102 protein-coding genes and 6 pseudogenes (2 of these 108 running past the window's edge) are annotated in these 113,782 nt (G+C 62.6%); 65 read left to right on the forward strand and 43 right to left on the reverse strand.

The features are described from left to right. The 3 genes in view from ACPPVR_RS05180 to ACPPVR_RS05190 are tightly spaced (at most 10 nt apart) and all read right to left on the reverse strand, a layout consistent with a single transcriptional unit that may run on beyond the window. Window positions 1-319, reverse strand: the start of a protein-coding gene (locus ACPPVR_RS05180; RefSeq protein WP_426613183.1) for a Gfo/Idh/MocA family protein. Its footprint begins 731 nt before the window's first position; the window shows 319 of its 1,050 coding nt (coding positions 1-319); its start codon is at window positions 317-319; the stop codon falls past the left edge of the window. A 10-nt stretch (window positions 320-329) separates the two neighbouring features. Then, on the reverse strand, window positions 330-1,478 hold the full coding sequence (locus ACPPVR_RS05185) for an N-acetylglucosamine-6-phosphate deacetylase (protein WP_426613184.1): 1,149 nt from the start codon (window positions 1,476-1,478) through the stop codon (window positions 330-332). Beyond that, window positions 1,475-2,257, reverse strand: coding sequence for a glucosamine-6-phosphate deaminase (locus ACPPVR_RS05190; RefSeq protein ID WP_426613185.1), 783 nt, complete (start codon window positions 2,255-2,257; stop codon window positions 1,475-1,477). The genes ACPPVR_RS05185 and ACPPVR_RS05190 overlap by 4 nt, the downstream gene beginning before the upstream one ends. Before the next feature lie 132 nt (window positions 2,258-2,389). Between ACPPVR_RS05190 and ACPPVR_RS05195 the strand changes: the two genes are divergently transcribed. The 4 genes from ACPPVR_RS05195 (at window position 2,390) to ACPPVR_RS05210 (ending at window position 6,689) form a co-directional block, all read left to right on the forward strand. After that, on the forward strand, window positions 2,390-3,427 hold the full coding sequence (locus ACPPVR_RS05195; protein ID WP_426613186.1) for a LacI family DNA-binding transcriptional regulator: 1,038 nt from the start codon (window positions 2,390-2,392) through the stop codon (window positions 3,425-3,427). A 112-nt stretch (window positions 3,428-3,539) separates the two neighbouring features. Next, complete coding sequence (locus ACPPVR_RS05200; RefSeq protein WP_426613187.1) at window positions 3,540-4,883, forward strand: extracellular solute-binding protein; 1,344 nt, start codon at window positions 3,540-3,542, stop codon at window positions 4,881-4,883. A 67-nt stretch (window positions 4,884-4,950) separates the two neighbouring features. After that, window positions 4,951-5,838 carry a carbohydrate ABC transporter permease gene (locus tag ACPPVR_RS05205; RefSeq protein WP_426613188.1) on the forward strand — a complete coding sequence of 296 codons (888 nt, stop codon included), beginning with the start codon at window positions 4,951-4,953 and terminating at the stop codon, window positions 5,836-5,838. Continuing rightward, on the forward strand, window positions 5,835-6,689 hold the full coding sequence (locus tag ACPPVR_RS05210) for a carbohydrate ABC transporter permease (RefSeq protein WP_426613189.1): 855 nt from the start codon (window positions 5,835-5,837) through the stop codon (window positions 6,687-6,689). The genes ACPPVR_RS05205 and ACPPVR_RS05210 overlap by 4 nt, the downstream gene beginning before the upstream one ends. 5 nt (window positions 6,690-6,694) lie before the next feature. On the opposite strand, the gene ACPPVR_RS05215 is transcribed toward ACPPVR_RS05210, so the two are convergent. Continuing rightward, window positions 6,695-8,476, reverse strand: a complete 1,782-nt coding sequence (locus tag ACPPVR_RS05215; protein WP_426613190.1) for a tetratricopeptide repeat protein — start codon at window positions 8,474-8,476, stop codon at window positions 6,695-6,697. Between the two features lie 259 nt (window positions 8,477-8,735). Here ACPPVR_RS05215 and ACPPVR_RS05220 point away from each other — a divergent pair, with 259 nt between their 5' ends. Further along, complete coding sequence (locus ACPPVR_RS05220) at window positions 8,736-10,766, forward strand: methyl-accepting chemotaxis protein (protein WP_426613191.1); 2,031 nt, start codon at window positions 8,736-8,738, stop codon at window positions 10,764-10,766. A 56-nt stretch (window positions 10,767-10,822) separates the two neighbouring features. Here ACPPVR_RS05220 and ACPPVR_RS05225 read toward each other — a convergent pair whose 3' ends face one another. Beyond that, window positions 10,823-12,118 carry an MFS transporter gene (locus ACPPVR_RS05225; protein ID WP_426613192.1) on the reverse strand — a complete coding sequence of 432 codons (1,296 nt, stop codon included), beginning with the start codon at window positions 12,116-12,118 and terminating at the stop codon, window positions 10,823-10,825. Window positions 12,119-12,204: 86 nt separating this feature from the next. Between ACPPVR_RS05225 and ACPPVR_RS05230 the strand changes: the two genes are divergently transcribed. Next, on the forward strand, window positions 12,205-12,801 hold the full coding sequence (locus tag ACPPVR_RS05230) for a TetR/AcrR family transcriptional regulator (RefSeq protein WP_426613193.1): 597 nt from the start codon (window positions 12,205-12,207) through the stop codon (window positions 12,799-12,801). 17 nt (window positions 12,802-12,818) lie between these two features. Here ACPPVR_RS05230 and ACPPVR_RS05235 read toward each other — a convergent pair whose 3' ends face one another. Next, the gene (locus ACPPVR_RS05235; RefSeq protein WP_426613194.1) at window positions 12,819-13,139 is read right to left on the reverse strand and encodes a c-type cytochrome; all 321 of its coding nucleotides are present in this window, start codon (window positions 13,137-13,139) and stop codon (window positions 12,819-12,821) included. Between the two features lie 28 nt (window positions 13,140-13,167). Further along, complete coding sequence (locus ACPPVR_RS05240) at window positions 13,168-14,001, reverse strand: universal stress protein (protein WP_426616031.1); 834 nt, start codon at window positions 13,999-14,001, stop codon at window positions 13,168-13,170. A gap of 123 nt (window positions 14,002-14,124) precedes the next feature. Between ACPPVR_RS05240 and phbB the strand changes: the two genes are divergently transcribed. Beyond that, the gene (phbB, locus tag ACPPVR_RS05245) at window positions 14,125-14,850 is read left to right on the forward strand and encodes an acetoacetyl-CoA reductase (protein WP_426613195.1); all 726 of its coding nucleotides are present in this window, start codon (window positions 14,125-14,127) and stop codon (window positions 14,848-14,850) included. An 84-nt stretch (window positions 14,851-14,934) separates the two neighbouring features. After that, entirely contained in the window at window positions 14,935-16,761 is a 1,827-nt protein-coding gene (locus ACPPVR_RS05250) for a PHA/PHB synthase family protein (RefSeq protein WP_426613196.1), read from the forward strand. Between the two features lie 35 nt (window positions 16,762-16,796). On the opposite strand, the gene ACPPVR_RS05255 is transcribed toward ACPPVR_RS05250, so the two are convergent. Beyond that, window positions 16,797-17,819, reverse strand: a complete 1,023-nt coding sequence (locus tag ACPPVR_RS05255) for an LLM class flavin-dependent oxidoreductase (protein ID WP_426613197.1) — start codon at window positions 17,817-17,819, stop codon at window positions 16,797-16,799. Window positions 17,820-17,849: 30 nt separating this feature from the next. Next, window positions 17,850-18,779, reverse strand: coding sequence for a LysR substrate-binding domain-containing protein (locus ACPPVR_RS05260; protein WP_426613198.1), 930 nt, complete (start codon window positions 18,777-18,779; stop codon window positions 17,850-17,852). 106 nt (window positions 18,780-18,885) lie between these two features. Between ACPPVR_RS05260 and styA the strand changes: the two genes are divergently transcribed. The 3 genes from styA to ACPPVR_RS05275 all read left to right on the forward strand — a co-directional run bounded on the left by styA (window position 18,886) and on the right by ACPPVR_RS05275 (window position 21,446). Further along, the gene (gene styA, locus ACPPVR_RS05265; protein ID WP_426613199.1) at window positions 18,886-20,136 is read left to right on the forward strand and encodes a styrene monooxygenase subunit StyA; all 1,251 of its coding nucleotides are present in this window, start codon (window positions 18,886-18,888) and stop codon (window positions 20,134-20,136) included. Between the two features lie 24 nt (window positions 20,137-20,160). Continuing rightward, on the forward strand, window positions 20,161-20,646 hold the full coding sequence (gene styB, locus ACPPVR_RS05270) for a styrene monooxygenase NADH-dependent flavin reductase subunit StyB (RefSeq protein ID WP_426613200.1): 486 nt from the start codon (window positions 20,161-20,163) through the stop codon (window positions 20,644-20,646). Window positions 20,647-21,221: 575 nt separating this feature from the next. Continuing rightward, window positions 21,222-21,446, forward strand: a complete 225-nt coding sequence (locus tag ACPPVR_RS05275; RefSeq protein ID WP_426613201.1) for a hypothetical protein — start codon at window positions 21,222-21,224, stop codon at window positions 21,444-21,446. A gap of 36 nt (window positions 21,447-21,482) precedes the next feature. Here ACPPVR_RS05275 and ACPPVR_RS05280 read toward each other — a convergent pair whose 3' ends face one another. Next, window positions 21,483-22,793 (reverse strand): AraC family transcriptional regulator, encoded by a 1,311-nt coding sequence (locus ACPPVR_RS05280; protein ID WP_426613202.1) that lies wholly within the window; start codon window positions 22,791-22,793, stop codon window positions 21,483-21,485. A 91-nt stretch (window positions 22,794-22,884) separates the two neighbouring features. Between ACPPVR_RS05280 and ACPPVR_RS05285 the strand changes: the two genes are divergently transcribed. From ACPPVR_RS05285 to ACPPVR_RS05295, 3 genes are all read left to right on the forward strand, one after another. Next, complete coding sequence (locus tag ACPPVR_RS05285) at window positions 22,885-23,082, forward strand: hypothetical protein (RefSeq protein ID WP_426613203.1); 198 nt, start codon at window positions 22,885-22,887, stop codon at window positions 23,080-23,082. Beyond that, entirely contained in the window at window positions 23,072-23,401 is a 330-nt protein-coding gene (locus ACPPVR_RS05290) for a DUF1488 family protein (RefSeq protein ID WP_426613204.1), read from the forward strand. Before ACPPVR_RS05285 ends, ACPPVR_RS05290 begins: the two co-directional genes overlap by 11 nt. 307 nt (window positions 23,402-23,708) lie before the next feature. Next, on the forward strand, window positions 23,709-24,788 hold the full coding sequence (locus ACPPVR_RS05295) for an alpha/beta hydrolase (protein ID WP_426613205.1): 1,080 nt from the start codon (window positions 23,709-23,711) through the stop codon (window positions 24,786-24,788). Window positions 24,789-25,087: 299 nt separating this feature from the next. Here ACPPVR_RS05295 and ACPPVR_RS05300 read toward each other — a convergent pair whose 3' ends face one another. Continuing rightward, window positions 25,088-27,109 carry a YgiQ family radical SAM protein gene (locus ACPPVR_RS05300; RefSeq protein ID WP_426613206.1) on the reverse strand — a complete coding sequence of 674 codons (2,022 nt, stop codon included), beginning with the start codon at window positions 27,107-27,109 and terminating at the stop codon, window positions 25,088-25,090. A gap of 171 nt (window positions 27,110-27,280) precedes the next feature. Here ACPPVR_RS05300 and ACPPVR_RS05305 point away from each other — a divergent pair, with 171 nt between their 5' ends. Further along, entirely contained in the window at window positions 27,281-27,568 is a 288-nt protein-coding gene (locus ACPPVR_RS05305) for a hypothetical protein (protein ID WP_426613207.1), read from the forward strand. Then, window positions 27,549-27,794 carry a hypothetical protein gene (locus ACPPVR_RS05310; RefSeq protein ID WP_426613208.1) on the forward strand — a complete coding sequence of 82 codons (246 nt, stop codon included), beginning with the start codon at window positions 27,549-27,551 and terminating at the stop codon, window positions 27,792-27,794. Before ACPPVR_RS05305 ends, ACPPVR_RS05310 begins: the two co-directional genes overlap by 20 nt. 6 nt (window positions 27,795-27,800) lie before the next feature. Here the strand turns inward: ACPPVR_RS05310 and ACPPVR_RS05315 are convergent, their stop codons facing one another. Beyond that, the gene (locus ACPPVR_RS05315) at window positions 27,801-28,481 is read right to left on the reverse strand and encodes a GntR family transcriptional regulator (RefSeq protein WP_426613209.1); all 681 of its coding nucleotides are present in this window, start codon (window positions 28,479-28,481) and stop codon (window positions 27,801-27,803) included. Window positions 28,482-28,487: 6 nt separating this feature from the next. After that, the gene (locus ACPPVR_RS05320; RefSeq protein ID WP_426613210.1) at window positions 28,488-29,900 is read right to left on the reverse strand and encodes an FAD-binding oxidoreductase; all 1,413 of its coding nucleotides are present in this window, start codon (window positions 29,898-29,900) and stop codon (window positions 28,488-28,490) included. Window positions 29,901-30,076: 176 nt separating this feature from the next. Between ACPPVR_RS05320 and ACPPVR_RS05325 the strand changes: the two genes are divergently transcribed. After that, a complete protein-coding gene (locus tag ACPPVR_RS05325; RefSeq protein ID WP_426613211.1) occupies window positions 30,077-30,961 on the forward strand; it encodes a dihydrodipicolinate synthase family protein in 885 nt (294 codons plus the stop codon). Between the two features lie 9 nt (window positions 30,962-30,970). Here the strand turns inward: ACPPVR_RS05325 and ACPPVR_RS05330 are convergent, their stop codons facing one another. The 4 genes from ACPPVR_RS05330 to ACPPVR_RS05345 are packed head-to-tail and all read right to left on the reverse strand — an operon-like array spanning window position 30,971 to window position 33,600. Next, complete coding sequence (locus ACPPVR_RS05330) at window positions 30,971-32,200, reverse strand: MFS transporter (protein ID WP_426613212.1); 1,230 nt, start codon at window positions 32,198-32,200, stop codon at window positions 30,971-30,973. Further along, the gene (locus ACPPVR_RS05335) at window positions 32,197-32,526 is read right to left on the reverse strand and encodes a hypothetical protein (RefSeq protein WP_426613213.1); all 330 of its coding nucleotides are present in this window, start codon (window positions 32,524-32,526) and stop codon (window positions 32,197-32,199) included. Before ACPPVR_RS05335 ends, ACPPVR_RS05330 begins: the two co-directional genes overlap by 4 nt. After that, on the reverse strand, window positions 32,523-33,092 hold the full coding sequence (locus ACPPVR_RS05340) for an isochorismatase family protein (RefSeq protein ID WP_426613214.1): 570 nt from the start codon (window positions 33,090-33,092) through the stop codon (window positions 32,523-32,525). The genes ACPPVR_RS05335 and ACPPVR_RS05340 overlap by 4 nt, the downstream gene beginning before the upstream one ends. Window positions 33,093-33,147: 55 nt before the next feature. Continuing rightward, window positions 33,148-33,600, reverse strand: a complete 453-nt coding sequence (locus ACPPVR_RS05345; protein ID WP_426616032.1) for a MarR family winged helix-turn-helix transcriptional regulator — start codon at window positions 33,598-33,600, stop codon at window positions 33,148-33,150. 357 nt (window positions 33,601-33,957) lie between these two features. On the opposite strand from ACPPVR_RS05345, the gene ACPPVR_RS05350 reads away from it, so the two are divergent. Both ACPPVR_RS05350 and ACPPVR_RS05355 read left to right on the forward strand, forming a co-directional pair. Then, the gene (locus tag ACPPVR_RS05350; protein WP_426613215.1) at window positions 33,958-34,287 is read left to right on the forward strand and encodes a substrate-binding domain-containing protein; all 330 of its coding nucleotides are present in this window, start codon (window positions 33,958-33,960) and stop codon (window positions 34,285-34,287) included. After that, a complete protein-coding gene (locus ACPPVR_RS05355) occupies window positions 34,280-35,539 on the forward strand; it encodes a PepSY-associated TM helix domain-containing protein (protein WP_426613216.1) in 1,260 nt (419 codons plus the stop codon). Before ACPPVR_RS05350 ends, ACPPVR_RS05355 begins: the two co-directional genes overlap by 8 nt. Here ACPPVR_RS05355 and ACPPVR_RS05360 read toward each other — a convergent pair. Continuing rightward, window positions 35,420-35,749, reverse strand: coding sequence for a LysR substrate-binding domain-containing protein (locus tag ACPPVR_RS05360; RefSeq protein ID WP_426616033.1), 330 nt, complete (start codon window positions 35,747-35,749; stop codon window positions 35,420-35,422). The two genes, ACPPVR_RS05355 and ACPPVR_RS05360, sit on opposite strands and share 120 nt — an antisense overlap. A 216-nt stretch (window positions 35,750-35,965) precedes the next feature. Between ACPPVR_RS05360 and ACPPVR_RS05365 the strand changes: the two genes are divergently transcribed. Further along, window positions 35,966-37,198: a rhodanese-like domain-containing protein gene (locus tag ACPPVR_RS05365; RefSeq protein WP_426613217.1), complete on the forward strand. Its 1,233-nt coding sequence runs from the start codon at window positions 35,966-35,968 to the stop codon at window positions 37,196-37,198. A 143-nt stretch (window positions 37,199-37,341) separates the two neighbouring features. Here ACPPVR_RS05365 and ACPPVR_RS05370 read toward each other — a convergent pair. After that, window positions 37,342-37,500 (reverse strand): annotated as a pseudogene (locus ACPPVR_RS05370) (D,D-heptose 1,7-bisphosphate phosphatase); the annotation flags it as partial. A gap of 310 nt (window positions 37,501-37,810) precedes the next feature. Between ACPPVR_RS05370 and serA the strand changes: the two are divergent. The 4 genes from serA to ACPPVR_RS05390 all read left to right on the forward strand — a co-directional run bounded on the left by serA (window position 37,811) and on the right by ACPPVR_RS05390 (window position 43,400). After that, entirely contained in the window at window positions 37,811-39,055 is a 1,245-nt protein-coding gene (serA, locus tag ACPPVR_RS05375) for a phosphoglycerate dehydrogenase (RefSeq protein WP_426613218.1), read from the forward strand. 110 nt (window positions 39,056-39,165) lie between these two features. After that, window positions 39,166-40,185 (forward strand): patatin-like phospholipase family protein, encoded by a 1,020-nt coding sequence (locus ACPPVR_RS05380; protein ID WP_426613219.1) that lies wholly within the window; start codon window positions 39,166-39,168, stop codon window positions 40,183-40,185. 3 nt (window positions 40,186-40,188) lie between these two features. After that, window positions 40,189-41,643: a GntP family permease gene (locus ACPPVR_RS05385; RefSeq protein ID WP_426613220.1), complete on the forward strand. Its 1,455-nt coding sequence runs from the start codon at window positions 40,189-40,191 to the stop codon at window positions 41,641-41,643. Window positions 41,644-41,741: 98 nt separating this feature from the next. Then, window positions 41,742-43,400 carry a tannase/feruloyl esterase family alpha/beta hydrolase gene (locus tag ACPPVR_RS05390; RefSeq protein ID WP_426613221.1) on the forward strand — a complete coding sequence of 553 codons (1,659 nt, stop codon included), beginning with the start codon at window positions 41,742-41,744 and terminating at the stop codon, window positions 43,398-43,400. Window positions 43,401-43,544: 144 nt separating this feature from the next. Here ACPPVR_RS05390 and ACPPVR_RS05395 read toward each other — a convergent pair whose 3' ends face one another. Both ACPPVR_RS05395 and ACPPVR_RS05400 read right to left on the reverse strand, forming a co-directional pair. Further along, complete coding sequence (locus ACPPVR_RS05395; RefSeq protein ID WP_426613222.1) at window positions 43,545-45,158, reverse strand: MDR family MFS transporter; 1,614 nt, start codon at window positions 45,156-45,158, stop codon at window positions 43,545-43,547. After that, a complete protein-coding gene (locus ACPPVR_RS05400; RefSeq protein ID WP_426613223.1) occupies window positions 45,106-46,353 on the reverse strand; it encodes an HlyD family secretion protein in 1,248 nt (415 codons plus the stop codon). The genes ACPPVR_RS05395 and ACPPVR_RS05400 overlap by 53 nt, the downstream gene beginning before the upstream one ends. A 141-nt stretch (window positions 46,354-46,494) precedes the next feature. Here ACPPVR_RS05400 and ACPPVR_RS05405 point away from each other — a divergent pair, with 141 nt between their 5' ends. From ACPPVR_RS05405 to ACPPVR_RS05425, 5 genes are all read left to right on the forward strand, one after another. Beyond that, window positions 46,495-47,103, forward strand: coding sequence for a TetR/AcrR family transcriptional regulator (locus tag ACPPVR_RS05405; RefSeq protein ID WP_426613224.1), 609 nt, complete (start codon window positions 46,495-46,497; stop codon window positions 47,101-47,103). Window positions 47,104-47,148: 45 nt separating this feature from the next. After that, entirely contained in the window at window positions 47,149-47,622 is a 474-nt protein-coding gene (locus tag ACPPVR_RS05410; RefSeq protein ID WP_426613225.1) for a MarR family winged helix-turn-helix transcriptional regulator, read from the forward strand. A gap of 12 nt (window positions 47,623-47,634) precedes the next feature. Continuing rightward, window positions 47,635-48,405, forward strand: coding sequence for an enoyl-CoA hydratase (locus ACPPVR_RS05415; protein ID WP_426613226.1), 771 nt, complete (start codon window positions 47,635-47,637; stop codon window positions 48,403-48,405). 124 nt (window positions 48,406-48,529) lie between these two features. Next, a complete protein-coding gene (locus ACPPVR_RS05420) occupies window positions 48,530-50,611 on the forward strand; it encodes a methyl-accepting chemotaxis protein (protein ID WP_426613227.1) in 2,082 nt (693 codons plus the stop codon). Window positions 50,612-50,733: 122 nt separating this feature from the next. Next, window positions 50,734-51,675, forward strand: a complete 942-nt coding sequence (locus tag ACPPVR_RS05425) for a dihydrodipicolinate synthase family protein (RefSeq protein ID WP_426613228.1) — start codon at window positions 50,734-50,736, stop codon at window positions 51,673-51,675. A 111-nt stretch (window positions 51,676-51,786) separates the two neighbouring features. Here ACPPVR_RS05425 and ACPPVR_RS05430 read toward each other — a convergent pair whose 3' ends face one another. The 3 genes from ACPPVR_RS05430 to ACPPVR_RS05440 are packed head-to-tail and all read right to left on the reverse strand — an operon-like array spanning window position 51,787 to window position 54,353. Continuing rightward, entirely contained in the window at window positions 51,787-52,485 is a 699-nt protein-coding gene (locus ACPPVR_RS05430; RefSeq protein ID WP_426613229.1) for a DUF1045 domain-containing protein, read from the reverse strand. 18 nt (window positions 52,486-52,503) lie between these two features. Next, window positions 52,504-53,697: an alpha-D-ribose 1-methylphosphonate 5-triphosphate diphosphatase gene (locus ACPPVR_RS05435; protein WP_426613230.1), complete on the reverse strand. Its 1,194-nt coding sequence runs from the start codon at window positions 53,695-53,697 to the stop codon at window positions 52,504-52,506. Then, complete coding sequence (locus tag ACPPVR_RS05440; protein WP_426613231.1) at window positions 53,694-54,353, reverse strand: chloramphenicol acetyltransferase; 660 nt, start codon at window positions 54,351-54,353, stop codon at window positions 53,694-53,696. Before ACPPVR_RS05440 ends, ACPPVR_RS05435 begins: the two co-directional genes overlap by 4 nt. A gap of 174 nt (window positions 54,354-54,527) precedes the next feature. On the opposite strand from ACPPVR_RS05440, the gene phnC reads away from it, so the two are divergent. The 4 genes from phnC (at window position 54,528) to phnE (ACPPVR_RS05460) (ending at window position 58,133) form a co-directional block, all read left to right on the forward strand. Further along, window positions 54,528-55,337 (forward strand): phosphonate ABC transporter ATP-binding protein, encoded by an 810-nt coding sequence (phnC, locus tag ACPPVR_RS05445; protein WP_426613232.1) that lies wholly within the window; start codon window positions 54,528-54,530, stop codon window positions 55,335-55,337. A gap of 57 nt (window positions 55,338-55,394) precedes the next feature. Further along, window positions 55,395-56,330, forward strand: coding sequence for a phosphonate ABC transporter substrate-binding protein (gene phnD / locus ACPPVR_RS05450; RefSeq protein ID WP_426613233.1), 936 nt, complete (start codon window positions 55,395-55,397; stop codon window positions 56,328-56,330). Between the two features lie 76 nt (window positions 56,331-56,406). Next, window positions 56,407-57,291 (forward strand): phosphonate ABC transporter, permease protein PhnE, encoded by an 885-nt coding sequence (phnE, locus tag ACPPVR_RS05455; protein ID WP_426613234.1) that lies wholly within the window; start codon window positions 56,407-56,409, stop codon window positions 57,289-57,291. Next, entirely contained in the window at window positions 57,288-58,133 is an 846-nt protein-coding gene (gene phnE, locus ACPPVR_RS05460) for a phosphonate ABC transporter, permease protein PhnE (protein ID WP_426613235.1), read from the forward strand. The genes phnE (ACPPVR_RS05455) and phnE (ACPPVR_RS05460) overlap by 4 nt, the downstream gene beginning before the upstream one ends. Before the next feature lie 50 nt (window positions 58,134-58,183). On the opposite strand, the gene phnF is transcribed toward phnE (ACPPVR_RS05460), so the two are convergent. After that, entirely contained in the window at window positions 58,184-58,912 is a 729-nt protein-coding gene (gene phnF, locus ACPPVR_RS05465; protein WP_426613236.1) for a phosphonate metabolism transcriptional regulator PhnF, read from the reverse strand. A 107-nt stretch (window positions 58,913-59,019) separates the two neighbouring features. On the opposite strand from phnF, the gene phnG reads away from it, so the two are divergent. Genes phnG through ACPPVR_RS05510 form a run of 9 tightly spaced genes read left to right on the forward strand, consistent with a single transcriptional unit; the run spans window position 59,020 to window position 65,993 of the window. Next, window positions 59,020-59,484, forward strand: a complete 465-nt coding sequence (phnG, locus tag ACPPVR_RS05470) for a phosphonate C-P lyase system protein PhnG (protein WP_426613237.1) — start codon at window positions 59,020-59,022, stop codon at window positions 59,482-59,484. 4 nt (window positions 59,485-59,488) lie between these two features. Beyond that, window positions 59,489-60,097, forward strand: a complete 609-nt coding sequence (gene phnH, locus ACPPVR_RS05475) for a phosphonate C-P lyase system protein PhnH (RefSeq protein WP_426613238.1) — start codon at window positions 59,489-59,491, stop codon at window positions 60,095-60,097. 2 nt (window positions 60,098-60,099) lie between these two features. Next, window positions 60,100-61,203, forward strand: coding sequence for a carbon-phosphorus lyase complex subunit PhnI (locus tag ACPPVR_RS05480; protein WP_426613239.1), 1,104 nt, complete (start codon window positions 60,100-60,102; stop codon window positions 61,201-61,203). Beyond that, window positions 61,200-62,084 carry an alpha-D-ribose 1-methylphosphonate 5-phosphate C-P-lyase PhnJ gene (locus ACPPVR_RS05485; protein ID WP_426613240.1) on the forward strand — a complete coding sequence of 295 codons (885 nt, stop codon included), beginning with the start codon at window positions 61,200-61,202 and terminating at the stop codon, window positions 62,082-62,084. The genes ACPPVR_RS05480 and ACPPVR_RS05485 overlap by 4 nt, the downstream gene beginning before the upstream one ends. Then, the gene (gene phnK, locus ACPPVR_RS05490; protein WP_426613241.1) at window positions 62,077-62,874 is read left to right on the forward strand and encodes a phosphonate C-P lyase system protein PhnK; all 798 of its coding nucleotides are present in this window, start codon (window positions 62,077-62,079) and stop codon (window positions 62,872-62,874) included. The genes ACPPVR_RS05485 and phnK overlap by 8 nt, the downstream gene beginning before the upstream one ends. Before the next feature lie 22 nt (window positions 62,875-62,896). Further along, on the forward strand, window positions 62,897-63,595 hold the full coding sequence (gene phnL, locus ACPPVR_RS05495; RefSeq protein ID WP_426613242.1) for a phosphonate C-P lyase system protein PhnL: 699 nt from the start codon (window positions 62,897-62,899) through the stop codon (window positions 63,593-63,595). A 14-nt stretch (window positions 63,596-63,609) separates the two neighbouring features. Beyond that, the gene (locus ACPPVR_RS05500; protein ID WP_426613243.1) at window positions 63,610-64,761 is read left to right on the forward strand and encodes an alpha-D-ribose 1-methylphosphonate 5-triphosphate diphosphatase; all 1,152 of its coding nucleotides are present in this window, start codon (window positions 63,610-63,612) and stop codon (window positions 64,759-64,761) included. Next, window positions 64,758-65,354, forward strand: a complete 597-nt coding sequence (gene phnN, locus ACPPVR_RS05505; protein ID WP_426613244.1) for a phosphonate metabolism protein/1,5-bisphosphokinase (PRPP-forming) PhnN — start codon at window positions 64,758-64,760, stop codon at window positions 65,352-65,354. The genes ACPPVR_RS05500 and phnN overlap by 4 nt, the downstream gene beginning before the upstream one ends. Window positions 65,355-65,381: 27 nt before the next feature. Continuing rightward, window positions 65,382-65,993 (forward strand): pyridoxamine 5'-phosphate oxidase family protein, encoded by a 612-nt coding sequence (locus tag ACPPVR_RS05510; protein ID WP_426613245.1) that lies wholly within the window; start codon window positions 65,382-65,384, stop codon window positions 65,991-65,993. Window positions 65,994-66,152: 159 nt separating this feature from the next. Here ACPPVR_RS05510 and ACPPVR_RS05515 read toward each other — a convergent pair whose 3' ends face one another. Beyond that, window positions 66,153-66,884 carry an SDR family NAD(P)-dependent oxidoreductase gene (locus ACPPVR_RS05515; protein WP_426613246.1) on the reverse strand — a complete coding sequence of 244 codons (732 nt, stop codon included), beginning with the start codon at window positions 66,882-66,884 and terminating at the stop codon, window positions 66,153-66,155. A gap of 394 nt (window positions 66,885-67,278) precedes the next feature. Here ACPPVR_RS05515 and ACPPVR_RS05520 point away from each other — a divergent pair, with 394 nt between their 5' ends. Together ACPPVR_RS05520 and ACPPVR_RS05525 are read left to right on the forward strand one after the other, a co-directional pair. Then, window positions 67,279-67,512: a hypothetical protein gene (locus tag ACPPVR_RS05520; protein WP_426613247.1), complete on the forward strand. Its 234-nt coding sequence runs from the start codon at window positions 67,279-67,281 to the stop codon at window positions 67,510-67,512. A 21-nt stretch (window positions 67,513-67,533) separates the two neighbouring features. Then, window positions 67,534-68,487 carry an aliphatic sulfonate ABC transporter substrate-binding protein gene (locus ACPPVR_RS05525; protein ID WP_426613248.1) on the forward strand — a complete coding sequence of 318 codons (954 nt, stop codon included), beginning with the start codon at window positions 67,534-67,536 and terminating at the stop codon, window positions 68,485-68,487. A gap of 8 nt (window positions 68,488-68,495) precedes the next feature. Here ACPPVR_RS05525 and ACPPVR_RS05530 read toward each other — a convergent pair whose 3' ends face one another. The 3 genes from ACPPVR_RS05530 to ACPPVR_RS05540 form a co-directional block, all read right to left on the reverse strand. Then, window positions 68,496-69,278, reverse strand: coding sequence for an alpha/beta fold hydrolase (locus tag ACPPVR_RS05530; RefSeq protein ID WP_426613249.1), 783 nt, complete (start codon window positions 69,276-69,278; stop codon window positions 68,496-68,498). Window positions 69,279-69,282: 4 nt separating this feature from the next. Further along, window positions 69,283-70,578, reverse strand: coding sequence for an O-acetylhomoserine aminocarboxypropyltransferase (locus ACPPVR_RS05535; RefSeq protein ID WP_426613250.1), 1,296 nt, complete (start codon window positions 70,576-70,578; stop codon window positions 69,283-69,285). A gap of 97 nt (window positions 70,579-70,675) precedes the next feature. Next, on the reverse strand, window positions 70,676-71,485 hold the full coding sequence (locus ACPPVR_RS05540) for an IclR family transcriptional regulator (RefSeq protein WP_426613251.1): 810 nt from the start codon (window positions 71,483-71,485) through the stop codon (window positions 70,676-70,678). Between the two features lie 130 nt (window positions 71,486-71,615). Between ACPPVR_RS05540 and ACPPVR_RS05545 the strand changes: the two genes are divergently transcribed. From ACPPVR_RS05545 to ACPPVR_RS05575, 7 genes are all read left to right on the forward strand, one after another. Beyond that, window positions 71,616-72,581 (forward strand): Bug family tripartite tricarboxylate transporter substrate binding protein, encoded by a 966-nt coding sequence (locus tag ACPPVR_RS05545; protein ID WP_426613252.1) that lies wholly within the window; start codon window positions 71,616-71,618, stop codon window positions 72,579-72,581. A gap of 3 nt (window positions 72,582-72,584) precedes the next feature. Continuing rightward, window positions 72,585-73,202: a flavin reductase family protein gene (locus ACPPVR_RS05550; protein WP_426613253.1), complete on the forward strand. Its 618-nt coding sequence runs from the start codon at window positions 72,585-72,587 to the stop codon at window positions 73,200-73,202. 56 nt (window positions 73,203-73,258) lie between these two features. Next, on the forward strand, window positions 73,259-74,119 hold the full coding sequence (locus ACPPVR_RS05555; protein WP_426613254.1) for a fumarylacetoacetate hydrolase family protein: 861 nt from the start codon (window positions 73,259-73,261) through the stop codon (window positions 74,117-74,119). Window positions 74,120-74,122: 3 nt separating this feature from the next. Next, a complete protein-coding gene (gene hpaH, locus ACPPVR_RS05560) occupies window positions 74,123-74,926 on the forward strand; it encodes a 2-oxo-hept-4-ene-1,7-dioate hydratase (RefSeq protein WP_426613255.1) in 804 nt (267 codons plus the stop codon). Window positions 74,927-74,951: 25 nt separating this feature from the next. Further along, window positions 74,952-75,347, forward strand: a complete 396-nt coding sequence (locus tag ACPPVR_RS05565) for a RidA family protein (protein WP_426613256.1) — start codon at window positions 74,952-74,954, stop codon at window positions 75,345-75,347. A gap of 13 nt (window positions 75,348-75,360) precedes the next feature. After that, window positions 75,361-76,236, forward strand: a complete 876-nt coding sequence (locus ACPPVR_RS05570) for an amidohydrolase family protein (RefSeq protein WP_426613257.1) — start codon at window positions 75,361-75,363, stop codon at window positions 76,234-76,236. 265 nt (window positions 76,237-76,501) lie between these two features. After that, window positions 76,502-78,211 (forward strand): methyl-accepting chemotaxis protein, encoded by a 1,710-nt coding sequence (locus tag ACPPVR_RS05575; RefSeq protein ID WP_426613258.1) that lies wholly within the window; start codon window positions 76,502-76,504, stop codon window positions 78,209-78,211. A gap of 14 nt (window positions 78,212-78,225) precedes the next feature. Here the strand turns inward: ACPPVR_RS05575 and ACPPVR_RS05580 are convergent, their stop codons facing one another. The 5 genes and pseudogenes from ACPPVR_RS05580 to ACPPVR_RS05600 all read right to left on the reverse strand — a co-directional run bounded on the left by ACPPVR_RS05580 (window position 78,226) and on the right by ACPPVR_RS05600 (window position 88,174). Then, entirely contained in the window at window positions 78,226-79,233 is a 1,008-nt protein-coding gene (locus ACPPVR_RS05580) for an LLM class flavin-dependent oxidoreductase (protein WP_426613259.1), read from the reverse strand. A 399-nt stretch (window positions 79,234-79,632) separates the two neighbouring features. Continuing rightward, window positions 79,633-83,743 (reverse strand): annotated as a pseudogene (locus ACPPVR_RS05585) (ATP-binding protein); the annotation flags it as partial. A gap of 590 nt (window positions 83,744-84,333) precedes the next feature. After that, a complete protein-coding gene (locus ACPPVR_RS05590; RefSeq protein ID WP_426613260.1) occupies window positions 84,334-85,113 on the reverse strand; it encodes an outer membrane protein in 780 nt (259 codons plus the stop codon). A gap of 1,048 nt (window positions 85,114-86,161) precedes the next feature. Further along, window positions 86,162-87,148, reverse strand: coding sequence for a mechanosensitive ion channel family protein (locus tag ACPPVR_RS05595; RefSeq protein WP_426613261.1), 987 nt, complete (start codon window positions 87,146-87,148; stop codon window positions 86,162-86,164). Window positions 87,149-87,256: 108 nt separating this feature from the next. Next, window positions 87,257-88,174, reverse strand: a complete 918-nt coding sequence (locus tag ACPPVR_RS05600; protein WP_426613262.1) for an MBL fold metallo-hydrolase — start codon at window positions 88,172-88,174, stop codon at window positions 87,257-87,259. Between the two features lie 515 nt (window positions 88,175-88,689). On the opposite strand from ACPPVR_RS05600, the gene ACPPVR_RS05605 reads away from it, so the two are divergent. The 11 genes and pseudogenes from ACPPVR_RS05605 to ACPPVR_RS05655 all read left to right on the forward strand — a co-directional run bounded on the left by ACPPVR_RS05605 (window position 88,690) and on the right by ACPPVR_RS05655 (window position 99,281). Continuing rightward, complete coding sequence (locus ACPPVR_RS05605) at window positions 88,690-89,520, forward strand: alpha/beta fold hydrolase (protein ID WP_426616034.1); 831 nt, start codon at window positions 88,690-88,692, stop codon at window positions 89,518-89,520. A gap of 33 nt (window positions 89,521-89,553) precedes the next feature. Further along, window positions 89,554-90,759 carry an NAD(P)/FAD-dependent oxidoreductase gene (locus ACPPVR_RS05610; protein WP_426613263.1) on the forward strand — a complete coding sequence of 402 codons (1,206 nt, stop codon included), beginning with the start codon at window positions 89,554-89,556 and terminating at the stop codon, window positions 90,757-90,759. A gap of 68 nt (window positions 90,760-90,827) precedes the next feature. After that, window positions 90,828-91,574, forward strand: coding sequence for an SDR family NAD(P)-dependent oxidoreductase (locus ACPPVR_RS05615; RefSeq protein ID WP_426613264.1), 747 nt, complete (start codon window positions 90,828-90,830; stop codon window positions 91,572-91,574). A gap of 69 nt (window positions 91,575-91,643) precedes the next feature. Beyond that, complete coding sequence (locus ACPPVR_RS05620) at window positions 91,644-93,104, forward strand: sensor histidine kinase (protein ID WP_426613265.1); 1,461 nt, start codon at window positions 91,644-91,646, stop codon at window positions 93,102-93,104. After that, window positions 93,101-93,490: a response regulator gene (locus ACPPVR_RS05625; RefSeq protein WP_426613266.1), complete on the forward strand. Its 390-nt coding sequence runs from the start codon at window positions 93,101-93,103 to the stop codon at window positions 93,488-93,490. Before ACPPVR_RS05620 ends, ACPPVR_RS05625 begins: the two co-directional genes overlap by 4 nt. Further along, the gene (locus tag ACPPVR_RS05630; protein WP_426613267.1) at window positions 93,487-94,734 is read left to right on the forward strand and encodes an adenylate/guanylate cyclase domain-containing protein; all 1,248 of its coding nucleotides are present in this window, start codon (window positions 93,487-93,489) and stop codon (window positions 94,732-94,734) included. Before ACPPVR_RS05625 ends, ACPPVR_RS05630 begins: the two co-directional genes overlap by 4 nt. 591 nt (window positions 94,735-95,325) lie before the next feature. After that, window positions 95,326-95,670: pseudogene (locus ACPPVR_RS05635) on the forward strand (PAS domain-containing protein); the annotation flags it as partial. Continuing rightward, window positions 95,650-97,566, forward strand: coding sequence for a PAS domain-containing sensor histidine kinase (locus ACPPVR_RS05640; RefSeq protein ID WP_426616035.1), 1,917 nt, complete (start codon window positions 95,650-95,652; stop codon window positions 97,564-97,566). The pseudogene ACPPVR_RS05635 and the gene ACPPVR_RS05640, both read left to right, overlap by 21 nt. Continuing rightward, a complete protein-coding gene (locus ACPPVR_RS05645) occupies window positions 97,566-98,213 on the forward strand; it encodes a response regulator transcription factor (protein WP_426613268.1) in 648 nt (215 codons plus the stop codon). Before ACPPVR_RS05640 ends, ACPPVR_RS05645 begins: the two co-directional genes overlap by 1 nt. Further along, on the forward strand, window positions 98,210-98,599 hold the full coding sequence (locus tag ACPPVR_RS05650) for a response regulator (RefSeq protein ID WP_426613269.1): 390 nt from the start codon (window positions 98,210-98,212) through the stop codon (window positions 98,597-98,599). The genes ACPPVR_RS05645 and ACPPVR_RS05650 overlap by 4 nt, the downstream gene beginning before the upstream one ends. Next, on the forward strand, window positions 98,589-99,281 hold the full coding sequence (locus tag ACPPVR_RS05655) for a response regulator transcription factor (protein WP_426613270.1): 693 nt from the start codon (window positions 98,589-98,591) through the stop codon (window positions 99,279-99,281). The genes ACPPVR_RS05650 and ACPPVR_RS05655 overlap by 11 nt, the downstream gene beginning before the upstream one ends. A 99-nt stretch (window positions 99,282-99,380) precedes the next feature. Here ACPPVR_RS05655 and ACPPVR_RS05660 read toward each other — a convergent pair. Both ACPPVR_RS05660 and ACPPVR_RS05665 read right to left on the reverse strand, forming a co-directional pair. Then, a pseudogene (locus ACPPVR_RS05660) lies at window positions 99,381-100,258 on the reverse strand (intradiol ring-cleavage dioxygenase). Between the two features lie 57 nt (window positions 100,259-100,315). Continuing rightward, window positions 100,316-100,828: pseudogene (locus ACPPVR_RS05665) on the reverse strand (maleylacetate reductase); the annotation flags it as partial. A gap of 119 nt (window positions 100,829-100,947) precedes the next feature. On the opposite strand from ACPPVR_RS05665, the gene ACPPVR_RS05670 reads away from it, so the two are divergent. Then, window positions 100,948-101,634, forward strand: coding sequence for a hypothetical protein (locus ACPPVR_RS05670; RefSeq protein ID WP_426613271.1), 687 nt, complete (start codon window positions 100,948-100,950; stop codon window positions 101,632-101,634). 340 nt (window positions 101,635-101,974) lie between these two features. Here ACPPVR_RS05670 and ACPPVR_RS05675 read toward each other — a convergent pair whose 3' ends face one another. Further along, window positions 101,975-102,295: a helix-turn-helix domain-containing protein gene (locus tag ACPPVR_RS05675; protein ID WP_426613272.1), complete on the reverse strand. Its 321-nt coding sequence runs from the start codon at window positions 102,293-102,295 to the stop codon at window positions 101,975-101,977. Between the two features lie 302 nt (window positions 102,296-102,597). Between ACPPVR_RS05675 and ACPPVR_RS05680 the strand changes: the two genes are divergently transcribed. Further along, entirely contained in the window at window positions 102,598-103,065 is a 468-nt protein-coding gene (locus ACPPVR_RS05680; RefSeq protein WP_426613273.1) for a metallophosphoesterase family protein, read from the forward strand. Window positions 103,066-103,147: 82 nt separating this feature from the next. Here ACPPVR_RS05680 and dinB read toward each other — a convergent pair whose 3' ends face one another. Beyond that, a complete protein-coding gene (gene dinB / locus ACPPVR_RS05685; RefSeq protein WP_426613274.1) occupies window positions 103,148-104,257 on the reverse strand; it encodes a DNA polymerase IV in 1,110 nt (369 codons plus the stop codon). 133 nt (window positions 104,258-104,390) lie between these two features. Here dinB and ACPPVR_RS05690 point away from each other — a divergent pair, with 133 nt between their 5' ends. Continuing rightward, window positions 104,391-106,553, forward strand: coding sequence for an exonuclease domain-containing protein (locus ACPPVR_RS05690; protein ID WP_426613275.1), 2,163 nt, complete (start codon window positions 104,391-104,393; stop codon window positions 106,551-106,553). 67 nt (window positions 106,554-106,620) lie between these two features. On the opposite strand, the pseudogene ACPPVR_RS05695 reads toward ACPPVR_RS05690, so the two are convergent. The 5 genes and pseudogenes from ACPPVR_RS05695 to ACPPVR_RS05715 form a co-directional block, all read right to left on the reverse strand. After that, window positions 106,621-106,882: pseudogene (locus ACPPVR_RS05695) on the reverse strand (hypothetical protein). Between the two features lie 596 nt (window positions 106,883-107,478). Next, complete coding sequence (locus tag ACPPVR_RS05700) at window positions 107,479-108,333, reverse strand: hypothetical protein (RefSeq protein WP_426613276.1); 855 nt, start codon at window positions 108,331-108,333, stop codon at window positions 107,479-107,481. A gap of 265 nt (window positions 108,334-108,598) precedes the next feature. Further along, a complete protein-coding gene (locus ACPPVR_RS05705; protein WP_426613277.1) occupies window positions 108,599-109,642 on the reverse strand; it encodes a restriction endonuclease in 1,044 nt (347 codons plus the stop codon). 16 nt (window positions 109,643-109,658) lie between these two features. Further along, window positions 109,659-112,328, reverse strand: coding sequence for a DEAD/DEAH box helicase (locus ACPPVR_RS05710; RefSeq protein ID WP_426613278.1), 2,670 nt, complete (start codon window positions 112,326-112,328; stop codon window positions 109,659-109,661). A gap of 7 nt (window positions 112,329-112,335) precedes the next feature. After that, window positions 112,336-113,782 carry the 3' portion of a site-specific DNA-methyltransferase gene (locus tag ACPPVR_RS05715; protein ID WP_426613279.1) on the reverse strand. It continues 95 nt past the right edge of the window, so only the last 1,447 of its 1,542 coding nucleotides appear in the window; its start codon lies beyond the right edge, outside the window; the stop codon is at window positions 112,336-112,338.

Genomic DNA, 113,782 nt, shown 5'->3' on the forward strand with positions numbered 1-113,782 from the left:
GGGATGCAGCCTCGGCCGGATCGACGCAGAGCGGCTTCTCGACCAGCACGTGCCGTCCGGACTTGATCGCGGCAAGCGCGACGTCATGGTGCGCGCCGCTCGGGGTGCAGACCACGACCGCGTCGATCTCGGCATTTGCCAGCATCGCCTCAGTGGTTGCGAATGTCGGAACAGGCTCGCCATCTTGGCACGCTGCAATCTGCTCGGGCGCGCCGCCGGCGATCGCGGACAAAACGGTCTCGTCGAGCGCCCGTATAGCCCGCGCGTGCGTCTCGCCGATCGCCCCTGGACCGATCAACCCGATGCGAAGCCGGCTCATGTCTCGCTCCTCAAGGGTTCAACAAATAAGGCCGTCCGGCCACATAGACCGTCTCAGGCGCGAGAGCCTCGTCTTCGCCGAGACGGAAGCGCAACAGATCGGCGGGCGCTCCGACTGTCAGCGCAGGAAGGTCGAAAGGCATCCGCGGATTGATGGTTGCGAGCCTCAGCGCCTCTGCGAGGGTCAAGCCGGCCATGCGTCTGGCCGTCGCTATCCCGAATGTGAGGCTGACGGCTGCTCCCGCCAGAAAGGACGTACCGACGACTTCCAGCCGGCCATTCGCTTTCAGTTCGACCTTGCCTCCGATCGGCGCGTCATAGATTCCAGGCGCGCAACCCGCGAGTGCGGCGGCGTCCGAAACCAGGATCGATCGCGCCAGCCCCTTTGCGCGCAGCATGGCCTTGAAGGTTTCAGGGGGAAGGTGATGGCCGTCGGCGATGAAGCTCGCCCACAGCCCGTCCTCTGCCAATTGCGTCCAGATCGGGTTGGGATGTCGCGGCAGCGTAGCTGCGATGCCATTGCCAAGGTGCGTTGACAACATTGCTCCCGCCGCCACCGCTGCGGAGATCTGATCCGGCGTCGCGCTGGTATGGCCGAGGGCAACACGAACGCCGCGAGCCCCAAGGCCGCGCACATACTCGGCCGTTTCCGGCCAGTGCGGCGACAACGTCACGAGGCCAACGAGGTTTCCGCTGGCGGCTTGCCACGCGTCGAACTCATCGAGACTTGGCGGCCTGACATGCTCGGCCGGATGCGCGCCGCGCGGACCGTCCTCCGGCGCAATATGCGGTCCTTCAATATGGACGAAGGGCATTGCGTGCTTGAGGAGCGGATCGCTATCGCGCGCCTGCGCAATAACTCGCAACGCATCGATGATCGCATCGTGCGATGCCGTGATGAGCGTGGGAGCAAACCGCGATACACCGCTGTTGTGGACGGCCGTGGCCAGATCGCGAACCGTCTGGGGATCCGGGCGAGCATTGAGATCGTGGCCGGCAAAGCCATTCAACTGCAGATCGAACAGGCCGAGCGACAGCCACGCTCCGTCATCAGGTCCACCAGGAATGATGGCTGAAATCCGGCCGTCCTGAATGACGATGGTGCGGGACTGTCCGGTCTCCGGATCGCGGCCCGAGACGCGCGTTGCCGGACCCGTCATGCGCGTGCCGTTGTTTGCAGTGAAAGTTGCGGCGGGGTGGAATCCTGGTCGAGATACAGCGCGCATCGCGGATGCGTGCGGAGCGCGCTCGCCGGGCAGGCCGTCCCGATCGGGCCATACAGGGATCGCTCGACTGCGGTGCGCTTGGACGCGCCGGGCACGACGCAGAACAGTTGGTCGGCGTCCAGCAGCCGGGGGATCGTCAGCGTGATCGCGTGTGTCGGGACGTCGCCGAGCGTCGGGAAGCATTCATCGTCAACCTGCTGCTGGCGGCAGATCGCGTCGAGTTCGACGACCTTGACCTGCTTCGCGTCGTGCAGGTCGGCGACCGGCGGGTCATTGAAGGCGAGGTGGCCATTGACGCCGATGCCGAGGCAGATGATGTCGATCGGGGCTTCGGCAAGAAGGACGGCATAGCGCGCTGCTTCTCGATCGGGATCTGATTCCTGTCCGATCAGGTGAACGGCGCCGAGCGCGACGCGCGAGAAGAAATGTTGCGTCAGCCAGGTTCCGAAGCGCTCCGGTGCATCTGGGGGAAGTCCGAGATATTCGTCCATGTGGAAGGCCGTGACGCGTCGCCAGTCGATATCGCGCTCGCGTGCAAGGGCATCCAGCAATTCCGTTTGGCTCGGTGCCGCGGCAAAGATCATCCGCACCGTGCCTTGCCGTGCGAGGCGATCGCGCAGCGCAGCACCGACATCCGCAGCAGCCGCCCGGCCCATCGCATCCCGCGTTTTGAATGTTGCGATTCCAGGGGGTACCGAAGCCGTCATGCTCATCCATGGTTCTGCCGGGCCTGCCCGTCACCCCTCACGGAGAGAATGTAATGCAACCGGTTGCATGTCAAGCTTGCGCCCCAGGCCCGACCAAGGCATGTGTAGTTGAATGCGATGCAGAGGAGGCGGCCTGCGGTGAAGCGCGATCCTGATAGCGGCGGCGAGGGGCGTCCATCGGTCGTGCCGACGATCAGTCAGGTGGCGAAGGCCTCCGGGTTCTCCCGTGCGACCGTATCGCGTGCCTTCTCGCGGCCCGAAATGCTGACCGAAGAGACCGTCCGCCATGTCAAGGATGTCGCGGGCAAACTGGGCTACGTGCCAAACCAGGTCGCCCGCGCATTGTCGACCGGGCGCCACGGCAATGTCGCGCTCATTGTCTCGGATGTTGCGAATCCGTTCTTTCCGCCGCTCATCAGGGCTGCGCAGCTTCGCGCCGACGAGGCCGGGCTGTGCGTTTTCCTGGGCAATTCGGACGAGGATCCCGCGCGTGAGGAATTGCTGGTCGGCCGCTTCATCGGCCAGGTGGAAGGGCTCGTCCTCGCCTCGTCCCGTCTGGACGAGGAGCGCATCAGGCGCCATGCGACGCGCCGGCCGCTGGTGCTCATCAATCGCGATATCGAGGGTATTACACGGGTCCTGATCGACACGGCACCGGGCGTGGCTGCTGCGATCGCACATCTTGCCGAACTGGGACACCGGCACATCGCCTATGTCAGCGGCCCCACGACGTCGTGGTCCAACCAGCAACGGCGCAACGCCGTCCGGCGCGAAGCGGAGAGGCGCGGGCTGAAGGTGATCGCCGTCCCCGCACGGCCGCCATCCTATGACACCGGCCGGTTGGCGGCCACCCAGATCGTCGCCAGCGGCGTCACCGCGGCGATCGCGTTCGACGACCTCGTCGCTCAGGGCCTGATGGCAGGGCTTGCTGCACTCGGTGTCGAGGTGCCGAAATCGTTCAGTGTCGTCGGCTGCGATGACGTCCTCGGCGAGACCACCTACCCACCGCTGACCACCGTGTCGGCGCGCTGTGCCGACGCGGGCGATGTCGCGGTCGGTCTCCTGCTCAGCCAGATGAATGGCGGCGTCTCGGGGGAGATTCGCCACAAGCTGAATTCCCATCTCGTCATTCGCGCCAGCACTGGGCCGGCTCCGGCGAAGCGGAGAGGCCGCTGACGATTTAATCAATGGCCGCGGAAAGCGGCAATGGATCGCAATTGACACGCAACCGGTTGCATGCGAGCTTTTTCGCAGGATTTGCTCCATTCCGAATGCAAGAGTGACCTTCATGATGAAACCCGTCGGCAGGTTTGGTGACATGACGCTTTCCGAGGACAGCATTCGCCCAGCGAGCTCTCTTCGTCGGTCATGGAGGTCTGCCGCGCTAGTGTTGGCGCTGGCCGTCGCGGTGCCCGTGTCTGCTTCGCCCGCGTCGGCGGAGAAGCTGACCATCTGGAGCGGGTGGCCCGACCTTGCGCCATTTTACAAGCGCGTCGGCGACCAGCTGAAGAGCAAATATCCGGATCTCGAAATCAGCGTCGAGGCAATTGCCCTGCGTGAGCACGAGAAGCGGCTGGCGCTGTCGCTTCCATCCGGCGCGGCCGGGGACGTGATCGAGATGGAGGTCGAGGCGGCGCGGTATCTCGAGGCCGGCGTCATTCCGGAGCCGCCGGCGGCGATCGTCGATTTCGTCAAAGCCAATTACGACATGACGCGGGTGAAAACCGCCATGTACGACGGCAAGATTTTCGGCGTGCCGTTGTTCCAGGGGCAGGGCGCGCTGTTCTACAACACCGAATTGCTCGCCAAGGCCGGCCTCGAGGGGCCCCCCAAGACCATGGCTGACTACACGGTCTATGCTCAGAAGCTCGCGCAACGCGACGCGTCCGGTGCGCTCCAGGTGAGCGGATGGAGCTTGCGTCTCAGCGGTGGCGGTTCGGGCATCGCGGAGAAGTACTGGACCATTCTCTATAATCACGGCGGGACGCTGCTGGAGGAGAAGGGCGGAAAATGGCGCGCCGCCTATGCGAGCGAGGCCGGCCGCACCGCGCTCAAGCAATATCTCGACAATGTCGTGGTTTACCGGACAGTGACCCCCGAGATGAAGGCGGATGCGGAAGCCTTCGAGCTCGGCCAGACCGCGATGTTCATTCGGGAATCCTGGGTGATCGGCGACGTCGCCAAGAAGGCGCCCAACCTCAAATACGCCACGGCCCCGTTGCCCAAGGGGACGCTGATGGTCCCGGTCGATCTCTACGTGCCGAACAAGGGACCCAAAAGCCAGATCGCCTGGGATTTCGTTCAGAAGGCAAGCGAGCCGGAAAATCTGCTGTGGCTGCTCGAGAACACGGCCTGGGTCCCCAACCGCAAGGGCCTCGACTACTCAGCCGTCCTCAAGAAAATCCCGCAGCTCGGCGCATTCGTCAACGTACCGGCCGACCACGTCTTCTTCACGGTACCGGCGATCAGTCCTGCCAGCGAAATCCTCACCCGGCTTGCGGCACGGCTGGAGAAGGCATTCACCGACAAGTCGCTGGCAGGCAACGATGTCGCGATCGATGCTTTCCTGAAGTCCGCGGCTGAGGAAAGCGACAAGATCCTCGCCCGGGAAGACCTGCTGGCCAAACCCTAGAGCCTCCGACAGGGGCGACCCACCCAATCCAGGCGTCGTCCACTGACCGGCGCTTGCCGGAGGATCCATGCGCACTACGCCGAAATGGCTGTTTCCAGTTCTGGCGCTGCTTCCGATCCTCGGGCTCTACGGCTGCATCCGCGTCTATCCGATCGTCGAGACGCTGCGGCTCAGCCTGTTCCAATGGAATATCATCTCACGGCGCAAGCCATTCGTCGGCTTCGCCAACTTCGTCGAGCTGGCGAGCGACCCGCTGTTTCTCGAAGCGATATTCAACACCACGATCATCGCTTTCAGCGTCGTGGCGATTACCATTCCCGTCGCGCTCGCGCTCGCCGCCCTGATCAATAGCCGGCAGGGGTTGCGGCGCAGCGGCGTTTACGAAGCCTCGGTCTTTCTGCCGCACGTCGTCTCGTTGGTTCCGGCAGCGATGGCCTGGAAATGGATTTTCGATGCCCGGCTCGGACCACTCAACGCCCTGATCGGACTGGTCGGGATCCCGGCCCAGTCGTGGCTGTTCGACCCCGCCCTGTCGCTGGTGTGCCTGATCGTTCTGTGCTCCTGGCAGGCGATCGGCTATGCCGTCCTGATCTTCCTCGTCGGACTGAAGAACGTTCCGGATGCGCTCTACGAGGCCGCGCGCCTCGACGGCGCATCGTCGCTTCAGGCATTCCGCTACATTGCCGTGCCGCTGTTGAAGCCTGTCATGCTGTACGTGTCGGTCATCACGCTGATCTCGTCCTACAATATTTACGCACAGGCCTTCGTGCTGGCATCGGATGTGCAGGGAGCGCCGGGACATCTCGTCCGCGTCCTCGTCCTCGACATGCTCGAAAACAGCTTTCGCAATTACCGGGTCGGTTATGCCGCCGCAGAAGCCGTCGTGCTCCTCGTCATCGTTCTTGTTCTGACCGGCGCGCAGTTCAGGCTTTTCCGCGATCGGAGCCGCGCATGAGTGAGCCCGATCATCCGTCCGTCGTTGGTCAGCACCGTGTCGTCGGCCTCGTGATTGATGCGGTTCTCTGCGCCGTCAGCCTGATGATGCTGCTGCCGTTGGTCTTCCTGATCAGCAACGCGTTCAAGACGCCGCCGGAGCTGCTGGCGTGGCCGCCGACCATCATCCCGCATCAGCCGACGCTGGAGAACATCGTCAGCGTCATGCGCGAAACGCCGCTGTTTCGCTGGATCGGCAACTCGCTCATCTTCGCGACGCTCTCGACCGCCAGCATCGTCACCACGTCGGCAATCGCGGGTTATGTGCTCGGCAAGTTCGATCTGCCGGGGTTCGCGGTCATCTTCGGAATCATCATCGCGACGGCCGTCGTTCCCTTCGAAGTCTACATGATCCCGCTCTACCTCAACGTCCAGTCTGCCGGACTGTTGAACACCTGGCCCGGGCTTCTGGTCGGCTATCTCGTCATGAGCTTCGGTATCTTCCTGGTGAGGCAATACGTGATGACGTCGATCCCCGACGAGCTGCTGGAGGCTGCGCGGGTGGATGGGGCGGGGGAAGGCTGGATCTTCCTGCGAATCGTGCTGCCGCTGATGCGCGGTCCGTTGGGAGCTCTCGCCGTGCTGGCGTTCTTTCAGGCCTGGACTGCCTTTGCGTGGCCGCTCGTCATCATGACCAACAAGGACACCTATACGCTCGAGGTCGGGCTAGCCTTGTTTCAAACCGGTTTCACCGTGGATATCGGTCATCTCAGCGCGGCCGCTGCCCTGGCGCTGGTTCCGAGCACGCTGTTCTTCTCGCTGATGCGGCGAAATTTCGTGCGTGGCGTGGCTGCAAGCGGTTTGAAGGAGTGACGACCTCAATGCGAGCCTGATCCGAATGGGATTGTCCGTGCGCGCAATTCGTCGCTGACCCGATCGAGCACACTCTCATATTCACGCGTTTCGGTCTGTCGGAACAGCTTCACGCTGGGATACCAGGGGCTGTCCGTGCGGTCGAGCAGCCAGCGGTAGTCAGGCGTCCATGGCAGCAAGATCCAGGTTGGATGGCCAAGGGCGCCGGCGAGATGGGCAACGCTGGTGTCAACGGTGATCACAAGATCAAGACAAGCGATCAAGGCGGCGGTCTCGGCGAAATCGGTGAGATCAGCGGTCGGGTCGACGATGTCGTTTCTCTCCCGCAGCACCGCCGCATCACGCGGGCGCGGGGGCTTCTGCAGGCTGACATAGGTGGCATCGACGTCGAGGATACGGGACAGCGTTTGCAGCGGAATGGAGCGGGTCTCGTCATTGACGTGGGCTGGATCGCCGGACCAAGCCAGACCGACCCGGAGCTTGGTTCGAGGACCAAGACGATTGTCCCAGGCCTGAATGCGGCTGTCTGGCGGGCAGGGCAGATACGGTATTCTCGACGGGATCGTATCTAGACGGGTTCCGAAGGCGAGCGGAAGGCTGGATATCGGGCAGTGCAAATCGAAAGCCGGTAGCGTGCTGACAGCCGACATCGGAACGCAGTGAGATACACCGCTCAGAGTTGACATGAGGCGATGCAGCGGGTCTTGAACGACAAGAACAACGCGTGCACCGCGCTCCGCCAGCATGGGGACGTAGCGGACGAATTGAATGGTGTCGCCCAATCCTTCGTCCGCAACGACAAGGATTGTCTTTCCTTCAATGGCTTCTCCACCGAGCCACATCGGTCGCGGAAGCTGAGGGTACTTTGCCGAAGGCAGGTTCAATCGGGTCTGGTGTCCGAGCCAGCCGGCTTCGAAATTGCCCGTCAGGAGATGAGCCAGAGACACATTCCACGCGGTCGCAGCACTATTCAGCCCGATGGACTTCATGCGATCGGACAGCGCGAAGACCTCGTCGAAGCGATGAAGGTGGAAAAGCGCGACCAGCTTGTTGTCGAAGGCATCCACGAAGCGCGGTTGGATCTCGATGGCTTTTTCGAACCATGCCAGCGCCTCCTCGTTCCTGCCGAGCCGCCGCAACGAAAGACCCAGATTGTTGCAAGTGTCGGCGTTGTCGGGATCGAGCTGGTGTGCCCGCCTGCCTTCGGCCTCCGACTCCTCGTACCGTTTCAGGATGTAGAGAATCCATGCGCGAGTCCGCTGCGTCGGGGTATGGTTTGGGACCAGGCTGTTGGCAAGATCGAGGCAAGCAATAGCCTCTTCGTTCCGCCCAAGCTTGAAGAGGAGAACCCCGCTCTTATACATGGCGTCGTGATGTTGCGGATTGAGCTTTAGCGCTTGTTGAAAGCTCCGGAGGGCTTGATCGAGGCGCGCAAGCTGAATGAAAATGTCGCCCTGCTGTCGCCACAGCTCGGCGTCGTCAGGCCGAAGCTGTATCGCCTTGTCGAGGAAGTTGAGTGCCTCCTCGCAGCGCCCGTGCTGCTGCAGCACTGTTCCGAAGCTTGCAAGATATTCGGGCTTGGGGGCTCGTTGGATCGCGCGGACGATCCACTCCAGGGCATCGTCGTATTGTTTGGCCTGGAGAAACAGAAGCCCCATGAGATGCTGGGCGTCCGTGTGCTCCGCATCGATCGCGAGGGCCTGCTGGCAGCAAACACGAGCGTCGAGATGCCGTCCGTCCCTGAAATGCGCAAAGCCCGCTTCACAGAAAGTGGCTGGTGTGCTCATCGCTGTTACGTTTCAGGCTGTCATTGGCGGACTGGGATCGTGTCCCGTTACATGATGTAGCTGGCGCCGGGATGTCGCATTCACCAGCGAGGGCCGGGCAGGTCAGCTTGGATGGCCATCCCGGCCAAACGCAGGGCACGCGAATTAACCATAAAATAATGCGCACCGACTACGCTTCTCGCCGCCTGGTTGCGCCTCGTGGGGTTTGATTCGCTCACCCCATAACTCCTGTCATTCAGAAACTGGACAGTTCGCCAACATGCCCAAGCTTAATCGTATTGGTTACAAACTTGGCGCCGTGGGCCTGTTCGGCGTTCTTCTTTCGGGCGCCATGGTCGCCAACCAGATGGTCTCGGAGGCGGCCATCAATTCAGCGCAGCACCGCGCCAGCGTGCTGCAGACGGTCGCCGACCACACCCTTCAAGGCAACATTGCATTGCGGGGAATGGAGCTGGCGGTGCGCGATACCAGGCAGTCGAAGAATTCGCCGGAACTCGAGAAGGGCTTGGGCGGCCTCAATGCCGCCTTCACGGCCGTGATCAGGGAGCTCGATGTTGCGATCGGCAACGTCGTCAATCCCCTCGACAAGGAGCGGCTGGAGAGAATCAGATCCCTTGCCGCCGAATACAACAACCAGGCATCGGACATCGGAAAGGCCCAGCTCAGGATCTTCGAGATAACCAAGAAGCGAAACGATCGCTCCGCCGAATGGACCAAGACGTTCGAGGACCTGCTGCTGTCGTCGGCGCTGATACGCGCGACAAATCGATCCGATATCGAAAAGGTTCTGAACGAAGCCGATTCAATGTTCAATTCGGTTCGTTCAGCGACTTGGCAATTGATCGCAACCGGCGACGAGAGCCAGAAAAACGTCATCGACAATCGTACCGCTGGACTGGACGACACGCTGGACAGTGCCAGGAGCATCGTCAGCGACGCGGGACTTCTGGGGACGATCGATTCGCTCGCAACCATCGTCAAGAAATTTTCGGCAGCTACGCGCGAGGCGATTCAGGCAGAAGCGGACAAGAAACAGCTTGTCGATGTGAAGGCGTTGCCGGTTGCGAATCAGATCCTCGAGTTGATGCGGACAGCAGTGGACGTTGCCGAAAAGGGCGCCGGGGAAGCCAAGGCGCAGGCCGCGGCCGAACTGAGCCAGGCGAACCGTCTGAGTTTCGTCATGACCATCATCATGATGCTGTCGCTGATTGGCTCGGTGATCTTTACTTTTGTCGGCGTTTCCAGGCCCCTGATCCGCCTCAGTGGCGCACTCGGCAAGATGGCGGGCGGTCAGCTGGAGATCGAAATTCCTGGCGCAAATCGCGGCGACGAAGTCGGCGATGTGGCCAAGACCGTCGTCGTTATCCGCGAGAATGCCGAACAGAGAGCGCGGGATGAAGCCGATGCCAAGGCAAATCAGGACAAGCGCGCCGAGGGGCAGCGCAAGGCCGGCATGATCAAGCTCGCCGACACCTTCGAAACCGCCGTGGGCGAGATCGTCGAAACCGTGTCGCTCGCAGCAACCAAACTCGAAGCCTCCGCCTCGACGCTCAGCTCGACTGCGGAGCGTGCACAGAACCTCACCACGACGGTCGCCGCCGCGTCCGGGGAAGCATCCACGAATGTGCAGTCGGTTGCCGCCGCCACCGAGGAAATGGCGTCATCCGTGACCGAGATCAGCCGCCGGGTGCAGCAATCGGCGCGGATGGCCACCGATGCGGTCGGCCAGGCCCGCATCACCAACGAGCGGGTTAGTGAGCTGTCGAAGGCGGCAAGCCGCATCGGGGACGTCGTCGAGCTGATCAATACCATCGCAGGCCAGACCAATCTGCTGGCGCTGAACGCCACCATCGAGGCGGCGCGTGCCGGTGAGGCCGGCCGCGGTTTCGCTGTCGTGGCGTCGGAGGTGAAGGCGCTCGCTGAGCAGACCGCGAAAGCCACCGGCGAGATCGGTCAACAGATCGCGGGCATTCAGTCCGCGACGCAAGAGTCGGTGGGCGCAATCCAGAACATCAGCAGCACCATCGAAAAGTTGTCCGAGATTTCATCGACGATCGCTGCCGCGGTCGAGGAGCAGGGCACGGCGACCCAGGAAATTTCCCGCAATGTGCAGCAAGCTTCGCACGGCACTCAGCAGGTTTCCGCCAACATCACCGACGTGCAGCGTGGCGCTTCCGAGACCGGCACGGCCTGTTCGCAGGTGCTGTCTGCGGCGCGGTCGTTGTCTGGCGACAGCAATCGTCTCAAGCTCGAAGTCGGCAAATTCCTCGACTCGGTCAGGGCGGCCTGACGGGCGCGGCCCGAGGTGCCGGGATGACCGAAGCACCTCGGACGATCCACGCACGCTCACGCCGTGGCGAGCACCGGTTGGGTTGGCCGCCGGCCGATCATCAGCGACAGCATGGCTGCGACGAGGCCGGTTGCGCCCGCGATCATGAAGGCTTGCCAATAATCGCCCTGCGTCGAGCGCATGAAGCCGGCGAAGAACGCGGCGCAGGCGGCCCCTAACTGATGGCCGGCGACGACCCAGCCGAAGATCAGCGGCGCGTTCTTGTCGCCGAAGGCTTCGTTGGCGATGCGCACGGTCGGCGGCACGGTCGCGATCCAGTCGAGCCCGTAGAACACCGCGAACACCGACAGACTGACCAGAGAGAAATCCGAGTACGGCAGGTAGATCAGCGACAGCCCGCGCAGGCCGTAATAGAAGAACAGGAGCTTGCGTGGATCGAAGCGGTCGGTGAGCCAGCCTGACAGCGTGGTGCCGAACAGATCGAAGAAGCCCATCAGCGCCAGCAGGCTCGCAGCCTGCACCTCGAAGATGCCATGGTCGCCGCAGAACGCGATCAGATGCGTGCCGACGAGGCCGTTGGTGGTGAAGCCGCAGATGAAAAAGGTCGCGAACAGGAACCAGAATGTCGGCACCTTTGCCGCGCGCGCCAAATTGCTGAACGCGGCGACGAACGGATTGCCCTGCGCTGCTGCTGCGGGCTGATCCTCATGCGCGCTGCCATATGAGCGCAGGCCGATCGTGGCTGGCCGCTCCGGCACCAGCAGATAGACCAGCGGAATCAGCGCCGCGCAGCACGCCGCCACCGTCAGCACCACCGGCTGCCAGCCGCCCCATTCGACCAGCGCCGCAAGGCCCGGCATGAAAATGAGGGTGCCGGTGGCGGTGCTCGCGGTCAAAAGTCCCATGACGAGGCCGCGATTGGTGGTGAACCAGCGGTTGACGATGGTGGCGCCGAGCACGTTGGCGACCGCGCCCGAGCCGATGCCGGAGAGCAGCCCCCAGGTCATGAACAATTGCCATGGTGCCGTCATGAAGTAGCTCACGCCGGTCGAGACGCTCATCAGCACCAGTGCGCCCAGCACCGTGCGGCGGATGCCGAAGCGCTGCATCACGGCGGCGGCGAACGGACCCGCAAGGCCATAGAGGAAGATGCCGATTGCGGCCGACGACGAGATCACGCTGACGTCCCAGCCGAAGGTCTTCTGCAAGGGCAGCATCAGCACGCCCGGCGTGGCGCGCAGTCCCGCTGAAGCCAGCAGCGCCAGGAAGATCACGGCAACGACGACGAAGGCATAGTTCCGGCCGAACGGCCGCTTCGAGACGGGGGTGGATTGAATAGAGGCAGGGGGCATGTTACTTACCGGTACGTATTGCGATGCGGTATTAGTACGTACCGGTCAGTAACATTGTCAAGCCCATCCGAGAGGCGACGGCGCCCATGAAGAAAAAAGTCGCTGCACCTGCGGAGCCCCCGATCCGGGCGGCCGACCGGATTCGCGCTTCCGCGAGCGAGCTGTTCTACCGCGAAGGCATCCGCGCCGTCGGCGTCGACGAGGTGGTTGACCGGGCCGGTGTGACAAAACCCAGCCTCTATCGCAGCTTCGCTTCCAAGGACGATCTCGCCGCCGCCTATTTGCGCGACTACGATCTGGAGTTCTGGGGGAATTTCGAACGCCCCGGCGGCAAATCCTACGCCGATGCGCGCGATCATGTGCTCGCCTATATCGGCCAGCTGTCGTCGCGCGCCGTGCGCAAGGGCTATCGCGGCTGCGGCCTCAGCAATGCCACGGTGGAGTATCCGGCGCGGGACAATCCGGCGCGCCAGGTCGCCGAAGCGCACAAGAAGGTCTTCCGCAAGCGCCTGCGCGAACTCGCCGCCAACATGGGCGCGCGCCACCCCGCCGTGCTCGGCGATGCGCTGCTGCTGCTGATCGAAGGCATCTACGTCACCGGCCAGCAATCCGAAGATGGCCCCGCGCAATCGGCGCTCGCAGCGGCGAAGCTGCTAATCGATGCGTGTGTGAAGGCGGGGTGAGGCCGCGCCGAAGATGCTCATCTTTCCAGCGTCTTCAGGAAGGCCATGAAGTCTCCAACCTGATCGGCATCGAAGCGAAATTCCGGCATTGAGGGGTGCCCGGTGACGATGCCCTCGGCGAGAGCCTCCTGCAGCATCTCGATCGGATATCGCTCGTGCAATGTTCTGAACGGAGGAGCGATCTTGAGAGGGCTTGGGCTGGCTTTGTCGGTCGAGTGGCACTTTGCACAATACAGCAGCGCAAGCCGCCGTCCTTGCTCGACGTTCGAAGCCGCAGTTGGGTCGGAGAGGAGAACCAAAGCCCCAGCGACGATGCCGCCGGCGATGACGCGTTCCATTCGCAGATATGTACTCACTTGTGCTCCATCAGTGTGACATCAGGACGGGAAGGGTCATGCTGCGGAACATCTGCCGTGTCACGCCGCCGAACACCGTTTCCTGAAGCCGGGAATGCCCATAGCCTCCCATGACGAGGAGATCGAGGCTTTCATCCGCGGCGATCGACAGAATGCTGGACTGCACGTTCCCTCGGTCCGATTGTAGCAAGACGGTTTTCGCCGTCAGCCCCTTGCGCGCGAGGTGTTTCACCAGCCGGTCGGGTGATGCGTCGGCCGGCACCTCGGATTCGTTGAACGTGATGACCGTCAGCGCGTCCGCTCGGGTGATGAATGGCATCGCGTCGCGCAAGGCGCGGGCCGCGAGGCGGCTGCCGTCCCAGCAGATGCCAATGCGAGATGCCTTGAACGCGCCCTGGAAAGTGTAGGGAATGAACAGCAGCGGCCCGCCTGCCTGCAAGAGGATATGCTGCGGGAGCTGGTTGTCGAACGTCTCGCGATCAGGATCTCCCTGGGATACGATCGTCAGATCATAAAGCCGCGCCGCAGCCGCTACTCTCGAACGGATATCGGCGATGGTTCCGCTCAGGGCGCATTTTCCATAGGTGATCTTGGCGTTCTTCGCCTCGGCGTCGAAAACCTGCAATGCCGCGTCGGCTCGCTCCAGCGCGCGTTCGTATTCGAATTGCAGCGAGGATGCGATAGCTGCCCCGCCCTCCGCAACGAACGGCACATTGGTCGAAGCATATCCCGTCGAGATTGCATCAAGGCGCGCGCCAGCGGTCATCGCAAGCGACACAGAAGCATCAATGGCGGGCCGCGGTGACCGTTCAGTGGGAATGTGCACCAGTAAGTCTTTGAACATGCGTGCCTCCCGTTCCGCTCTCGAGGGGGAGAGCAGCACATGTCGCCATTGAGGGGTTTGACCCACGTCAAAGCGGCAGCAGGCAGACCGGATATCGTTTGAGTTCGGGGCAGGAGTACCGGCATGGGACGGGTGGCATTGGTGACGGGCGGCACCAGAGGGATTGGTGCGGCTGTATCTCAAGCGCTTCGGGCGGCAGGCTACCTGGTTGCAGCGACCTACGCCGCGAACACCGCGGCGGCCGAAGCCTTCGCGAGCCGAACGGGCATCTCTGCTCATCAGTGGGACATTTCCGACTTTGATGCCTGTGCGGCCGGGGTGAGGTCCGTCGAGGCTTCGCTTGGACCGATCGATATTCTAGTGAACAATGCCGGCATCGTTCGTGACTCGACGCTTCACAAGATGACCCGGCCGCAATGGGATGCCGTGATCCGCACCAACCTCGACGGCTTGTTCAACATGTGTCGGCAGGTGATCGAGGGCATGCGCGCGCGCAAGTATGGCCGCGTCATCAATATTTCGTCGATCAACGGACAAAAAGGCCAGTTCGGCCAGACCAACTATTGTGCGGCTAAAGCCGGCGAACTTGGATTCACCAGGGCGCTGGCGCTGGAAACGGCGCGCCTCGGAATCACGGTCAATGCCATCTGCCCCGGCTATGTCCATACCGAGATGCTGGACGCCGTGCCGCCGGAGGTTTTGGAGAAAAGCATTCTGCCGCAAATTCCCGTGGGCCGTCTCGGTCGACCGGAGGAGATTGCGCGCGCAGTCGTGTTCCTGGCGGGAGAGGATGCAGGTTACATCACTGGATCGACGCTGTCGATCAATGGCGGCCAGTACATGATCTGAGCGTCGCACAATCTCCGGAGTTGATGCAGCTCAATTCGGCCTCGGGCAGTGTGGATAGGCTGTAGCAAGTCAAGGGAGTTCACCGTGTCGCCTCCAGCATCCGTCGGCCGCCTTCCCGCAGCATCGAATTCCGAACAGGTTCTGCTGGAGGCCCCGCCCCATGAGGGCGCGAGGGCAGTGCCGCCGTCCGACTCCGATGCCGCAGATGCCATCGATCGATCCTTTCACGCGGCGTTGGCGCGCTTGACCGGCGGGGTCTCGCCGGCAGCACTGGCCTTGGCTTTTGCCGACTGGCAGCTGCATCTCCTGGCGTCACCCGGAAAGCAGGCCAGTCTTGCCGGTCAGGCCATGCAAAATGCATTTCAGTTTGTCGACTCCATGGTGCCGCGGCATGCAACGTTCCAGCCCTGGACGGTGACCAGGCCGCTGGAGAACGACCGCCGTTTCTCGAGCTCGGATTGGGAGCTGCCTTCCTTCAATCTCTCGGCCCAGGCCTTCCTGCTGACCGAACAATGGTGGCATTCGGCGACGACCGGGATTCACGGACTGTCCCGTTCGAACGCAGCGATTGTCGACTTCGCTCTTCGGCAATGTCTGGACACGGTGGCTCCGACGAATTTCGCCATCGGCAATCCCGAGGTGCTGCGCAAGATCATGGAGACCGGCGGCGGCAATTTCGTCTATGGCCTGCACAACTGGATCGAGGATTGGCAAGCCGTGCTCGCCGGCTCAAAGCTCAGAAGCGATCAGAAATTCGTGGTTGGCAAGGATGTTGCCGTTACCCCCGGCAAAGTCGTCTATCGCAACGAGCTGATCGAGCTCATCCAGTATTCTCCGACGACGCCGACCGTGCGGCCTGAACCCGTCTTGATCGTTCCCGCCTGGATCATGAAGTACTACATTCTCGACCTGTCGGAGCGTAATTCTCTTGTGCGCTTCCTCGTCGAAAATGGGTTCACCGTCTTCATGATTTCGTGGAAGAACCCCACATCCGAATATCGCAATTTCAGTCTCGAAGACTACCGTGAGCTCGGAGTGGATGCCGCGATCGCCGCCATCAATTCGCTTCGGCCCGGACAGGCAATCCATGCTGCGGGCTATTGCCTCGGCGGAACCCTGTTGTCGATCGCGGCGGCCAGGCTGGGTCGCGAGCGACCCGATTGCCTGCGAACGGTGACACTGCTCGCGGCGCAAACCGACTTCACCGAGGCCGGCGAGCTGACCCTGTTCATCAACGAAAGCCAGGTCGCGTTCCTGGAGGACATGATGTGGCGGCAAGGCGTGCTTGGAACGGCGCAAATGGCCGGAGCCTTTCAGATGTTGCGGACCAACGATTTGCTTTGGTCGCGCGTTGTACGTGACTATCTGGTCGGAGAGCGAGCCGTTCCGAGCGATCTGATGTCCTGGAATGCCGACGCCACGCGCATGCCCTATCAAATGCATTCCGACTATCTGCGGCGCCTGTTCCTCGACAATGACCTCGCCGAGGGTCGCTATCAGGCAGATGGCAAACCGGTCGCGCTCTCGGATCTGCACATGCCGATGTTCGTTGTTGGGACGTTGCGCGACCATGTCTCGCCTTGGAAATCGACCTACAAGATCAACCTCCTTGCCCATGCTGACATCACCTTTGTCCTGGCGAGTGGCGGACACAATGCGGGCATCGTCGCGCCGCCGGGCGAACAGGGGCATAGCTATCAGGTGCTCAGCAAGAAGGCCCAAGATCCCTATCTAGGCGCGGACGAATGGATCGAGCGTGCGCCGTCCCACGAAGGATCATGGTGGACCGAGTGGACGCGATTTCTTGCCGTACATTCCGGTCAACCCGTGCCGGCCCTCTTGCCGGCAAGCGCACAACGAGAAGACGGGCCTTTGGCTGATGCGCCCGGCGCCTACGTGCTTGAGCAGTAGACGCGAGACTGCGGGGTAGATGCCAGGAGATCGCCTCAACGCCACCCCAGCGCCGGCGCGACATGCGTGAGGATCGCCTCGATCGAATGTGCGCAGTAGTCGACGCCGAGCTGGTTGGGAACGGTCAATAGCAACGTATCCGCCTCGGCGATCCCCTCGTCCTGGCGCAACTGCTCGATCAGCGCATCCGGCTCCGCGGCATAGGAGCGGCCGAAGATCGCGCGGGTCTGCGGGTCGATGAAGCCGATCTGGTCCTCGCCTCCGCGCTCTCCGCCGAAATAGGCGCGGTCACGATCGTCGATCAGCGCGAAGATGCTGCGGCTGACGGACACGCGGGGCTCGCGGGTGTGGCCGGCTTCCTTCCACGCGGCACGATAGGCGCGGATCTGGGCGGCTTGCTGCACGTGGAAAGCCTCGCCGGTCTCGTCGTTCTTCAGCGTCGAGCTCTGCAAATTCATGCCGTGCTTCGCCGCCCACACTGCTGTCGCATTCGAGCCGGCGCCCCACCAGATCCGTTCGCGCAGGCCCTCGGAATGCGGCTCAAGGCGCAGCGCTCCAGGCGGATTTGGAAACATCGGCTGCGGATTGGGTTTTGCAAAACCCTCGCCGCGCAGGACGTCCAGAAACACCTCCGCGTGGCGCCGGCCCATGTCGGCGTCGGTCTGGCCGTCGGCCGGCTGATAACCGAAATAGCGCCAGCCATCGATCACCTGCTCGGGCGAGCCGCGGCTGATGCCGAGCTGGAGCCGTCCGCCGGCGATGAGATCAGCGGAGCCCGCGTCCTCCGCCATGTAGAGCGGGTTCTCATAGCGCATGTCGATCACGGCGGTGCCGATCTCGATCTTGCCGGTCCTGGCTCCTACAGCGGCAAGCAGCGGAAAGGGCGAGGCGAGCTGGCGCGCGAAGTGATGGACGCGAAAATAGGCGCCGTCCGCGCCGAGCTGCTCCGCCGCGACGGCAAGCTCGATGGATTGCAGCAACGTGTCCCCGGCCGAGCGGGTCTGCGATTGCGGCGAGGGCGTCCAGTGTCCGAAGGAGAGGAATCCGATTTTTTTCATGGGCGTCATTTAATGATGGCAGGGACGGCGTCAACCGCCTGCGTTGGCTGCGGGGGTATGCGATGAAGGCTGAACAAAATACTCGGCGCGTTCGACCAGCAGATCCAGGAAGCTTCGCGCCCGCAGCGACATCCAATGCGTCTCCGGATAGACCGCGTGCAAGGGCAATGCCGCGATGGTGTAGTCCGGAAGCACATGCTCGAGCTCGCCGCGGCGAAGGCCGTCCGCGGCATTCCAGTCGGGCAGGATGGCGATACCGAGATGCTGCATCGTCGCCTCCTGCATCGCATCGGCATCATCGACGTGAATAGGTCCAGTGATGGATGCCACGTGACGGCCATGCTCGGATTCGAAGGTCCATTGGTGCGCCGGGGACATGCGCGAATAGACGATGCACTGGTGTGAGCTGAGGTCATCCGGCGTGCGCGGCATCGGGCGTCCGTGCAGATAGGTGGGGGTCGCAACCAGATAGCGCTGCACAGTCCCGAGCCGGCGGGCAACCAGCGTGCTCGCCTCCAGGTTTCCAATCCTCAAGGCAAGCTCGATGCCTTCTTCCACCAGATTGACGAACCGCTCGCTGAAGCGGATGTCGACCCGAACTTCCGGATAATTCCGCACATATTCGGCGATGACCGGCATCATGTAGCGTCGTCCGAACGACGAGGGAACGCCGATCCGGAGCGTGCCTGTGGGCCGTGGCGCGGTCTCATCGACACTCGACTTCGCCACGTCGAAGGTTTCGATGATCTGGCGCGCGAGGTCGTAGATCCGATGCGCCTCGGCTGTCGGCTTGAGCGTGCGGGTCGTGCGCAGGAAGAGCTGCGTGCCGAATTCGCTTTCCAGCATGGCGATGCGCTTGCTGATGGCGGGCTGGCCAATGCCGAGTTCTTTGGCCGCAACCGAGAAGCTGCCGGCCTCAAGCGTGCGTACGAAAGCCCGCAGGCAATCAATTCGGTCCATAATTCATTCCGATCTGGAATAAATTATATCCAATATATTCCGTAGTGCGCAAGCCGGCGGCTCGTTAGGCTTCCTCAAAACAGGCAATTACAGGGGAGGAGACGGCGTGGCACGCAACATCGGAATCGTCGGCGCTGGAATCGCAGGCCTGCATCTCGCGCTTTACCTGCAGAAGCATGGCGTCGACGCCACTGTTATCACCGATCGGCCGCCGGAGGATTACCGGAATATCCGGCTCCTCAACACCGTCGCGCATCACCACGTGACCATCGCGCGCGAGGACTATCTCGGCGTCAATCACTGGGCTGATCCGAAGGACCATTATTATTACCACGATCATGTCTTCAATTTTCCGCAGCCGCTGAGCTTCCGCGGTGACTTCTCGAAGGCAAGCCGCGCCGTCGACTACCGGATATATCTTCCTGCGCTGATGCAGGACTTCATGAAGCGCGGCGGCAAGATCGAATACCGCCGCATCGAGGAGCGCGACGTCCGTCCGCTGGTCGCGCGCTTCGACCTGCTGGTCGTCTCGACCGGCAAGGGGCCGCTGGGCCAGCTCTTCACCTACCGGCCGGAGCACACGCCCTATTCGCAGCCGCAGCGGCGACTGTGTGTCGGGCTTTACACCGGCGTGCGGCAGCCCGATCCCATGAACGTCACGCTCTCGGTCTCACCCGGCCATGGCGAGATGATCGTGATCCCGACCATCACCTTCGGCGGCGTCGCCAACGCGCTGCTGATGGAGAACGTGCCGGGCGGCGACATGGAGGAGCTGGCCACGCTCAGCTACGACGACAACCCGAAACACTTCTTGAAGGTGCTGTTGGGCAAGCTGGAGAAGCACCACCCGACCACCTATGACCGGATCGATACGGCGCGCTTCGATCTCGCACAGCCGCAGGATCTGCTGCAAGGCGGCGTGGTCCCGACAGTGCGCAACACGATGGTCGAGTTTGACGACGGCAAATGTGCGATCGCGCTCGGCGACGTTCATGCCATCGTCGATCCCATGATGGGCCAGGGCGCCAATGTCGCCTCCTATGCGGCCTTCGTGCTCGGCGAGGAGATCGTCAACGCCGACGCGCTCGACGCACGGCTGTGCGAGAAGATCGATTTGAAACGGCAGGATCGCGTGCTGGCGGCGTCACGCTGGACCAATGTGATGCTGCAGCCGCCCACGGAAGCGCTGGGCATGCTGATCGGCGCGATGAGCCAGAATCCCGCGCTGGCGAACGAGTTCACCGAGAATTTCAACTACCCGGATCGGCAGTGGGACCGCATTTCCACGCCGCAGCGCATCCAGGCCTGGATCGAACGCATGTCGGCGCCCCCTGAGCCCGTCCGGGCGATTGCGTGAGGATCGATGCGAGCGAGGACTGACATGCAGCGCGCCAATCCGGCGTCGTTTCGCGAAGCCGCGTCGCGATTTGCGACCGGGGTTGCGGTGCTGACCGCGCTGGACGAGCACGGGCGCGTCTGCGGCATGACTGCGAACAGCTTTGTCACCGTCAGCCTGTCGCCGCCCACCGTGCTGGTCTCCGTGATGCCGGGACGGATGCACCGGGCGATCTCGGCGACCGGCCGCTATTGCGTCAACGTCCTGCCGGACCACGGCCGGGATCTGTCGCGGCACTTCGCGAGCCAGCCGAACGGCGGCGCGATCCCGGATTACGACATCGTGGACGGCCTGCCGCGACTCCAGGGATGCATCGCCTACTTCGCCTGCGAGGTCACTCGGCACGTCGATGTCAGCGACCACACGCTGATCATCGCCGAAGTCTCGACCTGCGACTATCGCGACACCACGCCGCTGGTGTTTTTTTCCAGCCGGTATCATCTCGGACCCGGCGTGCCGGTGGATCGGTGAGGATTGGAGTCGCCGTGAAGTTGGTCATCGGCGATGACCCATTTTGGGTGGTTGCCGGATCGATTTTTCACCCTGCGTTCTTCCAGCCCACTTCGCGCAGGTCTATGGTTCGGTCGCTACCATGAGCTGCCAGAGGGGCGTGCCGAGGCCCCGATCTCCAAGCGGCAGCGTCGGAGCTACCGGCGGGCACTAAGCCTCAACGGATCAAGTCTTTCTTTTGATCAGCTCTACTCGATCGCGCGCGTGCGCAGCACGCGCATGCAGGGGAGATTTCAATGATCACGCGCTCTACCCTTATGGCTGCCTGTTCCATCCTGGCTTGCATGTGCGCAAGCGGATCCGCGAGGGCGGAAACGATCGGACGACTGGACTGCAGCGTTGTCGGCACGATAAGTCAGGAAGCCATCGGGGACCGAGATGGGCATCGGCTCACCAACGTCCAATTCGCTTGCTTTGGCGCGGATGGCCCGCTGAAGGGCGCGGTGTATACGGGATCTTCGACCCAGGAATGGGATGGTTCTCAGGCCACATTCCTGGCTGCAGGAGGGATATACCGGATGCCCGGGGGGCTCGCAGTGAGCCAGGCGATCGAGGGTACATCGTCTGTCGTCATGAAGGATGGCAAGCCGGTTGGCAACGAGAGCTCTGGAAAAACACGCTTCAGGTTTGCATCCGGCACGCTCGCCGCGCTCGCGGGGAAGACCGTGCGCTTTGAAGCCAAGCCAACCGGCGTTGGGCGGTTCAGCCTCGAATATACGGCGGACAGCGCGACGGATACCGTCGGCACCGGCAAACAATAGCGCAGGCGCCGTCGGCGCCGGGCGTTGCCGCCAGAACTAGCTTGCCCGCGCGCTCTTTGCGCGCGGGGGCATATCGTTGACGTCGTCGGCGCGTTTGGGATCGCCCGCGGCGCGCCATTGTCTTGGCGTCATTCCGGTCCAGCGCTTGAACGCGTGGGTGAACGCGCTGACTTCGCCGTAGCCGAGCAGCCAGGCGGTTTGCGAAATCGGCAGCTCGTCCTTTTTCAAATAGTTCTTGGCAAGATCGATCTTCAATTGATCGAGAATGCCGGTGAAGGTCAGCCCCTCCGAGGCGAGGCGCCGCGCCAACGTGCGGTGGCTCATGCCGAGCCGGCGTGCAATCTCCTCGGCCCTTGCTTCGCGGTGGGGAAGCAGTGGAGCGATTGCATTCTCGATGCTCGATCTGAGCGAGACCCCGCCGGGCTTCCGGTGCGCCAGCGCCTCCTCGCAGAAGGTCACCAGCAGATCGTTCAGATGGTGGTCGGCGCTCTCGATCGGCATCAGCCCCACGGGTCGAGGGAAAACGATCTCGTCGATATCCGCTCCGAACTCGATCTCGCAGCCCAGGAACGACCTGACCTCCGCGGGCGTCGTTCGACGGCGATGGGCGACTTTGACGCGACTCGGCACCAGGCGGCGATTTGTCAGGACGCGGTTCATGCGAATGATCGAAGTGAGCCAGAATTCGATCTGGTGCCGATCCGACCGCCTCTCCACACCGACATATCTCAGCGTGATCGACATGTCCTTCGCGGCAAATCGCAGCGAAATCCCCTCATTGGCGAGATGGCAATAGCGTTCGGCCTTGGCCAGGGCTTCGGCGACTGTCCTGGAGGACCCCGCGACATAGTAGAGCAGGCCAATTTCACGCAGGTCGAAGTCCAGCGCCAGGTGGAACCCGAGAGCGTCGTCTTGCAGGGCCTCGGCGGCAAGCTCCAGAAATTTCATCTGGCTTTCGACGCTCACGCGCGCCTTGCGGTCCTCGATCTGCGCGAGGGTCAATCCGGCCTTTGACAGCAGACCGTCCGCCGGAATACCGGCGTCCAGCAAGCGCGCCCATACCAAGCGAGCGATTCCGCCGGTGGCGCTGGGCATTGTTTCCAGATGGGGCGAATGGGCAGCCGGCACGCCGAACCCTTTCGTCGTTGCCGCAGCGGCCTTGAGTCCCTTGGCTCGCGGATCGCGCTCGCGGCATGGAAAATCAAATAATTGGCTTACGATAACAAGAAACCGGGTGCCGCGTGACTTAAATCGGTTGTCTGCCCTCGAGGGCAGCCCCTCTCCCCAAACTCCGAAGGCCTCGATGTCCCGTTGTGACGACGACGCGTCTGTAAACTTGAAGATCATGCGAGGTTACGGAAAATTGCTCGGACTTCCCCATATCGCTCACGGCGCCCGGACGGTTGCGATCGAACGTGTCGGGGACTGCGAGATCAGCATGTTCGAAGCGTTGGGAGCTGGCTCGCCCGAGGCCCCCTTGTTCTGGATGGAGCTGTTCGACCTTCGCATCCATTCGTCGCTGGACAGCCACGGCTGCCACAATATTGGCGAGGCAGTCGCTGTGTTCCAGGATTTCGCGTCGCGGGCGAGCCGCCTGACCGAAGCGTCGTCGCTCTGCGCATCCGGTGAAAACTGAAGGCTGGCAATTGTTGCGCCCACCCCGAGAGGAAAACGCAATTCTGCTGACGCGCGGCCAGCCTCTCGGGTATGACGCGGCGCGGATGGCATTTCTGTTTACGATGACCTACGGCGCCAAGATCGTCGACTGCGAGATCAGCAGCAGTGCGCTGGACGACCTCGACGGAACAAAGGGCACGCGGCCTGGCGAAAGAGAAACTCAATTCATCCGCCTCCGCGATGCGGTCGAGCGCGTCGCGTCAAACGCCTTCGCACAGCAGGGTAAGCGTGCAGGTGAGCGGGTGCGTATCTTCTCCAAAAACGTCAAAGGCCTGTAACGATCGCGCAAAGCGAGGCTGTTGCTGCCGCAGCAATGCATATGCAGTTTGTGCCACGCGAGATGTTCGACATCTTCCTCTTAACCATTTCACTTAATCTTGGTCTGCAAGACCGGGTTCCGCAACTGTCGCCGGTCGGGTGTTGCCCCGCTGCGACATCCGTGCACGCTCAGCCGGTGTAGACTGGTCGATATCCGGTGCCGCCTCGGCCGCCTCGGATGTTGGATTGTCGCTCTCTTGCGTCGAGTTGTGAGTGTTGTCGTTGGCCGGGACAAGTCGCATCATTGCTCCCTGGGTTTTGTTGGCCTTGTCGGTCGCAACGGTGCTCGGTGGCTGCGCCGGACGTCCGTCGCAGGGCGTTCTCATTCCCACAGCGCAGGTCGCCGCGGGAAACACCAATGTCCCGATCTATGTCGTCACCAATCGCAAGCGATCGGATCTCGATCCCGGCGAGATGTTCAGCGGTGAGCGTTCGGACGAGCTGTCCTTTGCCGAGGTGACGGTCTCGATACCGCCCGATGCTTCGCGGAAGATCGGGGAGGTGCAATGGCCTGCGGGCCTGCCCGGTGACCCCCAACGAGATTTCACGACCGTGTCGGCGGACTATCTCGACAGGACGCATTTTGCTGCGTCTGTCACTGCGACCATGAAGCAGACCGGTCGCAACAAGGTGCTTGTCTTCGTCCACGGCTTCAACAACCGCTTCGATGATGCGGTCTATCGCTTCGCGCAGATCGTTCACGATTCGAAGGTGCCAGTCGTTCCCGTGCTTTTCACCTGGCCATCGCGCGGCGAATTGAGGCTGCGCGCCTATACCTATGATCGGGAAAGCGCCAATTTCTCGCGAGACGCGCTCGACAATCTATTGGGCACGCTTGATAGCTCGCCCGCCGTCAGTGAAGTCTATCTTCTGGCTCATTCGATGGGCAATTGGATCGCGCTGGAAGCGCTGCGGACGCGTGCGATCCGTGCCACGGCTGTCGCGTCGAGACGCAGCAAGCTGAAGAATGTGATGCTGGTGGCTCCCGACGTGGATGTCGATGTCTTCCGCTCGCAATTGAACCGGATGGGCGGCGCGCGACCGCCGATCTCGTTGTTTGTCTCGCGGGACGACGGCGCGCTCTCGTTGTCGAAGACGATCTGGGGTGACGTTGCCCGCCTGGGCGATATCGACCCGACCCAGGAGCCCTACCGAACCGAACTCGCGCGCGACCGGATCGACGTCTACGACCTGACGAAACTGGCCGTTGCCGGCGATGACGCACATGATCGCGCGTTCGAGCAGGTAGGCCCGGTTGTCGCAATGATCCGCCAACGCATGGCGCAGGGCCAGGCGCTCGGTGAACAGAAGCCGGCTGCGGGGCCGCTCGCGCGGTTGGCGGAGTAGTCTCCGGTTGGCTTGAATGGTTTCCTGCAGCGGGTCGAACAGGCGCGGAAAAGCCTGCGCGCGGGAAACGGCGTGAAGCATGAGGATGTCGATACTGAGGAGCGGTAAGGGTTTCTCATCCCATTCGCCCGATGATGACATCGTGCGCCTGTTTTGCCCGACGGGTCAACGTCTCGACAAAGTGCCTTAAGCCATTGATCCGGCTAATGCCGGCTACTGTGCATGGGGTTGTTTTCGACTTTTTTGTTGGACGGCGCACGAAAGTGCAGGCTGAGCGGGGACGCACCCCGCTCCATCCGCTACTTCATCACCCGCAGGCCCTTGGTCGTGAACCGCTGCGTCTTGTCGCCGGGACGTACCGGCCGCCGCGTGCCGGCAGCCTTGCCGGTGCCGGGGGGCTGATGCGCGGGTACGAGCTGCTCGGGGCGGGAGCCAATCAGGTCGGCGCGGCCCATCTCCTTCAGCGCCTCGCGCAGCACCGGCCAATTGTCGGGGTCGTGATAGCGCAGGAAGGCCTTGTGCAGCCTTCGCTGACGCAGCCCCTTGATCGCCTCGACCTTGTCGCTGCCGCCGCGGCGCACGCCGCGCAGCGGATTGACGCCGGTGTGGTACATCGCCGTTGCGGTCGCCATCGGCGAGGGCAGGAAGGTCTGCACTTGATCGGCGCGGTAGCGGTTCTTCTTGAGCCACAGCGCGAGGTTCATCATGTCCTCGTCGGTCGTGCCCGGATGCGCCGCGATGAAGTAGGGGATCAGGTAATATTTCTTGCCGGCCTGTTCGGCCGCGGCATCGAACATCCGCTTGAACTTGTCATAGGCGCCGATGCCCGGCTTCATCATCTTGTCGAGCGGGCCGCGCTCGGTATGCTCGGGTGCGATCTTCAGATAACCGCCGACGTGATGGGTGACGAGCTCCTTGATATATTCGGGGCTCTCGATCGCGAGGTCGTAGCGCACGCCGGAGGCGACCATCACCTTCTTGATGCCCTTGGTCTCGCGCACCTTGCGATAGAGCCGGATCAGATCGTCATGCGAGGTGTTGAGGTTCGGGCAGATTTCCGGGAAGACGCAGGACGGCCGCCGGCACGCCGCCTCGACCTTGGGATCCTTGCACGCCATCCGGTACATGTTGGCGGTGGGGCCGCCGATGTCGGAGATCACGCCGGTGAAGCCGGGGGTCTTGTCGCGGATCTTTTCGATCTCGCGCAGGATTGAGCCCTCCGAACGGTTCTGGATGATGCGGCCTTCGTGCTCGGTGATCGAGCAGAAGGTGCAGCCGCCAAAACAGCCGCGCATGATCGTCACCGAGAATTTGATCATGTCCCAGGCGGGGATCTTGGCTTCGCCGTAGGACGGATGCGGAGCGCGCGCATAGGGCAGGTCGTAGACCGCGTCCATCTCGTCGCTGGTCAGCGGGATCGGCGGCGGGTTGAGCCAGAGATCGCGGTCGCCGTGACGCTGCACCAGCGGCCGCGCATTGCCTGGATTGCTCTCCCGGTGCAGCACGCGCGAGGCTCGGGCATAAGCTTCCTTGTCCTGCTCGACCTGCTCCAGCGCTGGCAGCCGGATCACGGTTAAGCCTTTCGTCCGCGATGCGCCTTCGTCGGCGGAATCGAGATCGTCGGCATGCAGTTCGGCGTAATCCTCGGGCACCCGGCGGAACAGCGCGACGCCCCTGATGTCATCGAGATCGCGCGGGGCTTCGCCCGCGGCAAGACGGTTGGCCACCTCGACGACGGCGCGCTCGGCGTTGCCATAGAGCAAGAGGTCGGCCTTGGCATCGGCCAGCACCGACCGGCGCACCTTGTCGGACCAATAGTCGTAATGCGCGATCCGGCGCAGCGAGGCCTCGATGCCGCCGAGCACGACCGGGACGCCCTTGAACGCCTCGCGGCAGCGTTGCGCATAGACGACGGTGCAGCGGTCCGGCCGCTTGCCGCCTTCGCCGCCAGCCGTATAGGCGTCGTCATGGCGCAGGCGGCGGTCCGCGGTGTAGCGGTTCACCATCGAGTCCATGTTGCCGCCGGTGACGCCGAAAAACACGTTTGGCTTGCCTAGCGCCTTGAACGGCTCGGCCGAAAGCCAGTCCGGCTGGGAGATGATGCCGACGCGAAAGCCCTGCGCCTCCAGCAGCCGGCCGATGATCGCCATGCCGAAGCTCGGGTGGTCGACATAGGCATCGCCCGTCACCAGCACGATGTCGCAGGCATCCCAGCCGAGCGCGTCCATCTCGGCGCGGCTCATGGGGAGGAACGGCGCCGGTTTGCGCGGCCGCGCCTGGGCCATCAGGGGCTTTTCGGCGGTGATGATTTGGGTGTCCATGCGCATACGCATAGGACTCTGGAGCCCCGAATACAACCAACGGGCACGTGAAGAACCGCGGTTCCCTTAACGGCATTCCGGCCTCGCGGGCGCCTTGGCGGTGTGTGATGCCGTCCACATACCGGCCGGCCGCTCCGCGTCATCCTCCTCCCAGTTTCAAGGGAGAGACCGATGTTTCTGATCGATGCGCTGCTGATCCTGGCGATGATGTTTTTCCTGTTCCTGCCGATCACGGATCGCAGGACGGTGCGGATGAGACTCTGCATGCTCTGCGCGCTGCTGGCGGTGTTCTCGGTTTCCGTCGCCCAAACCCCTGTTGCGTCGGTTTTGCTGGCGAGTATCGCCTCGCCCCAGGGAGCACTGCGTGCGCCGCCTATGCTCATCAGCGAGCCGTCTTCCGGCTTCCCGCTACGGCCCGCACGGGAGTTGCGCGTGCTCCATGCGCAAGGACATTCCTGACGGCCAGGAACCATCTGCCTCCACGAACATTCCCACCCGAGGGACCGGCGATGGGGGACTTGTGAGTACGGTCATAGAGAACTTGCTGGCGCGGAAGCAGAAGCTGGTCGAACAGCTTGAGACGGCGCAAACGGTCGAGGACCGCGACAGGATCGAGCACCAGCTCGAGCAGATCAACACCGCGCTGGATTTTCTGGACAGGCCCGGATCGAAAGGCGGGCGCTAGCCGCGTTCAATCCACTTTCGGCACTTCCACTTTCAAGGCTTTGGCATAGACCACGCCTGAATTGGTGATGTGCGTCGTCATCAGTTTTTCAAAGTCGGAGAATTCGCCGCGGGCGAACAAATCAAGCAGCCTGCGATGCTCGTCAAAGGACGTGCGGGTGCGCACGTCGATCGGCGAGGTCAGGTTGGTGCGGAGCGCTGCGACGCGGCCGGAGACGAGCTGGTAGGATTCGACGAGATAGTGGTTGCCGCAATGGGCAAATAGCGCTTCGTGGAAGGCCGCGTCGGCGCGCCCGTAGGCGATGTTGTCCTTCGCCGTGACCGCCGGCTCCATCGCTGCGATCGCCTCGCTCATCGCCGCGACCGTACCGTCGCGGTCGTGGCGAAAGGCGAACTCGGCGGCCTTGGGTTCGAGCGCAATCCTGAAGGTGCAGAGCGCGTTGATATCCTCGGCGCTCGGCGTGAACACGAAGCTGCCGACCTGCGGCCGGATCACCACGAGCCCCTGCGCCTGCAACTGGCCCAGGGCCTCGCGCACCGGCGTGCGGCTGACGCCAAAGGAATTGGCCACCATCTCCTCGGAGATCGCAGCGCCCAGCGCGAACTCGCCGTCGATGATGGCCTGGCGCAGCCGCTGCATCACCCGCTGCGACAGCGACTTCGGCGTATTGAGCTTCAGCGATCGCATATGCTCTCAGATCACTTTGCCGGGATTGAGCAGGTGATCGGGATCGAGCGCGGCCTTCAGTGTCCGCATCAGCGCGATCTCGGCGTCGCTGCGCGCATATCCAAGCCACTTCTTCTTCAGCGTGCCGATGCCGTGCTCGGCGGAGACGCTGCCGCCCAGCTCGCGGACGAGACCGTAAATGATCGTATCCATCTCCTCCTTCGGCTGCTGCTCGACGGAGAGACCCGTGACCCAGGAGACGAGATGCAGATTGCCGTCGCCGATATGGCCGTAATAGACGCTTTCGCACCCCTTGATGCCGTCAGCGAGCGCGGCCTTGCAGCGTGTGACAAATTCGTCCATGCGCGCCACCGCAAGGCCGATGTCGTAGGAGATGTGCGGCCCCAGTACTTGGCCGAATTCGGCGCAGATGTCGCGCACGCGCCAGAAGGCTTGCGTCTGCGCCAGCGATTGCGCGACTGCGGCGTCGACCAGCAGCCCGCGCTCCATCAATTCTTCGAGCCAGCTCTGGAAGCGCGGCGCGTCGAGACTCTCGTCGGTGCCCTGCGCCTCGACCAGCACGTAGAGACCATGGCCCGCGGCGACCGGCGGCTTCACCCCGGCGCGCGTCGTGATCACGTCCCAATAGTCCGGCCACATCACCTCGAACGCCGACAGCAGCGGACCGAGCCCGGAGCGTGACGCGTCGAGCAGCGCGATCACCGCCGCATAGTCCTTCAGCGCGCACAGCGCGGCCATGGTCGAGCGCGGCTTCGGAAACAGCCGCAGCACGACGCGGGTGATGATGCCGAGCGTGCCTTCCGAGCCGATGAAGAGATGTTTTAGATCGTAGCCGGCGTTGTTCTTCATCAGCTTGTTGAGGCTGGTGATGATGGTGCTATCAGGCAGCACCACCTCCAGGCCGAGCACGAGCTCGCGCGTCATGCCGTAGCGGATCACGCGGTTGCCGCCGGCATTGGTGGAGAGATTGCCGCCGATCGCGCAGGAGCCGCGCGAGCCGAGGTCGAGCGGAAAGAAAAAGCCGGCTTCGTCGGCGGCTTTTTGAATCACCTCCAGCGGCGTGCCAGCCTTCACCGTCATCGTCGCCGAGGCGCGATCGATCTCCTCGATGCCTGTCATGCGCTCCAGCGAGATCGCGACCCAGCCCGCCTCGGGTGAGGCGCCGCGGCAGAGCCCGGTCAATCCGCCTTGCGGTACGAACGGCAGATGCGCCTGCCGGCAGGCTGCGATCGCATCGGCAACGCCCTGTGCATCGAGCGGCCGGATCACCGCGAGCGGCGTTTGCGGCAGGCTCGCGCTCCAGTCGTTGTGATTGCGTGCGGGCACGTCGCTGCCGGTCAGTACAGCAGCCGCACCGAGTTTGTCGCGCAACGCGCCGAGCAGTTGGTCGGGATGTCCCGCGGGGGTCACCATGTCCATGTGAGACCTCTTGCAGATCTGGCCGGGCGCCCGTGCGCCATCGCGGCGAGGGAATTGCATCCATCTTGTATGTAAGGTACAAGGTGAAAAGTAAAGCAAAAACAAGGCTTCGATGAGCCCCGAAGATCGTTGGAGATCAGAGGCTTAGTTCGAAGGCCGCAGCAATGGGTGGTGTCATGACGGAGGCAATTCGCGGGTTCTGGGTGGCGTCGGCGACACCGCTGGCTTCCGACGGCAGCGTAGATTCCGCGCGGCTCGTCGCTCATGCCAAGCAGCTGTTCGGCAAGGGTGTCGACGGCGTCGTGCTGTTCGGCACCACCGGCGAGGGGACTTCTTTCAATGTCGGAGAACGCGTCGCGACCGTCGAAGCCTTGCTCAAGGCGGGCGTCGCCGCGGAGCGCATCGGCATCGGCGGCGGCTTTCCCGCGATCAGCGACAGCATCGCCCTGACGCGCGCGGTGCTCGGCCTTGGCCTGCGCCACGTCCTGTTCCTGCCGCCTTACTTCGATCGCAACGTCACGCCCGCCGGCATCGAGGATGCCTTCGCTGCGATCATCGACGGCGTCGCCGACGATCGCCTGCGCGCCGTGCTCTATCACATCCCGCAAATCTCGGGCGTCGCGATCCCGACCAGCGTTGCAGCTAACCTGCGCAAGCGCTACGGCAAGACAGTCGCGGGCCTGAAAGACTCCAGCGGCGACTTCAAGCAGTTCCAGGCGTTCCGCGCCGCGGCGCCCGAACTCGCCATCACCGTCGGAAATGAGACCGACATCGCCCGCGCGATCGCCGGCGGCGGCGCCGGCACCATCTGCGGCATGGCCAACATCGCGCCAGAGCTGGTCAAGGCGATGATCGACGGCAAGGATGTCGAATCGCGCATGCAGGCCGCGGTCGACATCGTGGTCAAGTCGCCATCCTTCCTTCCGACGCTCAAGGCCATTCTTGCCACGCAGACGGACGATGCAGCCTGGCTGCGCGTGCGGCCGCCGTTGCGCGCGTTGACTGATGGCACCGCGCTCAAGTCGAAGCTGGACGAGCTGACCAGCCCTGCCATCGCGTAAGATCGCTCCTCATTCGCGGCAATCGCTCGAGGTGCGTGCTGACATCGCGCGGATCGCCACGAGCGCTGCGGCAAAGCCTGATGCAGCACCGACACCAAGCGCCCAGCGCGGGCCGAGGTGATCCGCCACCCATCCGACGATCGGGGCGCCGATGGGCGTGCCACCAAGCGCGACGCCGAGGCGTAACGCCATCACGCGTCCCCGCATCCTCGGTTCGGTCGAGAGTTGCATCAGACTGTTCGAGGTATTGGTGACCGTCAGGGCGGCGACACCGATCACGACCAGGCTGCCTGCGAACAGCCAGTAGCTGGGTGCAAGCGCGGCCAGCGTGCAGCCGGTGCCAAAAATTGCAGCCCCGAGCAGCAGCGAGACGAACCGCGGCTGGGCGCGCCCTGCGGCCAGCAATGCGCCAGAGATCGTGCCGATCGCCATCGTCGACGACAGCAGGCCAAAGCCGCGCGCATCGGTGTGGAAGACGGTGACCGCCATGGTCGAGATGAAGATCGGGAAATTCAGCCCGAACGTGCCGATCAGGAACAGCATGATCATGATCGCCCTGAGATCCGCACGCGCCCACACGTAGCGAAAGCCCTCCGTCATGCCGCCCTTGGCCCGCTGGGCCCGCGCGTTCGGGCGAAGCTCCGAGGCGCGCAGCAGGGAGAGTGAGCCAAGCACCGCCACGAAGGAGGCGGCGTTGATCAGGAATGCCCATCCGGTGCCGATCGAGGCGATGACAATCCCAGCGATCGCGGGCCCGATCATCCGTGCGGCGTTGAAGGACGTCGAGTTCAGCGCGATGGCATTGGAGAGGTCGCCATCGCCGACAAGCTCGGCCACGAATGTCTGGCGCACCGGGGCGTCGAACGCCGCGGCACAGCCGAACAGGAAGGCAAATACGTAGACGTGCCAGAGCTGCACCAAGCCGGTGACAGTGAGAAGGCCAAGGACCAGGGCCAGCACGCCCATCGTCGCCTGTGTCGCGATCAATATTCGTCGCTGGTTGAAGTGGTCGGCCACAAAACCCGTCCACGGCATCAGCAGGAGCTGTGGTCCGAACTGGAGCGCCATCACTACGCCCACAGCCGACGCATTGTGCTGCGTGAGCTCGGTGAGAACGAGCCAGTCCTGGGCGGCACGCTGCATCCACGTTCCGGTATTGGACACCAGCGCGCCCGCAGTCCAGACGCGGTAATTGAAGTTCCGCAGCGAGCGAAACGTGCCCGCGGCCGCCACGCTCACGAACCCGTCGGCGTGTTGCCGCCGTGGAACCGGCCGAAATGTCGCGCGCAAAAGAGGCTGAGGAGCAGCGCGCCGAGTCCGAGTGCGGCGACATCGGGCGTGTCCAGCAGAGCAAACTCTCCGACCCGACAAACCAGGAGATACCCGACGATGATGTTGATGAAGCCCCAGAGCACGTTGACCGTCGACGAGGACAGCCCTTCCCCCCGCGGCTGCGCGAACGGGCTTTGGAACGGCTCTCCCCTCAGGCCGCTGACGAGATGCGGAATTGCGTTCGCCAGAAAGGCGCCGCCAAAGAAATAGGAAGCCAGATGAAGCCAGTTCATATTTGCGCGCTCCGTGTTGCCAATAGTTCGATGATCGCCTGCGTCGAGCCGCTCTCGCCGAGTCGCGGAAAGACGTTTGCGATGCTGTAGTCGTGGGCCTCTGACCGCGGATCGGTCATCGCGTCGGTGGCCAGGGTGACATTGAAGCCGGCCTCGTAGGCTTGGCGCGCGGTGGATTCGACGCCGGTGCCGGTGGCGATGCCGACAATGACGACCTGTGTGACGCCGCGCGATCGCAGCTGGCTTTCGAGATCGGTGCTGGCGAATGCGCCCCATGTCCGCTTGGTCACGGCGATATCGCCGGGCTGTTGATCAAGCTCCGGAATGAGAGTGGTCCATCCGTCGGGTAACGGACCGGCAGGGCGCGGCCGCTCCGTGCGGCCCGGCGCGGCACCATCGACGTTGACCAGCGCGACCGGCAGGCGATGCCGCCGAAACGCAGCGGCCAGCGCACTGGCGCGCCCCACGACGTCGCTCATGGCATGGGCGAGTGGTGAGCCGACGATGCCGCGTTGCAGGTCGACGACAATGAGGGCCGTGACCGGGTCGAGCGTCGTGAGAGCCATGATTGTATCCTTCCGGCAGCAGACTGTTTCGCGCGACGGATGCGGCGAGGCCGCGTCAATCGTCGACAAGCCGCTTGAGCAAGGAGACGGCAGCGGCCAGTTCGTCCTGCTCCCGCAATGAAAGCCGCGCCGAAATGGTGCGCGAGAGCCAATCCTGCCGCGCGGCGCGACCGACCCGGATCCAGTCGCGGCACGCCTTTGTCAGCGACAGAATGGTTTGACGGCCGTCTTCCGGATCAGGTGCACCGCCGACCAGGCCTGCGGCTTGAAGCACGGCGACCGCGGTGCTCATCGACTGCGGACGCATCTTTTCCGATCGCGCCAGGCTCGACACTGTCGCCGGGCCGTCCTTTTCCAGCCGCAGCAGGATGGACACCTGAGAGGGCGTCAGGTCACTCGGGCCTGCCTGTTCGCGAAGCCGGCGCTTCAGCCTGCCGATCAGCGAACGCAGGTCTTCTGCGAGCGCGCCGGCGCGTGCGGACGGGCGTTGGTCTGCCGAATTGATCATAGTGGATCCAATACAGATATGAAGATAAACTGTAAAGAATATCTGCGCAGTTAAGCTGAACAACAAGACGTGAGCCGGCGGATACCGACCGTCGCAATGACGACATGGGAAAGTTGTGCAAGATCGCGGATCGCGGATTGATTGCGCGACATGGCGACCCGTCGCTGCGCGCCCGCCAAAACTGCTGCGTCGTCGGCGACACGTGGCGCTGGATCAGCGCATCGTCTCGTGATCACGACCGCTCTTAGAACGATTCAACACTAGAGCGATTCAAGTCCACCTACGGTTCTCTTCATTCAAATCGGCTGCTAGACGCACCAGCTTCGATGCTGTGTCTGACTTGGAAGTGAATCGAAAGTGCGTGCCCCTGTGGATGGCCAGCGCGTTCGCTGTCATCGAAATCGTGCTGGCAAGAGCCGTGCAGGTCTTCTCATCGGCGCAGCCATCGCGAAGCGCGCGCCGCATCGGGCAGCCGCGGAAAAATTCCTCGAATTCCTCGTCGCGCCCGCGGCGCAGCGGATATTTGCCGCCGCCGAGCTCGAATATCCCGTGCTTGGCGCGGCGGAGCGCGCTCCGATCGTGGCCGAGATGGACCCGTTCGATGCCGACGCGCTATCGATCGACGAGATCAGCAGGCACCAGCAGGTTGCAGTCGCGCTCGTCAAGAGAGTCGGATTCGATGACTAGGCTGGGACACAGGATCAAGGCGCTCCTGCTTCAGGTTCATTCCATCGCGGGCCTCGCGCTCGCACTGCTGTTGTCCCTGATCGCGCTGACCGGCGCGATCATGGGCTTCGAGGACGAGATCGTCGATCATCTCAATGCTGGCATCATGCAGGTCGCGCCGCGAACGGCGCCGGCGCTGATGCCGGACGAACTGGTCGCGCGCCTGAAGGCGGTGCCGGATGCTGGCAAGGTTGCCGCCATGACGCTTTCGAGCGACCCGTCTGCGGCCGTGCATGTTCGCTTTGCCCGCGACGAGCAGGGTGGCCAGCCGTCCTCGCTCTATGTCGATCCCTATGACGTCCACGTGCTGGGAACACCGCGCGGCGAGGAATTTTTTACGATGGTGCGTAGGCTGCATCGCTGGCTGCTGATCCCCGGCGATTCCAAGGGGTGGGGGCGCCAGATCACCGGCGTTGCCGCGCTCGGCCTGATCGTGATGCTGATCTCGGGCGTCGTGCTGCGCTGGCCGCGCCGCGCAAGCAGCGTGAAGATATGGCTGAAACCGAACCTCGGGCTCAGCGGTCGCGGCCTGCACCGATCGCTGCATGCCGTCATCGGCACCTGGGTGCTGCCGGTCTATCTGGTGATGACGCTCACCGGGCTCTGGTACTCGTTCGACTGGTACAAGGATGGCGTCGTCTGGCTGCTGTCGCGCCCGCAGGTGGCCGCGGCGAAGATGCAGCCCAAGGCGGCGCGCGGGGCCGGCGGCCGCGAAACGGTTCAGCCGATCGGATTCGATCGCGCGTGGTCAACCTTCCTGCACGAAGAGGGCAGCCATTTCGGTCGAGCCTTGCTGATGCTGCCGGCCGGCCAGAGCACGGTGATACGCGTTCGGTCGTGGCAGAACGGTTCAACGCTCGAAAGCGTGCGCGACGAATTCCGCGTTGACGCCGTCACCGGCGAGGTCGTCTCCGTAGAGCGCTATGCCGACAGGACGCTCGGCGAGAAGGCCATTGCGAGCGTGCTCGATATTCACCGCGGCGCGGTCCTGGGCTGGCCCGGCAAGCTTGCGTTCATGATTGCAGCAGTGCTGATGCCGCTGTTCGCGGTCACCGGCGTGCTGTTGTACCTGTCGCGCCGCAAGCTGCGGCCATCACGCCAGCGCGCAACGCTCAGTGATAATGCTACCGATCGCGCGGGCGAAAGGCAGGTTGCAGCGCTCGGCGATGCCGAGGGCGAGCTCGACGGCATTGAGCTGCGGCAGGTCCGCTAGATCGCTCGCCTGCCGCAGCGATTTGCGCATCCCCAGCCTGGTCGGCAAAGCCGCGTAGCCGAGGCCGGCTCTGACGGCGCCGACCAGCGCCGAGAGGCTGCGCGCTTCGCAAGAGATGGTCCATTCGCGTCCCATCAGGCGCAGGCTACGGAGCGCTTCGACGCGATAGGCGCAGCCGTCCGCAAAATGCCACCAACGGAACAGCATCATTGGATTGGTTTGACGTGGCTCGCCTATCCCCGCGTGACGTTCGAAAGCATCGACGATGCCGGCCACTATTCCATGCTGGAGACCCCGGTGCGGGTCGCCAGCATTATCGAGAAGCAGGTGGCGGCGGCGGGCTGAGGCCGGCATGCGACGCAGTGGCTAGCCAAGGCCGCCGCAATCGTTCAAAAGCCATGGCCTGTCTCTGTCCAGGTTCATGCCATGAAGCTTCCGACCGTTACCCCCGCCGATATCCGCCGCGCGCTGCTGATGCGCGAGGAGATCGCGCTGCTCGATCTCAGGCACGAAGCGGCCTTCGCCACCGGCCATCCTCTGTTCGCGGCCAACATGGCCGTGGACAGGATCGCGATCGAGGCCGAGCTGAGGCTGCCGCGCAAGGACGTGCCGGCCGTGCTCTATGATGATGGCGAGGGACTGGTCGCCACCGGCGCCGAACGCCTTGCCGCGCTCGGCTACGGCAATGTCCGCGTGCTCGATGGCGGGCTGAAAGCCTGGCGCACGGCGGGCTACCAGATATTCGAGGACGTCAATTCCTATTCAAAGGCGTTCGGGGAGATGGTCGAGGAGCGCCGTCACACGCCTTCGCTCAGCGCTGACGAGGTCGCCAAGCTGATCGCGGACAAGGCCAACATCGCCATCCTCGACGTCCGCCGCTTTGATGAATATGCCACTATGAACATTCCGGGCTCGGTCAGTGTGCCCGGTGCGGAGCTGGTGCTGCGGGCCGGCCGCGCGGCGCCCGATCCCGACACCACCATCATTGTCAATTGCGCCGGCCGCACCCGCTCGATCATCGGCACCCAGTCGCTGATCAATGCCGGTGTGCCCAACAAGGTGCGGGCGCTGCGCAACGGTACCATCGGCTGGACACTGGCGCGGCATACGCTCGATCACGGTGCCGACCGGCGCGGCGCGCTGGGGCCGTTCGACGGCGGCCCGGCCAACGCCCGCGACGTCGCCTATCGTGCCGGCGTTCGCCACATCGGCGCGAGCGAAATGGCGGCGCTTGTGGTGCGAACCGATCACACGCTCTATCGCTTCGACGTGCGCGATGCAGAGGAATATGCGGCAGGTCATCTTGCGGGCTTCCGTCACTATCCCGGCGGCCAGCTGGTCCAGGAGACCGACATGGCCGCGCCGGTGCGCGGCGCGCGCATTATCCTGACCGACGACAAGGGTGTGCGCGCCGACATGACGGCATCCTGGCTCGCGCAGATGGGCTGGGAGGTCTATGTGGTTGAGGGCGGCTATGATGGTGCGCTTGAGGTTGGCCCGCCGCTTGTGGTGCCGAAGCCCGATCCCGCTCACCGTTACCGCCGTCCCTATGAAGGCACCAACGTCGACGAGCGCGCGATGCAGGCCTATCTGGACTGGGAATACGGCCTCGTCGACCAGCTCCGCCGCGACGGCACGCACGGGTTTTATGTGATTTGAGGACGGCGGCGTTGGTCCACCGGAGTTGTACGGAGCGGTCGGGCGGGGCCTTGCCATGCCGCACGAAGGATGGTCGATTTTAGCCCGAATCGGTTTTGCGTTCTTCCCAGGGATACTGGGTCCCCCAGGATCCCGCCGAGGGCGCGGTTGGTGACGATGATCGCGAGATAGCCGGCCTCCCGTGCCGCCCGCACAGCCTCACCCGCGCCTGGGATCAGCCGGACGTCGTCCGGCCCCAGCACGCCATGGCCGCCCGGCTCCTCGTTCAGCACGCCGTCGCAGTCGAAGAAGATGGCAGGGCGCATGGGGCGACGTCCGCTGATTCAGTCAGCTTTGTTTGCCTCTGCACGTCGTCCTGGACAAGCGAGCGGAGCGAGCGCTGATCCAGGACCCAGTACCACAGGATTGCGCTTGGCGAAGGCTCGCGATTACGAGCTCGCGCCACAACTCTTCCCTGGGGTAACGGGTCCTGGCCTTCGCCAGGACGACATCGAAGGGAGCAGCCAGGCCCTCTCGCGCCGGCGCCATCATATCCCCATATCCAAACCCTATTGTGCTGCGCCTTGTCCGCGGTTTATGAGCTGCGGCAAAGCCGCCATCCATGGAGATTCTATGCCAGCCCCAGGCCAAAGCCCTGAGCGGAGCGCGAAGGCGCTGCTGCTCGAAGGCGTCAATGACAGCGCCGTCGATCTGTTCAAGAGCGCGGGCTTCACCAATGTCGAGCGCCTGACCAAGGCGCTGGATGGCGAGGCGCTGCGGCAGGCGCTCAAGGGCGTGTCGCTGCTCGGCATCCGGTCCCGCACCCAGATCACCGACGACGTGCTGGAAGCCGCCGATGGGCTACTTGCGGTCGGCTGCTTCAGCGTCGGCACCAACCAGGTCGACCTCTTGGCGGCGCGCAAGCGTGGCATTCCCGTGTTCAACGCGCCGTTCTCCAACACCCGCAGCGTCGCCGAGCTCGTGATCGGCGAGATCGTGATGCTGCTGCGGCAGATCTTTCCGCGCTCGGTGTCGGCCCATGACGGCGGCTGGGACAAGTCCGCGACCGGCAGCCGCGAGGTGCGCGGCCGCACGCTGGGCATCATCGGCTATGGCAATATCGGCTCGCAGCTCTCGACGCTGGCCGAAGCCATGGGCATGCGCGTGATCTATTACGATCGCACCGACAAGCTCCGCCACGGCAACACCGAGCCGGTCGAGAAGCTCGAAGAGCTCTTGGCGCAGAGCGACATCGTCAGCCTGCACGTGCCGGAGACGCCGGAGACCGCCGGCATGATCGGCGAGAAGGAACTGCGGGCGATGAAGCCCGGCTCTCTCCTGATCAACAACAGCCGCGGCACCGTCGTCGATCTCGATGCCCTTGCAGGCTGTTTGCGCGATGGGCACATCGCGGGCGCCGCGATCGATGTGTTTCCGGTGGAGCCTTCCTCGAACGCGGATCGCTTCAAGAGCCCGATACAGGGTCTCGGCAACGTCATCCTCACCCCGCATATCGGCGGCTCGACCGAGGAGGCGCAGGAGCGCATCGGCGGCGAGGTGGCGCGCAAGCTGGTCGACTATTTCATCACTGGCTCGACCACGGGCGCGGTGAATTTCCCGGAGGTGCAGTTGCATCTGCGCCCCGCCGGTGCGCGCTTCAGCCATGTCCATCGCAACGTGCCGGGCATGCTGCGGCGATTGAACGAGGTGTTCCTCCAGCGCGACATCAACATTGTCGCGCAATATCTGGAGACCGCCGGCGACCTCGGCTACGTCGTGCTCGACGCCGATCTCGGCGGCCAGGATTCAGCTGCGCTGCTTGCGCAGATCCGTGGCCTCGAAGGCACGGTGGGTGCAAGGCTGGTATTCGAGCACTAGATCTCCCCACGTTCCGGTTGCAATGCATGGCGATGACTCTCTAAACTGCTGCGATCTTCGGCGTGTCACAAATCATGTCGAATTTGAGCTTCAGTTGCGTGGGTGCTGCCATGGAACGGGACGCCGTACTGATCGATCTCGCGCTTCAAGGGGGCGGTTCGCACGGCGCCTTTACCTGGGGTGTGCTCGACCGCCTGCTGGAAGAAAAGTGGCTCACCATCGTCGCGATCTCCGGAACCTCCGCAGGCGCGATGAATGCGGCTGTGCTGGCCGATGGCTGGACGGCTGGCGGAGCCGAAGGCGCTCGTGACGCGCTCGAACAATACTGGCGCCGCGTCTCGAAGGCTGCCGCCTTCAGCCCGCTCCAGCGCTCGCCGCTCGACCGGTTGATGGGCCGCTGGACGCTCGATACGTCGCCCTTCTACATCCTTACCGATCTGATGTCGCGGGTGTTGTCGCCCTACGATCTCAATCCGACCGGTTATAATCCACTCAGCAAGGTGCTGGCCGAGAGCATCGATTTCGAGCGGCTCGCGAGCTCGCCGATAAAATTGTTCATCACCGCGACGCGCGTGCGCACGGGGCGCGGACGGATATTCCGCAACGCCGAGATCACGGCTGACGTGCTGCTGGCGTCGGCCTGCCTGCCGACCATGTTCCGCGCGGTCGAAATCGACGGCGAGCCCTATTGGGATGGCGGCTATGCCGGCAACCCGACCATCACACCGCTGATCCGCGAGAGCGACGCGCACGATACGATCCTGGTGCAGATCAATCCGACTGAAACGCTCGAGGAGCCGCGGACGGCAGCGGAGATCCTCAACCGGCTCAACGAGATCTCCTTCAACTCGCCGCTGATGAAGGAGCTGCGCATGATCGCGCTGCTGCGCCAAGCCGCGGACCCCGGCAGCGGCGAGGGCGCGCGCTGGGCCCAGATGCGGACCCACCGCGTCAAGAGCGACATGCTGGCGAAGTTCGGCGCCTCGTCAAAACTCAACGCGGAATGGGAATTCGTTTCGATGCTGCGCGCCGAAGGGCGTCAGGCGGCTGAGACGTTCCTCGCCGAGCACGGCGCGGATATCGGCCGGCAATCGACCGCCGATCTCGATGTCCTGCTGTCGGAGTGCTGAGGCATGGGTCTTCTCGGCCTCTTCGTCGGGCTCGGCCTGCTGGTGCTGTTTGCGTTTCGCGGCTGGAGCGTGCTTTTGCTCGCGCCGGTCGCCGCGCTCGTGGCCGCGCTGTTCGGCGGTGAACCGCTGCTGGCGAACCTCACCCAGGTGTTCATGGTGAACGCGGCGGGATTTTTGGCGCAGTTCTTCCCGATATTCCTGCTCGGTGCCGTCTTCGGCAAGCTGATGGACGACAGCGGCGCCGTGACGTCGGTTGCCGCCTTCATGGCGAAGTGTCTCGGCGAGCGCCGCGTGATCCTGTCGGTCGTGCTGGCCGGTGCGCTGGTCACCTATGGCGGCGTCAGCCTGTTCGTCGCGTTCTTCGTCATCGCTCCGATGGCCCGCTCGCTGTTTCGCGCGGCTGCGATTCCACGCCGGCTGATTCCGGCTGCGATCGTGCTGGGGACGTCGACCTTCACGATGTCGGCTTTGCCTGGCACGCCGTCGATCCAGAACGCGATCCCGATGCCATTCTTTGGCACGACGCCCTTTGCCGCGCCGGGTCTCGGTATCATCGCCTCCCTGATCATGCTCGGTACGGGGTTGTGGTGGCTGCGTCGCGCCGAAGCCGCGGCGCGCCGCGCCGGCGAGGGTTATGGCGAGGACGTCGAGGAGGCGACCGAACGCGCCGCCGCCGATGAGCTCGTGCGCGAGCGCGCGACGACGGCACGGGAGTTCGATCCGGCGGAAATGCAGCATGGCCATCGCAGTGACCAGCCGTCGCCGGTGCTGAACGCTGTCCTGCCGCTGATCGTGGTCGTGGCGGTCAACCTCGTGATGTCGCTCGTGGTGCTGCCGAGGCTCGATGTCAGCTATCTCGCCGAGCAGCGCTTCGGGGAGACGTCGCTCGCGGCCGTCGCGGGCGTCTGGTCGGTCGCAGTTGCCTTGACCGCGGCGATCGTCACGGCGATTGCGCTGAACTGGGCCCGCCTGCCGGCGTTGCGGCAGACCATGGACGCCGGTGCCAATGCGTCGGTGCTGCCAGCGTTCAGCGTCGCCAGCCTCGTCGGATTCGGTGCGGTCGTCGCATCGCTGCCGGCCTTTGCACTCGTGCGCGAATGGGTGCTCGCGATCGAAGGGGGCCCGTTGGTCTCTCTTGCGGTCGCGACCAACATCCTGGCGGCGCTGACTGGCTCGGCCTCCGGCGGCCTGACCATCGCGCTCGACGCGCTCGGCCAGACCTATGTGGAGCTTGCCGCGCGCACCGGCATCGACCTCGCGCTGATGCACCGCGTGGCGGTGATCGGCTCGGGGACGCTGGACATCCTGCCCCACAATGGCGCGGTGGTCAGTCTGCTCGCGATCTGCGGCCTGACCCATCGCGACAGCTATCTTGACATCGTGATGGTCGGCATCGTGACGTCGCTCGTGGCGCTGGTGGTCGTGATCGCCCTGGGCAGCGCGCTGGGATCGTTCTGAACGGAATGACGGTGTGAGCGATTGACGGCAGGGCGAAGGTTGCATTGAATGCGGCCAACCGTCGAACGCAACAAAATCGAGAAAGCCGGGTGGAAACGATGACGAAGAGAGCGAAGCTTTGTGCGTTGCTTGTGAGCTCGGTGGCGGCGCTCGCCGCAAGTGCCGCGTCGGCGGCTACGCTGGCGGAGGATGCCGACGCGGTCTGCAAGAGCCTCGTCAGTGGTGCGGATGTGATCAAGATCGATTCCGCGACATTGCAGGCGCCGTCCACGCTCACTGTTGCCGAACGCGGACCGACGCCCTCGGGGCGTGTCACGCCGGCCAATCCCGGTTTCTGCAAGGTGCTCGGCCATATCGATCCTGCCGATCCCAAGGCGCCGCCGATCAAATTCCAGGTCAATCTTCCTGTCGAGTGGAATGGGCGCTCGGTGCAATATGGCGGCGGCGGCTTTAATGGCGTGTTGATCACCGGCCTCGCGCTGCCGCCGGCCTATCCCTTCGACAAGCCGTCGCCGCTGGCGCGCGGTTTCGTCACCTACGGTACCGATTCCGGCCACGAATCGAAGCCGGGCGAGCCGCCGCAGCTATTCGCGCTCAACGACGAAGCGTTCGAGAACTTTGCCCATCGTGCCTACAAGAAGGTGCGCGACACCGCCGTGACGCTGATGGAGCGCGCCTATGGCAAGAAGCCAGAGAAGATGTACTTCATGGGCTCGTCCGAAGGCGGCCGCGAAGGCCTGACCATGGCGCAGCGCTATCCCGATGATTTCGACGGCATCCTTGCGCGTGTGCCCGTCATCAACTGGGTCGGCCTCCAGCATGCCGGCACCCGCTCGGGCCTTGCCACCATGGGCGACGGTTGGATCAATCCCACTCAGGTGAAGCTCGTCGGCGACGCCGTGCGGGCCGCTTGCGACAAGGCCGACGGCTCGGACGACGCGCTGGTACAGGATCCCGTCGCCTGCAAGGCTGCGTTCAAGGTGGAGACGCTGCGCTGTGCAGCCGGTCAAAGCGGTGATCAGTGTCTTAACGAAGCGCAGATCAAGGCGGTCGACACGCTGCATGCGACCTACAAATTCCCGTTCCCGCTCGCCAATGGTCTCGACGATTATCCGGGCTGGGGCGTGTCGGGTGAGGACACCCCCGCGATCGGGCCGACCGGCGGCTGGATGGCGTGGTGGCTCGGCACCGCGCCGCCGGCGCAGCCGCCCGCGCCCAATAACGGCATCGCCTGGATCTACGGCGCCGGTGGCATTCAATACGTATTCGCGCGCGATCCCAAGCTCGACGTCACCACCTACAAGGTGGAGGAGCACAAGGCGCGGCTGCTCGAAGTCTCGGGCCTGATGGATTCGACCGATCCCGATCTCAGCCGCTTCCGCGCCCGTGGCGGCCGGCTGATCATGCTCGAGCACATGGCCGACTACGCGCAGAGCCCCTATGCTGGCATCCGCTATTTCGAGAGCGTCGAGCGCAAGCTCGGCAAGACGGAGACGGGTGAATTCGCGCGGCTCTACACCGCACCCGGCGTCGATCATGTCGGCTCCGGCGCACCCGCCAATGTCGACATGCTGAGCGCGCTGGTCGATTGGGTCGAGAACGGCAAGGCGCCCGGCGACCTGGAGGTCACCGAGCAGAAGGTCGAGGCGCCTTCGTTTGCGGTCACGCGCGCAATGCCGCTGTGCCGCTGGCCGAGCTGGCCGCATTACAAGGCGGGTCCGGTGGCCGAGGCGTCGAGTTTTACCTGCGCGCCGTAACGAGCCTCTGGGGCTTTCACGTCGCCCCGCTTGCGGCAGTGTCTCCACAACGTCATGGCCGGGCTTGTCCCGGCCATCCACGCCTTGCCACAGTGCACAAAGAACGTGAATGCCTGGGACAAGCCCAGGCTTGACGGCATCTTGTTAGTGCGCCGGGCCGCCCGCCGCCTTCACCCGCCGCGTCAGCAGCACTGCGATCGCGGCGAGCACCAGCACCACGCCAATCACGGCAAACGTGTCGGAATAGCCCATCACCAGAGCCTGGCGCTTGACCGTTTTGCCGAGCGCGATGATCGCCTGCTCGCGCGCCGCGTTGGGGTCGGGCACGCCGTGGGCCATGAAGTAATCCGTCATCTGCGCGATGCGGGTGCGGACTTCTTCGCGGCCGAGCGTGACCGACTGGCCGATGATATTGGAGTGAAACTGCTCGCGCTTGGTGATGATGGTCGCGAGCGTTGCCGTGCCGATCGCGCCGCCGAGGTTGCGGAACATGTTGCTGATGCCGGAGGCCGCGGCGGCATCCTGCGGCGCGATGCCGCCCGTGAGCACTGAAGTGAGCGGCGTGAGCACCATGGCCTGGCCGACCGCACGCACGATGTTCGGGATCCAGAGCTGGTCGCCGGCATAGTCCGGCGACATCGCCGTGTTCATGAAGCAGCTATAGGCGAAGATCAAAAGCCCGGTGATCGCGATGTAGCGCGTGTCGAAGCGCCGCATCAGTTTCGGGATCAGCGGGATCAGCACGAGCTGGGGCAGGCCGGTCCAGGCCAGCACATTGCCGATCTGCTCGGCATTGTAGCCTTGCGCCTGGCCGAGATAGGCGGGCAGCATGTAGACCGAACCGAACAGCGCGAAGCCGACCATGGTCATCGCGATGGTCCCGAAGCCGAAATTGCGTTGTGTCAGCAGGCGCAGCCGGATCAGCGGCTTCTCGATCGTCAGCTCGATCGTGACGAACAGCGTGAGGCTGACAACAGCGATCACCGCCAGCTTGATGATGAAGGGCGAGGAGAACCAGTCGTCCTTGTTGCCTTCCTCGAGCACGGCTTGCAGCGCCGACAACCCGATCGCCATGGTGAAGATGCCGGCCCAGTCGCCTTCCTTCAGAAGGCTGAGCTGCATCTTCTGCTTCTCCAGCGTCAGATAGAGCGCGGTCACCATCACCGCGGTCGGGACCACGTTGACGAAGAAGATGGTGCGCCAGCCGTAGTTCTCCGTGAAATAGCCACCGATGGTCGGGCCGATCGCCGGTGCGAAGGTGACGGACAGCGCGAAGATCGCAAGACCCACCGGCTGCTGCGGCTTCGGCAGCTTGGTCAAGACCAGCGTGAACGCCATCGGGATCAGCACGCCGCCGGCAAAGCCTTGCAAGCCGCGCATCGCGATCATCGACGGCAGGTCATGTGTGAAGGCGCAGGCGACCGAGAAGGCCGCGAACAGCACCGCGCTCGTCAGCATGTAACGGCGGAACGAGAACACGCGGCTGAGATAATCAGTCAGCGGGATCACGATGATCTCGCCGATCAGATACGACGTCGAGATCCAGGAGCCGTTGTCGGCGCCGGTGCCGATGCCGCCCTCGATGTTGAGCAGCGAGGCATTGGTGATCTGGATGTTCAGGATCGCCATGAACGAGCCGATCATGGCGGCGAGCACGGCGATCCAGGTCGCTACACTCGCGCGGTTGGGATCGGCGACGGTGCGATCAGACGTCGCGGCCGGTATTGCGGGCGTCGAAATTGAGAGGCTGTTTGACATGGCACGACCCTCCGGAAACGAGCTTTGCGTTAGGCGCGGCCGCGGCGTTCGCACTCGGCGCGGTCGAACGTGTTGCGATGGTCGGAATCACGGACATGCCGGGCCGCAGCGCAATTGCCGGTCCATGCTCGGCATCGAGCGCGATCTTGACGGGGATACGCTGCACCACCTTGGTGAAGTTGCCGGTGGCATTGTCGGGTGGCAGAAGCGCGAACTCCTGGCCGCTGGCCGGTGCGATGGAATCGACGTGGCCGTGCACGATTTGGCCCGGGAACATGTCGATTTCGATCTCGACGGCTTGGCCGGATTTTACGTGGGTGAGCTGCGTCTCCTTGAAATTGGCGACGACATAGGCGCCCTCGGCCGGCACGATCGACATCAACTGCGTGCCCGCCTGCACGAACTGGCCGACGCGCAAGGAGCGGTTGCCGACCCCCCCGTCGATCGGCGAGACCACGCTGGTGTATCCGAGGTTCAGTTCGGCCTGGTGCTGGACGGCTTCCGCGCGTGCTGCGGCCGCCTTGGCTTGCACGATCTCGGCCTTGAGCAGATCGATCTGTTTCAGGGCGGAAGCGAGATTGGCGGTGTCGCGCTCGAGCGTCGCTTGCGCCGATGCAATGCGCGATTGCGCCTGCTGCGCGTTCTGCACACTGCCGGAGCCGCTGGCGGCGAGATCGGTGTAACGCTTGTTGTCCTGTGCAGCGAAGGTGAGGTTGGCCTGGTCGACATCGAGCGTGGCGCGCGCGGCCTTGATCACCGCCTGCTGCACGTCGAGCTGTGCTTCCTTGCTGGAGATGGTGGCGCTGGCGGCCTGAACATCAGCGCGGGCCTGGTCGAGCGCGACCCTGAAGTCGCGATCGTCGATCCGGGCGAGCACTTGGCCGGCCTTCACATGCTCGTTATCGGCGACCAGGACGCGATCGAGGTAGCCGCTGACCTTGGGCGCGATCGTGGTGTTGTCCGCCTTCACATAGGCGTCGTCGGTGGAGACGAGGTATTGGCCGACGGTCCAGTAATCGTAGCCATACCAGCTCGCGCCGGCCAGTACGACAGCAGCCGCACCTGCTAGCAATAGCTTGCGAAGATTGAGCTTTTCCTGCCGAACCGCGGTCGGCGGGACGGGCAGAACGCCCGCGGGGGCGCTGGCGGGAACGGCGGTCTGGGCGGTGGCGGTCGGGGCGGTATGGACGGTCATGGGCCGGCTCCCTATTTAGGAAACTTGATAATTTCCAAAATAGGACTAGCTTTAGGACTGTCAATGGAATGACAGGCATCATTTAAAGACATGGCTCAGGAAAAAACCTCACCGGAATGCCGCCCGCGCGGACGGCCGCCAGTGCGCAGCGATGAGGAGACGAAGAGAATCGTCTTCGAGGCCGCGCGGCACGCTTTTGCCGTCGACGGTTATGCCGCGACCAGCACGGAAGAACTCGCGCGCCGCGCCGGCATCTCCACCAAGACGCTCTATCGGCTGTTTCCGGGCAAGGCCGCGCTGTTCGAGGCGATGTGCGCGGATCGGCTCGAGCGGCTGCTCTCCGACGTCAATCTCCAGGCAAACGACGCAGTCGACATCGAAACGGGCATGGGCGCCGCGCTGCTCGCATGCGCCGATCTCGCGCTCGATCCGGAGGTCGTGGCGTTACAGCGCATGGTGCTGCAGGAATCGGCAGCGTTCCCCGATCTCGCCGCGAACTTCTACAAGAACGGCATTTCCCGCACCGCCATTGCACTCGCCGGCTGGCTGCGCGCCCAGGTGAAGAAGAAGCTCATCACGATCGACGACGTCGATGAGGCCGCCGGCATGTTGATTGGCATGGTCGCATCGGCCCCGCAGCGCGCGGCGATCTATGGCGGCAAGCCGCTGCCGACGTGCAAGGACATCGAGCGGCGTGCGCGCACGTGCGCAGCCATCTTCCTCGACGGCTGCCGCCCGCGAGCGCCCTAGCGGCCGCCCTTTGACAATCCTCTCCGCCTCAACTATATATTTCGCATGCGAAATAATGAGGCCGCGGCCAAACACCATCGGCTGATCTACCTGTTGAGCGTCGCGCAGCGGCGGTTGCGGCGCTGGATGGCGGCGCAGCCCGAGAGCGAGGTGACGCCGGCGCAGGCCGGACTGTTGTTCATCCTCGGCAAGCAGGACGGTGCCCTGATGGGCGAGGCGGGCGCTGCGCTCGATCTTGGTCCGGCCGGCATTTCCGGCCTTGTCGATCGCACCGCGGCGGCCAGACTGGTCGAGCGGCGGGCCGATCGCGAGGACGGGCGCGCCTGGCGGGTCTGGCTGACGCCGAAGGGGCGGGGCGCGCTGGCGCAGGCGAAAGCGTCGGCTGGCGAGATCAACGCTGTGCTGACGGACGGATTTACCAGCGCGGAGATCGACATCGTCGCGCGCTGGCTGATGAGCATTCAGGACAAGTTTCCAAGAGACTCCACAAGAGACCCCACAAGAGATCCAGAGGAATAAGAGGAGCGACCAATGACCGAGCATGTCCGGATCGAGAACAACAGCGGAATTCTCATCCTCACACTGGCGCGCCCAGACAAGAAGAACGCGCTGACGGATGCGATGTACGGCAAGCTCGCCGACGCCATCGAATCCGCCGAGCGCGATCCGTCGGCTCGCGTCATCCTGATCCGCGGCGAGGGCGACATGTTCACCGCCGGCAACGACGTCGGCGAGTTCGCGGCCGTCGCGTCGGGCAAGTCGGAAGGCAGCCGCAACGTCGTCCGCTTCATCCAGTCGCTGGCGCGCTGCACGCGACCGTTGGTCGCGGCCGTGCAGGGCCGCGCCGTCGGCGTCGGTACCACGATGCTCTTGCATTGCGACCTCGTCGTGCTCGCCGACAACGCGCAATTGTCGACACCCTTCGTCAGTCTCGCGTTGGTGCCCGAAGCTGCTTCGAGCCTGCTGATGCCGGCGCGCATCGGCTATGCCCGCGCGTATGAGATGTTCGCGCTCGGTGAGACGGTGCCGGCCAAGGCCGCGCTGGAATGGGGGCTGGCCAACAGGGTCGTGCCGCTCGACAAGCTCGACGCCGAGGCGCTCGCACTCGCGCGGCGGCTCGCCCGCCAGCCAGCCGGCGCGCTCACCGCGACCAAGCGGCTGATGCGCAATGGCGAAGCTCTGGTCACGCAGATGCAGGCGGAAGGCGAGCAGTTCGCGCAGCGCCTGCGCACCGCGGAAGCGCGCGAAGCGTTCACCGCGTTTGCCGAGCGCCGCCCGCCGGATTTCACGAAAGTTTCGTGACGATCGCGGCCCGCCCAAAGGTTCGGCAAATCGGGAACTCTCGCCAATTCGATTAAAACCTTAACGAAACATTGGCATGTCGCTGAGCAAGGTGGCCACTCTTGAAGTGTAAACCTTGTGACTCATGGCAATGTTTAAGAAATCGGTAAGTTCGCTTCTCCTGGTGTTGATGGCCTTGCTGGCGGCTGGTGCGCTGGCCAGCACGGCCATCCAGATGGTCGGGGCCTTCGGTCGCTATACTGACAGTATCGAGACGGCGCGGCTTGCCGCAGCCGACAAGGCGATCTTCCACGGCGTGCTGTCCCTGCGCAACAATCGCGGCGACGCCCAAAGCGCGCTGCTCGGCGACGACGACCCGCGGGCAAAGCTCGAAGCGGCGGAGAAGGCTGAGCAGGCCGCCTATGAAGGCATCGGCGCCGCGATCGTCGGCGTCGACTTTGCCCGACGCGACGAACTTGCGAGCACGCTGAAGCAGCGCTGGAGCGAGGCCGCGCCGCAGTTCCAGCAGTTCTACGACGAGGCCAGGCATCCGCGCGCCGAGCGCAAGATGGAACGTACCGCCTCGTGGTACGACGCCGTCACCAAGGCGATCGACACGGCGAACCTCGCTTCGACCGCGGTGTCGAACCGCGCATGGATGAACGATCCCTTCATCGCACGCATGATCCAGGTCCGTCGCCTCGCCTGGCAGGTCCGCGACCGCTATGGCAGCCAGTGCTCGACGCTGCGTCCAAACATCAATGCGAGCAAGCCGCTCGACGAGACCCAGAAGCAGACGTTAGGCGGCTGGAACGGCGGGATCGCCGCTGGCTGGTCCGGCATGGACGAACTGCTGGCTGCGCCCGATGTGACCGGGGAAATGGTCACTGCCGCGAAGGAAGCGCGCGCCAAGACCGAAGGCGTTCTCAAGCAGATCGGCGAAATCACCAAGAATCTCGACGGCAGCGGCAAGCCCGCGATGCCCGCCTCGGAATGGAACACGCTGTGCCAGTCGCCGTTCCCCTTCATCGTCGCGGTTGCGACCAAGGCGCTGGACCAGTCGATCGCGCGTGCCGAGACCATTCAGGCCAAGGCCCTCACTAATCTCGTCGTGCAATCGCTCGCATTCCTGATCGCGCTCGCCGTGACGCTGGCCGGCGTGTACGTGGTGCGCAATCGCCTGATGCGCCCGGTGCGCGCTATCCTCGACGCCATCGCGCGGATCGGCGCCCGCGACTATGCGACGCACGTCCCGCAATCGAGATATCCCGACGAGTTCGGCACCATGGCCGCCGCGCTCGAAAGCCTGCGCGAGAGTGCCGCGACCGCTGAGCGGTTGGGCCAGGAGCGCGAATCGCAGCAGGCGCTCCAGCTTGCCCGGTCCGGCAGCGTAGATGACGCGTGCCGCAGTTTCGACGACACCGTGCAGGCGGTCATCCATAGCGTTGCCGCGTCGGCCAAGGAGCTCGATGCAACCGCGACCGACGTGCGCTCGCTTGTGGCGGAATCGAGCAGCCAGACCACGGCGGTCTCCAACGCGGCCGAGCAGGCCACCAACAATCTCGAAACCATCGCGGCCGCGACCGAAGAACTCTCGGCGTCGGTCGGCGAAATCTCCGCACAGGTGCAGTCCAGCGCGCGCGAGGCTCGCGAAGCTGTTTCGCAGGCCACGCAGACCAACGCCACGGTCGAGATCCTCGACCAGACCGCGAGCCGCATTGGCGAGGTCGTGAAGATGATCAACGCCATCGCAGGCCAGACCAACCTGCTGGCTTTGAACGCGACCATCGAAGCGGCGCGTGCGGGTGAAGCGGGCCGCGGCTTCGCGGTGGTTGCCGGTGAGGTCAAGAGCCTCGCGGCGCAAACCGCAACCGCGACGGAAGAAATCTCGCGCCAGGTCGCGGAGATCCAGGGTGCGACGGGCCAGGCGGTCGCCGCCATCCGCTCCATCGGCGGCTCGATCAGCGGCATCGACGAGAAGATGACGGCGATTGCGGCCGCCGTCGAGCAGCAGCGCGCGGCTACCACGGAGATTTCGCGCAACTTCCAGCAGGCAGCCCAAGGCACGCGCGAGGTCACCGACACCATCGGCAGCGTCGCCAAGCTCAACCAGGAGACCGGCAACGCCGGCTACGTCCTGTCCCAGTCCGTGAAGAAGATGTCGGCCGATGCCGATCGTCTTCGCGTCGCGGTCGAAGGCTTCCTCGGCGCGGTGAAGACCGCGTAGCTTCGATAGCCTCCATCCCGACGTCGCGCGATCGGCATTGCCGCCGGTCCGCGCGGCGGCTACATCTATGACGCTGTGCTACGCGCCGTAGTCATAAGAGTAGATCAGGGATGGAGAGTCCGATGCCGGTTACGCCTCACAACAAGGCCCAGCGCCCCTATCGCGGCGTATTCCCGGTCGCGCCCACCATCTTCGACGAGCGCGGCGAGCTCGATCTCGACGGACAGCGTCGCTGCATCGATTTCATGATCGACGCCGGCTCGCACGGCCTCTGCATCCTCGCCAACTTCTCCGAACAGTTCGTGCTGACAGATGCCGAGCGCGAGACCGTGATGCATGCGGTGCTGGAGCACGTCGCGGGCCGCGTGCCCGTCATCGTTACCACCACCCATTTCAGCTCGGCCGCGTGCGCGGCGCGCAGCCAGCAGGCCGAGGCGGCGGGCGCCGCCATGGTGATGGTCATGCCGCCCTATCATGGCGCGACCTTCCGGGTGCCGGAGAAGGGCGTTGTCGAATTCTTCAAGGTGCTCTCGGGCGCGATCAACATCCCGATTATGATCCAGGATGCGCCGGTCGCGGGCACGCCGTTGTCGGTCGATCTGTTGGCGCGGCTTGCGCGCGAATTCTCCAACATCCGCTATTTCAAGATCGAGGTAGCAGGCGCTGCTTCAAAACTCAGGAGCTTGATCGAGGCCGGCGGCAAGGACATCGAGGGACCGTGGGATGGTGAGGAAGCGATCACGCTGCTGGCGGATCTCGATGCCGGCGCCACCGGCGCGATGACCGGCGGCGGCTATCCCGACGGCATTCGCCAGATCATCGATCCCTATTTCGCAGGCAAGCGCGGGGAGGCGAAGGCCGCCTACGAGCGCTGGCTGCCGCTGATCAATTACGAGAACCGCCAATGCGGCCTGATCGCCTGCAAGGTCATGATGCAGGCCGGCGGTGTGATCAAGTCGGATGCGGTGCGGCACCCGTTGCAGCCGCTGCACCCGGCCACGCGGGCGGGGCTATTGGAGCTGGCCAAGGAGCGCGATGCGCTGGCGTTGCGGTGGGGGAAATAGGTCTCTCCCCCGTCATTGCGAGGAGCCCTTGCGACGAAGCAATCCAGGCTGCTTCCGCGGAGGCAGCCTGGATTGCTTCGCTTCGCTCGCAATGACGGAGTTTGTTGAGGCTTACCTCGCCAACGCCCACTCGCCCACGATGCGGAATCTTGCCTTCGCATCATCCTGCTTGAACAGCGCGATGCGGTCGATCGCGAGCGTATCGAGCTTCAACGCAGCAAACCGCGCCCGCAGCATCTCCAGAATCGGCCCGCGCCGTTCCGCGTCCAGCCGGCCCGTCAGTGTCATGTGGAAGCGGAATTCCTCCATCACGTACGGATATCCCCAGCGATCGAGATAGTCGTGCTGCCGCTCGCTGAGTTTCTCGGGCTTTCGACGCGCGCGGTCTTCCGCCGTCAGGATCGGACGGAACGAATCGAAATCACGGACGCAATCAGCGGCGAGTTGCTGCAGTTCGCCGACCGGCTCGGCCGGAATGACGGCGATGAAGCCGCTGATGGAATCGACTACCGGGCGGATCAGCGGAATTGCCCGCGCCTTGCCGGCGAATGTCGCGCAGGCCGCCATAAGCTCGGCTTCGGTCTTGCCGGGCGCCAAGGCCATCGGCGCCTTGAGCGTGGCGTGATAGCCGTATTTGCGGGGATCGGCGCTGACGTCGCGCCAGTCCGGCGCCGTGCGCAGCGCCTCGTCCGGGAACGGCAGCTCGAGGCCGGTGTGGGCGTCGTAGCCGAGAAATTCGGCGCCGAAGTGCGATAGTGCACTGTCGGCGGCGGCGGCGAAATAGATCGCGTAGCGGGGAAAACCTGTCATTGCTTCAGCATAACCGATCTATGCCGCGACAACAGACTCGCGCGCCGCCGGCGCCGCGCTGAGCAGTCGCGTCGCATCGCTGAGATGCACGAGCTTTCCGGCGGCGATCACCGCGACGAGCCGTGGCCGTAGCGGCACGGCGCCGTCGACGAGCAGAATGTCAGCCCGGCGTCCTGCGGCGAGCGTGCCGCGATCGGTCAGTCCGGTCGCTTGCGCCGGTGCCGAGGAGACCAGCTTCCAGGCCTCCGTCAGCGGCAGCACGCCGTCGGCGGCGAGGCGGAACGCGGCCAGCAGAGGCGCGGGATAGTAATAGTCCGACGCCAGCACCGAGCACAGTCCCTTGGCGATCATGTCGGACGCTTTGGTCCAGCCGGTGTGGCTGCCGCCGCGAAGCACGTTCGGCGCGCCGTAGACAATGGCATCGCCGCTGCTTGCGGCTTCTCGCGCGGTCTCCTCGTTGATCGGAAACTCGGCGAGGGTCACGCCGAGGCTGCGAAAACCCCGGCGCATCGCCGGCGTCGCATCGTCATGCGAGAGCATCCGCACCCCGGCCGCACGGGCCGCAGCAGCGAGCCGGGTGATCGCTGCCGGAACGTCGGCGGCGCGCGAAACGATGTGCGCGACCAGCCTGTCAAAATCCTCGCTCGACAGCCCGGTGCGCTCCACCATGCGGTTGCGCTTGCGCGGATTGGAGATGTCGGCAACGACCCCGTCCATATGGTCGTTGAAGGCGAACAGGTCGACGCGGCCTTCCGCCAGCCACTGGCTGATCTCGTCCTCGGCATCGAGATTGTAGGTCTCATGCCGCAGATGGAAACGGGTGTCGGCGGAAAATTGCGGGCGCTGCCGTTCGATCGCCTCGAGCAGGCGCCGCGCATTGTCGCCGCTGCGCAGGCCCGGCTCCCACGACCAGGTCGTGGCGTGGAACACCGTAGTGACGCCGTTGCTGATGACCTGGCGGTCGGTGTCGGCGAGCGCGACGTCGATCGGAAAGTCGACGCCGGCGCGCGGCATCATCTGCCGCTCGAAGGCATCGCCGTGCAGATCGACGATGCCCGGCAGGACCAGCAGATTGCGCGCATCGATCGCCAGCCGCGCGCTGCTGCGAGAGGCACCGATCTGCGCAATGTCCGTTCCGGACACGCTGAGTGACGTCTCGATGAACTCGGAGCCGATCAGGGCTCGGCCGCCCTCAAGCAGAATGTCTGTCACGCGACCGCGCTTCGTTTGCTGGCTGTGGAACTCGTGCGTGCTTCATACGTGGAGAGGAAATCTTCAATCCCGAGCTTGCGAAAATCGGGCAGCGCTTCACGCAATTTGTCGTGATCCCACTCCCACCAGGCGAACCTGGCAAGCCGCCCGGCGACGTCTTCCGAAAATCTGCGGCGCACGATGCGCGCTGGATTGCCGGCGACGATGGTGTAGGCCGGCACGTCCTTGGTGACGATGGCGCCGGCCGCAATCACCGCACCGGTGCCGATGTTGCGGCCGGGCAGCACGACCGCGCCATGGCCGATCCAGACATCATGGCCGATATGGACATGGTGCTGGCGCCGCCAGTCGAAAAACTCGGCGTCGTCGCTCTCACCCTCGAAGTAGGCGCTGGAGCGGTAGGTGAAATGCGCCTGCGTCGCGCGGTGCATCGGATGATTGCCGGGATTGATCCGCGTCATCGCCGCGATCGAGCAGAATTTTCCGATGGTCGTGTAGGTGATCTGGGCGTCGTTCACGACGTAGGAGTAATCGCCCATCGCGACGTCATGCAGGATCGTGCGCGCGCCGACCTCGGTATAGACGCCAAGCCTGGTCTCATGCAGCTTTGCCGAAGGATCGATGGTCGGTTGGACCGAAAGCACCTTGGCGGCCATGTTGCATCCGAAAGCTCGAGAACGGGCGTACCTCTTCGAGTGGCTTGATGACAATGTTATGACGCCGTGATGACAGGGGACGAGGTGTGTTGGATCGCCGCACCGCAGCGGGTGTGTCACACAAGTGTCAAGCGCCAGCGTTAGCGGTGGGTCCGAGCTACTCTGGAGCCCTACATGCTGGTGGTTGAAGGTCTGACGTGCCGCTTTGGCGCAAAAGCCGCGGTCGACGACGCTTCGTTTCAAATTGCCCCCGGCGGCTTCGTCGGCGTGATCGGGCGTTCCGGCGCCGGCAAATCGACTTTGTTGCGGACCATCAACCGGCTCGCGACGCCAACACAGGGCCGAATCCTGTTCGACGGCATCGATGTCACCGCGCTGCGCGGCAAGGAGCTGCGGCAGTGGCGCGCGCGCTCGGCGATGATCTTCCAGCAGTTCAACCTGGTCGGGCGGCTCGACGTGCTCACCAATGTCCTGATGGGACGCCTTGCAAAGATGCCGGCCTGGCGGTCGCTGTCGCAGACCTGGCCCGAGCAGGACAAGGCGCTGGCGATGTCGGCGCTCGAACAATTCGACATCGCCTCGCTTGCCGCCCAGCGTGCTGATCAGCTCTCCGGCGGCCAGCAGCAGCGCGTTGCGATTGCCCGCGCGCTGGTCCAGCAGCCCGACATCATCCTTGCCGACGAGCCGATCGCCTCGCTCGATCCGCGCAACACCAAGATCGTCATGGATGCGCTGCTGCGTATCAACAAGCATTTCGGCATCACCGTGCTCTGCAATTTGCATTCGCTCGATCTGGCGCGCAGCTATTGCGACCGCCTGATCGGCATGTCGGCAGGCCGCGTGGTGTTCGACGGCGCGCCGTCCGCGCTGACCGATCTCGTCGCGCGTGAGCTCTACGATCTCGAAGCCACCGATGTCATGGGTGGCTCGCATGCGCCGGCGCCTGAGGGCGTCCCGGCGCTCGGAACCGCCGCGGCCGCTTAAGCCGCGTCAGTATCTTCAGTTTCGCGTCAACCGACCCCAACCGATGAAGAGAGTATCATGATCACTCGCAGACTAGTCCTTGCCGGCGCCGCCGCGCTTGCGTTCACGACTTCCGCCTCCGCCGACGACTGGAAAGCCAAATATCCCGAGCTGACCTTTGCGGTCATTCCGGCAGAAAACGCCTCGGGCGTTACCGAGCGCTGGGCGCCGTTCATGAGCTATCTCTCCAAGGAATTGGGCGTGAAGGTCACGCTGCGCATCGCCAACGACTACGCTGCTGTGATCGAAGGCCAGCGTGCCGGCAACATCCACATCGCGAGCTATGGCTCGGCGTCGTTCGCGCGCGCCCGCCTGACCGGCGTCAAGACCGACGCCTTCGCCAACGACATCAACGCCGACGGCTCGACCGGCTACTACTCGGTGTTCTTCGTCAAGGCGAGCAGCCCCTACAAGAGCGTCGATCAGCTCAAGGGCAAGAACCTTGGCCTCGTCGACCCGAATTCGACCTCCGGCAACAACGTGCCGCGCTTTGAGCTCGACAAGATGGGCGTTCCGGACGCCGACACCTATTTCAGCAAGGTCGTCTTCACCGGCAGCCATGAGAACGCGATCCTGGCGCTGGCGCAGGGCACGGTCGACGTTGCGGCCAATCAGTGGACCAGCGATGATGATTCCACTCTGGCGCAGATGCTGACCAAGGGCATGCTGAAGAATGCCGACGGCTCGGCGATGAAGAAGGATGATTTCCGCATCATCCACAAGTCGGCGCCGATCATCAACGGCCCCTACGCCTACAACTCCGACCTGCCGGAAGAGGCCAAGGCGGCGATCGCGAAAGCGTTCTTCGACGCGCCGGCCAAGGATAAGGCGGCCTTCGATCGCCTTCAGGACGGCCAGAAGAAGGGTTTTCATCCCGCCACCACCAAGGACTGGGATGGCACGATCGAGCTGATCAAGTTCGTCGATGCATTGCGCAAGAAGAAGGCGTCCTGAGTCTCGGGACGACGCCACTGGAGCCGGGTCGATGGACCCGGCTCTTTCTCTTTGATCGACCACCTTTCCTGACCAGATGACCGTTGCGGTTTCGATCCTCCCCCAGCAGCAGCTCGCCGTGCTCAACGCCGCCTATCGCCAGGCGGTCGCGCGCAGGCGGCTCCGACTCCTGCTGGGAGTCGTGATCTTCGCAGCAGCACTGTTGCTCGCCGCGATCGGCGCGGAAGTGAACCTGCGCACCCTGTTCGCCCATTTCGGCAATTTCGTCAGCTATTTCGATCGCATCCTCACACTCGACAGCGGCCAGCGGGTTTGGACCGATGTCGGCGAGTGGCTGTGGGGCTGGCGCAAATGGCTGAAGATGCTGGGTGAGACGCTGCTGATCAGCTATGTCGGCACATTGATCGGCGCCACTTTCGCTTTCGCCCTGAACTTCCTTGCCGCTGAAAACACCTCGCCCTCACCCTGGCTGCGCTTCGTGGTGCGGCGCTTGCTCGAATTCGCCCGCACCGTCCCCGGCATCGTCTTCGCGCTGATCTTCGTGATCGCATTCGGGCTGGGTCCGATGGCTGGTGTGCTCGCGATTGCAATCCACTCCACCGGCGCGCTCGGCAAGTTGTTTTCGGAGATTGTCGAGAATGCCGACATGAAGCCGGTCGAAGGCATCCGCTCGACCGGCGCGAGCTGGCTCTCCTGCATGCGTTTCGCGATCCTGCCGCAGGTCACCGCAGGTTACGCCAGCTACGCGCTGCTCCGGTTCGAGGTCAATGTCCGCGAAGCTTCCGTCATGGGCTTTGTCGGTGCCGGCGGCATCGGCCAGGAGCTCGTCGTCGCTATCCGCAAATTCTACTATTCGGACGTCAGCGCCATCCTGCTCATGATCATCGTCACCGTCTTCATCATCGACATCTCGACCGGCTGGCTGCGCGGCCGACTGTTCGGCAAGGAGGCGCGGACGTGACGAAGCCGCAGCAGGTCGACACCGCGCAAATCCGCGCGCGCTATCCGGATGTGTTCAACCGCCCAGCCTCGGCGCGGCTTGCGACCCCGGCAATGATCGTCGCGGCGCTTGGCATTTTCATTTACGGACTCGTCGATCTCGATTTCTCGCCATCGCGTTTCGTCGCCGGCCTGAGCCAGCTTGGCTGGATCAGCATGATGATGATCCCGCCGGATCCCGGCTCGTCGCTGCCGATTTATCTCAAGGCGCTCGGCGAGACGCTGTCGATCGCGCTGCTCGGCACGACCCTGGCCGCAATATTCGCGCTGCCGGTCAGCCTTCTCGCCGCGCGCAATGTCGTGCCGAACATCCTGCGCTTCCCGGTCCGCCGCTTCCTCGACTCGATCCGCGGCGTCGACACGCTGATCTGGGCGCTGGTGTGGATCAATGTGGTCGGACTCGGCCCGTTCGCCGGTGTGCTCGCGATCGCCGTGTCGGATTTCGGCGCCTTCGGCAAGCTGTTCTCCGAGGCGATCGAAGGCGCCGACCAGAAGCAGGTCGAGGGCATCCGCGCCTCCGGCGGCAGCGCCCTGCACGAGATCCGCTTCGGCCTGCTGCCGCAGGTGCTGCCCGTGATCGCCGGCCAGGTGCTCTATTTCATCGAATCCAACACCCGTTCGGCCACCATCATCGGCATCGTCGGTGCCGGCGGCATCGGCCTCCAGCTCGCCGAGCAGATCCGCGTGCTGGAATGGCAGAAGGTGTCGTTCCTGATTCTGATGATCTTGGTCACCGTCGCCGCGATCGATTTCGTATCGAGCAAGCTGCGTTTCGCCATCATCGGGCGGCGGGCTGTGGCTTAGTCTTGGCCTCTCCCCGTAAGAACGGGGCGAGGGAGAAGAGGCAGCCCGCCCTACGATTCCACCAGAAACTCCACCCGCTCCGCCACAAAACGCGAGTGCTTGGTCACCAGCGGCTTGCCGTCGAGGTCGAGGTCGGTGGCATCGACCACCAGGATCGGACGTCCGAGCGGAAGATCGAGCCGCGCAGCGTCGGTCGCATCGACGATGCCCGCGGTGATCCGGGTCGCGCCACGGCGATAGTCGCGAACCCCGTAATGCTCGAGCAGCTTCGTCATCGAGCGCGTCGCGGCGAACACGTTGCCCGCTCCCGGAAATAGCTCCGCCGACAACCAGGTGGTTGAGACGCAGATCGGCGTGCGGTCGGCGAGGCGAATGGCCTCGATCCGCACCAGCGGCGCGCCGACCTTCAGGCCAAGCTCGCGCGCCAGCTCGCGGGTTGCGACGTCCTCGGAGGCTTCGATCAACTGTCCGCGCGGCTCGCGCCCGCCGGCGCCGACGATCTCGGAGAAACGCGTGCGCGAACGTAGCGGATAGGCGAGCTTCTGTGCCTCGACATAGGTGCCGCTGCCTCGCTCGGCACGCACCAGGCCGCGTTCGGCAAGGGCTGCGAGCGCGCGCCGCACCGTATGGCGGTTGACGCGATAGGTTTCGGCGATCTCCATCTCGCCCGGCAGCTTGTCGCCTGCGGCGAAGCGACCGTCGGCGATGCCGCGCTCGATGCCGTCGGCAACGAGGCGCCACAGCGCGACGCCCGAAGAGGCGGTGTCCTGCATGCTCATATCGCCGACCAGCCTAGCCCGAAAATCATACGCTTGTCACGAAACAGTCATGGCGCTTCCGTATCAAGTTGTCTAGTATCATAGACAACTTGAGTTCGGCAAGGTCGGTGGATTCGGTGACCCAGCACAATACCCAGCAAGCCCAGCGCAAGGCCGCCATGGCCGTGCTGGCGCACGCGGAGGCGGGCGAGATCGCCGCCCGCCTCCGCACGATTCCCTTGCCCGGCCATCAGGATCTGCGTGAACCCGAGAACGGCCTGGTGATGTTGCGCGGCCGGGTCGGCGGCGACGGCGCGCCGTTCAACCTCGGCGAGGCGACGGTGTCGCGCGCCGCGGTCCGACTAGCGAGCGGCGAGGTCGGTTTCGGCTACACGCTCGGGCGCGACGGTGAGAAGGCTCGGCTGATCGCGCTGTGCGATGCGCTGGCGCAGTCGCAGGACTTTGGCGCAGCTGTGGAGCGCGATGTTATCGCGCCGTTGCGCGAGCAGCTTATGATTCGGCGCAAGCAGGCGGCGGAAGAGACCGCCGCGACGAAGGTTGATTTCTACACCATGGTGCGCGGTGAGGGGTGAGGCCATGACCACGATTGCGGAACTGCCGCCGGGTTTCGTCGACAAGGTGTTGTCGGCGCAATCGACCTTTCGCTCGGTGATGGACGCTATGGCGCGGCCGGGATCGGTCCAGCGCATCGTGCCGATGGCGGGAACGCCCGGACCGATGATGCGCGGCACCGCCGCGATCGCGCTGACGCTGTTCGACCACGATACGCCGCTCTGGCTCGATGCCCGGATGTCGGAGAGTTCCGACGTGGTGAAATGGCTGAAGTTCCACACCGGCGCGCCGGTCATCCAGGACTCCTCGATCGCGAGCTTTGCGTTGATCAGCGATGGCGCCTTGCTTCCGGCGCTGGAGCGTTTTGCGCTCGGCACCAGCGAATATCCGGATCGCTCGACCACGTTGATCGTTCAGGTCGAAAGCCTGGATGCGGGCCGCAGTTTCGAGCTGCGTGGCCCCGGCATCGATGGCGTCACAGCCCTCCAGGCAGCGATCAGGCCCGCCGATCTGTTCGAGCGGCTGCGTATGAACGAAGCGCTGTTTCCGCGCGGCATCGATGTGGTGCTGGTCGCCGATGACTCCGTGGTTGCGATCCCGCGCACCACGCGCGTCGTGAGCAAGGGAAGCTAAGCATGTATGTCGCAGTCAAAGGCGGCGAGCGCGCCATCGAGAACGCCCACCGCCTGCTCGCCAATGCGCGGCGCGGCGATAGAAGCGTTGCGGAAGTCACGCTCGACCAGATATCGGAGCAGCTTGGCCTCGCCGTAGACCGCGTCATGAGCGAGGGCTCGCTGTACGACCGCGAGCTCGCGTCGCTCGCGATCAAGCAGGCGCGCGGTGATCTGATCGAGGCGATCTTCCTGGTTCGCGCCTTCCGCGCTACGCTGCCGCGTTTCGGCGCCAGCGAGCCGGTCGACACCGGCGCGATGCGGGTGCAGCGGCGGGTGTCATCGACCTTCAAGGACATTCCCGGCGGCCAGATCCTCGGCCCGACTTTTGACTACACGCATCGCCTGCTCGATCCCTCGCTTGCTGAGGGCTTCGTGCCAGAAGTGCCGGCTGTGGCCGAAGCCTCGACCGCGCCGACGCCGCGCGTGACCGACATTCTGGGCCGCGACGGGTTGATCGAATCCTCACCGCAAGCCGAAGACGGCGCCAGCGTCGGCGATCTCACCCGCGAGCCGCTCAACTTCCCCGCGGACCGCGATTTGCGCCTGCAAAATCTCGCGCGTGGTGACGAAGGCTTTCTGCTGGCGATGGGCTATTCCACCCAGCGCGGTTATGGCCGCAACCATCCCTTTGCCGGCGAGATCCGCTTCGGTGAGGTCGAGGTCGAATTCTCCGCGGAGGATGTGGGCTTCGCCGTGCCGCTCGGCTCGATCGAACTCACCGAGTGTCAGATGGTCAACCAGTTCAAGGGCTCTGCAACGGAAGCGCCGTGCTTTACCCGCGGCTATGGCCTTGCGTTCGGCCAAAGCGAGCGCAAGACCATGTCGATGGCGCTGGTCGATCGTGCGCTGCGCGCCCGCGAACTCGGCGAAGAGGTGGGAGCACCGGCGCAAGATGAAGAATTCGTGATGTCGCATTCGGACAACGTCCAGGCCACCGGCTTCGTCGAGCACTTGAAGCTGCCACACTATGTCGACTTCCAGTCCGAGCTCGGCCTCTTGCGCAAGCTGCGGAAAGAATTTGCCGAGGCCAATGCTCCTGACGTCATGAAGGAGGCCGCGGAATGAACGCGCCCGCCTACAACTTCGCCTATCTCGACGAACAGACCAAGCGGATGATCCGCCGCGCCATCCTCAAGGCGATCGCGATCCCCGGTTATCAGGTGCCGTTCGCCAGCCGCGAAATGCCGATGCCCTATGGCTGGGGCACGGGCGGCGTGCAGGTCACCGCCGCGATCCTCGGACCCGCCGACGTGCTGAAGGTGATCGACCAGGGCTCCGACGACACGACCAATGCGATCTCGATCCGAAAATTCTTCGCCAAGACCGCCGGCGTTGCGACAACGACGGCTACGGAAGATGCAACGGTGATCCAGACCCGTCACCGCATTCCCGAGACGGCGCTGCACGCAAATCAGGTGCTGGTCTATCAGGTGCCGATCCCGGAGCCGTTGCGCTTCCTCGAACCGCGCGAGACCGAGACGCGGCGCATGCATGCGCTCGCCGAATACGGCCTGATGCATGTCAAGCTCTACGAGGACATCGCGCGCTTCGGTCATATCGCGACCGCCTACGCTTATCCGGTGAAGGTCAACGCGCGCTATGTGATGGACCCGTCACCGACGCCGAAATTCGACAATCCCAAGATGGACAATTGCCCGGCGCTGCAATTGTTCGGCGCTGGCCGCGAGAAGCGCATCTACGCGATCCCGCCTTACACCCAGGTCGTATCGCTCGATTTCGAGGACCACCCGTTCGAGCCCTACCGCTTCAACGCGCCCTGCGCGCTATGCGCGGCCGAGAACTCCTACCTCGATGAGATCGTGACCGACGACAAGGGCGGGCGCATGTTCGTCTGCTCGGACACGGACTTCTGCGAGGGACGTCAGGCCGCCGGTCATCATGGTAGCCTCAGCGCGGCGCCGTACAAGGAGAAGGCGCATGGTTGATCAAGCTGTTCTCGAAAATGCCGAGCCGTTGCTGGTCGCAAAATCTCTCAGCAAGTCCTACGGTCGCATCGCGGCGTGTCGCGACGTTTCCTTTTCGCTCTATCCCGGCGAGGTGCTGGCGATCGTCGGCGAATCGGGCTCTGGCAAGTCGACGCTGCTCCAGCTGCTGTCGGGCCAGCTCGCGGCCAGCGGCGGGCATGTGTCCTACCAGATGCGCGACGGCGTCACCCGCGATCTTGCCAGCTTGGGCGAAGCCGAGCGTCGCTTCCTGTTCCGCACCGATTGGGGTTTTGTGCATCAGGATCCCGCGCAGGGCCTGCGCATGGCGGTCTCGGCCGGCGCCAATGTCGGCGAGCGGCTGATGGCGGTGGGGTGGAACCACTATGGCCGCATCCGCGACACCGCGTCCGACTGGCTCACCCGTGTCGAGATCGACGTCGCGCGTATCGATGATGCGCCGCGCACCTATTCCGGCGGCATGCGCCAGCGCCTCCAGATCGCGCGCAATCTCGTCACCGAGCCGCGGCTCGTCTTCATGGACGAGCCGACCGGCGGGCTCGATGTCTCCGTGCAGGCCCGCCTGCTCGACCTCCTGCGCAGCCTCGTCGCCGAGCTGAACCTCGCCGTCATCATCGTCACCCATGACCTCGCGGTCGCGCGGTTGCTGTCGCACCGCGTGATGGTGATGAAGGGCGGTCGCGTCATCGAGACCGGCCTCACCGACCAGGTGCTCGACGACCCGCGCGAGCCTTATACGCAACTCCTCGTCTCCTCGATTTTGCCGCCATAAGCCTTCCAATATGAGTCTTCCAATGACCGCCATGATCGACATCGCCGACGCCAAGAAGACCTTTACGATGCACCTGCAAGGCGGCATCGAATTGCAGGTGGTGAGCGGCGTGACCTTCCACGTCAATCCCGGCGAGTGCGTCGTGCTGTCCGGCCCGTCCGGCGCCGGAAAATCGTCGATCCTGAAGATGATCTTCGGAAATTACCGCTGTGACTCCGGCCGGATCGCCATCCGCCATCGCGGCGAGGTGATCGATCTCGCCACCGCCGAGCCGCGGCAGGTCCTCAATGTGCGCCGTGCGACCATCGGCTATGTCAGCCAGTTTTTGCGGGCGGTGCCGCGGGTTGCGACCATCGACGTCGTCGCCGAGCCTTTGATCGTGAACGGCATGGCCCGAGCCGATGCGCAGGCGCGCGCGGGCGGCCTGCTGCATCGGCTCAACATCCCCGAGCGGCTCTGGCAGCTGCCGCCCGCGACCTTCTCCGGCGGCGAGCAGCAGCGCGTCAACATCGCGCGCGGCTTCATCTCGGATCTGCCAATCCTGCTGCTCGACGAGCCGACTGCCTCGCTCGATGCCGCCAACCGCGCCGTCGTGGTCGAACTGATCGCCGAGAAGAAGCGCCAGGGCACAGCGATGGTCGCGATCGTACATGATGACGAGATCCGCCATCTGATCGCCGACCGCATCGTCGACGTCACCAGCTTTGCCGCCGCGGCCTGAAGGAAGAGAACGACATGAAGCCGAAGGACACCGTGATCGCCAACGCCAGGATCGTGCTGGCTGACCGGGTGATCGAACAGGGCTGGCTCGCGCTTGCGGATGGCCGCATCGCCGAGATCGGCCAGGGCAGGGCGCCGGCGGGTGCTGACGACACCGGCGGCGATTTGATCATGCCCGGCCTGATCGAGCTCCACACCGACCATCTCGAAGCACACTATGTGCCGCGGCCAAAAGTGTTCTGGAATCCGGTCGCAGCCGTCATCTCCTATGACGGCCAGCTCGCCACATCAGGCATCACCACGGTGTTCGATTCGCTCCGGGTCTGGCGCGAGGACGGCGCCGAGGAGGTCGATGGCCGCGCCGGCGTGCTCGCCGCCGCGATCACGACCGCGCGTGACGCCGACCTCTTGCGCGCCGATCACTTCCTGCACCTGCGCTGTGAAATCCCGATGCCGAGCGTGGTCGAGGAAGCCAAGGAGCTGATCGACCGTCCCGACGTGCGCCTGATGTCGTTGATGGATCATACCCCCGGCCAGCGCCAGTTCCGCGACGAGGTCAAGCTGCGCGACTATTATCGCGGCAAGGGTGGCGGCAAGACCGATGCCGAGCTCGACGAATTGTTCGCGAAGCGCTTCGAATATCAGAAGACCTATGCCGCGACCAACATGCGCGAGATTGTGGCGCTGGCGCACAAATACAACATCCCGCTCGCCAGCCATGACGACACCACTGAGGAGAACGTCGTGGATGCCGTGCGCGATGGCGTTTCGGTGGCGGAATTTCCGACCACGCTGGAGGCCGCGCGCGGCCTGCATCAGGCCGGCATCGACATCCTGATGGGCGCGCCGAACGTGGTGCGCGGCGGCTCGCATTCCGGCAACATTGCAGCGGTCGATCTCGCCCGCGAAGGCCTGCTCGATATCCTGTCGTCGGACTACATTCCGTCGAGCCTCCTGATGGCTGCGCTGCAATTGCCGGAGCACGCGCCCGCGATCAGTCTTCCGGCAGCGGTCCGCACCGTGACCAAAGCACCTGCCGAGGCCGTCGGCCTGTTCGACCGCGGCGAGATCGCAATCGGCAAGCGCGCTGATTTGATCCGCGTGCACGTGGCCGGCAGCGTTCCCGTCGTTCGCAGCGTCTGGCGCGAGGGAGGCCGTGTCGCATGAGCGAGACCGTCACGGCAGCTGGCAAGCAGGTGAGCGCGATCGGCCCCGGGCGACTGGTGCTCGTGGTCGGCCCGAGCGGCGCCGGCAAGGACACGCTGCTGCGGCTGGCGCAGGCGGCCTGCGTCGATGATCACGAAATCGTCTTCCCGCGCCGTGTCGTGACGCGCGCATCCTCGGCCGACGAGGACAATATTGCGGTGAGCCCTGATGAATTCGGTCGCGCGCGCGATCACGGCGATTTCGCCGTGCATTGGGACGCGCATGGGCATTCCTACGCGCTGCCGATCGAGATCAACGACGACATCCGTGCAGGCCGCGCCGTCGTCGTCAACGTCTCGCGCACGGTGATTGCGGCGTTGCGCGGGACTTACGCCAATGTCGTCGTAGTCGCGATCACGGCGCCGCCGGACGTGCTGGCGCAGCGGCTGGCCGCGCGCGCCCGTCACAGTGACGGCAATATCGCGGACCGCTTGTCGCGTAGCGTCGATGATACGACTGCGGCTGCCGATGTCACCATACTCAACGCCGGCAGCGCGGACTATCACGGCCGCCAGCTCGTGCGCGTGATCAGGAATCAATGCTGGCGCGATTAGGCGCTGGCGCAACCTGGAGGGTGTGGAATGACGGTGATCAATACGGTCGAGGAGCTAGAGGCCATCTACGGCGCCACCAACGACGCCTCGACCGTGAAAGTCGCCGACCATGTCACGCCGCTCTACCGCATCTTCATCGAGAAGGCGCCATTTGCAGCGCTCGCCACCATCGGCCCGGAGGGGATCGACTGCTCGCCGCGCGGCGATCTCCCCGGCTTCGTCCGCATCCATGATTCGCGTACGCTAATGCTGCCGGATCGCCGCGGCAACAACCGGGTCGATTCCCTGCGCAACATCGTCCGCGATCCCCGCGTGTCGCTGATGTTCTTGATCCCCGGCTCCGGCAACGCGGTCCGCGCCAATGGCCGCGCGAATCTCTCGGTCGATCCCGAGCTGCTCGCATCGTTCAAGGTCGAGGGCAAGGCGCCGCGCAGCGTGATGGTGATGAACGTGGAAGAGATCTACTTCCAGTGCGCCCGCGCCATCGTCCGCTCCGATCTCTGGAATCCCGACAAGCGCATCGATCCGAAGACCTTGCCGACGCCGGGGCAGATCCTCGCCGAGATGAGCCAGAACACGGTCGGTGGCGATGAGTACGATCGCATCTGGCCTGAGCGTGCTGCGGCGACGATGTGGTGAGTTCTTACCCTCTCCCCCTGTGGGAGAGGGTGTCTCGCGGCGAAGCGGCGAGACGGGTGAGGGGTCTCTATCCTCACGAAAAGCGTTGCTCGCGGATAGATACCCCTCATCCGGCGCTTTGCGCCACCTTCTCCCACAAGGGGAGAAGGAAGAGCCTCCTCAATTAAACGCCATCCCGCCGCTCAACGCGATCGTCTGGCCGGTCATGTAGGCATTGTCGACCAGCAGCATCACGGCTTTTGCCACCTCCTCCGCCGTGCCGAAGCGGCCGAGCGGAATGCGGCTGACGAGTTGCGGCTGGCCGCTCATCATGTCGGTCTCGATCAGCGACGGCGCCACCGCATTGACGGTGATGCCTTCCTTCACCAGCCGCGCTGCGTAACCTCGCGTGAGGCCCTCCATGCCGGCCTTGCATGCGTTGTAGTGTGGACCGATCGACCCTGCGCCGCGCGCGGCGCCGGAGGAGATGTTGACGATGCGGCCCCATTTCCTGGCGCGCATCGCCGGCAGCACCGCTTGCGTGCACAGGAAGACGGATTTCAGATTGACCAGGATGGTGCGGTCGAAATTGTCTTCGGTGAGATCGTCGATGCCGCGTGTGATCGCAATGCCGGCATTGTTGACGAGGATGTCGATCGGCCCAAGCTCCGCCGTGATGTGCTCGACCATCCCGGCCACGGCGCCGCGCTGTGACACGTCGGCAGCAATGGAGATCGCGCGATCGCCGCGCTTGTTGATCTCGCTCGCCAACTCCTCGGCCTGCCCGATCCGCTCACGGCAGTTGATCGCCACGGCTGCGCCGGCTTCCACCAGCAGGCGGCAGACCGCAGCGCCGATCCCGCGCGAGCCGCCGGTGACGAGTGCCGTGCGTCCCTTCAGATCATTCGCCATGTCTGGACCTCCCAAATTGTCTGCTTTGTGGCTCCTGGAAGCGTATCATGCCGGCCGCGCGCCCGCGTTGAACTCATCGCGAGATGAATCCGTCTGCCGGTGCTTGCGGCGGGAGAAGTGCCAATGCGCGCCCGTGGCAATTATGGATAGCCATTTCATTGACCAATTGGCGCGAACCCTCGATATTTAGAGGATCGAAACTGCTCTCCTTGAGTCGAAGCCGCGATATGAGAACCGATCACCAGCGTAGCCCGAACGACATGCACGAATGCATGACGCGACGCTGTTTCTCGGCGGCCACCGGCGCCTGTTGTTGTTGCTGATCATCCTCTAGCAACACCTCACACCGCAAATCTTAAGACAGGAACGCCGAACTCCCGGCGAGCGAGCAGTCATGTCCCAAGGCCAATTTCAAGCCCAGTCAAACGCCTACATCATCGAAATCCACGACCGCGCCGCCGGCATCGTCACGAGGGATGAGCGGGGCTTCCGCTTCTTCTCCTCCGAGCGCCTGTTCGACAGCCTCGAAGGCCGGCAGTTCCGCTCGGCACGCGAGGCCGAGCGCGCCGCCCGCGCCGTGTACTCCGAGCGGAGCCGGCGCTTGAATTCTCCACTCCTAGCCTACTGATCCCACCGAAAGGGGCCACATATGATCACGCGCCTACACATTCTCGCAACGACACTCCTGCTCGCGACTGCCCTGGCCGCACCCGCGCACGCCGAGGACAAGCCGACTGAGATCCGCATCGGTACACAGAAGGGCGGTTTCTTCCCGGCGGTGCGCCAGCGTCAGACGCTCGAAAACGCGTTCAAGCCGCTCGGCATCGAGATCAAATGGATCGATTTCCAGTTCGGTCCGCCGCTGCTGGAGGCCATCAATGTCGGCAGCGTCGATTTCGGCTTTGTCGGTGATACCCCGCCGATCTTTGCCCAGGCTGGTGGCGCCAAGATCCGTTACGTCGCGGCCGTGAAGTCGGAGGGCGACAATCAGGCGATCATCGTTCCGAAGGACTCTCCGATCAAGACACTCGCCGACCTCAAGGGCAAGCGCGTCGCTTTCGGCAAGGGATCGAGCGCGCACAATCTGCTGGTCGCGTCGCTCGAGAAGGCCGGTCTCTCCTGGTCCGACATCACGCCGGCGGCGCTCGCGCCGGCCGATGCGACGGCGGCCTTCGTGAAGGGCTCGGTCGATGCCTGGTCGATCTGGGATCCGTATCTCGCGCTCGCCGAATTGAAGGAGAACGCGCGCGTGCTCGTCTTCGACAAGGACGTCCACAAGCCGAACGCCTTCTACATCGCCGGCAGCGACTTCGTAGAGAGATATCCGTCGCTCGTTGCGAAGCTCAACACGACGTTCGCGTCCGAAGGCGTGTGGGCGGAGGCACATCACGAGGAAGTGGCGAAGGCGCAGGCCGAAGTGACCGGCGTTGACATCGAAGCGATCCGCCGCTTCGTCAACCGCTCCAGCTATAGCGTGGTGCCGCTCGACGCCGAGGTGATCAAGAGCCAGCAGGCCGTGGCGGACCGCTTTGCCAAGCTCGGCCTGATCCCGAAGCCGGTCAATGTCTCCGACATCGTCTGGACGTGGACGCCGGGCTCCTGAGCGGGGCGCTAGCCTCTCAGCGCTGCAAGTAACTCATCCGGTCGCTCGGCCATGATCATGTGGCCGGCGCCCGGCACCACGATCGTCTTGGCATGCGGGATCGCCGCGGCGAGCGTCTTGCCCGCCTTCGCCGGTGTCATCATGTCGCGCTCGCCGAGAATGAACGTGGTCGGCACCTTGACGCTCGCCGCGGCGCTGAGCGCACTCGCATAGGAATTGCAGGCCGACAAATCCTTGAACAGCACGCCCGGCTCGCAATGCCTGAGCACCGCTTGCGCGCCGCCATGCATCCACAGGCCCGGCGCGAGGCTGCCACCGAGTTCTGCGTTGAAGCCGAGGCCCCAGATCGAGACCATGTCGTTGGCATCCTGCGAGTTTGCCTCGGCCGCCTTGAGCAGATCCGGGCCGACCGTCATGGTCGCTGCCGTGCCGATCAGGCTCAGCGCTGACACCTTGTCGGGATGCCGCGCTGCGGTCTCAAGCGAGATCAGCGAGCCCATGGAGTGGCCGATCAGGTGGGCCTTCGCCGCACCGGCCGCATCGAGCAGCGCCGCGGTCCAGTCGGCCATCTCGGCGATGCTTGCAAGCGAGGGGCCGGCCGAGCGGCCATGGCCGGGCAGGTCCGGCGCGAGCACGCCAAAACCGTGATGCGCGAACCAGCGCGTATGCAGCGCCCAGGTCGAATGATCGAAGCCGGCACCATGGAGGAAGACCACCGCGGGCAGGGACTTGTCGAATTCCCGGCCGCCGGTTGCGACAAACACCTCGGCGCCGTTGACGGAAAGCTTCATGGTGTCAGACCTTCTGCGAGATGCGCAGCGCCTGCGCCAGATCGTCGATGATGTCGGAGGCGGTTTCGATACCGACCGACAGCCGCACCAGCTCCTCGCCGATGCCGGCGGCCTTGAGCTGCTCGGCATCCATCTGCTGATGCGTGGTCGAGGCGGGGTGAATCACCAACGTCTTGGCGTCGCCGACATTGGCAAGATGGCTGATCATGCGCAGCGACTCGATGAACTTGCGGCCCGCGGGCCGACCGCCCTTGATGCCGAAGGAAACGATCGAGCCAGCGCCGCGCGGCAGCAGCTGTTTTGCGAGCTGATAGTCCGCGTGGTCCTCAAGCGAAGGATGCAGCACCCAGTCGACGGCCTTGTTGGACTTCAGTGCTTCCAGGACCAGATGGGTGTTCTGGATGTGGCGGTCCATGCGCACGCCGAGTGTTTCCACGCCTTGCAAGAGCTGGAACGGGTTGGTCGGTGACAGGCAGGCGCCGAAATCGCGCAGGCCTTCAGTGCGCGCGCGCATGATGAAGGCGGCGGTGCCGAACTGCTCGTCGAAGACGATGCCGTGATAGCCGCCATAGGGCTCGGTCAGCACGCCGAATTTTCCGGAGGCGCGCCAGTCGAAGCGGCCGCCGTCGACGAGAGCGCCGCCGATCGCGATGCCGTGGCCGCCGATCCATTTGGTCGCGGAATGCATGACGATGTCGGCCCCGAGCTCGATCGGACGGCTGAGATAGGGCGTGGCAAAGGTGTTGTCGATCAGCAGCGGAATTTTTGCGTCATGCGCGATCGCCGCAACCTTCGGAATGTCCAGCACCTCCAGCCCGGGATTGCCGATGGTCTCGCCGATCACGAGCTTCGTGTTCGGCTTGATCGCCGCGCGGAACGCGTCGAAATCGCGCGGCTTCACAAATGTGGTGGTGATGCCGAAGCGCGGCAGCGTGTGCGCCAGCAAATTGATGGTGCCGCCATAGAGCGAGCTCGACGCCACGATGTGATCGCCGGCATTCAACAGCGTGGCGATGGCGAGATGCAGCGCGGCCATGCCGCTCGCAGTGCAGATCGCGCCAACGCCGCCTTCCAGCGCCGCGAGCCGCTCTTCCAGCACGCCGGTGGTCGGATTGGAGATCCGGGTATAGATGTGGCCGGCACGCTCGAGATTGAACAGCGCGGCGGCATGGTCGGAATCCTGGAACACGTAGGACGTGGTCTGGTAGATCGGCACCGCGCGGGCGCCGGTGGCGGGATCCGGATGCTGGCCCGCATGCAGGCTCAGGGTTTCGAAGGCAGGCGGCTTGGGCGCGGGCATGCTTGGCCTCGTTGGTCTGTCGGCGGTGGCGGCCCTTGTGCCACAAAATGGCGGGGCGCGTCAGCCCATTGACAGGGCTGCGCGGGGGCTCGCAGCGCTAGCCAACACTGCCGCGGATTGCCTGCTCAATCGCACGGGCTTCCCGCAGCAAAATCTCCGCGACCTCCTGCTCGCGGCGTGGGCCGAGCCTGGTCCGAACGGCGGAGACTGTCATCGCCGCGGCCGGTCGGCCGTCCGGGGTCTTGATCCAAATGGAGATCGATTTCGTGCCCTGCACGAGGCCGATCTCCCGCATACCGTATCCGCGCCGTCGCGCCGCGCTGACCTGGGCGAGCACAGTCGCGACGTCGGCACGGTAGGCCTCGAGCCGCTTCTCATTGGCTGCGACGATTTTTCGCGCGTCCTGCGCCGGCATTGCGGCGAGGATGGCGACGCCTGCGCTGCTGACGCCGAGCGGACGGCGCGCGCCGACCTCGATCGACAGCACCTGGATCGGGAAGGCGCCAATCCTGCGGTCGACGCACAGTGTGTCATTGCCGGTCCGCACCGTCAGAAACAGCGTGTCGCCGATCTCGGCGGAGGCGCGCCGCAGCGAAGGCCCTGCCGCGACCAGCAGCGGCGAGGGCCGCGGGCGCGCGAGCGCCAGCTCCGGCACCTGGTTGCCGATTGCGTAGCGGCCGGTCCTGCCGTGTCGCTCGACGATGCCTTCCTCGATCAGCACGTGGACGATGCGATGCACGGTCGGGCGGGTGAGGCCTGTCGCCTGCACGACCTCGACCAGCGGCACACCGTCTTCGCGCCCTGCGGCAAGAATGCGCAGCACCGAAAGCGCGCGCCGGATCGCCTGCGCGCCCTGTCGCGGTTCCGTCATGCCGCGGGTAGATATCGACGAAGGTCTCTTGTCCATAATATGGACAAGAACGCCACAATTCACTCGACAGGTAAAGCACGCATCTGGAGATTGCGGTCCGATCGAGATGCTGTGCGCGACGTCATGGCAGTCGACATGAAATTGGAAGCGCCGCCGGGAGGTTAACATGAGATTAATCTGGATTGCCATTGCAGCCGCAGCTGCGATGCTGGCGGCGCCCGCGGCGGCCCAGCAATGGCCGGCGCGCAGCGTCAAGCTGCTCGTGCCCTATCCGGCCGGCGGCAATGTCGACAGCGCGGCGCGCATCATCGCCGACAAGCTCCAGGAAAAGCTCGGCCAGCCCTTCATCATCGAGAACAAGGCCGGCGCCGGCGGCATGATCGCGGGGGAGGCCTTTGCGAAATCAGCGCCCGACGGCTACACGCTGTTCGTCGGCGCCAACGGCCCGGTGCTGTTCGCGACCGAGATCAACAAGCGCGACGCCTATAGCTGGAAGAAGGACTTCCTGCCGATCTCGACGATCTCGATGACGCCGCTGGTGCTGGAGGTTCACCCCTCGGTCCAGGCCACGACGCTGAAGGAGTTTCTCGATCTCGCCAAGCGCGAGCCCGGCAAATTGACGATGGCTTCGCCAGGCCCCGGCACCACCAATCATCTGGTCAGCGAATTGATGCAGTCCAGCCTCGGGCTGCAATGGGTCACCGCGCACTATCGCGGCAACGCGCCGGCGACCAATGATCTGCTCGGCGGGCAGGTGCAGTTTGCATTCGACCAGCTCTCGGTCAGCCTGCAATACATCAAGAGCGGCCTGTTCCGCGCGCTCGCCGTCACCAGCCCGCATCGGCTGAACGCGCTGCCCGACGTGCCGACCTTTGCCGAGCTCGGCTACAAGGATTTCGACGCCCAGACCTTTACCGGCCTGTTCGCGCCTGCGGGCACGCCGGCGCCGATCGTCGACAAGCTGCATGAGACGCTGGTCGCGATCCTGAAAGACCCCGCCGTGGTCGACAGGTTCGACAAGCTTGGCGCCGAAGCGGTGCCGATGACGCCGGCCGAGTTCACGGCCTATCTCGAGCGCGAGGACGCCAAGTGGATTCCGATCGTGCGCAAGGCCAACATCAGGGCTGATTGACCAATGCGGATCGACCCTACCGAACTCGGAGCGGAGCGCATCTACCGGCTGATGACCGGCATCGTGGTGCCGCGCCCGATCGCCTGGGTGACCAGCCTGTCGCGCAGCGGCGTGCTCAACCTCGCCCCCTTCAGCGCCTTTACCTTCGTCTCGCAGAAGCCGCCGATGCTCGCCATCAGCGTCGGCCGCAAGGGCGCCGATTACAAGGACACCGCATACAACATCCTCGACACCGAGGAATATGTGATTCACATCGCCGATACGCCGCTGATGAACGCCGTGCATGACAGCTCCGTCGAGCATCCGCCCGAAATCAGCGAGGTCGCGGAGCTCGGCCTCGAGACGATCGCCAGCGAGCGCATCAAGGTGCCGCGGCTTGCGGTCGCACCCGTCGCGATGGAGTGCCGCTTCCGGCAATGCCTTGAATTCGGTGATGCCCGCAGCCGGTTGATCGTCGGTGAGGTCGTGATGTTCCACATCCGCGACGGCCTCGTGATCGACGGCAAGGTCGAAACCAAAGCGCTCGACCCGATCGCCCGTATCGGCGGCCCCCGCTACGCCCGCCTCGGCGAGATCGTGACACTTGGCGCCGTGTTCCAGACCCCGAAATCGACCGACTGAACGCGCGGGCCGGGCGCGCTCGCCAGACCGCACGAAGATCATTGGAGAGAACGACAATGCGATTGCTGAGCTATCTCCTGGACGGAGAACCGCGTTACGGCGCCGCGGTCGACGGCGGTGTCGTCGACCTGACCAAGCGGATTGGCCAAGATTTTTCCGATGTGAGGGCATTGATCGCTGCCAACGCGCTCGCCGATGCGCAGGAGGCGGTCGCCGGTCAAAAGCCGGATTATGCGCTCGAGGACCTCATCCTGCTTCCGCCGGTGCTGGCGCCGGAAAAGCTTTGGTGCATCGGCGTCAATTACGCCGAGCGCAATGCCGAATATAAAGACAGCTCGGATCTGCCCAAATATCCGAGCCTGTTCGTGCGCAGCATGTCGTCGATGACTGGCTCCGGCCAGCCAATCGAGAAGCCAAAGGTGTCGGAGCAGCTCGACTACGAGGGCGAGCTCGTCATCGTGATCGGCCAGGGCGGCCGTCATATCCCGCGCGAAAAGGCCTGGTCGCATATCTTCGGCATGACGCTCTGCAACGAGGGTACAATCCGCGACTGGCTGCGTCACGGCAAGTTCAACGTCACCCAGGGCAAGAACTTCGATCGCTCCGGCAGTATCGGTCCGTGGATCGTCACGGCGGACGAGCTCGACCCGCGCGGGCCTCATGACATCATCACCCGCGTCAACGGCGAGGTGCGGCAGCAGGATACGACGGAACGGCTGATGTTCCCGTTCGATGTCCTGATCTCCTATCTCTCGACTTTCGCCACCCTGAAGCCAGGCGACATGATCGTGACGGGCACGCCGACCGGCGCGGGCGCCCGCTTCGACCCACCGCGCTGGCTGAAGGTTGGCGACGTCGTCGAAGTCGAGTCGAGCCGCATCGGCGTGCTCAGCAACACCGTCGCAGCGGAGCAATAGATCATGCTCGACGCTGTCACGATCGAACGCCTTGCCGCGCGCCTGGATGAGGCCGAGCGCAGCAAGGTGCTGATCCCGATGTTCTCGAAAGAGTATCCCGATTTCGCCATCGAAGATGCCTACGCCGTCCAGCGCGCCTGGACAAAACTCCAGCTCGGCCGGGGCCGCGTCATCAAAGGCCACAAGATCGGCCTGACCTCGAAGGCGATGCAGAGCGCGGTCGGTATCTCCGAACCCGATTATGGCGTACTGTTCGCCGACATGTTCTATGCCGACGCCACGCCCATACCGTTCGACCGCTTCCACGCGCCGCGCATCGAGGTCGAGCTCGCCTTCGTGCTAAAGGCGCCGCTGCGCGGGCCGGACTGCACCATCTTCGACGTGCTCAACGCCACTGACTATGTGACCCCGGCGCTCGAGATTCTGGAGACGCGCATGCATCGCGTCGATCCCGAGACCGGCAAGACGCGAAAAGTGATGGACACGATCTCGGACAATGCGGCCAACGCGGCGCTGGTGCTCGGCGGCCGGCCGTTCCGTCCCATGGACGCGGATCTGCGCTGGATTGGCGCGCTGCTGTTCCGCAACGGCGAGGTTGAGGAGACCGGGCTTGCCGCCGGCGTACTCAATCATCCCGCCAACGGCATCGCCTGGCTCGCTAATCGTCTCGGGCCGCATGATGAACATCTGGCGGCCGGCGAGGTCGTGCTGGCGGGATCGTTCACGCGTCCCGTCGACATCCGCCGCGGCGACACCTTCCACGCCGACTATGGCGCGTTCGGCTCGGTGTCGTGCCAGTTCGTCTGAGCCAACAGATAAGAAGGAGCGCATCATGACAGGTCAAACGCGTCGCAAGAGCATCCATATCGGCGGCTTCAAGCACGCCAATCCGATCCCGAACGCCTGCCGCATCGGCAATCTCGTGATGTCAGGCGTCATCCTCGGCCGCGATGGTGCGACCGGCGTGATGCCGGAGAGCCTCGACGCGCAATGCGCCAACATGTTCGCGCATATGAAGGCCACGGTGGAGGCCGCCGGCGGCTCTACTGACGACATCATCAAGATGACGGTGTGGCTGAAGGACCGTACGCAGCGCGGCCCGGTGAATGTCGAGTGGCTCAAGATGTTTCCGGACGCGCATTCGCGCCCGGCGCGCCACGCGCTGCCGATGGACAACATGGACGGCGGCGCGCTGGTGCAGTGCGACTTCACCGCCGTAATCGACTGAGGGAGCGTTGCGCATGCCGGCCTATCTGCCTTTCGACCCGAATCCGCGCCGTCCGATCAAGGCGCCGCCGCCGAAGACCGTCGACAGCCAATTTCACGTGCTGGGTCCGCTGGACAAATATCCGATCCGTCCCGGCGCAGCCTACCAGATGCCGTCGGCGACCTGGGAAGCGGCGCTGCGCGTGCACAAGACGCTCGGCATCGAGCGCGGCATCATCGTGCAGACCACGACTTACGGTGCGGATCATTCCGTCGTGCTCGACGCTCTTGCCGCCATGGGCCCGAACTATCGCGGCTGCGCCAACGCGCTGGTGTTTGCGGAAGCGAACGACGCTTATCTTGCGAAGCTGCATGATGCCGGTGTGCGCGGTGCCCGCTTCAGTTTCCGCCAGGAACTCGGTGCTGTGCTGTCGGACGCCGACTTCGCCCGCGCCATTGCGCGAATCCGCGAGCTCGGCTGGTACGCAAAAATCCAGCCGGAGAAGGACGGCATCGTCTCCAGCGTCGCGAAGTACGAAAATCTCGACGTGCCGGTACTGATCGACCATATGGCCCGTCCCGAGCCCTCGCGCGGCAAGGACGATCCGAACCTGCGCAAGATGCTCGAGCTGCTCGCCAAGGGCAATTTCTGGGTCATGCTCTCACTCGGCGAGAAGACCTCGCAAGCCGGGCCCCCCTATGACGACGTGATCCCGATCGCGCGCACCTATATCGAGGCCGCAATCGACCGCTGCGTCTGGGCCAGCGACTGGCCGCATCCGGTCTCGGTGAAGCAGCCGCCCAACGACGCCGACCTGCTCGAGCTAATGTTCCGCTACGCGCCGGACCACGCCGAGCTGGAGAAGATCCTGGTGCACAATCCGGCGAAGCTGTTCGGGTTTGCGGATTAGAACCGTCTCCGGCGTCATTGCGAGGAGCTCTTGCGACGAAGCAATCCAGACTGCTTCCTCGGAGATAGTCTGGATTGCTTTGCTGCGCTCGCAATGACGCGCTGGGCCGCATTAATCCTTTGGTAACGCCGGAGGCGCCGTGCGGCGCATTCGTGGCGTAACTGAGTTCTTAACGAATTCCCTCTAGTTTGCGCATTCCCACCTCGTGACGGCCTGCCGCCTGATTCGCTCTGCGCGCGGCGCCCAGCAACTTCGAAGAGGCAGAATGCCGGCTCTCAAGAATCTGTTGTCGCTTCGTTCGATCGGCGCCAAGCTCGCGCTTATGACCGTGGTCGGTGCGATCTGCATGGCGCTGGTCGCCTCGACCGTGCTGTGGATCGCGCGCAATCAGCTCGTCACCGAGCGGATCGAGAAGGCGCATGCCGCCGTCGATATCGTCTGGAACCTCGCCGACGGTTACTACAAGGCCTACAAGGCCGGCCAGATGACGGAGGAGGAGGCCAAGAAACGCTTCCTCGAGGCCAATAATTACGTCTGGTACGAAGACCACAGCAACTACGCCTATATTTACGACTACGAGACCGGGCTGTGCGTCTCCAACCCCGGCATCCCGAATTTCGTCGGCAAGGACATGCGTCCGAACAAGGACGCCAACGGCATGCTGTTCGCGGTCGCGCTGATGGATATGGCGAAGAGGGGCCAGGGCACGCTGCGCTACTCGTTCCGCCGCAGCGGCGCCGATCCCACCCCGCTCGACAAGGTCGCCTTCACGCGCGGCTTCGCGCCGTGGAATCTGATGATCGGCTCGGCCGAATACATGTCGGAGGTCGACAATTCCTTCTGGTCGATGGTGCAGACCGCGTCCGTCGTCATCGCCGTCCTGATGCTGATCTCGATCATGATCGCCTGGGCCGTCGGCCGCAGCGTGGTGAAGCCGCTCGCGAGCCTGAAGGAGCGCATGGCTTCGCTCAGCACCGGCCAGTTAGAGGCGCCCGTCGCCCATGCCGATCGCCGCGACGAGATCGGGGAGATGGCGCGCACTGTCCAGGTATTCCGCGACGCCATGATCGAGACCAACCGCATGCGCGAGCAGCAGTCGATCACCGAGCAGCGCCAGATCGAAACGCGCAAGGGCGACATGAACAGGCTTGCCGATCAGTTCGAGCGCGAGGTCGGCGAGATCATCGAGCTGGTGTCGGTTGCCGCCGGTCAGCTCGAAACGTCCTCGACGACGCTCTCGAAGACGGCCGACACCGTCGCGAAGGTCTCCGGCCGCGCCTCGACGGCGTCGAACGAAGCGTCGGCGAACGTGCATTCGGTCGCAGCGGCAAGCGAAGAGCTCGCCTCGTCGATCGGCGAGATCAGCCGCCAGGTCGAGACCTCGGCGAAGATCGCAGGCGAGGCCGTCAGCCAGGCGCAGAAGACCGATACCCGCATGAGCGAGCTGTCGCAGGCAGCCAGCCGGATCGGCGACGTCGTCGATCTCATTCAGACCATCGCCGGGCAAACCAACCTTCTCGCCCTGAACGCGACCATCGAGGCGGCGCGTGCGGGTGAGGCAGGCCGCGGCTTCGCCGTCGTCGCCTCCGAGGTGAAGTCGCTCGCCGAGCAGACCGCGAAGGCGACCGACGAGATCAGCCAGCAGATTTCCGACATCCAGTCGGCGACGCGGGATTCGGTCGCGGCGATCAAGGAGATCGGCTCGACGATCGGGCGGATCTCGGAAATCTCGGCGGCGATCTCGACCTCGGTCGGGCAGCAGGGCTCCGCCACGCAGGAAATTTCCCGCAACGTGCAGCGCGCCGCCGAAGGCACCTCGCAGGTCGGCACCAGCATCGCCGACGTCCAGCGCGGCGCAGCGGAAACCGGCGGGGCCTCGGCGCAGGTGCAGTCAGCCGCGCAATCGCTCGCCACTGAAAGCACCCGCCTGAAGCGCGGCGTCGCCAGCTTCATGAACTCGATCAGGGCGGCGTAAGCGCCGCCTCCTGATCACACTGCCGGCTGCGCCGTCAGCCGATCCCGCACGCCGGCCGCGATCTCGAACGAGCGCAGCCGCGCGGCGTGATCGTAGATCTGCCCCGTCGTCATCAGCTCGTCTGCAGCGGTGTCGGCGATCAGCGACTTCAGCCCGCGCTCGATGACATCTGGCGTGCCGACCACCGAGCAGGACAGCGACTGGCCGACCATGGCCTTCTCCGCAGGCGACCACAGCGCGTCCATGTCGTCGACCGGCGGCGGCAGCGGGCCCGGCGTGCCGCGGCGCAGATTGATGAACTGCTGCTGGAGCGAGGTGAACATGCGCTGCGCCCCGACGTCGCTGTCGGCTGCGAACACGTTCACGCCGACCATCGCATAGGGCTTGTCGAGCTGCGCCGACGGCTCGAAGCGCGCCCGGTACTCGCGCAGCGCCGGCATCATCATCGCGGGCGCGAAATGCGAGGCGAACGCGAAGGGTAGCCCGAGCATGGCCGCAAGCTGCGCGCCGAACATGCTCGAGCCGAGAATCCAGAGCGGCACCTTCAGCCCCATGCCGGGCACGGCGCGAATGGCCTGGTTCGGCTGGGCGTCGCCGAGCAGCGCCTGCAATTCCAGCACGTCATGCGGAAAATTCTCGGCAGCGGTCGCAAGATCGCGCCGCATCGCCCGCGCGGTGAACTGGTCGGTGCCCGGTGCCCGCCCCAGCCCGAGATCGATCCGCCCGGGATAGAGCGACTCCAGCGTGCCGAACTGCTCGGCGATGACCAGCGGCGAATGGTTCGGCAGCATGACGCCGCCGGAGCCGACGCGGATCGTCTTCGTCCCGCCCGCGACATGCCCGATCACCACGGACGTCGCGGCACTCGCGATGCCCGTCATGTTATGATGCTCGGCCAACCAAAAGCGTTTGAAGCCCCAGGCTTCCGCATGCTGGGCCAGATCAAGCGAATTGCGAAACGCCTGCGCCGCATCGCTGCCTTGGCGAATCGGAGCGAGGTCGAGCACGGAGAAGGGGATCATGCGTGGGGTCCGGGTGGAGGGCGCAAGAAGCGCGCGGAGCCTCACATATAGGGACCCGCCATCGGAATGTTAGCGGGGCTGTGTCCAACCCGACGGCCATCAACCGGCAATATCGGAGGATCGGACGCGAATGCGCCCGAGGCGAACAACGCGAAGCAAGTGCCTTCGATTATGGGCAGACGCCAATATTTCGGAGGCGCTTTACCCCGATCAAGGTTCGATATTCAGCGAGCTCGGAGGCGCAGCGGACGTGACTGAATCGGGCGTCCTGAGTTATGACTACACGGACCAAGCGGAGTTCCGCTGCGGCTTTTGCTTTCGTGGCGGCGCTGCGCCGCCTCGAGCCCGTGTCCCAGGTCACAGCGATTGACCGCGGGCAATGGCCACGGTAGGTGCGGGCTCTCGTTTGAGGTGTACGATGATTTGATCGCCACTCGTTATGGCCTCCGCTGCGATCCGTTGCTCGTTTTCCTGTAAAACAATCACCAGACCTCGCTCGGCACCCGCCTGCTCAATCGCGGTGCGCATGAGCGTGTCGAGCAGTTTCTCAAGAACGATCTCGCTCGAGACCGCCTGCGAGACCTTGATCACGGTCGCGATCGAGGTGCTCGACTGGCGCCCCGATCGTGCTCGTCGGCCCGGCTACAGGCCGCTCATGCTTGAGCTGCGGAAATAACCGATCAAGCTGCCTTACCTTGCCACCAGCTCCCCAGCGGACATAGCAGCAACGAGCATTTCGCAGATAGAGATCCGCGATTTCATCGAAGCCACGTGCGGCGTAGAAGCGCGCAGCCAGTTCGTAAGCGAGCGCCTCATTATGAACAAAGCCGTTGGCGCGGGCCGAGCGGATAGCCTGCTCGTAGAGACGCCCGGCATCGAACTCGCGACCCTTCAATCGGGCAATCTCGGCGCCGACCAGCGCGGCACGGTTCTCGAAATTGTCCGGGCAATTCTCCGCCCAAGCCTGGAGTTGTTTGTGATGCTCTGTAAGAGCCTGTATGTGCTGCCGCCGCTCGCCGGCTCGTGCGGAATCGCAAGAGGCGGCTCGGGACAGCGCACCGTAAAAGTGATATTCTGCTGTTTCGAAATGTGAGACCAAGGTCCACAGCAGAGATTGCGCCCTCGATGAGGCCTCGACGGCTGCAGGATAATCGCTTGCAAAGAAGCGCGCCTGCAGCTTGCGGATCCAATACCAGCACGCGGCATGCGCCAGATCTGGACTACGAGCGAAACGGCGTTCTATCCCAAGCTCATCAAACTGCCCATCATCGAAGGATCCAAATTTCGGCGTCAATCCGCTAAGAGTCCGAATCAGCCCGAGCTGAGTGGCAGCGACATCAATGACAAATCCAAACCGAGCCTTCTGCGCAAACGCGAGCACATTCTCGGCTTCACGTTGCGCATCAACGAGCGGGTCGCCGGCCGCGAGAAGGTTCGTAGTGAGGTGGTCGCCGCTGTAGGCCACGTAGGTGAGGTCGCCCATCTTGTTCGCTGCCTGTAACGCGCGATGCAACAAATCACGCCCAGCCCGGACATGTCGCGTCCACGGCAAGACGAAACTTCCGAAGCACATATAGGTCCTGGCCTGGTAGCGCTTCAGTCTGTGCTGTTCGACCAGATCATGGCCGAGCTGGCCGAATCGAAGTCCGGCCTGGTAGTCGCCGAAGCGCGGTCCAGCGACCATGCCAAGGCGAACATAGGCGAAGCACGAGCCGTCGCAGTTGCCGTCCTCAAGGCTGAGATTGACTGCCCGACAGATGACCAGGGGAAACAGGTTCGCATCCGTATGTAAGGTAGGCGGTCCGAGCTTGGTCAGTACATCGAGCGTCGCGAGGCATGCCGGGTCGCTCATCAAAGGCAGCTCGATCAAATCCTCGATAGTGCGGTTCCCGAGCTGCGACCATATCTGCTCATATTCGCGTCTCGCTTCCTCTTCTGTCGGATGCGGCGACCAGTCGATGCCGAGATAGCGGAGGTAGTCGAGCCCGACAGCAACGGCGCGGCTGCTCTGACCGAGGGTCGTGTACAGGTCCACACGCAGGCAGGCGACGGTGGCTCTTTCCAGCGTGTTCGCAGCGCGGGTCGAGAGCACATTCAGGCGCTGCTCCGCCGCCGGCAGGGCGCCGGTAAGGAACTCGCATTCCGCCCGGTGCAGCTCCAGCTGGAAGACGAGCTCGTGCTGGCGTTCCCAGTAGTCGCCCACCAACAATGCCGCGCCGGCATTGAGATAGGTGAGCGCCGAGGTATACGCGGTCGCGGCCTTGGCGCGTTTGCCCGCGATCAGGTTGAGCTCGGCCAGTTGCTCGCGCTTATCCGGTGCAGTGATCAACGCGGCCCCGCGGTTGAGCTGATTGACGATATCGAAGACGGCTTCCTCCCGCTGCTGCGGCGGTGTGTTCGCCACCAGCAGCTGGCCGATCCGCAGATGGGTCCCGGTGCGTCGTTCCTCCGGAATCAGTGAATAGGCGGCCTCCTGCACCCGGTCGTGCACGAACCTGTAAGAGCTTTCCAGGGGCTCGATCAACTCCTGGCGGATGGCCTCCCACAACGCCGCCTGGACCTGCTCCGCCGAGACCTCCAGCACGATCGACAGCATGGCGATCTTGGCGGCATTGCCGAGACAGGCCAAAAGCTGCAGCGCTGTCTGCGTTTCGGCCGGCAGGCGGCTCAGCCTCCCGACCATGAGGTCCACCACATTATCGGTGTATCTCTTGGCGTGGATGCGATGTGGATCCCAGGACCAGCACATCGCGCCATGATCGAAGGTGAGCAATCCCTCTTCGGCAAGCGCATAAAGAAACTGAATGGCGAAGAACGGATTGCCGTCAGTCTTCTCATGCACCAGCTGCGCCAGCGGCGCGGCGTGCGCCGGCTCGCAACGCAGCGCATCCGCTATCAAATGCCCGAGGCGGTTGCAGTCAAGCGGCCCAAGCGCGATCTCCTCTACCCTTCCGCCGGTGCTCTTGATGGCGTCGAGCTTGCGCCTCAGCGCATGGGTGGCATCGACCTCGTTGTCCCGATAGGCGCCGATCAGCAGCAGGTTCGACAGATCCGACCGGGTCAGCAGATTGTCGAGCAATTCAAGCGTCGCCACGTCCAGCCATTGCAAATCGTCGAGGAACAGCGCCAGCGGGTGCTCTGGCCGGGCGAACACGCCGATGAAGCGCCGAAACACCAGCTGGAAGCGGCGTTGCGCGTCTTGTGGCGGAAGCTCGGAGACCGGTGGTTGGTCGCCGATGATGAGCTTGAGCTCGGGGACGAGGTCGATCATGAGCCGTCCGTTCGGACCCAGCGCCTCGAGAAGGGCGTCGCGCCAGCTCGCTAAGTCGGCGTCGCTCTTGCAGAGCAGAAGCTGCACGAGGCCCTCAAAAGCCTGGGCGAGCGTCGCATAGGGGATGTCGCGCTTATATTGGTCGAACTTGCCGGCGGCGAACAGCCCGCGCGGCGGCACCAATGACTTATGCAGCTCATTGACCAAGGCGGACTTGCCGATGCCGGGACAGCCGGAGACCAGCACAAGCTCCGGCCCGCCGCTTTTGACGATGCGATTGAAGGCGGCGAGCAAAGTCTCGGCCTCGCGCGCCCGCCCGTACAGCTTCTCGGGGATCAGCAGCCGGTCGGGCGTGTCGTGTTCGCCGAGCGGGAAGTCGTCGATCCGCCGATGATCCTCCCATGCTGCAAGGCAATGCCGGAGATCGCTCTCCAGGCCGACAGCGGTTTGGTAACGTTCCTCGGCGGCCTTGGCGAGCAGCCTCATGATGACGGCCGAGACGGCGCCGGGCACTTCCTTGCGCCGCTCGCCGGGCGCGACCGGTCGCCTCGCGATGTGGCAGTGTACCCATTCCATCGGGTCGGACGCGGTGAACGGAAGCTGCCCCGTGAGCATCTGATAGAGGGTGATACCGAGCGCGTATAGATCGCTGCGGGAATCGATCGACCGGTTCATTCGTCCGGTCTGCTCGGGCGCCATGTAGGCCAGGGTTCCGGCGATGGTCTCGGGAGCTTCGGGGGCCTGCCGCTCGCGCGCCCGGCGGGAGGCGATGCCAAAACCCGTGAGCCTGATTTCGCCGGTCGTCCGATTGACGAGGACGTTGTGTGGTTTGATGTCCTTATGCACAAAACCGTGCTGATGGACTTTGCCGAGCGCTGCCGTGATCCGGATAGCGAGACGCAGGAAGCTTCCCATTTCCATCGGCGCGCCTAGCAGCAGCTCGAGCGGCTCGCCGCCGGGATCTTCGAGCACCAGCATGGTCCGACCGCCTTCGCAGATCAGTTCGAGCGGTCTCACCGCCCATGCCTCATCCAGTTCGTCCTTCAAACCATATTCGTGCGCGAGGCGATCGAGGGTGGCGGGTGTCGGATGCTTCCCAGCGGGAAACACGGCCAGCACGGCTGAGCGATCACCGTTATTGGCGTAGCCAGCACCTTTGCAGAAGACACGTTCGCCGTCCTCCCAGAGGACCTGGAAGTTGCTATATCCATCTGCGCCGAATAGGGTGGATAGACTCACTGCCGGACTCCGCCATCAAGCGGGTCGTCGCTCTCGGGCTAAGAGAGGTCTTACGACATTCGTCCGCCCGGTTGGTCACATCAAGCTTCAACGGTAAGTCTGCCACATACAATGAGGCATGACAATTTCAGATCCTGGGGCCTGCCAGCGGCACGATCGCCGCGTCGTCGCCTTCCAGCGGTAGACCAGACTGGTGATCGAGAAGTCGCAGACTTCGCCCTTTGGGCCCAGCGCCGTAATCTCAGACCTCGCAGTCGCCACAATCAGGCGACGTTGAGGCACCGATGGTCAACGACACAGCGCAAGCAAAAATTAGTGCGCGATTCTGATCTTCCGAGGTAAATCAGATGGCCACTGGTATGGAGTGCCGCCTGTAGCGCATTCTGACATGCCTGGTCTGGTGAAAGCCTCGTCAGTCCAGCAACTTGGCCTCAACTCGGCCAGTCCCGAGTTGGGGCCTATTCTTGCTGGCAATTGACGTTGGGAATGGGCCATCGCAGCGATGCTGGCAATTGGCCCTTGGCGAGCGGCGACGACGTCCCGTTCATCTCTAGAAGCCGTAGTTCAGGCCGACGCGCACCAGATTGCCGTTATTGTGAAATCTGTACGTGATCGTATTGTTCGCATCGCCTGGAACCGGGGCGTAATCCAGAGTGAGGTTTTGCGCACCAAGATCGTAGTAGAGGTATTCGACCTTGGCCCTCCAGTTGCTGGCAAATGCGTACTCGAGGCCGCCTCCCGCCGTCCATCCGATGCGAACCGCCGCCGAGCTGGCGCTGATCAGAAAATGGGCCAGCACCGTTTGGCACGCCAATGGTATAGATGCTGTCATCGACCTTGCCATAGGCTAGGCCAGCGGTCGCAAACGCAAGCAGCCTGTTGTTCAGGGTTGTAAACCCAAGGCGACCGCGTAGGGTCCCAAGCCAGCCCAGCTTCTGGGTAGCGGATTCGGTATTGGCGTCGATGATGCCGCCGCCGATGAAAGGGGTCGCCGGGAACACGCGCGTGTCGGTCTTCTTCAGACCGCTGGAGTTGATATCGGCTTCGATACCCGCGACCCAATTTGACCCGAATTGGAAATTGTATCCAACCTGAACCCCGCCGGTGAAAGCGGTATCACCAACGTCGAACCTCGGAAATTGGCCAACGGCCTGGCGCCCGGAAAAATCAACGCCGGTGGTCGTAAAAGACACGGGATCCGCCCGTGTGTCGTTCCACATGACGCCCACGCTCCCGCCCAGGTAGAACCCGGACCAGCTGTAGGCGATCGGTGCCGCAGGCGGCGCCTTGTACACGGGCGCGAGATCGGCCGCATTGACCGAACCAGTGATCACGATCGCGGCGATCGCAGCAGGAACCCACGTCTGCACAGACCTTACTCCGGTTACCCCCGCGGACTTATCTAACCACAAGCGCGAGACGATGCCTGTGCACTTCAGGCAACACCTTGTAAAATAGTGCAAATCGCCTCCCAGTGCGCGGGCCGAGAAGTCTGCATTTGCGCCGTCACCGGGCTCACCGATCCGGCAAATCGCGGGCGCCAATCCAACCCGTCGGGCAAAACACCCACCCCTCATGAAAACCCGTCAAGCCTCCGCCACAAAAATATTCTACTTTACCGAAATTCGGAATTGCGGCATATGTCCTTTATCCCGACCTAGGGAGAGGGACGATCGTCCGTCGTAACGAACGTGGGTCGGGGAGCGGTGGACGCGGCAGCGACGGGCACGCGTAGGCGGGACCAGGGCGAGATGAACCTCGTGAGGTCCTTCTGCGTGCGGACGAACGGCGCCTATGTCCGGCGAAGCCTCTGGGCGAAGCCGGATTGCTGCGTACGGCAAAACCGTGTGGTCCTGGCCGTCGTTGCTACGGTCAAGCCTTGCGGAGATGGATCGGGGCTCAACCGGGTCGCGAGGCATCGCCAATTCGCAAGGTGACGGTGACAAAAAGAACTCGTCGCCGGGGAGAGCGCGCATAAGCCGTCAAACCATCGCGCAGGGAAGGCCGGGTGTTTTCCGGCCCACCTGTTGTCCCGTTGTGCATTTGCGCGTGTAAATCTTCGCACAGCGGACCATGGGTGCCAGCCGGCACCCGGTCTTCCCTGCGCCCTCTTCACCGATGAGGGCAAGGCGATCCGCAAAACTCGGGCGTTGCGAGCCGCGAGAACGCTAATGCATGTCTGCTGAAAATGAAATGGTGCTGCCAGACAGGATTGAACTTATGCATCAATCCTATTGATCGTTGATTTTATTGCGTTTTTCGGTCCGGCGATCTGTTCTTGTGTGGCACTCTTGGGGGGCGCCACACGATAGTCACTACCACAGTCAGGACCCAATAGTCACGTCTGACTCAATCGCCGAGAGCTCCTTCTGAGATGGCGTCTATGCGGCTCGACCGGCCTGGGATGCGCGACAGTGCTCAGATCGAGATTTTGGTCGCGGTGTTGGTGAGAAGGCACCGGCTTGGTATGGCCAATGACAAGCCGTTCGCTTTGCACTGACTATAAAGCAAATCGACGATCTCGTTCTTGGCAGTTGCTCCAATGGCGAGGCTATCGACCCGGAATTGCAGTTCGGCTTCAATCGCGATCGCATCGATGGCTTTTAGGGCAACGGTTGGTGATGGGTTTCTGGTAATGCACGTGCTGGCTTCGAGCACGGACCGCAGGACATCCACGACAATGCATGGCCTTTGCGTCGCAGCGATGCGGACGCTCAGCGCTATCAGGTGAGTCTCGTCTGGACGGCTGAGATTCGTTACGCCCTGCCGTGCTAGAATGCTGTTAGGTAGCACCACGATGTTGTTCTCGCCGGTCAGCAGATTGGTCGAGCGCCAATTGGTCTCGGTGACCCTGCCTTCCGTACCATCGCTCAATCGGATCCAGTCGCCGAGCACGTATGTCTTGCCAAGCGCCAACGCGATTCCCGAGAAAACGTCGCCAAGGGTATTCTGCAAAGCGAGGCCAAGGATGACGGCCACGACTCCCGAAGTCGTCACCAGCGTGCCCAATGGCAACCCAAAAACGAAACGGATGATCGAGAGCGTTGCGCCAAGATAGATAACGGAGACGGCCATGTCTTGGATCAGATGCGCTTCGCTTGGCTTTCGGTTCAATCTGACACAGATATGGACGAGGCCAATGATGGACCATGCGAGGTGGGTCCACCAAAGAATGCCTGCCAGTTTAGATACGAGCGCGGCAAATCCGTGTGTGTAGAGGTGATCCGTGCGATGCGGAGCAATTTTGGCCACGAAAAGCACGAAGCTCATACTTCCGAAGAACAATATCTGCACGATCAATCGTTCCGTCGGGCGGCTTCGTCCCTGGATATGCCAGATGCAGATCCCGGCGAGCCCCAGGACGTCGATTAGGATCAGGGGCAGCAAGCGATGGTCGCTGGACATTTTGCAGGCGGGCCTAAGTAGTCAGGCCGACCCTGCATGGGCCGGCCGTCGACTGAGTTGTGAGGTCCGGAAGGCTCATCGCCTTCGTGCGATTCGCAGTCGGTCCGGTCAATAATCCCAGTAGATAGGAACCCACCGAAAGACATTGCCGTCGGCTGCCACCCGTCCGACGGAGGGAAATGGCATGTGCGTGGCCACCAGCAATTCGCCGGTCGCGGCTAACTCATTCAAGAGGCGGGTACGAACGCGAACAGCTTCTTCGGGGTCGTGTTCAAAGCCATTGAACCAATCGGGGTGATCGAATCCGACCGTAAAGACCGCATCGCCGGCAAACGTAAGCGCAGCGTCGCCCGCAGCCACGCGAACGATGCTGTGCCCGGGTGTATGGCCACCGGTGCGGCGGACGATCACGCCCCGTGCCACTTTGTACTCCTCATCGAATTGCCGCAACTGGTTGTGGTACTCCTTCGCGAACTGCTTGGCGGTGGCCCGAAGCGCGTCCGGGAATCCCGGCGGCATGGACGTGTGCGTGAAATCCGGCGAGTCCCAGAATTTGACTTCGGCGGCGGCCACGTGAATTTGCACGTCCGGGCGCAAGCGGTCCTTGACGCCTGGAACGAGCAGCCCGCCAATGTGATCCATATGCATGTGGGTCAAAATCACGTCGGTGACCGACGCGAGATCGATGCCGGCGCTCTCCAGTCGCTTGATCAACTGTCCGGCCCTCGGCAGGTTGAGGTTCGGATCCGACCCCAGCCCCGCATCGATGAGTATGGTTTGGCTACCGCTGCGGACGAGCACTGCGTTCAGCGCCCAATCGAACGCATCCGGTGGTAGAAACATGTCGTGCATCCAGGCAGCACGGACTGCCGGGTCGGCATTGTGTCCCAACATGGTGGTCGGGAGGGGGAGGACGCCATCGCTGATGACCAGCACGTCAATCTCGCCAATCTGTAGCGCGTAACGCGACGGCACCAACTCGTCCGGCCCCGACCGAACCGGGCGCGAGGCAGCATCTAAGCTCATGTCTATCTCCTGTTAATTACCGCGCAACACGCGGGTGTTGGCGACACTATGTCTTGGACGCACACTTAATCGATTGGGTCAGTGAATAGGTCGAGCAATACTTCGGCATAGGTTGCCGGCTTCGATCTGAAGAGGTTCTCTCCATACGGCCCGCGAGTGGTCGATCGAGGCAGATGCTGCGGTCGGACCGCGCCATCGCGACCGCTTGTATCAACCTAACCCGAAGAACAGGTTGGACTAGTCACAAAGCCAGCCCAGTTGATCCGAGGTACGATATCGCCACGTTGCTTGCGCCGTCATGTTCGGCAGCGTTCACGCGCTGCGCGCTTCTGCCTGACATCACGGAGATAAAACGAATGACCTGGATGAGCTCGATCAGCCGTCTGGCAACTCTTTCACGACGAAAACTGCTCGCAACCTCGTTGCTCTACTCCGCGTCGATGACCGTCCGTTCCTCGGCGGCGGCCGGAGAGGAGACCGGCATTCTGTCTCACACAGCGGAGACCACGGATCCCATGTCGTCGATCACGACAAATGACGGCGTACGGATATTATATCGCGATTGGGGCGCAAGATCCGCTCAACCTATCGTCTTTCATCACGGCTGGCCGCTGTCGTCCGATGATTGGGAGAGCCAGATGCTGTATTTCCTGGGCAAGGGCTACCGCGTGATCGCGCATGATCGTCGTGGCCATGGTCGCTCCAGTCAGGCGGCCGATGGGAACGACATGGACCACTACGCCGCCGATGTTGCGGCACTTGCAGCGCATCTCGACCTTCGCAATGCCATTCATATCGGACATTCCACCGGAGGCGGCGAGGCAGCACGTTATGTCTCGCGCTTCGGCCAGGGTCGCGTCGCCAAGCTTGTGCTGATTGGCGCCGTCCCGCCATTGATGCTGAAGACAAACGGCAATCCGCGCGGCCTGCCAATCGAGGTGTTCGACGGCCTGCGGCAACAGCTCGCGGCCAATCGACCCCAGTTCTATTTGGAGTTCGCGAGCGGTCCCTTCTATGGCTACAACCGGCCCGGTGCCAAACCGTCACAAGCGGTGATCTGGAACTGGTGGCGCCAAGGCATGATGGGCAGCGCCAAAGCTCATTACGAATGCATCAAGGCATTCTCCGAAACGGACTTCAGCGACGACTTGAAGAACATCATGGTCCCGACGCTCATTCTTCATGGCGGAGACGATCAGATCGTGCCAGTGGCGGATTCCGCGCCGCTCTCGGCAAAGCTCCTCAAGCACAGTGTGCTCAAGATCTATGATCATCTGCCGCACGGGTTGTGCACGACCCATGCCGACATCGCCAACGCCGACGTGCTGAAATTCATCTCGGCCTAATCCTCGCGTCTTCGCAAATCCAGGAGCTTCACCATGCGAATCCTTATTGTCGGCGCCGGCTTTGCCGGCATGTACGCCGCGCTTTCCGCCGCACGACTGCGCGACATCCAGGGCGTTGCGCCCGAAACACTCGAAATCGCACTCGTCTCTCCGAAGCCGACGCTTGTCGTGCGCCCCCGTCTTTACGAAGCAAAGCCGGAAACCCTGACGGCACCGTTGCAGGACGTCTTGAAGGAGATCGACGTTCTCTATCTACAAGGGCAGGTAGAGTCGGTTGATACCCGATCCCGTGCCGTGAAAATCACGACAGACGAGCGAACGGAGCAGACCATTGCCTATGATCGGCTTATCGTTGCCACCGGCAGTCGGCTGTTTCGACCTGATATTCCCGGGCTCGCACAGTATGGCTTCAGCGTCGATCAGCTTGATGATGCGGTCGCCCTCGATCGGCATTTGCACAATCTGGCGAGGCAGCCGGCATCGAGAATGCGCGACACGGTTGTAGTTGCCGGCGGTGGCTTTACCGGGATTGAAACTGCGACGGAGATGCCCGCCCGCTTACGCGCAATCCTCGGCAGGGCTGCCAATCCACACGTCATCATCGTCGAGCGTAACGACGCGATCGCACCCGATATGGGCGCCGGACCGCGCCCGATCATCGAGGATGCTTTACGCGAACTCGGTGTGGACATGCGCCTTGGCGTCGGCGTCGCGTCGCTCGATAAGTCCGGCGTGCAGCTGTCCAGTGGCGAGCATATCGAAACGGCGACCGTGATCTGGGCGGCCGGCATGCGTGCTGCACCGCTTACCGGGCAGATTCCTGCTGAACGCGACAAATCCGGCCGGCTGGTGGTCGACCGTGAACTGCGCGTTCCATCGGTGGACGGCGTGTTCGCGACTGGCGATGCCGCGAAAGCGCTGTGCGACGACAAAGGCACCTATGCGCTCATGTCGTGTCAGCACGCTACGCGGATGGGCGCCTTTGCAGGCAACAATGCCGCAGCCGAATTGCTCGGCGTGCCTACAAAGGCATATCACCAGCAGGCCTATGTGACTTGCCTCGATCTCGGTACTGCGGGCGCGCTGTTCACGCGGGGCTGGGAGCGCAAAGTAGAAATGGTTGGCGAGATAGCCAAAAAAACGAAGCGCGATATCAACACCGTGTGGATCTATCCGCCTCGCGCTAACCGTGCCGCTGCGCTCGCTTCCGCGGATCCGGAGCGGGTGACCGACCTCTGATCGACATCAGCACAGGAGCCGCTTCGCCAGAAGTGGCTTCAAATCAGCAGCATTTCGGAGAATTGAGCATGCAAGATGAGAAAGTCGTAATTCTGACGGGCGGCGGATCGGGGATCGGACGGGCGGCAGCGCTTCGCTTCGCGAGACAGGGCGACAAGGTGCTCGCCACTGGTCGTCGGGCCGGTGCACTGGACCAGTTGGCGGCGGAACATCCGAACATAGTCGGTTTGGTGGCCGATGCGGGTTCTGCAGCGGATGCGGGGCGCACAGTCGCCAAAGCGCTCGAGCTCTGGGGCCGCATCGATTCGCTGATTAACAATGCCGGCGCCGGCGCAATCCTGCCGCTGGCAGACATTACTGCTGAGAAAGTCGCGAACATTTTCGCGGTGAATGTTTTTGGGCCGAGCCTGCTGGCCTCGGCGGCGTTGCCACATCTGCGTGAGCGGCGGGGTTCGATCGTCAACGTTTCGAGCACATTCGGGCATAAGCCGGCTGCAGCGCTGTCACACTATGCGGCAAGCAAATCAGCGCTGGAACATCTGACCCGCTGCTGGGCGCTGGAACTCGCGCCGTTTGGGATTCGCGTAAACGCGGTAGCGGCCGGGCCAACTGAGACTGATGCCCTGACTGGAATGATGGGTCTCACGCCGGAACAGGCCGCCGCTGTCAAGAAGCAGGAGCGTGAACGCATCCCGCTGGGCCGACGCGGTATGCCTGACGATATCGCCGAATGGCTCGTGCGGCTCACCAGTCCGGCCGCGGCATGGATGACAGGTCAGGTAATCGATGTCGATGGCGGCCTGGGGCTGGCATAGCCCCATTTTTTGGCAGATTTCGGCAATGTATTTCTCCGACTGCTTCGCTTCCGACCGGCGTCGCGCCAGATGACGATGGATCAGTGCACAAGTAAAGATCCGGTGTCCTGCGGGGTCGAGTATGCGCGTCTGCAGGAAGAGTTGACGATAGCACTAGAACGGCAGGTGGCGACCGCGGAAATCCTCAACGTCATCGCCAGATCCCGGACCGACGTGCAGCCGGTGTTCGATGTCATCTCTAGTAGCGCGCGGCGGTTGTTGGGTGGCCAATCGGCGCTCGTTACGCGCGTCGTTGGCGACATGCTCCACCTAGCAGCGTGCACGGCCGGAAGTCCTGATGGTGACGAGGAGATTCATGCCTCCTTTCCGGCGCCGCTGACGGCAGGAGGGATGCACAGCCGGGTCGCAGCGTCTGCGACAATTGCGTTTCGGTTCGACATTGCAACCGAAGCCGGCGTCTCTGAGGCCGTCAAGAACATGGCACGCGCAAGAGGTTATCGCAGCATCGTCGTGGTGCCGATGCTGCGCGAAGGCAGTGCCATCGGCACGATCGGGGTCTCACGCGCCGAACCTGGCGCATTCGGCGAAAGCCAAATCGATCTTCTCAAGACATTTGCCGATCAGGCGGTGATCGCAGTGGAAAATGTTCGGCTGTTCGAGGAGGTCCAGTCGCGCTCGACGCAGTTGTCGAGATCCCTTGACGATCTGCGCGCCGCTCAAGATCGTCTCGTGCAGACGGAGAAGCTCACTTCGCTCGGCCAGCTCACCGCTGGAATCGCGCATGAGATCAAGAATCCCCTCAACTTCGTCAACAACTTCGCCTCGCTGTCCGCCGAACTGACCGAGGAGTTGAGCGAGACGCTGGCGGATATCGTCGTCCCGCCCCCCGTTCGTGAGGAGATCGCTGAGTTGAGCCACCTGCTCAGGGACAATCTGGACAGAATCGTGCAGCACGGCAAGCGCGCCGACTCCATCGTCAAGAACATGCTGCTGCATTCGCGAGGCGGTGGCGGCGCGCGCCGGCCGACCGATCTCAACGCGCTGGTTGATGAAAGCCTGGCGCTCGCCTATCACGGGGCTCGCGCGGAACAACCACAACTCACGGTCGGCTTCGAGCGCGCCTACGATCCGGCGGTTGGCTCGATCGAGATATTTCCTCAGGAGATCACCCGGGTGCTGCTGAACCTGGTCTCCAATGGTTTTTATGCAATGACCCGGCAGCTTGGCGAGCGCGGGCTTGGCTTCGCCCCGACGCTGAGCATATGCACGCGCAGCCTCGGTGCTTTCGTGGAGATCCGTATCCGCGACAACGGAAGCGGTATTCCAGCCGACGTCAAGGAAAAGGTGTTTGATCCGTTCTTTACGACCAAGCCGCCCGGCGAAGGCACGGGTCTCGGCCTCTCGATGAGTCACGATATCGTGGTGAAGCAGCACGGCGGCAGGATCGATGTCGAAACGGAGCCCGGTGCTTTTACGGAGTTTATCGTCACGTTGCCGCGTGGCAGCGGCACGCGGAGACAACAGTCGTGACGTCCGTGATTTTCGTGCTCGATGACGAGCCGGATATCGAGTTGCTCTTCCGGCAGCAATTTTGCCGCGATCTGCGCGCCCGTCGCTTCGATATGGATTTCGTCAGACCGGCCGCACAGGCACTAAGGCGTGCTCTCGAGACCGACGACCGGACGTTGGCTCTCATTTTGTCGGACATCAATATGCCCGGGATGAGTGGCCTCGACATGCTGCCGCAAATGCGCGCGCGCCTGCCCGATGTTCCAGTCATCATGGTCTCGGCTTATGGAGACAGCCAGACTTGCAAGACCGCGCTGGAGCGTGGCGCGGATGATTTGCTGGTCGAGTCGATCGACTTCGGACGGCTTTGCCACGAGATCGAAGCGAGATTGGGGGCCGCCGCATGACGGCTACGATCCTGATGGTCGATGATGAGCCCGACCTGGAGACACTCGTTCTGCGAAAGTTTCGCCGCCAGCGCCGCGACGGGCTCATCGACTTCATGTTCGCACGCGATGGCATCGAGGCCCTCGATGCGATCGACCGGCACCCTCACGTCGATCTCGTCGTGCTCGACATCAACATGCCGCGCATGGATGGTCTCTCTCTGCTGGAGAAATTACAGGAGCGGGACGTTCGGAAGTCCGCAATCATCGTTTCCGCCTATGGCGATATGAGCAATATTCGGACCGCGATGAACCGCGGAGCGTTTGACTTCCTGACTAAACCGATCGACTTCGTCGATCTGGAGGCGACGATTCTGAAGACTCTTCGCCACGTGGAATCCCTGCGCGAGGCGCACCGCCGCCAGACCGACGCCGAGCGCGCGCATGCTTCGCTGTCCCGCTATTTTTCTCCCGAACTCGCCAAGCGTCTCGCCGCGGAAGGCGAAGACGGCATGTTCGTGCACTGGCGCCAGATCGGGATCATCTTTACCGACATCACGGGCTTCACGTCGCTCGTCGAGATGATAGCACCGGAACAGCTCGCGGAACTGCTCAACGAATATGTTGGAGGGTTGACCGATGTGGTCTTCGACCATGAGGGGACGGTTGCCAAAGTCATTGGCGACGCCATTCAGGTCCTCTTCAACGCCCCAGGCGAACAGCCGGATTACGCCGCGCGCGCAATTGCCTGCGCGCAGGCGCTGGACCGCTGGGCCCAGATGTTTCGTGAGCGGTGGAGACTGAAAGACATTGATTTCGGTGCAACACGCATCGGCGTGCATGCGGGGCCGGCGCTCGTCGGAAATTTTGGCGGCGGTCGCTATTTCGATTACACGGCCTACGGCGATACAATCAATACGGCAGCCCGGCTTGAAATGGCGAACAAGGCGCTTGGAACGAGGTTGTGCGTCAGCGACGCCGCCGCCAGCGCCGCACGAGGATTTCGAGGGCGTCCGATCGGCGATCTCGTTCTGCGCGGCCGCAGGGAAGCCTTGCGTGTGCATGAGCCGCTTTCACCGGACGAGCTCGACGATCCGGCCACAGCAAGCTATGCCGCCGCATTCGAACGGCTCGAGGCGGGCGATGTCGCGGCTTTGCCAGCCTTTGCGGGGCTTGTGGGCGCCCACCCCGACGATCCGCTCGCGAATTTCCATTTGCGACGATTGCTCAACGGTGCGAAAGGGACGACGATCCGATTAGAATGACACCTTCTGTCGGAAACATTCAATCGTCCCCCGGGCGCCTCGATCCTTGGGAGCGGTGAATCCACGGGCCAAGCATCCGGGCTGCATAGCGGCGACGGTACTGGCAATACATGGATTTCCATGGGATGCAGCCGGCGGCTCGCATAGCTAGACTTGCCACCGGGAGCACCGACGGGCGCTTTTTCGCAAAGCCAGGCAAGAGGCCGGTAAGTGTCAGGTTCTTTCAGGAAGGGGCATGCAAACATGGCGGTGGGGCGTTCCCGAGAGTACTGGCTGCCTGCGATCGTGGCCCCGGCAATCGGGATTTTGTTGTGCTGGTTCCTGAATGGGCCGTTTGGATTGCTGGCGCCTGTCGCAACGGCATATCTGTACGTGCCTGGCCGGGCCATATGGTTGCTCCGCGCCGTTTGGACGGTCGCTCTTCTGGGGACAGTCGTAGCCGCGGCGCTTCCGGGCACAAACGGCCGCGACTACATCCTCGAATGGACTGCGTTCTTTGCTCTTGCGCTTTGCCTCGGGGAGATCATCGAAGTGAGGGCGTCGACGGCTTTCGGCGCCGATGCGTTGGAAGCGATGCGCATTGTGACTAGCATGCCGGCGCATACGTGGTCGGCAAGCCCGGATGGTCATTTCACTTATGTCAGCGCGGGTACCTTCGCATTCGCCGGGCTTCAACCGGCCAACTCCGGTCTGTTCCAGCTGCTGGACAACGCGGGATGGCGCCAGATCATACATCCAGACGACTATAGCGGCGTCATGGACGCACGACGGCAATCGCTGGATCTGAACCGCCCCTTTGATACGGAACTGCGAATCCGCCGGCACGATGGGGTCTATCGATGGTTCAGGCTGTTCGGCTCGCTGTCGCGTGACGACAAAGGCAAGCTGGCCGGCTGGTATGGCACCATGATCGATATCGAAGAGAGAAAGGCCGCCGAGGAATCTCTCCAGCGCAACGAGCGCGAACTTCAGCAACTGATCGACGCCGTTCCAGCGGCAATCTGGAGCACCGGCCCTGATGGCAGGCCGACCTACGTCAACATTCGGTTCACTCAGATGACTGGCGCAACGGTTGCGGACATCACTGCTTCCGATGGCTCGCCCTCATTGAGTGTCGTTCACCCGGAGGACCGTGACCTCGCAGTGGCAGCCTTTCGGCGCGCATTCACGACCGGCGAGCCCTATCTCAGGCGGTATCGCCAGGTCCGCGCGGATGGTTCGTATCGTTGGACCGAGACGCGCGCTGAGCCCTTGCGGGATCAATCGGGAAACATTCTCAAATGGTATGGGCTTAGCGTCGACATCGACGACCTGATCATCGCTCAGCAGGCACTGCAACGGAGCGAACGTCGCCTGCAGCAGTTGGTCGATGCAGTTCCAGCCATGATCTGGAGTACCACCCCCGAGGGTAATCCCGTCTTCGTCAACAAGCGATTCATGGATGTGACCGGTACGACCCTCGAAGACGCCACCGGGGCGGATGGCATGCCGACCCTTTGTACGATCCATTCGGACTATCGGGATGACGCCCGGCGCATGTTCATGGAATCGTTCGCAACGGGTATTTCCTGCATGAGCCGCTATCCGCAACTCCGACGCGATGGTTCGTATCGCTGGAGCGAGGTTCGGGTTGAGCCATTGCGGGGCGAGAACGATGACGTGCTGCAATGGTACGCTGTTTGCGTCGACATCGACGATGAAGTCCGGGCGCATGAAGCTCTTCAGCAGAGCGAGCGTTCGTTACGCCAATTGGTTGAAACGCTACCCGCCATGATCGATTGCGCCACGCCCGACGGCGAACCGATCTACCGCAGCAAGCAGTTGCGGGAGTTTCTCGGATATAATTTGGAGGATCTCGATGGGGAGCCGTCCCGGCTTGGCGCCACATTAGATGCCGGGGTCCATCCCGCAGATTTGGAGGGCGTAAAGGAGCGGTATGCACGTTCACTGGCAACTGGTGAACCTTATGCAAGGCGCCACCGGTTGCGCCGCTTCGACGGTGAGTACCGCTGGGTCGAGACACGCGCGGGCCCGATGCGTGATGAAGCTGGCACGATAGTGCAGTGGAACGTTATTTGTCTCGATATCGACGGCGAAATGCGTGCGCAGGAGGAACTGCGCCAGGCCCAGGGAAAGCTCGCACGGGCGAGCCAGGCCGCGAGTCTGGCCGAGTTGTCTGCGTCCATCGCCCATGAGGTGAATCAGCCATTGGCTGCCGTCGTTGCTAACTCACACGCTTGCGAACGCTGGCTCCGTGCAGACCCGCCGAACATAGACCGCGCGCGTAAGACAGTCGAGCGCATCATACGGGATGCTAATGGTGCTGCGGATGTCGTGGGCCGTATTCGGGCATTGTTCAAGCAGTCGACCGAAGCCCGAAGCGCCACCCATATATCCGGTCTGATTGCTGAAGTTCATGACCTCATGGCCGAGGAACTGGCTCGCACGCGCACGCAAGTAAACGTCATTATCGACCAAGGTCTGCCGCAGCTTTCGCTCGACCGTATCCAGGTACAACAAGTTTTCAGCAACCTGATCCGCAACGGCGTGGAGGCAATGGACCGGAGTTCCGGCGATCGATACATCCGGATTCATGCTCGACGAGACGAAACGTCTGTCCGAGTGGAGATTAGCGATCGCGGGCCTGGCCTACCGTTTCCAGACAAGATCTTCCAACCGTTTTTCACCACCAAGGAAACAGGTATGGGAATGGGATTGGCCATCAGTCGCTCGATCATCGAGTCTCATGGCGGTCGCCTATGGGCTGAGAAGTCCGAACGGATCGGTGCAACATTCGTGTTCACACTACCCATACTGGCGAATGCAGTGTGATGACGGCACCTGACCAAATCGTATTTATAGTCGACGATGACGAGCGCATCTGCGAAGCGTTGAGCGAACTGTTGGCATCTTACGACATACCGGCACTGGTATTTCGCTCCGCCGGAGCGTACATCGCTGCTGAAAAGCCGGACGCGACCGCTTGTCTGGTCCTTGACGTCGAACTGCCAGACATCAACGGTCTGGATCTGCAGAGCGCAATCATTCAAGGCGATCACCCGCCGATCGTGTTCATAACGGGGTACGGAGACATCCCATCCTCAGTTCGGGCGATCAAGCACGGTGCCGTGGATTTCCTGACGAAGCCGTTCAGCGATGAGGCAGTCATGTCGGCGATCCGTGCGTCCTTTGCACAGGATCGGACAAGAAGGGTGGATCGCTCCGAACTTGCCGTATTGAAGCAGCGGTATCAGAGTCTTACGCCGCGTGAGCGCGATGTGCTTCCGCTGGTGGTCGGCGGTCTCCTGAACAAGCAGGCCGCCGCCGAATTGGGAATCAGTGAGGTTACGCTGCAAATTCACCGAAGGAACGTCATGCAGAAAATGGCTGCGGCTTCGCTTGCCGATCTCGTGCGCGCTTCGGAACGCCTGGCTATTCCGATAACCCGCTCGCGGCGAACGGGAGGCGATCGGTCGTGAGGGGTAAGCGTCCAATTGTTGCTGTGGTGGATGACGATCCACGACTAATTGAATCCCTGGAGAACTTGCTGGAGTCTGCCGGCTACCAGACTCGCTGCTATTCGCTGGCCTCACCGTTGCTTGCCGAAGGCTTGTCCGAGGTCGATATCCTCATTACAGATATTGGACTTCCAGATATCGACGGATTTGAGCTTCGAAGCCGAGCGCTTAGTTCCCGTCCCAATTTGCCGGTATTTCTGATTACCGGTCGTCACGAGTTGACGTATCAGAGCCGTGCTCGAGGCATCACCCGGCTCTTCTGCAAGCCGTTTGACGGACAACTTCTCCTCTCTGCTATCGGTGATGCCTTGCAAGACCGGAACGATGGGAAGAAGAATGAAAGTTGACCGGCTCGTCAGGCGATCTGACAAAGCGCCGCTGCAACAACAGGAGCGAGCCGATCAGCCGCTGGTCATCATAATCGATGATGATTCATCTGTTCGCGAAGCGCTATCCGACCTGCTTCTCTCCGCGGGCCTGCATGCGATTAGTTTCGCGTCGCCAACGGCGCTGACCGAGGCCGGCGACGTTCTAGATCGACCAGGCTGCATCATTCTTGACGTACGGATGCCGGGAACAAGCGGTCTGGATCTGCAAAATCGGCTTCTTCGAGACGGCAATAGCAAGCCAATCATTTTCCTGACAGGTCACGGTGATATCCCGATGACAGTTCAGGCCATGAAAGCTGGCGCAGTGGATTTCCTCACTAAGCCAGTGCGCGATCAGACGTTGATCGATGCCGTGATTGCAGCATTGGAGCTAGATGCGACGCGACGTCGGATAACTGCACTGGTAAGCAAGAATATCAATTGCTTCAATTGTCTGACTCCGCGGGAACGAGAGGTCTTCGGTCGGATAGCAATCGGTCGGGTTAACAAGCAGATTGCGTTCGATCTTGGCATCAGCGAGGTGACGGTGAAGCTTCATCGCTCGAACGTGATGCGAAAGATGCAGGTGGCGTCGATCGGCGAACTCATCCGCGCATGGGAAGTGCTTCCGATTTCCTTGCGCGGGACGGCCTCCGGTTAGTCAAATCGACAGGTGTGAGCCTGACGATTTGGGGGTGGCGAAGACGGGATGTCGAGGAGAACGATCTCGCCGACATCCGGCCAGCGTAGTGCCACGTGATCACGCTGCGCGCGAACTCGTTGCCTTTTTCCTGAGCCCGAACTCATAATTCAGGTGGAAATAGTCTCCGTTGGCTGCTCGACCGTCGACAGCAAGGCCGGGGCGGCAGCGGACGAACTCACGGATCAACGTGTCCTTAACGCCAAACACCACGTCGGACTCTAGGTACTTGTCGCCCGCCGCGAACACGTGCGTAACCAGCTGCTCAAATCCGAGGGCAGAGATCAAGAAATGGACATGCGCTGGACGCCACGGATGTCGGCCTTGCGCTTCGAGCATTCGCCGACGGGGCCATCGTGCGGGATCGGATAGGCTGCAGGCATGACCGACCAGAAGTGGAAGCGGCCATCTGAACCGGTGAGCAACCGCGCTCTCATGGCGTGATGACCTATCTCGTCGAGCTTCTGTACGTCGTAATTGCCGTCCTCGTCGGAGTGCCAGACTTCGACGACCGCCCCGGCAAGAGCCTTGCCATCGACCGTCGTCACCGAACCGGTGACGAGCATGGGATCGCCATCGATGCCACCGGAGATGTCGTTCTGCTTCTCGGGCGCGGCCTGGACAAAGAAAGGACCGAGCACCGTAGTCTCTGTGGCACCTTCCGGTGCTGGATGATTGATTGCGTCAACAAGCATGGAAACGCCTAGTGTGTCGGAGAGCAGGGTGAACTCTTGGCGCTTGTCGTTGCACATGTGGCCGGTTCGGGTGAGAAAATTGATGCCGTATTCCCATTCCTCTTGAGTCGGGCGTACTTCACGCACAAAAGCATGCAAGTGATGAGTCAAAGCTTCGCTGATTTGCCGGACACGCGGATCCTTCGCGCTGGCGACCCGCTCAAGTACCGCAACGGTGATCGTATGTTCGTCAAAGTTTCGCATGGAGCCTCCATTTAGCAGAGTCTAGTTTGCTGCCGCGGGGTGTGATGAACCCATCGTCTAGATGGTGATCTTTGTGGGGGCGGGCGGTTCGCCGGACCAGGCGTGCGCGATCAGGTCTCGGATGGCGTCGCGTTCGAGGCGACGCAGACTCCAGTAGGCGTCGGTCGCCGTGAGGTCGGTGGCCTTATCAATCCCAGCTTCGGGCATGCCAATGTCGCGAAGCGCCAATCTTGCATCGAGCCTTCGTGCTAGATCGTAGAGTCCGTGAGCGGCATCGGCTGAGCCAACGGCCCGCGCGACGCGCGTGATCGCATCAGGCACCGCCGGCGCGTTGTAGGCCAGCGCATGCGGAAGTACGATGGCATGCGTCTCCGCATGAGGCAGGCCGAATGCTCCGCCGAGCGTATGGCAGAGCTTGTGATGCAGCGCCATGCCGACGGTGCCGAGGCACATGCCGCACAGCCATGCGCCATAGAGTGCCTTGGTCCGGGCCGCGCGGTCGTCGAGTCTTCGCTTGATGGCGGGAAGGGCATGCACGAGCGCACGGATGCCTTCCTCCGCGATCAGGGTGATACGCATTGACCACATTGCGAGCGGTGGCGGCGGTGTGTGCATTGCCTTACGAAGGAGATGCCGCAGGTTCTTTGCAGATAGCCTTATTGTCGCATTGGCCAATGAGAGGATAATCAATGAATCGCCTGGAGATCGCTCGCATCGGTGGGGAGCTCGCAAATGCCACTGCTGACTGGCTAGCAGAGAGGAGCCATGAAGGGTTCAGCGTATCGCTTTTAAGTGAGGCCTTACTTGTCATTCCGATCTTCTACTACTTCAAGCAACCAAATTGGAAAGATTACAATTTACGCGGGGAATGGGGAGATTGGGGCAGGCCCGACATACGGCCTGGCGACGTAAACATCGATTTCGTTGCCGAGTACGGCGACGATAAGCTGCTACTTGAGTTCAAATACCTCAAGAAATCGAACGATTCGAGGCTCATCAAGGATGTCGTCAAACTCGCTTTGGCGACAGATCCAAGATTCGCTCGTCTGCTACTCGTTGCTCATTCCAATGACCATCACGTTGATGGCCAATCGAAATCAGAGCTTCTAAAACATCTGTTGTCGGCTAAGCGTGCCGTTACGTTCAAGTTGGATCAGATGATTGTAACGAAGAAAGACAAGGAGATGAGAATCGCAACTGTTACAAGCGATCTCGACACGCCAGCGAGGCGCCACATCTTATCGGAAAAGGACGGAGAGGCCGTTGCAAAGATAATGAACTTCGAGCCCAGAACGACAGCTTTCAGCGTTGAGCATATTTATAGCTGCGCCAAGGATAAGCCGCTTGTAACTGTGCTATCGGTCACAAGACAGTAGTTTCCGGGAAGCAAGGCGGCAAATCTCACTAGACCTCGATCGGTATGGCCCGCACGGTCGCCGCTTGTAGTGTTGGTGGTCTTGATCTCGCCGAATGGCTTGTGTCGAACGGAACAAGGCTCCGAAGAAGCAGGCGAAGAAGGCGGCAGCTGGCCAGAAGGAGATGCTGATGCCGATCGCAGAGAGGCGTTGGCGAAGAAGCCCACTGCAAAGGCAAGGGAAGTCCGCCAGATGCCGGGCGGCCCTCCTTGTTGTGTATTCGCCGAAGCAGATAGAGTGTCATGAAAAACGCAAAAGCCCGGCCACCGGGACCGGGCTCTCGTAGCTCGCGGAAAGTAGCTTAGCTGAGGATCGTGGCCACGACCTTTACGCGCTCGACCGGAACACGAAGCTGAGTGGCCATCTTTTCCGCCAGATCGCGCAACAGCACGTCGAAGTCATAGCCCTCAGCGGAAGCCGCGACCTCGTCCTCCTCATCGCGAAGATAATCGACGGAGACGCCGAGAACGTCTGCGATCTTCTCCAGCATGGCATCACGCGGCGTCGAACCGGCCTCCCAGTTTCGAACAGATGCGACGTGGACTTGGGTTGCATCCGCCAATTGCTGCTGAGTAAGGTTTTTGGCGTGACGGGCGGTTTTGATTTTGATAGCAGTAGACATGGTTAGTTCTCCGATAGAGTTTTGAATGCCGTTACAGCGGCGAAACTCTATTTAAACTACCCATCGGGTATTGCAATAACTATTTTGCAATACCCGTAACTATTTGTTTTGACGCCATCTCTAGTTTGATGCCCGCACCTTGGCGACACAATCACTTCGCCGATCGGGCATCAGAGGGGTAAGGAATTTTCGGTCGGACATTCCGGGCAGGTACCGCCGATCGGATCCAGTACATCTCTGTTGTACTCGTCGGTCGTGGTGAGGATCAACGCGCGATAGGTTGCTTCGACCGGGACGCTTCGATGACCTTCACGATCGGCATCATCTCGGATACGCACGGCCTGCTTAGGCCGGAGGCTCTTCGCATGCTGACCCGTGTGGACCACATCATTCACGGCGGCGACATCGGCGATCCCGAAATCATCACCGCGCTGCGGAGAATTGCCCCCGTCACGGCAATCAGGGGGAACGTGGACACTTGCGACTGGGCCACCGAATTTGCCGAAACCGCGTTCGTTCGGCTTGCCGGACGACTGTTCTACGTTCTGCACGACCTCAACAGTCTGCAAATCGACCCCGTAGCTCAGGGCATCGATGTCATTGTTTCCGGCCACTCCCATGTGCCGAAGATCAACACCGTAGACGGCTTGCTCTATGTGAATCCCGGTAGTGCCGGGCGCCGGCGCTTCAAGCTGCCGATCACGCTTGCGAGTCTCGAAGTCACGCCCGTCGGATTGAAACCGATCATCCACAATCTTAAAGTCGGATAGCCCGGGCCGCGGCACGTCCAGCCAGGCGAAGCGTTCGGCGCCATCTCGGCCGCCAGGCTGTAGGTTGCATCCATGGGCCGCGTCAGATGGGCAAATCGAGCTGAGGTTCGACATCGTCGTTCCCCAGCGTTTGCAGCGAGGACAGTGACACGCCCAGCAGGCGCACCGACTTCGGGAGGGGCATCTCGGCCTGCAGCAGGGCGATCGCCAAGCTCTCCAAGTCGTCCCGGCTTGACACGACCGTCGCGACCGACCGGCTCCGCGTGATGATCTCAAAATCGAAGAACTTGATCTTGAGCGTCACCGTCCGTCCCCGGTTGCCGGTGCTCTCACAGTGTCGCCAAACCTTGTCGATCAGTGGTAGGAGTTCGGCGGCCATGGCGTCAAATGTCGTGAGGTCCACCGAGAACGTGTTCTCCGCGCCGATGGACTTGCGGATGCGATTGGCTCGAACGGGACGGTCGTCGACCCCGCGCGAGATCCAGTAGTAGTAGGCGCCGGACTTGCTGAAGTTGGCATTCATGAACTCGAGCGTCTGGTTGCGGATGTCCTTTCCGGTGAAGATGCCGAGGCCATTCATCTTCGCGCTCGTCGCCGGACCGATGCCGTGAAATCTGCCGACCGGTAGCGACTCCACGAACGCGGCCCCCATCTCCGGAGAGATGACGTACTGGCCGTTCGGCTTCCTTTGATCTGACGCGAGCTTTGCCAGAAACTTGTTGTAGCTGATGCCGGCCGAGGCGTTGAGGCCCGTCTCGGCCTTAATCTTCTCGCGGATCCGACGTGCCACGTCGCGGGCGAGGGGTATGCCCTGAAGGTTTTCGGTGACGTCCAGATAAGCCTCGTCCAGCGACAACGGTTCGATGATCGGCGTGTGCTCCGCGAAGATGTCGCGGATTTGCCGGCTGATCGCTTTGTAGACCTCGAAGCGCGGTTTTACGAAGATCAGGTCCGGACACTGCCTCTTGGCGGTGACGGACGCCATCGCGGAGCGGACTCCGAACTTGCGGGCCTCGTAGCTTGCCGCAGCCACTACGCCGCGTTCCGCCGAGCCGCCGACCGCGACTGGCTTGCCTCGAAGATCCGGATTGTCCCGCTGCTCGACCGATGCGTAGAAGGCGTCCATGTCGACGTGGATGATCTTGCGGTGGGAAAGGCCGGTGTCGGGTCGGCTTTCGGCCGGTGCGTCCATTTCTACGGGTCCGTCCTTCGGTCCGCCTTGACAAATAGAGCTGTTAGAACAAAAAAGGAACGATAAAGCCGTATTTGGCTGGTCGTTGCGAACAGATTCGTTGACCAGAATTGATGGGAACCCGGCGCGTCAAATGAAGCCTACAACGTTGCCGGTCTACTATTATCTCGACCACTTCGTCGAAATGCTCCACTTCGTCGAAAAGACGTACGGCGAGATCCTCACCGACGAGCATCGGTCGTTCACCGCGCGCTTTCGCGGCCTCTCGAAGGACGCACAGTGTCTGCTCATCCGGATGGTCAACCGGCGAGGGGCGATCTTCAATCGCGCGCTCTTCAAGTACCCCGAGATAACCGACCTCGAAACCGCGGCTGGTGACTTGATCGAGAGCGGCCATGCTCGCGGCCTGCGCGCCGAAGACTATTCCGCCTTCGTACTTTGCCTGCCGAAGACCGCGCTTCTCGACGGCGCCCGTGCGGCGGGGTTCGGCCGCGACGTCCGTACCTCATGGCCGAAACCGGTGCTGGCCGACTTCATCGTCGCCGCGATTCCGTTCGATCTTGCCGCCAAGCATTGCGGCGCCGGCGGCTTCATAGCGCTCGACAACACGCGGTCGATCGAATTCCTTCTGTATCTTTACTTCGGGAAAACGGCCGACGACCTCAAGAACTTCGCTCTGCGCGATCTCGGCGTCCTGCGTACGAACATGGAGACGTCGTTCAGCGCTCGCTTCACCGACGCCGACGAGGCGCATGCGTGCTTTCACTACAGTCAGGTGCTGGATCGCATGGAAGTCCGTTCCGCCGACATCTACCAAAGGGCGGTCGAGGCGATCCTGGACGGACCCCCGCGGACGACCGGATACGCCGCCGACCTTGCGGCCCGCGCCGCGTGTCAGGTTGGGCAGTTCTTCGAGAAGCAGGGCAGCAAGGATTTGGCCGAACGGCTTTATCGTTTTGGCGGCTCGGCCGATTGCCGCGAGCGCCTTGTCCGGTTGCTGTATGCAAAGGGCGACAAGGAAGCGGCTGAGAATCTGCTGCGGGACATGATTGACGACCCCGAGAGCGACGACGAGCACCTCTTCGCGACGGACTTCTACGCGCGCAAGTTCGGCGGGCGGCGGATGGGCCTGTGCACCGAGTTGCTACGGTCGGGCCGGTCGATCGTCGTCGACGACACGCATCGCGGAAATCCCGAGGCGGGCGTCGCTGCCGTGCTGCGGCGCCAGGGCGGGAAAGTCTACTTCGCGGAGAACACGCTTTGGCATACGGTTTTCGGGCTGTTGTTCTGGGATGAGCTTTTCGAGTCAGGCCAGCTTCACAGCGGCTTCGACTGGGTACCGCATTGCCTACGCGACCGGACCTTCCATCGGCGATTCGCCTCGCAGATCGATGGCAAACTCGCGGCGGTCAGATCCGGCAATGCGCTTCCGATCATCTTGCGCACCGTCGCCGCCAAATGGAGCCGGCCCAACGGAATCTTCGCTTGGGACCACGTGCAGATGGGCGCACTGCGTGCCTTGCTCGAAGGCGCCAGCGCGGACGGCTTGGCTGAGATTGTTCAAGCGATGTGCGGCGACTTCAGCGGCATGCGGGACGGCTTCCCCGACCTGATGCAAGTGCGCGACGGCAAGGTGTCCTTCGTCGAGGTCAAGGCTGAGGGCGACGCCATACGCCGCAATCAGTTGACCCGTTTGCGCCAGTTGGAAAACGCCGGCATACCGGCTGAGATTGGCCGCGTGGAGTACCGGTTCGACCCGGAGCAGGACTACGTGGTCGCCGACATCGAGACCACGGGATCCTGGTCGTCCGGTGATCGCATCACCGAAATCGGAGCGGTCAAGGTCCGTAACCATCAGGTGGTCGACGAGTGGCACTCTCTTGTCAATCCGCAGCGGCCGATCCCCGCGAAGATCGTCGAGTTGACCGGCATCACCAACCAGATGGTTCGGGATGCACCCGTGTTCCACGAAGTTGCCGACAGTTTTATGGCGTTCATGGGCGACGGTATCTTCGTGGCCCACAACGTGAACTTCGACTACAGTTTTCTGTCGTACGAGTACGAACGGCTCGAACGGCGCTTCCGCTTCCCGAAGCTGTGCACTTGCGTGGGAATGCGGCGTCGATATCCCGGGCACAAATCGTACGGGCTCAGAAAGTTGTGCGCGATCTACGACATCGAGCTCGAAGAACACCATCGAGCGTTATGCGACGCTCGTGCGGCGGCCCGGCTGTTGAATCTCATAAACAAGAAGCGTGACGACGGAATCTCGGTAGAAGCGGTGCAGGCCGCTTAGTCGCTCCAGGCAAGTATCGGGGGCTATGCCGTCCAGCGACGCGAAGCTGAGGCTCGCTAGATCGAAGCTAGTCCGGTGGACACTCGGGGCAGGTGTCCCCGATCGAGTCTAACACCTCGTAAGTGCGGCTGCGGCGGCCGCCGGCGAGACGCCAGTCGGCGGCGCTTCACGGGCGATCTGGAAAGCGCGGTCGCGGGCATGAGGGTCGGCCCGGTCCTGCATCCAACCGTGCTCCTCGCATTCGCGGATGGCGCCAGCTTCGCTCAGCACCGAGATCGCCATCCGCGCAGTGTCCCGATCTCTGGCCGCTTGTCCCTGGTCAAAAGCATGGAGCGCTCCTGCCGAGACGAATCCTTTTGCCCCTTGCTCGTTCAAGCAGATAGCACGGGACAGGGATTCGCAATCGGCAGAGCTTCGGCTTGTCCACATTTGGACTTCAGTAGTCTGTGCTGCTATCGAGCGCGGCATCGGTCGCGAGCATCATGGCAAGCAAGACCGGAGGCAAAATTCGAAGCAGTTGGGCGCTCGCGCTAAAACTACGCGGCTAACGCGGCAGCGGAATGGATAGATTAGCTGGCGCTGTAAACCGAACTTACCGAAGCGTGCCGTACAGGGTTGAACTGACTTTGATCCTGCTTGATGTTGATTTTATTATACTATTCGGTCCGGCGAGGTGAATTTGTGTGGCACTCTTGCGTGGCGCTTTAGCGATGCAGATTACCTTACTTGGACCCGGATCACACCACCAGTGGAAGGCTATCCATGCAGGTGAGCAGGATAGCATTCTTGAGCAGAAGGGGACTGTGAGAGGCGACCAAAAAGCCAAGCCAGTTGCTTGATCAGGAAGGAGCGGCTTTTAGAAATCAGTCGCTCCAACTCGTTGTGAGATCTTGCCCACCCAGGTTGGCATCCTTCTCTCGCGAAATCACACCAAAACATCTTCTTTTGAAGCTGCTTCACATTCGTCATCGCCGATCTTGATGATCTTACCAGATTCGATTTTCAGGGATTCATAGACGGGCTCGCCAGTGTGTTCTGGCGGGACGCTCTCCGGAATGTTAGCGACGGAGGTTTCGAATCTAAGCGGATTGTCGCTGGTTTGCTTATCGGTCCGCAACGAAAGTCCAGGAATCTCTTTAGAGATCACGCCGCCAACGAGATCATCAAAGTATGCGATGAATTGTCCGAGACAATCGCCAACTAGCTCATTGATTTGAGCGCGACCGAACACGGGCATCTCAACCGACTGAGGTAAACTTGGCGTTCCTATATTGAGCTTTATTGTGGAACTCTTGTCTGCATCTACGTAACTGAAAAATATGCATTTGACGGGATAGCGAAGCGGACGACCCGCGAGACGCTCGACGTCCGCTTCAATCGTTCTGGCGACGTCGTACAGTTTTCTACCGCTCGCTTCGGCAGCGTCCAATCGAACGTTACTCATGTCTCGCTTAGTTTCGATGAGATATATTTGACCTGAGCTATGCAGGAAGAAATTGTCGATGCTGACTTTGCTGCCCGATAGAAAGCCGAACCTCATCTCGGTTTTGGTATACCCGCCGATATGGCTATTGAGCGCAATACCAAGGGCTCTCTGAACTATATTGCCGTGAGTTTTCGGAAAGTCACGAAATATGATGGCAGGCTGGGCGTACGTGGGATCAAGCTGGAGCAAAAATTCCTGAGAACGTTCAGAGGCAGAATGCTTCAGAGTTGTAATCGAAGCTTCTAGGGTCTCTATTAAAGTTTCGATATGGGCGCGTTCGACACTGATGCACATTCCGCTGCTATCCCCGGCAAGTTGTGTTCATGAAAATCATGCGGCTCTTGAACTCCCTGTGAATGCTGATCGAAAAATGACCCCCATCGGCGTCGTCGGGACCCCTTCAGGCTATTGATTCCATTGAATTGGGATGATGGGACCCCGCGCCGATCATGGTTGAGAACCGCCGCCAAAACACAGCCATCACGAAATATCGCCACTCGCGCGGCTTCCGCCAATCGAGCGCGGCTTATTCCAGAAGAACTTGCGGTTGCCCCTAGCATCAGCTGTCCTCAGCGAAGAAATCTTCGTCCAGCCGCTTGAACTCGATCGCGCGGCTGGTTCGAACGCCGATGCAGTGCTCGATCATCAGATCGGCCAGACTTGCGCCATCGAGAAGAACTACGCGCTGCGAAAGGTGTTGCACGAAGTCGCGCGCCTGCGCGCTGAAAGTCGACGTAGTGACAAAGACCCCCTTCGTCGCGCCGAGGCCGACAAGACTGCCGACGAAGGCTTGCACGTCCGGTCGGCCGACCGGGTTGCCAGCCGCGTATCGCTTGGCTTGAACATACACGCGATCGAGTCCGAGCCGATCCTCGTTGATTACGCCGTCAACCCCTCCGTCGCCCGATCGACCAAGCTGTCTCGCGGCATTCTTGTGCGAGCCGCCATAGCCCATCGCAACTAGAAGATCGACGATTAGCTGCTCAAAAAAGGCCGGGCTGTTCTTCGCAATCCTGTCTAGGAGATCGGCGCGAAGGGTGCGTTCAAGGGTCTGGTAGGCCGCCTCGATCTGCTCTTCGGGTGTGGTTGTCCCGGAGTCGATCGAATCGGTGGGAGAGGCAGTCTCGGCTGTGCTGGATGCCGCACTACCCTCATTTCGATAAAACTCGCGAAACTCGGGCTGCCTCATCAAGATCGAAACGTCTATGCGGGCCAGGTTTTCGGCAAGTAACTCTCGGCCCGCTTGGGTTACAGAGAACCGTCCTCTTCCGGGTGAGGTGAGGAAGCCGGCCTTAGTTAGATAAAATTTGGCCCAGTGGATGCGGTTATGCAGAACCCGCTGCCTTCCGCTTGGCAGAAGCTTCTGTCGTTCCTCCTCACTCAGGCCGAGCTTGTCCGCGAGAAGATCAACGACATCGGCGACACGCTGCTCTCCCTCGTTGGCAAGTTGAAGCACCGGCAACATCAGCTTTTGGTAGTCAGGAATCGCCATGGCCACTGGGTCTCGGTTGGAAAGGCTTTCTGCCGTTGGAGGCCGCCCGTTCATCGCCACTGCTCGTTGTTTGTCGCGTGCATCCAGGACGACGGACGCCGGTACTTCCATGTTTGGCGGGTCTCGCTTACCTTCCGTCAATCTTGTCGATCAGCTGGCGCCGTACATCGCGGCCCCCCACATCCTTCTCAATCATCGCGAATAGACCTTTACCCGCACTGGCCGTCTCCCACAGTGCTCCCACCAGTCGCTTTTCGTTGGTGTCGTCATTGCCGGAACCCGCAAGGTGTTCACCCTTGTACTCCACGACGAAGATACGCCCGTCCTTCAGCTTCGCCACGAAATCGGGGTAGAAAAATCCAGATGCCAACGGCAATCGGAATGAGTTGACGTGCTGGGCGACGTTCCTAAGCCAAAATTCGATCCTGTCATTGAGGCTGTCCAGCATCTGAGCGCATGCAAATTCTTCGCCTCCATCACCATATTTGCCGCTGAAGGCGGGTACGCTATCCGGGCCTAAATAGTGGTTGCGGAATCGAAATGCACCGCCGCGGTGTTTTCGAACATCGAAATACATGTTCTTCGAGAAGTGGAAACCTTCGTCGAACGAAATGTTTGTCCTTGCCTCAGGAGAGAACAAGCAAAGCTGATATGCTTTGCTGCGAGCTTCTTGCCGGATGGCCTTGATCTTCGCCTCAAGTTTTTGAGCGAGCGGATATTTGGCCCTCCAAAGGGCGGCGATGGCGATGCCCCGCGTTGTGGTCAGATGGGTAATCGCCTCACGAAGCCAGCGCAGGAGTTCCGATGGAGGCACGTATATTTGGCGAACCTGACGGTCGAGCCAGACGCTCAAATTGACCTCGTCCCAACCGTCCACCGGGCCATCGAGTGTCAGCCTGTCCTGTTCGTTGACAAACGAATAAGCAAGCTTTCTTCCATCAAGGTCGATTTCAAATTCCATTTGGCTCTGACGAATGAAAAATTCGCTTTCAGTGAGGGCAGCCGGCGTATCAAGCAGAGACCACTCGAAATCCTCCATGAACCGGTCCGTGTCGGCGAACACAAATTCATCCTGCACGCAGGCAGTTAGAGCTGGTGCCACGAAGCTCTCGCCGCGCTCGGCTGCCGACATCATCGCGTGAACCTGCGCACGATATCTCGTTGCTGCTGCAGCAATGTCGCGTCGGGCACTATCCGGCACGGCCAGAAGAATTGCTGCCTCCACCTCGGGAGCTAGATAACCCGTAACTGCAACTTCAATGTTGCCGTCACCCATTGTGCGGACCGTGATGGCATCGCCAACATCACGATGAAGAGCTTCGACGGTTTCGAGCGATGCTTCGAACGTGTGCCGGAACACCGCAGCAGGGCGCTCGCGCGGCGAGAAAAGTCCGTCTACGGCGAGTTCATACTGAGGATTTTCGATGTTCTCACGGGCCTCGGAGTCGTCAAAGCCCATATCCACCAGCCGATCGACCAGCGCCTTTGCTGCTTCGGTGAACACCGGTTCCGCGATATGGGCGTAAGCCTTATTCAGTTCCGAGGAGACTCGTCGTTTCGCATAGGGCATTCGCAGCACGCGCCCGAGCAATTGCTCGACGGCGGTTGCGCTCCTGATCCTCGAGACGGAGCAGAACACGTAGGCAAATGAGCAATCCCAGCCCTCTTTCAGAGCCTCGACCGTAATGATGTATTCGATCTTCGTTGATGGATTGAACAGGTCGATGGCATCAAGTTCGCGCTGGTCACCTGTGGCGACCGCTATCTTGTCCTCGGGAATGCTCTCGGTCTCGATCAAATGCTTCTTTAGAACTTCGACAGTGACTTCTTCGTCGCGCGGCTGCGCCTGAAACAAAGCGATGGGACGGACATAACTTGTGGCATCCAGCAGCGCCTTCTGGGCAAGCGTTGCCCGGGTAGCTACCGCACCGCTCACGGCGCTCCGCCAATCGGCGTGCTCGGTGAGTACGATTGGAAGCTTGATCATTTCCTCGCGTTTGAGTTCCTGCGCCGTAACGTTGTGCAAAATGTTCGAATTGAGATGCGGAGTCGCGGTAAATTCGACGATGGCACACGGATTGACCCGCGCTTGCATTTCCCGGGAAAGACCGGTCATCGCGTTATGTGCCTCATCGACGATCATGAGCGGCCGATACAGGTGCATTAGGTTGGCGAATGAAAACTTGATCCGGCCACTGTTTGGACCGCTCTCGCTCCGCTCTAGATCTGGAGCGTTGGACGGCACAGTGCTGAAATGCGGCTCTAAATCCTCATGATGAGCGTAGACCTTGCGGCCCTCGGTGTTTGATACGCGAAGGGTTTGGATGGTGCCGACGACGATGCAGGTCTGATCACGCAAGTCTTGCGGTCGGATCATCGAAAAATCAGCGATGTCGAAGATGCGGACCCGTCCGTCGAATGCTTCATCGAGCGCCTGCCGATAAGCATGGCGCGTGTTCTTCAATGCCTCGACGGTCTGCAAGCGAATCGTGTTAGTTGGCACCAACCAAAGCACCAACGGATGGTCTTTTTCGATCCAGGCATCGCGAGCAACGGCCACCGCGCGGGCCGCGAGCACCGTCTTGCCGCCGCCGGTTGGCAGTCTCAGGCACACATACGGCGCCAACGGCACGGCTTCGAGCGGCCGATAGGCGCCGGCATAGCGGCCTAGACGCGCCTTCTGAGCCGGCTCATTGACAATGGTCTCATAGGCAGCCTTCGGGCCAACGACCCGAGCGTCTCGGAAAAAGCGCGAGAGGGTTGAGAGGGTTTCCTTTTGATAGGCTTTCAGCTCCATCGCGCCCTCATTTCCGCGCCTTCACTTCATAAGGCGTTTGCTTGAAAACGATACCCTTGCGGGCCAGAGTGGCTGCAGACAATCGCGAAGCCTCGCCATAGACCGTCAGCGTCCCTTTAAAATCAGATCTTTTCTTCGCAATTTTCTCGCTGATGATGGCGAGAGTTTCGCGTGTCAGCACATTGCCCCCTTTCGGCGTCTTGTCGCCGAGAATGCCATTGTACAGCAGCGCGAAGGCTCGCTCGCCATGAAAGCCCAAAAGTGGGCTTTTGCCTTTGCCATTCCAGGGCGTGCCCGTTTCCGAGAACCAGACGTGAGCGGCGAGAATCGGAAAGCGTATGTCGTCGCTAATGCGACCCTCGGGATCGAACGCAGGCTCGCCAAGCCGATAGAAGCGAAACCCGCCGCCGCCCTTCCAATTGAAGCTCGCTGAAACGCCGCCCTGTTCGCCCTCGACGACCTTCTTTAAGCGCGGGTAGCAAAGGGTGACGGCATGTTCACCCATCTCGATTCCAATGTATCGACGGCCCATCTTCTGCGCCACGGCAGCGGTCGTCCCGGACCCTAGGAAAGAATCGAGTACCAAATCACCAGGATTGGTAGCGATCGAAACAATCCGACTGAGCAGCCTTTCAGGTTTGGGGGTCATGAAGTTTTCAGAACCGAAGATTGCCACCACTTCTTTCTTTGCTTCCTGGGTGTTTCCAACCTCGTTGTTCATCCACATAGTCTGCGGAACGACGCCCTGCTTGACCTCACTGAGAAATCGCTTAATCCGAGGCGTGTTGTTGCCTTCCTTCCCCCACCAAATTCGACCATCCGCGTTCATCTCAAGAAATTTCTCTTTCGAGACGCGCCAATACATCCCATTCGGCGGGCCAGCGACGACACGCCCACTAGGACAGGTGATCGGATAGGTACCCGCTCCGTAGAAGTTGCGCGCTGACAAGTCTCCCGAGGTCCAAGGACCGCGAGGGTCCTCATCGGGATTTTTGTAGCTCGCATTCAGTTTGTCGGACCGCGGCATTTCATTCGGCCGCCATGTCTCGCCCCTCTTCGAGTAGACGAGGATATGGTCGTGATCTTCGGAAAAGTGCTTCGCGGTGTTCTTTGGTGAAAACACTTTCTGCCAAATCACATTCGCGATGAAGTTTGATCGACCAAATACTTCGTCCATCACTACCTTCAGGTAGTGCGCCTCATTGTCGTCAATCGACACCCAAATCGATCCGTCTTCTGACAGGAGGTCCCGCAGCAGTTCCAGCCGCGGCCACATCATTGCAAGCCACTGCGTGTGCTCCAAGCTGTCATCGTAATGGTCGAATGCTGATCTGGTATTGTAGGGCGGATCGATGAAGATACATTTCACCTGACCAGCATAGAACGGAAGAAGGGCTTTCAATGCATCCAGGTTATCCCCTTGGATGAGGATATTGCCGGTGTCGCGATCTCCA

Source organism: Bradyrhizobium sp. McL0616 (assembly GCF_049993385.1).
Lineage (GTDB): Bacteria > Pseudomonadota > Alphaproteobacteria > Rhizobiales > Xanthobacteraceae > Bradyrhizobium.

Coding starts and splice junctions, on each gene's coding strand:
- ACPPVR_RS05205 (WP_426613188.1), top strand. CDS start 4,951: ATGCGCACTACGCCGAAATGGCTGTTTCCAGTTCTGGCGCTGCTTCCG.
- ACPPVR_RS05395 (WP_426613222.1), bottom strand. CDS start 45,158: ATGTCAAACAGCCTCTCAATTTCGACGCCCGCAATACCGGCCGCGACG.
- ACPPVR_RS05595 (WP_426613261.1), bottom strand. CDS start 87,148: ATGTCCAGCGACCATCGCTTGCTGCCCCTGATCCTAATCGACGTCCTG.
- styB (WP_426613200.1), top strand. CDS start 20,161: ATGCAGCGCGCCAATCCGGCGTCGTTTCGCGAAGCCGCGTCGCGATTT.
- ACPPVR_RS05675 (WP_426613272.1), bottom strand. CDS start 102,295: ATGTCTACTGCTATCAAAATCAAAACCGCCCGTCACGCCAAAAACCTT.
- ACPPVR_RS05600 (WP_426613262.1), bottom strand. CDS start 88,174: ATGAGCTTAGATGCTGCCTCGCGCCCGGTTCGGTCGGGGCCGGACGAG.
- ACPPVR_RS05615 (WP_426613264.1), top strand. CDS start 90,828: ATGCAAGATGAGAAAGTCGTAATTCTGACGGGCGGCGGATCGGGGATC.
- ACPPVR_RS05335 (WP_426613213.1), bottom strand. CDS start 32,526: ATGAACTGGCTTCATCTGGCTTCCTATTTCTTTGGCGGCGCCTTTCTG.
- ACPPVR_RS05380 (WP_426613219.1), top strand. CDS start 39,166: ATGGAACGGGACGCCGTACTGATCGATCTCGCGCTTCAAGGGGGCGGT.
- ACPPVR_RS05710 (WP_426613278.1), bottom strand. CDS start 112,328: ATGGAGCTGAAAGCCTATCAAAAGGAAACCCTCTCAACCCTCTCGCGC.
- phnD (WP_426613233.1), top strand. CDS start 55,395: ATGATCACTCGCAGACTAGTCCTTGCCGGCGCCGCCGCGCTTGCGTTC.
- ACPPVR_RS05570 (WP_426613257.1), top strand. CDS start 75,361: ATGCCGGCCTATCTGCCTTTCGACCCGAATCCGCGCCGTCCGATCAAG.
- ACPPVR_RS05430 (WP_426613229.1), bottom strand. CDS start 52,485: ATGACAGGTTTTCCCCGCTACGCGATCTATTTCGCCGCCGCCGCCGAC.
- ACPPVR_RS05385 (WP_426613220.1), top strand. CDS start 40,189: ATGGGTCTTCTCGGCCTCTTCGTCGGGCTCGGCCTGCTGGTGCTGTTT.
- ACPPVR_RS05580 (WP_426613259.1), bottom strand. CDS start 79,233: ATGATCCCCTTCTCCGTGCTCGACCTCGCTCCGATTCGCCAAGGCAGC.
- ACPPVR_RS05255 (WP_426613197.1), bottom strand. CDS start 17,819: ATGAAAAAAATCGGATTCCTCTCCTTCGGACACTGGACGCCCTCGCCG.
- ACPPVR_RS05360 (WP_426616033.1), bottom strand. CDS start 35,749: ATGATGCTGTTCCGTTGGTGGCATTTTGCGGACGGCTGCGCCTATCGC.
- ACPPVR_RS05210 (WP_426613189.1), top strand. CDS start 5,835: ATGAGTGAGCCCGATCATCCGTCCGTCGTTGGTCAGCACCGTGTCGTC.
- ACPPVR_RS05285 (WP_426613203.1), top strand. CDS start 22,885: ATGTTCGAAGCGTTGGGAGCTGGCTCGCCCGAGGCCCCCTTGTTCTGG.
- ACPPVR_RS05690 (WP_426613275.1), top strand. CDS start 104,391: ATGAAGCCTACAACGTTGCCGGTCTACTATTATCTCGACCACTTCGTC.
- ACPPVR_RS05605 (WP_426616034.1), top strand. CDS start 88,690: ATGTCGTCGATCACGACAAATGACGGCGTACGGATATTATATCGCGAT.
- ACPPVR_RS05390 (WP_426613221.1), top strand. CDS start 41,742: ATGACGAAGAGAGCGAAGCTTTGTGCGTTGCTTGTGAGCTCGGTGGCG.
- ACPPVR_RS05535 (WP_426613250.1), bottom strand. CDS start 70,578: ATGCCCGCGCCCAAGCCGCCTGCCTTCGAAACCCTGAGCCTGCATGCG.
- ACPPVR_RS05420 (WP_426613227.1), top strand. CDS start 48,530: ATGGCAATGTTTAAGAAATCGGTAAGTTCGCTTCTCCTGGTGTTGATG.
- ACPPVR_RS05530 (WP_426613249.1), bottom strand. CDS start 69,278: ATGAAGCTTTCCGTCAACGGCGCCGAGGTGTTTGTCGCAACCGGCGGC.
- ACPPVR_RS05550 (WP_426613253.1), top strand. CDS start 72,585: ATGCGGATCGACCCTACCGAACTCGGAGCGGAGCGCATCTACCGGCTG.
- phnL (WP_426613242.1), top strand. CDS start 62,897: ATGACCGCCATGATCGACATCGCCGACGCCAAGAAGACCTTTACGATG.
- ACPPVR_RS05705 (WP_426613277.1), bottom strand. CDS start 109,642: ATGGAAGTACCGGCGTCCGTCGTCCTGGATGCACGCGACAAACAACGA.
- ACPPVR_RS05545 (WP_426613252.1), top strand. CDS start 71,616: ATGAGATTAATCTGGATTGCCATTGCAGCCGCAGCTGCGATGCTGGCG.
- ACPPVR_RS05260 (WP_426613198.1), bottom strand. CDS start 18,779: ATGGACCGAATTGATTGCCTGCGGGCTTTCGTACGCACGCTTGAGGCC.
- phnN (WP_426613244.1), top strand. CDS start 64,758: ATGAGCGAGACCGTCACGGCAGCTGGCAAGCAGGTGAGCGCGATCGGC.
- ACPPVR_RS05630 (WP_426613267.1), top strand. CDS start 93,487: ATGACGGCTACGATCCTGATGGTCGATGATGAGCCCGACCTGGAGACA.
- ACPPVR_RS05540 (WP_426613251.1), bottom strand. CDS start 71,485: ATGGACAAGAGACCTTCGTCGATATCTACCCGCGGCATGACGGAACCG.
- ACPPVR_RS05415 (WP_426613226.1), top strand. CDS start 47,635: ATGACCGAGCATGTCCGGATCGAGAACAACAGCGGAATTCTCATCCTC.
- ACPPVR_RS05425 (WP_426613228.1), top strand. CDS start 50,734: ATGCCGGTTACGCCTCACAACAAGGCCCAGCGCCCCTATCGCGGCGTA.
- ACPPVR_RS05485 (WP_426613240.1), top strand. CDS start 61,200: ATGAACGCGCCCGCCTACAACTTCGCCTATCTCGACGAACAGACCAAG.
- ACPPVR_RS05670 (WP_426613271.1), top strand. CDS start 100,948: ATGAATCGCCTGGAGATCGCTCGCATCGGTGGGGAGCTCGCAAATGCC.
- ACPPVR_RS05280 (WP_426613202.1), bottom strand. CDS start 22,793: ATGATCTTCAAGTTTACAGACGCGTCGTCGTCACAACGGGACATCGAG.
- ACPPVR_RS05520 (WP_426613247.1), top strand. CDS start 67,279: ATGTCCCAAGGCCAATTTCAAGCCCAGTCAAACGCCTACATCATCGAA.
- phbB (WP_426613195.1), top strand. CDS start 14,125: ATGGGACGGGTGGCATTGGTGACGGGCGGCACCAGAGGGATTGGTGCG.
- phnH (WP_426613238.1), top strand. CDS start 59,489: ATGACCACGATTGCGGAACTGCCGCCGGGTTTCGTCGACAAGGTGTTG.
- ACPPVR_RS05235 (WP_426613194.1), bottom strand. CDS start 13,139: ATGGAACGCGTCATCGCCGGCGGCATCGTCGCTGGGGCTTTGGTTCTC.
- ACPPVR_RS05480 (WP_426613239.1), top strand. CDS start 60,100: ATGTATGTCGCAGTCAAAGGCGGCGAGCGCGCCATCGAGAACGCCCAC.
- ACPPVR_RS05510 (WP_426613245.1), top strand. CDS start 65,382: ATGACGGTGATCAATACGGTCGAGGAGCTAGAGGCCATCTACGGCGCC.
- ACPPVR_RS05440 (WP_426613231.1), bottom strand. CDS start 54,353: ATGGCCGCCAAGGTGCTTTCGGTCCAACCGACCATCGATCCTTCGGCA.
- ACPPVR_RS05700 (WP_426613276.1), bottom strand. CDS start 108,333: ATGTGCATCAGTGTCGAACGCGCCCATATCGAAACTTTAATAGAGACC.
- ACPPVR_RS05300 (WP_426613206.1), bottom strand. CDS start 27,109: ATGGACACCCAAATCATCACCGCCGAAAAGCCCCTGATGGCCCAGGCG.
- ACPPVR_RS05240 (WP_426616031.1), bottom strand. CDS start 14,001: ATGTTCAAAGACTTACTGGTGCACATTCCCACTGAACGGTCACCGCGG.
- ACPPVR_RS05355 (WP_426613216.1), top strand. CDS start 34,280: ATGACTAGGCTGGGACACAGGATCAAGGCGCTCCTGCTTCAGGTTCAT.
- ACPPVR_RS05575 (WP_426613258.1), top strand. CDS start 76,502: ATGCCGGCTCTCAAGAATCTGTTGTCGCTTCGTTCGATCGGCGCCAAG.
- ACPPVR_RS05220 (WP_426613191.1), top strand. CDS start 8,736: ATGCCCAAGCTTAATCGTATTGGTTACAAACTTGGCGCCGTGGGCCTG.
- ACPPVR_RS05225 (WP_426613192.1), bottom strand. CDS start 12,118: ATGCCCCCTGCCTCTATTCAATCCACCCCCGTCTCGAAGCGGCCGTTC.
- ACPPVR_RS05525 (WP_426613248.1), top strand. CDS start 67,534: ATGATCACGCGCCTACACATTCTCGCAACGACACTCCTGCTCGCGACT.
- phnF (WP_426613236.1), bottom strand. CDS start 58,912: ATGAGCATGCAGGACACCGCCTCTTCGGGCGTCGCGCTGTGGCGCCTC.
- ACPPVR_RS05645 (WP_426613268.1), top strand. CDS start 97,566: ATGACGGCACCTGACCAAATCGTATTTATAGTCGACGATGACGAGCGC.
- ACPPVR_RS05310 (WP_426613208.1), top strand. CDS start 27,549: ATGCGCAAGGACATTCCTGACGGCCAGGAACCATCTGCCTCCACGAAC.
- ACPPVR_RS05320 (WP_426613210.1), bottom strand. CDS start 29,900: ATGGACATGGTGACCCCCGCGGGACATCCCGACCAACTGCTCGGCGCG.
- ACPPVR_RS05190 (WP_426613185.1), bottom strand. CDS start 2,257: ATGAGCATGACGGCTTCGGTACCCCCTGGAATCGCAACATTCAAAACG.
- ACPPVR_RS05200 (WP_426613187.1), top strand. CDS start 3,540: ATGATGAAACCCGTCGGCAGGTTTGGTGACATGACGCTTTCCGAGGAC.
- phnC (WP_426613232.1), top strand. CDS start 54,528: ATGCTGGTGGTTGAAGGTCTGACGTGCCGCTTTGGCGCAAAAGCCGCG.
- ACPPVR_RS05500 (WP_426613243.1), top strand. CDS start 63,610: ATGAAGCCGAAGGACACCGTGATCGCCAACGCCAGGATCGTGCTGGCT.
- ACPPVR_RS05325 (WP_426613211.1), top strand. CDS start 30,077: ATGACGGAGGCAATTCGCGGGTTCTGGGTGGCGTCGGCGACACCGCTG.
- ACPPVR_RS05515 (WP_426613246.1), bottom strand. CDS start 66,884: ATGGCGAATGATCTGAAGGGACGCACGGCACTCGTCACCGGCGGCTCG.
- ACPPVR_RS05185 (WP_426613184.1), bottom strand. CDS start 1,478: ATGACGGGTCCGGCAACGCGCGTCTCGGGCCGCGATCCGGAGACCGGA.
- phnK (WP_426613241.1), top strand. CDS start 62,077: ATGGTTGATCAAGCTGTTCTCGAAAATGCCGAGCCGTTGCTGGTCGCA.
- phnE (WP_426613234.1), top strand. CDS start 56,407: ATGACCGTTGCGGTTTCGATCCTCCCCCAGCAGCAGCTCGCCGTGCTC.
- ACPPVR_RS05400 (WP_426613223.1), bottom strand. CDS start 46,353: ATGACCGTCCATACCGCCCCGACCGCCACCGCCCAGACCGCCGTTCCC.
- ACPPVR_RS05555 (WP_426613254.1), top strand. CDS start 73,259: ATGCGATTGCTGAGCTATCTCCTGGACGGAGAACCGCGTTACGGCGCC.
- ACPPVR_RS05365 (WP_426613217.1), top strand. CDS start 35,966: ATGAAGCTTCCGACCGTTACCCCCGCCGATATCCGCCGCGCGCTGCTG.
- ACPPVR_RS05315 (WP_426613209.1), bottom strand. CDS start 28,481: ATGCGATCGCTGAAGCTCAATACGCCGAAGTCGCTGTCGCAGCGGGTG.
- serA (WP_426613218.1), top strand. CDS start 37,811: ATGCCAGCCCCAGGCCAAAGCCCTGAGCGGAGCGCGAAGGCGCTGCTG.
- ACPPVR_RS05620 (WP_426613265.1), top strand. CDS start 91,644: ATGACGATGGATCAGTGCACAAGTAAAGATCCGGTGTCCTGCGGGGTC.
- ACPPVR_RS05305 (WP_426613207.1), top strand. CDS start 27,281: ATGTTTCTGATCGATGCGCTGCTGATCCTGGCGATGATGTTTTTCCTG.
- ACPPVR_RS05215 (WP_426613190.1), bottom strand. CDS start 8,476: ATGAGCACACCAGCCACTTTCTGTGAAGCGGGCTTTGCGCATTTCAGG.
- hpaH (WP_426613255.1), top strand. CDS start 74,123: ATGCTCGACGCTGTCACGATCGAACGCCTTGCCGCGCGCCTGGATGAG.
- ACPPVR_RS05410 (WP_426613225.1), top strand. CDS start 47,149: ATGCGAAATAATGAGGCCGCGGCCAAACACCATCGGCTGATCTACCTG.
- dinB (WP_426613274.1), bottom strand. CDS start 104,257: ATGGACGCACCGGCCGAAAGCCGACCCGACACCGGCCTTTCCCACCGC.
- ACPPVR_RS05680 (WP_426613273.1), top strand. CDS start 102,598: ATGACCTTCACGATCGGCATCATCTCGGATACGCACGGCCTGCTTAGG.
- ACPPVR_RS05345 (WP_426616032.1), bottom strand. CDS start 33,600: ATGATCAATTCGGCAGACCAACGCCCGTCCGCACGCGCCGGCGCGCTC.
- ACPPVR_RS05565 (WP_426613256.1), top strand. CDS start 74,952: ATGACAGGTCAAACGCGTCGCAAGAGCATCCATATCGGCGGCTTCAAG.
- ACPPVR_RS05655 (WP_426613270.1), top strand. CDS start 98,589: ATGAAAGTTGACCGGCTCGTCAGGCGATCTGACAAAGCGCCGCTGCAA.
- ACPPVR_RS05610 (WP_426613263.1), top strand. CDS start 89,554: ATGCGAATCCTTATTGTCGGCGCCGGCTTTGCCGGCATGTACGCCGCG.
- ACPPVR_RS05230 (WP_426613193.1), top strand. CDS start 12,205: ATGAAGAAAAAAGTCGCTGCACCTGCGGAGCCCCCGATCCGGGCGGCC.
- ACPPVR_RS05340 (WP_426613214.1), bottom strand. CDS start 33,092: ATGGCTCTCACGACGCTCGACCCGGTCACGGCCCTCATTGTCGTCGAC.